The sequence below is a fragment of the Enterococcus sp. 3G1_DIV0629 genome (assembly GCF_002141285.1).
Classification (GTDB): domain Bacteria; phylum Bacillota; class Bacilli; order Lactobacillales; family Enterococcaceae; genus Enterococcus_B; species Enterococcus_B lactis.
In genome coordinates this window covers 975856-1091198 of record NZ_NGLI01000001.1, presented here as the reverse complement: position 1 = coordinate 1091198, position 115343 = coordinate 975856, and the positions used below count along the sequence as shown (strand labels likewise).

Here is a 115343-nt window from a genome sequence, read left to right as displayed (position 1 = left end):
AGAAAAAAGGTATTCACAGTTTCCGTTATACAATAAAGGAAAATTTGTAGCATTGATTACTTTACGGAATATCGGATTTTGGCTAGCAAAAGAAAGCCAAAAAGGTCCTGTTGATTTAACAAATAAACGAGCATTGGATTTGATTATCCAGAATGGGAAGTACACAAATTATCATTTTGTTCCAGCTAAAACACATATTTATGAGGTTGAAGCGATGTTTCGCGAGCAAGGAACTTTGGAAGCCGTACTTATCACTAAAGATGGGAATCCCGATGGTAATCTGCTTGGGATCATACGACCTCGCGATATTTATAAACAAATAGAAAAGGATTGATTTTTTGTTAATTATTTATTGGATATTCAGCGCTCTGCTAGTGGGAGTGGATCAGCTGGTCAAATGGTTGATCACTGATAATTTAGCGCTTGGAGAGACGAAAAGTCTTATACCAGGTATTTTGTCACTGAATCATATTCGAAACACTGGAGCCGCATGGAGTATGCTAGAAGGGAAGATGTGGTTCTTTACTATAGTGACACTCATTGCAGTCGTTATGATTCTCACATTGATGATTAAAAATCGTGAAAAAGGTAATCGCTGGTTCATGATTGGATTGAGCCTGATTCTAGCTGGTGCGATTGGCAACTTTATTGATCGTCTCCGACTTGGCTATGTAGTAGATATGTTTCAAACAGACTTTATGAACTTTCCAATTTTCAATGTAGCAGATGTGACACTTGTATGCGGAGTGATCTGTATATTAATTTATATTATTTTAGATGAAAAGGATCAAAGAAAAAAATGACAGAACTTAAAACAACGATTCGCCATGAATCTGGTAGGATCGATAAAGTATTGACTAATTTATTCAGTGATTACAGCCGTTCGCAAATTCAATTGTGGCTGAAAGAACGTGCGGTTTCTGTCAATGGACAACCAGTCAAAGCAAATTACAAAGTAAAACAAGGAGACGAGATCACTGTCTTGATCCCTGAACCAGAAACATTAGATGTTGTCCCAGAGAACATCCCGTTGACCATCGTTTACGAAGATGAAGATGTCGCGGTAATCAATAAACCCCAAGGAATGGTCGTTCATCCTTCAGCAGGTCATACGCATGGCACAATGGTCAATGCGCTGATGTATCATATCAAGGATCTTTCTACGATCAACGGGGTTATCCGACCAGGTATCGTCCACCGAATCGACAAAGATACTTCAGGTCTGCTGATGGTTGCTAAAAATGACCAGGCACACGAATCATTAGCTGAGCAATTAAAAGATAAGACTTCTTTACGTAAATATGTTGCTTTAGTCCATGGAGAGATTCCTCACGAAAAAGGCACGATCAATGCGCCAATCGGCCGTTCGAAAGAAAACCGAAAAATGCAGGCGATAAGAGAAGATGGGAAGCCAGCTGTCACGCATTTTACTGTGTTGGAACGTTTTGAAGGTTTTACTCTGGTTGAATTAAAACTGGAAACTGGAAGAACACATCAGATCCGCGTGCATATGAAGTATATCGGCTATCCGTTAGCTGGAGATCCAGTATATGGACCGAAGAAAACTTTGAAAGGCAATGGTCAGTTTCTCCATGCGCAAATGCTAGGTTTTACACACCCGACTACAAATGAAAAGATGGTCTTTGAAGCACCTCTTCCAGAAGTTTTTGAAAAAACTTTAGAAAAATTAAGAAAAAACATTGCATTTTAATTTAGATAACGGTATAGTAATTAACAACGAAAGCATAAAACTTAATAGAATTCCTTTAAGTTTAGTCCCGTGAGGCTAAGAAGGGTGGGAGCAAGGATACGTATGGTGCGCCATAAAGTAAATTGCTCATTGACATAGTATAGCTATCAGTGTATCAGTATACGCTCAGTCTAAACATTCCTCCTGTCCTCTTAGGGCAGGAGTTTTTTTATGCAAAAAAGTAGGGGGAATGAAAATGCAAGCAAAAGAAGTAGTAGATCAGGTAACGATGAAGCGAGCATTGACTCGAATCACTTATGAGATTATCGAGAGAAACCATAGTATCCAAGATATCGTATTGGTAGGTATCAAAACACGAGGGATTTACATTGCATCAAGAATCGCTGAACGTTTGAAGCAACTAGAAGATATCGATATTCCTGTGGGAGAACTAGATATCACTTTATACCGAGATGACAAAAAAGAAAATCCAGAAGAACCGGAACTTCATTCTTCTGACATCCCAGTTTCCTTAGAAGGAAAAGAAGTTATTTTGATTGATGATGTTTTGTATACAGGACGAACGATTCGAGCAGCAATGGACGCAGTAATGGATTTTGGCAGACCAAGAAAAATTTCATTAGCAGTCCTAGTAGATCGTGGGCATCGAGAATTGCCAATCCGTGCAGATTATGTTGGGAAGAACATTCCAACATCTCGGGCGGAAGAAATTTTAGTAGAGATGCAAGAGCTTGATGGACAAGATCGCATCATGATTTTGAAAGAGGAAGATTAGAGGAGAGAGAAACATGTCGGAGAAAAAAGGATTTCATAATGATGACGTGGTGTTAGATATCCACGATCGCCCAACCCCAGGACATTGGGTTGGATTAAGTTTACAACACTTGTTCACGATGTTCGGAGCAACCGTGTTAGTACCTATCTTAGTAGGGATCGATCCAGGCATCGCGCTAGTCAGTTCAGGACTAGGGACATTGGTGTACTTATTTACTACTAAAGGAAAGATACCGGCGTACTTAGGAAGCAGCTTCGCTTTCATTGCGGCGATGCAGCTTTTGATGAAAACAGATGGTTATCCAGCGATTGCACAAGGAGCAGTCACAACTGGATTAGTCTACTTGATTGTTGCGCTGATTATCAAAAAGATCGGTTCAGCATGGCTGGATAAAATCTTGCCTCCGATCGTCGTCGGCCCAGTCATCATGGTTATCGGGTTGGGACTTGCGGCAAATGCAGCAACAAATGCTATGTATAATCAAGGCACATATGATTTCAAGTATATTGCCGTAGCACTGATCACATTAGGATTGACCATCTTCTTCAACATGTGGCTAAGAGGTTTTCTCGGATTGATTCCGATTTTACTAGGTATTATTAGCGGGTACATCGTAGCCTTGCTGTTTGGAATCGTGGATACTAAGCCAATCGTAGACGCTGCCTGGTTTGCTGTTCCTAACTTTGAGATTCCCTTTGTACAATATGAACCAAAGCTATATCTTGGAGCAATCACAACAATGGCACCCATCGCTTTTGTGACGATGACAGAGCATATCGGCCATCTTATGGTATTGAATAAACTAACTAAACGTAATTTCTTTGAAGAACCGGGTCTTCATAAGACGTTGACAGGTGATGGCTTAGCACAAATCGTAGCAGCCTTCGTTGGTGGACCTCCTGTAACAAGTTACGGCGAAAACATTGGTGTTCTGGCTATCACACGCGTCCATAGCGTGTTTGTAATTGGGGGAGCTGCAGTTTTTGCAGTCGTTTTGGGATTCGTAGGAAAATTAAGCGCTTTGATTTTAAGTATTCCTGGACCAGTCATCTCAGGAATCAGTTTTATCTTGTTTGGTGTCATTGCAGCAAGTGGAATGAAGATTTTGATCGAGAACAAAATCGATTTTGACAAAAAGAAAAATCTGTTGATTGCTTCAGTTATCCTAGTAGTAGGAATTGGCGGACTTGTCTTTGAAGTAGGCACATTTACATTGTCGGCAATGGCGTTAGCAACTGTACTTGGCATCATTTTAAATCTTATCTTACCAGAAACTTCACGAAGCGAAGAAAACTAAGGAGGAAACATTATGATCATCAAATCAGAACGTATCAGTTTAAAGCATTTATTGACCGTTGAGGCACTTACTGACCAAGAAGTTATGGGCTTGATTCGCAGAGGGCAAGAATTCAAGCAAGGGGCTAATTGGACTCCGCAAAAGCGCCAGTACTTTGCTACAAACCTCTTTTTCGAAAATAGCACCCGCACACATAAAAGTTTTGACGTAGCGGAGAAAAAACTAGGGCTCGAAGTGATTGAATTTGAAGCAAGTACAAGCTCTGTCCAAAAAGGAGAAACGTTATACGATACAGTACTGACGATGTCTGCATTAGGTGTAGACGTAGCGGTCATCCGTCATGGTGATGAGAACTATTATGACGAACTGATACAAAGCAAAACCATCCAGTGCTCGATTATTAATGGGGGAGACGGAAGCGGACAGCATCCAACCCAATGCTTGCTTGATTTGATGACGATTTATGAAGAATTTGGACACTTTGAAGGACTGAAAGTTGCCATTGTAGGGGACATCACTCACTCTCGGGTAGCGAAATCCAATATGCAGATGTTAAAACGCTTAGGTGCACAAGTATTCTTCTCAGGTCCTAGAGAATGGTACGATGAGGAGTTCGAAGTATACGGACATTATATGCCATTGGACGAACTACTAGATCAAGTTGATGTCATGATGATGCTTCGAGTGCAACACGAACGCCATGATGGAAAAGAAAGCTTCTCAAAAGAAGGCTACCATCAGGAATATGGTTTAACAGTTGAACGTGCGAAGAAGCTGCAAAAACATGCAATCATTATGCACCCAGCACCAGTTAACCGCGATGTGGAATTAGCTGATTCATTAGTGGAAGGATTACAGTCACGAATCGTTCAACAAATGAGCAATGGTGTCTTTGTCAGAATGGCAATCTTAGAAGCAGTGCTAAATGGAAAAGCGTAATTATAGGAGGATGAAAAAATGAAAACACTCATTAAAAACGGTCAGATCAATACACGAAAAAATATGACGACACCAGCAGAAATTTGGATAGAAGATGGGCGAATCAAAGCAATCGGTACAGGATTCTCAGAAGCCGAATTTGATGAAGTGTTTGATGCAAAGGGACAATTGATCACACCTGGTTTAGTGGACGTCCATGTCCATTTGAGAGAGCCAGGATTTACATACAAGGAGACGATCGCAGCTGGAACTCGCTCAGCTGCACGTGGTGGTTTTACTACTGTATGCGCGATGCCGAATTTAAATCCTGTACCTGATACGGCAGAAAAGCTGAAACAAGTATATGACATCATTAGAAAAGATGCAGTGGTGAAGGTATTACAGTATGCGCCCATCACAGAAAATCTGCGAAGTGAGAAATTAGTTGATCAAGAAGCACTGATTGAAGAAGGTGCTTTTGCTTTCACAAATGACGGTGTAGGTGTCCAAACGGCTGGAACGATGTATCTGGCTATGAAAGAAGCTGCGAAAAACAATAAAGCACTAGTAGCCCATACAGAAGACGAATCTTTATTATTTGGCGGTGTTATGCACGCTGGCAAGAAGGCAGAAGAACTTGGTCTTCCCGGGATCTTAAGTGTAACCGAGTCTTCTCAAATCGCCAGAGATTTGTTGCTAGCTGAAGCAACTGGTGTTCATTACCATGTGTGCCACGTATCTACTAAAGAGAGTGTCCGAGTAATCAGAGACGCAAAAAAAGCAGGAATACACGTAACAGCGGAAGTTTCGCCCCATCATCTTATCTTGATTGACGAAGATATTCCCGAAGATTTCGGCTTTTGGAAAATGAACCCACCGCTAAGAGGACGGGAGGACAGGGAAGCCTTGATCGAAGGTTTGCTTGACGGCACAATCGATTGTATCGCTACAGATCATGCTCCGCATGGATTAGAAGAAAAAAGCCAAAGCTTCATGAAATCACCATTTGGCATCGTAGGAAGCGAAACAGCATTTCAACTGATTTACACTCATTTTGTAGAAACTGGACAATTCACATTGGAACAAGTAATCAATTGGTTGGCAGTTAAACCGGCCGAGATTTTTGGTTTGAATGCAGGAACACTGACAGTCGGCGCACCCGCTGATGTAGCAATTTTTGATATTACAAAAACTTGCACGATCGATAAAGAAGACTTTTTATCAAAAGGGGAAAATACACCTTTTATCGGCTGGAAAGTAAAAGGTGAAACACAAATGACTTTTGTCAACGGAAAACTTGTGTGGCAGAAGGGAGAATAAAAGTATGGAACGTTTGCTTATATTAGAAGATGGAACAGTTTTCGAAGGAAAAGCTTTTGGCGCGGATGCAAATGTCTTCGGAGAAATCGTTTTTACAACAAGTATGACTGGTTATCAAGAAACCATCACCGATCAAAGTTTCAACGGTCAAATCATTACATTTACCTATCCTATGGTAGGCAATTATGGGGTAAATAGAGATGATTATGAATCGATTTCTCCAACATGCAAAGGAGTAGTAGTAAAAGAGCACGCGCGTGTAGCTTCAAACTGGCGAAACCAAATGACGCTAGATTCATTTTTGAAACAAAAAGGGATTCCTGGAATATCAGGTATCGATACGCGCGCCCTTACTCGTAAAATCCGTGAAGTCGGAACGATGAAAGCAAGTATCGTTGATGCTGGAGATTCCTTCGAACATGCATTTGATCAGCTGAAAGCAACCGTTCTAGCAACCAATCAAGTGCAGCAAGTCTCCACTAACAAACCCTATCCAAGTCCAGGAATGGGACGGAAAGTCATCGTCATTGACTTCGGCTTGAAACATAGTATTTTACGAGAATTGAGTAAAAGAAACTGTAACCTCACAGTACTTCCCTATAACACAGATGCCGAGACGATTTTAGCGCTATCACCAGACGGAGTCATGCTGACGAATGGACCTGGTGATCCAAAAGATGTGCCAGAAGCAATCGAAATGATCAAAAAAATTCAAGGAAAAGTACCGATTTTTGGTATTTGTCTTGGTCACCAGTTATTTGCTTTAGCCAACGGTGCAGATACCTATAAAATGAAATTCGGACATCGAGGATTAAATCACCCGGTACGAGAAGTAGCGACCGGAAGAATTGATTTTACTTCTCAAAATCATGGCTATGCAGTCGATGAAGCCACGATTGATCCAGAAAAACTCATCGTAACTCATGTAGAAGTAAATGACGGAACAGTAGAAGGAGTCAAACACAGACATTATCCCGCTTTCAGTGTGCAGTTTCATCCAGATGCTGCCCCTGGTCCGCACGATGCACTACATTTATTTGATGAATTTATGGAAATGATGGATGCAGGAAAGGAGCAGTAAACAGATGCCGAAACGTACAGATATCAAGAAAATTATGGTGATTGGATCTGGTCCGATCATCATTGGTCAAGCCGCAGAATTTGACTACGCAGGAACACAAGCTTGTCTTGCCTTAAAAGAAGAAGGATATGAAGTAGTTTTAGTAAATTCTAATCCTGCGACGATCATGACGGACAAAGAAGTGGCAGATCAAGTATATATCGAACCGATCACACTTGAATTTGTATCAAGGATTCTTCGAAAAGAGCGTCCAGATGCTCTCCTTCCAACTTTAGGCGGACAGACAGGCCTCAATATGGCAATGGAGCTGGCAGCATCTGGTATTTTAGAAGAATTGAACATAGAACTTCTAGGAACGAAGCTTTCTGCGATCGATCAAGCAGAAGACCGTGATCTATTCAAACAGTTGATGAAAGAATTGAATCAGCCGATCCCCGAGTCTGAAATCGTCAATACAGTAGAAGAAGCTGTAGCGTTTGCAAATAAAATCGGCTATCCCGTCATTGTTCGTCCAGCCTTTACTTTAGGCGGGACTGGTGGAGGCATGTGTGAAAATGAAGAAGAGTTACGAACAGTATCAGAAAATGGATTAAGTCTTTCCCCGGCTACCCAATGTTTGATTGAACGAAGTATTGCGGGTTTTAAAGAAATTGAATATGAAGTGATGAGAGATTCGGCTGATAATGCAATCGTTGTCTGCAATATGGAAAATTTTGACCCAGTGGGTATCCATACAGGTGATTCTATCGTATTTGCTCCTAGCCAGACATTGTCTGACCATGAATATCAAATGCTTCGTGATGCTTCTCTTTCGATTATTCGCGCACTTAAGATTGAAGGAGGCTGTAACGTCCAACTTGCTCTTGATCCGCATAGTTTTAATTATTATGTGATTGAAGTCAATCCGCGTGTTTCTCGTTCATCTGCGTTAGCAAGTAAGGCGACTGGCTATCCGATTGCTAAGCTAGCTGCTAAAATAGCGCTTGGATTAACATTAGACGAAATGAAAAATCCTGTCACAGGAACGACTTTTGCAGAATTTGAACCTGCATTAGATTATGTTGTAGCTAAAATTCCTCGCTGGCCGTTTGATAAGTTTGAAAACGGAGAACGGCTTTTAGGCACGCAGATGAAAGCAACTGGTGAAGTGATGGCTATCGGTCGGAATATCGAAGAGTCTTTATTGAAAGCTGTGCGTTCTTTAGAAATCGGTACACACCATATCGAACTTCCTGAGTTGGCAGACATCACGGACGATAACCTAATCCAAAAAGTGGTTCGAGCACAAGATGATCGCCTGTTTTATGTAGCTGAAGCTATTAGACGAGGGTACACCATAGAAGAATTGGCAGATTTGACAAAAATCGATTTATTCTTTTTAGATAAACTGTTGCATATCGTAGAAATCGAACAGCAGTTGAAACAGCAGCCGTTGGATGACAAGATATTGAAAACAGCGAAACAAAATGGTTTTACAGACAAAAAAGTGGCGGAGCTGTGGGAAATAAGCGAAGAAGCCGTTCGCCAGATGAGAAAAGAAAATGATTTGATTCCTGTATATAAAATGGTTGACACTTGTGCAGCGGAATTCGAATCAAAAACACCTTATTTTTATAGTTCCTATGAATATGAAAATGAAAGTTCAAGATCAGAAAAGCCCTCAGTTCTAGTACTGGGATCTGGTCCTATCCGTATCGGACAAGGGGTTGAATTTGACTATGCGACTGTGCATTCTGTCAAAGCAATCCAGCAGGCAGGATACGAGGCAATCATCATGAACAGCAATCCGGAAACAGTTTCTACTGACTTTTCTATTTCGGATAAATTATATTTTGAGCCATTGACCTTCGAAGATGTGATGAATGTGATCGAGCTAGAACAGCCGATAGGAGTAATCGTTCAATTCGGTGGTCAGACAGCAATCAACTTAGCCGAACCTTTGACTACTGCTGGTGTAAAAATCTTAGGGACAACGATCGAAGACTTGGATCGTGCGGAAAATCGTGATTTATTCGAGCAAGCGCTGAAAGAGTTGGATATTCCTCAACCTTTAGGGGATACTGCTACAAGTAAAGAAGAAGCCGTGGTTATCGCTTCGAGAATTGGTTATCCGGTTCTTGTTCGTCCAAGCTATGTATTAGGCGGACGTGCGATGGAAATCGTTGAAAATCAGAGAGATTTAGAAGACTACATGGAACATGCTGTGAAAGCTTCTCCAGAACATCCAGTACTAGTGGACCGCTATTTGCTTGGTGGCGAATGCGAAGTGGATGCGATTTGTGACGGGGAAACAGTACTCATCCCAGGAATCATGGAGCATATTGAGCGTGCTGGTGTCCATTCAGGGGATTCAATGGCTGTGTATCCACCTCAAACATTATCTGAATCGATCAAGAAAACGATCGAAGACTACACGATCCGTTTAGCATTAGGTTTGAATTGTGTCGGGATGATGAATATCCAGTTTGTCATCCATGAAAATGAGGTTTATGTGATCGAAGTCAATCCTCGAGCAAGTCGGACTGTTCCATTCTTAAGTAAGGTGACAGGAATTCCAATGGCACAAATTGCGACGAAAGCTATTTTGGGAGAAAAATTAAAGGCACTTGGTTATGAAAACGGACTTTATAAGGAAACAAAAGAAGTCCATGTTAAAGCGCCCGTCTTTTCTTTTACTAAATTGCAGAAAGTCGATACTTACTTAGGACCTGAAATGAAATCGACTGGAGAAGTAATGGGGTCTGACAGGCAATTAGACAAAGCTTTGTACAAGGCATTCGAAGCTTCTGGATTACACTTGCCTGAATATGGAGCCGTATTGTTTACGATTGCGGATGAAACAAAAGAAGAAGCACTAGAGTTGGCTAAACGTTTTACAGAAATCGGCTATAGTCTGATAGGAACGAAACATACAGCTGCCTATTTCGAAAAACATGGTTTGGTTGTTGAAACAGTTGCGAAAATTTCTGAGGAAGCAGCAGAAAAAAATGTAGTCGATTTGATACGAGATGGTAAAACACAAGTGGTTGTCAATACGATTGATAAAGATCGGGGAAATGCTTCTAAAGACGGCTTCATTATCCGAAGAGAAGCAGTTGAACATGGTATTCCGTTGTTTACTTCTTTAGACACAGCAGATGCGATCGTTCGAGTGATGGAATCCCGTGCATTTTCAACCAACCCTATTTAACGGTGTACACATGTTAAGGCCGAAAGAAGAAAATCCGTTACAGGAGGGGACAGATGAAACAAGAAATGATGGAAATCGTTCAGCAAAAACAGCTGGCACCAAAGATTTTTGAAATGACATTAAAAGGTGATCTAGTAAAAGAAATGCAGCAACCAGGACAGTTTTTGCATATCCTCGTGCCGCGTGCAGACTTGCTGCTACGCCGACCGATTAGCTTGAATCATATCGATCACGAGACAAATACTTGCCGTATTATCTATCGGGTGGAAGGTGATGGGACTAGTGTTTTCTCTACTCTTTCTGCCGGAGACTATTTAGATGTTATGGGCCCTTTAGGTAATGGCTTTGATTTATCTGATCTTCATACAGGAGACGAAGTATTTATAATCGGTGGGGGAATCGGTGTCCCTCCTCTGTATGAGTTATCAAAGCAGTTAGTCAAAAAAGGGATCAAGCCAACGCACTTTTTAGGTTTTGCCACACTTGAAGTCGTTTATTATGAAAAAGAATTTAATCGTCTAGGAGAAACAAGAATCGCTACTGACGATGGAACATACGGTATGCACGGAAATGTCGGTAATTTATTATTAGGAACGAAGACGAAACCTACAGCTGTTTTTGCATGTGGTTCAAACGGGTTATTGAAGACAGTGGAACAGTTGTTTTCTTCGCATCAAAATGTCCAGTTATCATTAGAATCCCGCATGGCATGTGGGATAGGGGCTTGCTATGCTTGCGTTTGTCATACGCCGGAAGATGAAACAGGAACAAAAAGTGTGAAAGTTTGTGACGAAGGACCGATTTTTAAAATAGGAGAGGTAATTATATGAATGAGAATCCTTTAGCAGTCAAACTTCCTGGCCTAGAATTAAAAAATCCTATCATGCCAGCAAGTGGCTGTTTCGGTTTTGGCAAAGAATACGGAAAATACTATGATTTGAATCAGCTTGGTTCGATCATGGTCAAGGCAACGACTCCAAATGCTCGCTTTGGCAATCCCACACCGAGAGTGGCGGAAACACCATCTGGCATGTTGAATGCGATTGGTTTACAAAATCCTGGTCTAGACGTTGTTATGAATAAACTTCTTCCAGAATTAGAGGAGTACAATGAGTTACCTATCATCGCAAATGTTGCTGGTGCTTGTGAAGAAGACTATGTAGAAGTTTGTAGCAAAATCGGCGAAGCACCAAATGTGAAAGCAATCGAGCTGAATATTTCCTGTCCAAATGTCAAGCATGGCGGAATTGCTTTTGGAACAGATCCAGATGTTGCTTTTCAATTAACACAAGCAGTAAAGAAAGTTGCTTCTGTTCCTGTCTATGTCAAACTATCCCCAAATGTGACAGACATCGTTCCAATCGCTCAGGCAATCGAAGCTGGAGGGGCAGATGGATTTACAATGATCAATACACTACTTGGTATGCGGATTGACCTTAAGACAAGAAAACCGATTTTAGCCAATCAAACAGGTGGACTATCCGGACCAGCAATCAAGCCTGTCGCTATCCGTTTGATTCATCAAGTGGCAAGTATATCCAGTCTTCCAATCATTGGGATGGGCGGCGTGCAGACAGTGGACGATGTTCTTGAGATGTTTATGGCTGGAGCAAGCGCTGTAGCTATAGGGACTGCGAATTTCACCGATCCCTATATCTGTCCTAAACTAATCAAAGAGCTCCCAGTGCGAATGAGCGAACTAGGTATTGAGTCACTGGAAAGATTAATCAAAGAAGTGAGAGAGGAACGTGAACGATGAACCAACTAAACCAACGACCAATCATTGCATTAGATTTTTCAACTTGGCAAGAAGTAGAAGACTTTCTTCGTTTTTTACCAGAAGAAGAAAAATTGTTTGTGAAAATCGGAATGGAATTGTTCTACCAAGAAGGACCTGAAATCGTACGTTATCTAAAGGATGCTGGGCACGATGTGTTTTTAGATCTGAAACTTCACGATATTCCGAATACGGTCGAAAAAGCAATGCGGGGACTGGCAAAGCTTGGTGTTGATGTCACATGTGTTCATGCAGCTGGCGGTATTCGCATGATGGAGGCGGCAATGCGTGGATTAGAAGAAGGAACGCCAGAAGGTGGGAAACGTCCGCTACTTCTAGCTATCACTCAACTTACCTCTACAAGTGAAGAGGAGATGCATGCAGACCAACTAATCGAAGTTCCTTTAGAAAAAAGTGTGATCCATTACGCTAACTGTGCCAAAAAAGCAGGATTAGATGGTGTGGTTTCTTCTGCTTGGGAAGTAGAAGCAATCAAAGAAACGGCGGGAGATGAATTTGTTTGCTTAACTCCAGGGATAAGACCAGAAGGAACAGTCGCAGGAGATCAGACAAGAGTAGTCACACCTTCTCAAGCAAGAGAGATTGGCTCAACTTTCATCGTTGTGGGACGACCAATCACACAGGCAACTGATCCTTATGAAGCATACCGAACGATTCAAACAGAATGGAGCCAACCTAAAATGAATGTAGAACAAAGTATCGCAAAAGATCTATTAGAGATTGAAGCAGTATTTTTAAATCCAAGTGATCCTTTTACTTGGGCAAGTGGAATCAAAAGCCCCATTTACTGTGATAACCGAATCACGATGAGTTATCCAAAAGTCCGAAAAGAGATTGCAAAAGGCTTAGCAAGCAAAATCAAAGAAGCTTTCCCTGAAGTACAAGTAATTGCTGGAACTGCAACGGCAGGAATCCCTCATGCTGCATGGGTAGCGGAAATATTAGACTTGCCAATGGTCTATATTCGAAGTAAGGCGAAAGATCATGGGAAAGGTAACCAAATCGAAGGGCGTATAGTTGAAGGTCAGAAGATGGTTGTGATCGAGGATCTGATTTCTACAGGAGGCAGTGTCTTGGAAGCAGCTGAAGCAGCAAAAAGAGAAGGTGCGGATATCCTTGGTGTTGCAGCTATCTTTACGTATGAGTTGCCAAAAGGAAAAGCAAATTTCGAAAAAGCCGAAATCCCTCTTATGACGTTGACCAATTATTCTGTATTGATCGAAGCAGCTTTAGAAGATCGTTATATCGATGAGCAAGAATTAACTCTGCTAAAAGAATGGAAAAAAGATCCTGAAAATTGGCAGTCTTAAGTACAAAAAACATAGATAATTAAAGAAATAAAGCTATGTTATTTTGAATATTTCTAAATTACCATTTCTCTACACCGTTATATTTTTTAGGGATACAGTTACATAAACTGTATCCTTATTTTTTCATAATCCTGCATGGATGATTTTGATGAGGAAATATATCCATAAGATACATATGCATGATCTTCAATAGCGTTGATTACACAAAGTATGAACGACTTCAACGAGTCAAAATAGCCCCTCAACTGTGTTCCTATCCCACAGTCGAGGGGCTATCTTTGTTTTATATATGTAGAAAAGCAGTCCAACACTTTTACAAAATCGATTGAACACTTATCAGTAAATGATAAAAGTGTTGGGAAATAGTTGTAACTATTGCTTTTACAAGCTGAACAGAAGTTGGCACGATATTTGCTTTATATAAAACTGTCAGCGAGGAGGAAATAAAAATGAATACGATTATTCTAGCTAGTCATGGCGCATTATCTCAAGGGCTAAAACAAACAGCTGAAATGATCTTGGGGCCTGCCACTAATATTTATGCATTATCGGCTTATCGCGATGAAGATGAGCCGATAGAACAACAAATACAAAGTATAGTTTCAAAATTAGGAAAAGAAAATCTATTTATTCTCACAGATATCTTAGGAGGAAGTGTCAATAATGAAATGATAGGACTGTTAAAGAAAGAGCCAGCAATACGCTTGATCACTGGAATGAATCTACCCTTAGTGATTTCAATCGCCACGCAAGTTAACCCAATTGCTGCTGCAGATTTAGAATTGATTATCGAGGAAAGTCGGCAATCATTGATTAATTGCAATCGATTACTAAAAAAATCAAATGAAGGAGGAGATGATCTATGATCAAGTTCATTCGTATCGATCATCGATTGTTACATGGACAAGTGGTGTTTTCTTGGAGTAAATCTTTGCAAATCAACCGACTTATAGTGGTGAATGATGAAGCAGCCAATGATGAATTTAAAAAAATGTCTTTAGAACTATCAAAACCTCAAGGAATCAAACTCAATATACTTACCGTTGAAAATACATTGACAAAAATATCTAAAATAGAAGCATTGAGCGAAAACATCATGATGATCTTTGGCAATACCAAGGATGTTCGTCAGTTTTGCGAAAGTTACTCAAATGTTAAGGAAATCAATTACGGAGGAATCATAAAAAAAGAAGGATCAAAACAATTCAGTAATGCTATCTTCTTGACTGAAAACGAGATAGACGATGCGAAAGTACTAAAATCAATGGGCATCAAACAGTTCATGCAACAGGTTCCAACCTCAAAAAAAGAGGATTTGAATACAATGATTTAAAAAGAAAGGAGTTTACGTTATGTTGTTTCAATCGATTGCCTTAGGTCTGGTCGGAATCGTGTGCATCTTGGACTCTAGACTACTAGGGAGGATGAATTTTGAACGGCCTTTAATCGTGAGTACGTTAGTTGGGTTAGTATTAGGTGACTTGGAAAAAGGTTTGTTGGTTGGTGCTTCTCTGGAATTGATGTCGCTTGGTCTGGTAAATATCGGAGCAGCAGCACCACCAGATATGAATATGGCATCCATTATTGCTACAGCTTTTGCTATTCTATCTGGCTCCAATGCTGAAACTGCTCTGACTATTGCCATTCCAATCTCTGTGTTAGGACAAATGCTTGGAATATTGATGCGGACGGTACTCTCAAATCTGACACATTGGGCAGATAATTTAATCAATGAAGGAAAGTTCAGCAGAGCACGACGGATCCACATAATCTATGGTACGGTCTTATATTCACTGATGTATTTTATCCCTATCTTTTTAGCTGTTTACTTTGGAACAGATTTAGTGAAAAATATCGTGAGCAGTATCCCAGTATGGTTGACAAATGGTCTGACTTTAGCAAGCAAAATTTTACCAGCATATGGTTTTGCTTTGTTGTTACAAACGATGTTGACGAAAAAAATGATCCCGTTTTTATTACTTGGTTTTCTAATCACAGCTTACTCCGGATTAAGCATCACAGGTATCGCAGCTTTTGCTTGCATTGTGGCCTTTGTGATGGCACAAGTCAAATTCAATGGTAAAGATAATAGGACAGCTGTAAGCGAACCTGATCCTTTAGATGATTTATAGAAAGGAGTTTTTTTATGACTAAGAAAGATCAAAATAGTTGGAAGTATTGGCAATTTTTCTGGCGTTCGTGGGCAATACAAGCTTCGTGGAATTACGAACGACAAATGAATATGGGGTTTATGTATGGTATCGCACCAATCATCGATAAAATCTATGACAAGCCAGAAGACAAACAAAAGAAAATCGATGCTTATGAGCGGCACATGGCTTACTACAATTGTACGCCGCAAACAAGTTCATTCGTTTTAGGACTAGCAGCATCTATGGAAGAACAATATGCCGAAGATCAAGAGAATTTCAATCCGGAAACCATCAGTGCTTTGAAGACTTCGCTTATGGGACCTTTGTCAGGAATCGGAGACTCTTTCTTCCAAGGAACCATACGTATTTTGGCCTTTGGCTTTGGAATCAATCTCGCTCAGCAAGGTAGTATCTTAGGCCCTATCTTGGCCATCATCATCTCCTTCATTCCGTCCTTTTTCGTTACATATTATGGCGGAAAAATTGGTTATAATACTGGGAATAAATATTTAGCGAAACTGTATCAAGAAGGTCTGATGGATAAAGTGATGTATGTTTGTACGATTATCGGTTTGATGGTCATTGGAGCTATGATTGCTAGCATGATTGGGATCACCACACCGCTAAGATTCGGCAAGGCGTTTGTTTTACAGGATGTTTTAGATAATATCATGCCCCAGTTGATTCCTTTAGGGCTGACATTTTTTATGTATTGGTTGTTGCAAAAGAAAGTTCGGACCGGTTTGATGCTCACTATTTGTATCGCTGGTGGTGTTTTACTAAGTTTATGCGGGATTTTTAATTAAGGGACCAACCTAATTTAGGTTAAAAATAAATAGTATGAGGAGGAATTCAAACATGAATTCAACATTAAGTCCAAAAGATATCGTCAAAGAAATCATCGCGAACAAAGAGGTGGAGTCCATCGTATTTGTCGGCTGTGGTGCATCGAAAGCAGATCTATATCCAGCAAAATATTTTTTAGAACAAAACGCAAACAAATTACGTATCAGCCACTTTACGGCAAATGAATTCAATTATGCGACACCTCGCTCGATCAACGATCATACTGTAGTTATTTCAGCTTCATTGGGAGGTACGACTCCTGAAACTGTTCAAGCTAACGCAGTAGCGAAAGAACAAGGTGCCACAGTTATTAGTTTAACACATAGCGTAGATTCTCCGTTAACGAAAGATGCAGACTATGTGATTTATCATCGTTTCACAGAAGATTACGCGGCAAAACTAGAAAAAATAGGTTACTGCTTAGAACTTGCAGTTGAACTACTAAATCAGATCGAAGGGTATAAAGACTACGACAAGATGATGGATGGTTTCGACAAAATTTATGATTTGTCGCAAGAAAGCGCAAAGGGAGCACGTCTTCAAGCAAAAAAATTCGCCGAACGTTTCAAAAATGAAAAGGTGATATATGTTATGAGTTCAGGAGCCACTCATGAAGTTGCGTATTCCACTTCTATTTGTTTAATGATGGAGATGCAATGGATTCACTCTGGTACTTTCCATTCTGGTGAATTTTTCCATGGTCCATTTGAAATCACGGACAAAGACGTACCATTTATCTTATTGATGAATGATGGTCGTACGCGTCAAATGGATGCTCGAGCACTGACCTTTTTGAATCGTTTCGATGCAAAAATAGAAATCGTAGATGCTCTAGATTGGGGACTGTCAGCCCACATTGCGAAAGAGGTTCTTGATTACTTCAATCCATTCGTCATCACAGCAGTATTCCGTGTCTATGCAGAAGAATTAGCTGAAGTACGCCAGCATCCGCTGACAAAGCGTCGTTATATGTGGAAACTAAAGTATTAAATTAGAGCTGAGGCCAAGTGCCTCGGCTTTTCTTCCCTTACGTTGAAAAGGGTTTCTTATTCTCGTACAATTGATTGAGCAAGAGTAAATTGGGTGGTGTTGATCATGAATAAAAAAGTAGAAAAATATTTAAAAGAGCTGACAAAAAATTATAGTGAGCATCATGCAGAAGATTTTTCAGCTTTATCAATTAGCGAAAATGTCGGTTTGAATCGCAGTACAACAAGTTTCTACTTAAATCAAGGAATGAAAGAAGGAGTATTGGTCAAGGTCAAGAGTTACCCCGTCTCTTTTTTACATGTTGAAACTTTAGCTGAACTTGGCATTTTCCACAGAGAATCTGAATATGAAACTTGGGAAGACTTATTTGCAGCAGAAAAAGCCAATGCATTAGAAACGGTGATTGGAGCAAATGGCAGCTTAAGAGAAGTAGTTGATCAAATAAAGACAGCAGTACTTTATCCTGGGAATGGGTTGCCTATTCTTTTATCAGGCAATAGCGGTTCAGGGAAAACATTTTTAGCAGAAAAAATCTATGAATATGCTGTAGCAGAAAAGGTCATCCCAAAAGATGCTCCGTTTATCTCTTATAATTGTGCCCAATATTTCAACAATCCTGAACTCTTGTCTTCTGCTTTGTTTGGTCATGTCAAAGGAGCATTTACTGGAGCGGAAAAAGAACATATTGGATTGATAGAAAAAGCTGATAATGGCGTATTATTTTTGGATGAGGTACACCGCTTAAGTGATGAAGGGCAAGAAAAGCTTTTTACATTTATGGATACAGGAGAAATTTCACCGATGGGGGACAATGCAATCAGACATAAAGCAAACGTCCGTATGATATTTGCAACAACTGAGAATGTCTATCAAACATTTTTGCCGACCTTTATTCGCCGTTTGCCAGTGATTGTCATGTTGCCGAATTATGAACGTCGCCCGCAATCAGAGCGTATGCAACTGATAGACACATTTTTTATCAATGAAGCGAATATTTTGTCAAAACGCATCGATGTAAGTTATCAACTAGTGGACTTTTTGCTTAATAGTGACTTAGAAGGCAATGTAGGGAAGATAAAGAACATCGTGAAATATGTCTGCGGTAGTGCGTACGCCAAAAATCAAAATAGTCTGTCTATTCGAGTTCGTTTGAAGGATCTTCCAACTGAAAATACAATGCAGCTAAAAGAGCAGCTGAAAAAAACAATCAAAGCTTTACCAGACCGCCAATATTTGCCACATACAGCTAATCAAGTCTTTTTAGAATCTTCAGAAGTCAGGCAGATCAGGCAGTTATTTGAAAAAATAGTGCAAATGTATCAAAAAGTTGAAAAGCAAGAATTAATGATTAAAAATTTTATTGATCATACGGTAAATCGAATCAATCATTTGATGGACGAGTTTATTTTTAAAGATAGTTATTCGAAAGAAGAATCATTTTATTCTGTACTAACCTATCAGATACGAGAAACTTTTGAATGGATGCATGAAAACTACGGATTGGAACAAGATGGTAATCGTGTGATTGCCCTAGCCCAGTATCTCTACCATAAAAACAACACAGATATGATTGCAGAAAACCATGAATGGCAAAGTGTCAAAGACAAGTTGTTAGAATTGGTTTCGAGTTCCATAGATACTTCTTATTGGTATGCTAAAAAAGTACTAGGACATATTTCTCGACAATTAGATCAAGATTTTAAAGAGGAAGATTTGATTTTTATTTCCTTTTATTTTCATGGGCTGCAGATCACGCTAGGAGAAAAGAAAATCAAGAGTGTCATTTTAGCTCATGGTTATTCTACTGCTAGCAGTATGGCGAACGTAGGCAATCGGATGCTGAAGCAGAATATCTTTCAAGCTTATGATATGCCAATCAATATCACGTTAGCTAAAGTAGAAGAACAAGTTATTCGCTTTATCAATGATCATCAAACGGACGCCGGGTTGATTTTATTAGTAGATATGGGGTCGTTGAACGAAATCGGAAAAAAGCTAGCAGATAAAATACGTGGACCACTGCTGATTATCGATTATGTCTCTACGCCTCTTGTATTGGAGATTGGGCAGTTGATTCAAAGACAAATGTCTATCGCAGAAATCAGCCAAAAAATAGATATAGAAAACAAAGTAAAAAAACAGCTAATTCTACCAAAAAAAGAAAAAACACAGGCAATCTTAACTTGCTGTTACACTGGAATAGGTTCAGCTACTCAAATACAAGAGATTTTGGAATCTTGTTTAGAAAATCATTGCAAAGAATTGACGATTATTCCGTATGATTACAAAAAATTGCAAAAAAATAAAATGTATGAGGATCCTTTCCATATATATGAAGTATTGATGATTGTAGGAACAGAAGATCCCAAAATCGAACAGGTTCCTTATATTGGTCTTGATCATTTAATTAACGGTGAAGATGTTGAGAAGTTCATTTCAATTCTACAAGATTATTTTGACATACGTGATAAAGATTTAAAAGAACAGCTGATGTTCAGCTTTTCAATTAATAAAATCATCGAGAATTTAACGATTTTGGACGCAACTAAACTGTTGCGTTTAGTGCAAAGTGCTGTATCCGAAGCTGAAGAAACCTTAGAGATTACTCTATCTAATAGTAAGTTGTTTTTACTATACCTGCATTGCTGCTGTATGATTGAACGAATTTTAAGGAAAGAAAGTGTGGATGAACAAGAAGATATAGAGGAATATACGACTCAAGCAGGTGCAGAAATGGAACAGATTCATCGTGCCTTTTTCGAGATAGAGAGTGAGTATACTATCAAGATTTCCACATTGGAATTACGATTGATTCATGAAATTATTTATGGATAGGAGGAAGGTTTGTGAATTTAGGCATGATTTTTGATATGGATGGTGTCTTAATTGACTCAGAAAACTTTTATTTTGATCGACGTATGCAATTTTTCAAAGAAAAAAACATCCTACCAGGTTCGACGAATAAGTTGGATTTCGTTGGACTGACAGAAAATGGGATTTGGGAAGTATTGGTCTCAGAAAAAGACCAACGAGCTGATCTTAGAAAAGAATACCTTAAGTACCGGGAAAAACATCCTATTGACTTTAAAATAGCACTGCGAAAGGGTGCGGAAGACATCTTGGATTATTTAAAAAAGAAAAGTATCAAAATTGCTCTTGCTTCTTCTTCTCCGCAAAGAGAAATCGACAAAATGCTGACACAGAATGCTTTAGCAGCTTACTTCGATTTTGTCATTTCAGGGGAAAAGCTATCTCAAAGCAAACCACATCCAGAAATTTATCAAATCGCAGTAAATGCATTGGAGCGTAGACATTGCATCGCAGTAGAAGATTCTCCTGTTGGTATTGCATCAGCAAAAGCAGCTAATTTATATACGATTGCATTAAAGCAAGATCTGCCCCTTGATCAGACACAAGCAGATATCGTGATTGATGAGTTGAATGATATCATCAAAATAATCGAAACTTACGATATAGATTGATTTAACTATCTGAAAAAGATTTAAATGCCCCGGAACTTCGTGAAATTCTTGATTAAGATTCTTGAACAGATAATTAATTAATTGATTGAGAGAAAAAGTGGCTATCAATCAATATAAAAACAGTCCAAAAACTGATTGCGAGAAGCATCTTTTCATCAGGTATGAAAAGAAATTTCTATCGTGATCAGTTTTTGATTTTTGCAAAATTTATTTTGCTAAGACTGGTTAGCAGAGAGAAGAGAATAATCTCTTCTCTGACTCTATTCTATCGAGATTTTCCCTATTTTTTGGTAAGCGGACTGTTGCGAAAATGGAAAAGAGCGGAAATGTTGCGAATGTCAGTTATTTAATGATATGATATTCGGAAAAAGAAATCTCAAAGGGAGGTAACTTTTATGGGATTGAATGAATTTATTTTAGGATTGAACAATTTAGAGACGATCACAAGAGCACCTGGTTTTTTTAAATATACAGAGCATACAGTTGCAGCACATTCGTATCGTGTAGCATCTATTGCGCAAGTTCTGGGAGATATTGAAGAAGCAAATGGGCAGCCAATCGATTGGAAACTGCTCTATGAAAAATCATTGAATCATGACTACACAGAACGTTTTATTGGTGATATCAAAACACCAGTGAAATATGCAAGCAAAGAATTAAGAGGGATGCTGCAAACAGTTGAAGAAAAGATGACGGACGAATTCATCAACCAAGAGATTCCAGCTGAGTTCCAAGAAGTGTATCGCCGTCGGTTGTTCGAAGGAAAAGATGAAACCGTAGAAGGAGAACTATTAGCCATTTCAGATAAGGTTGACCTTCTTTATGAGTCTTTTGATGAAATCATCAAAAATAATCCAGAAAAAGTTTACAAGGAGATGTTCATTGAGGCAGTGACGACTATCAAAAGCTTTGAACATCGGCCTTCTGTTCAGTATTTCTTTAAAGAGATATTTCCGGAACTATTGAACCAGGAATTTTATGGAAAAGAGGCGTTTTTAGAAACCGTCTCAACGATTGTAAAGAAAGAAGAAAAATAAAAACGATATGAGATGCAGGGGGAAGTATAGTTGAAAAAGAATATGGATGTCGAATGGGGCTATTCTGGAGACAGAGGTCCGGAAAATTGGGCGAATTTATGTGATTGGTTTGCGAGAGGTGCGGAATTTCCGTTGCAGTCACCTATTCATTTAACAAAAGGTGAAGAAATAAAAACGAAAGGAGATACACTTTCGTTTCATTATCAAAAGCAACGCTTTACTGACAAGGAATTCAAAAATACGATTCATTTAGTACCTTTTGATCAACTCAGTTATGTAGAGTTCAAGAAAGAACGCTATTATTTGACAGATATTCATTTCCACTTACCATCTGAACATATCATCGACGGGAACCAGGAAGATATTGAGTTTCATTTTGTTCATATGAACAGCAAAAAAGAGAATCTGGTCGTGGGAGTCATGTATCAGTTAATGGAACAGGAAGGTTGGTTTTATGATCAAGAAAACGGAGAGAGATGGAATTTAGAAAAACATGAACACTGGGTAAATCCGGATGTCTTCTTTCCAGAGAAAAAAAGCCATTTTCATTATGTAGGTTCATTGACAACTCCACCTACCAGCGGGCCAATCCAATGGTTTGTGATGGATCATGTAGGAAAATTGAACCAAGAGTTTCTTCTACCCTTCAAAGGGCAGTATGCACAGCCGAACAACCGACCAATTCAACCCTTGAATGGAAGAGAAATTTATTATTTTGAGGAGTTTGAGCAATGAATATTCAACAAATGAAATATGTGGTCGCTGTGGCAAACAATGGTAGTTTCAGAGAAGCTGCAAAGAAAATGTTTGTTTCACAACCAAGTCTTTCAGCTGGTATCAAAGAATTAGAGACCGAGTTAGGGATCACGCTGTTTACTCGAACGAATCGAGGTGCATATTTAACAGAAGAAGGACAAGACTTCTTAAATCGTGCCGAAAAAATCTTGGTTCAGCTTGATACATTAGAAAGTCACTATCTAACGAGTGAAAAGAGAGAGAATTTTTCAATCGCTGCCCAGCATTATGATTTCTTAGGTCCTTTGACCGCACAGCTACTCGAGGAATTCAAAGATGAAATCAAACAATTTCGGATCATGGAGACGACGACGGCGAGAGTAATCGAAGAAGTCAAAGAGCAGCACAGTGAAATCGGCATTATTTATATGAACGAGCATAATCAAGCTGGTATCAGAAGATATTTGCAACAAGGAGAACTAAGTGGCCGCAGCATTGGAAAATTTAAAACACACATTTTTTTAAGGCATGGACATCCGCTAGCTACACACGCAGAGATCACAAAAGAAGAATTGTTATCTTATCCTCAAGTTCGTTTTACACAGGATGGAAATAATTTTCCGTATTTTTATGAAGACCTTATCGAGATTCCTGATCAAGAAACAGTGATCTATACCAGTGACCGAGGGACTTTGATGAATATCGTTCTTGAAACTGATGCGTACGCTTCAGGGTCTGGTATTGTGATTGGAGGAATTCGTGAGCACTTGCGGTTAATTCCTTTAGCAGAAGGCGAACTAAATGAATTTTATATCATTTATTCGGCAAAGCGCCCGCTCAGTGAAATCGCTCAAAGATTTATCAAAGAGCTTACTCGGTTACTGGACCAACAGAATTAAGAAAAGTAGACGGAACATCTGACTGATATTAAGTAGAAAGAACAGCCAAACAAAACAGTTTATTCGAAATAAGGGGTTGTGACATGAATTTTGTCACAACCCCTCTTTTTATAGAAAGCAATCTATAACTGATTGCTTTTATGAAAAAGTACGAAAATATGATTCTAAGAAAATACATTCATTACCCGTTTTGTTTCATAGCTATAATTTTCTCTTCTTCTGGTGTCACGATGACTGTTTTCTGATTTTCATAAATGACGTAACCAGGTTTGGCACCATTTGGCTTGCGGATATGCTTCACCTGTACAAGATCAACTGGTACTTGGGCAGAATATCGATATTTTGAAAAATAGGCAGCTAATTCGGCAGCTTCGGTAATTGTTTCATCTGAAGGCTGATCACTTTTGATGATGACGTGCGAACCAGGGATATTCTTTGCATGGAGCCAATAGTCGGTTTTCTTAGCTGTTTTCATTGTCAGCTGGTCATTTTGAAGATTGTTTTTACCGACAAGAATGAGCGTTCCGTCAGAAGAAAAGTATTGATCAGGCTGAGAAGGTTTCTTTTTCTTTTGTTTTTTCTGTGTCTTCTTTTTCAAATAGCCCTCAGCAGTCAATTCTTCTTTGATTGCTTCGATATCCATCGGACCGGCAATTTCCAGTTGAGACAAGACAGATTCAAGATATTGGATTTCATCTTTGGCTTCTTGGATTTGTTCGCCAATCAACTTAACGGCGTTCTTCAGCTTTTGGTATCGATGGAAATATTTCTGTGCATTTTGATTTGGCGTCAGCGCCGGATCTAATGCTATTTTGATTGGCCGATCTTCTTCATAATAATTAGGTAAAACAACTTCTTTTGCGCCACGTGGTACTTGTGCCAGAAAAGTAGTAAGTAGTTCGCCATCCCTACGGTAATTCTCAGCGTTTTCGGATTCTTTGAGTGTTTGTTCACGTTTTTTCAATTTATTTTTATTTCGTTTTAGTTCATTTTCGATTTTTCGGATCAGTTCTCCGCCTTGTTGTTTTGCTCGATCTTTCTCCGCTTTTTCATGATAATAGCTATCTAATAATTGACTGAGTGTTGGATAAGTTGTCACAGCAGATGCTTGTTCGGAAAATACTTGGTAAACAATTGGCGTAAAGAAATCTTTATTTGTCGTTTCGTAAAAAGTAGGAACTGGGTGATTGATGATCGATGAGAAAAATTCGTCCCAAACAACCATTTTTTCATTAGGACGTTCAAGCAATCTCTTGGTCAGCTCTTGAGCAGTATCGAAACCGATTCCCTGAAACTGATGTTGGATTGCTTTTGGTTCTAGTTCAGTTTGAGAAAGTCGCTGAAAGATTTTTTCTTTATCGGAGCTAAATGGATTCAAGACCTCTTGTTTTGGCGGAGCAATGTATTCTACGCCGGGAAGCAAAGAACGATAAGTGTTTTGAGAGCTTCCGATGTGTTTGATCGCGTCCAATATTTTCCCAGTTTCTTGATTAACTAAGACGATTGTACTATGACGCCCCATTAATTCAACGATCAATATGATATTCTGTAGATCGCCCAACTCGTTGCGCTTAGCAAAGTGAAAATGGATCACTCGATCGTTTTCGATTTGTTCGATGTTTTCTAAAATAGCACCATCCAAATATTTTCGAAGCATCATCACGAAGTTAGGTGGATTATCAGGATTCTGATAATCGATTTGGGTAATCTGTACACGAGCATAACTAGGGTGCGCAGATAATAATAATCGATGGTTTTTGCCGCGTGAACGAATCACCAGCACGATTTCATTTTCATAAGGCTGATGGATTTTCGAGATCCGACCAGATAGTAACGTTTCACGCAATTCGTTGACCATCGCATGGGTAAATACACCATCAAAGGACATGGTTCATTCCTCATTTCTTTTCATAAGTATGTTCATTATAACGAAAAAAAGAAGAAAAACCAATTTGTCCGAATAGTGAAGCAAAAGTCTAGAAAAAACTTGGACTAATTACATAAAAAACAGTGTTTCTATCGTTGAAATCCAAATTTTTAGGTATAATAAAAAATAGGAGAAAAAGTAGAAAAGAAGGTGTTTGTTATTTGGGAAGCAGTTAAATCGAGAGTACAAGAAATGAATGAGCATTTCTCAGTGTCATTCGCAGAAAATCCAAGTAAGTATTTTCGACGTCTTGTGTTTCTGCTCATCTTATCATTGCTGTTAACAATTGCGATGTTTTTGTTGCCGGAAAAAATCCGAGAAGAGCAAGTAAATAGTCTTGTTTATTCATCTATACCAACCAGCAAATTAAAACCTTTTGATTACAGCCAAGCGGATCAGAAAATCAAACAAAGCCGAGCGATATCGGTGATGTTCAGCAAACCGAACGGGAAAACCTATCAGGATATGCTGGATGTCTTTAATGATCCTGAGCTTATGGAAGAATTGAATCGACCGATCTTTTATTATCCGATCGTTTATGATGTACATGAACTGGAACAAAAATATAACATACGAACGGATGAAGTGACATTTATTTTCTTTGATGGAGGAAAAGAAGCAAATCGGATAACTGCGGGTAAGGGAGGAATAACTGATTTTGATAAGGAGTTGATCCCTGAGCTGAATCGACTACCGTTAGCCAATATCAAACAATTAGAAGAAGAAATGGATAGAACAGGAACAGCTTCCCCAAACGCCGAGACTGCTAATTGAGTCGTTAGCGTGATGAAATAGTGGGTCTATATAGCGCTATTTTTAATTATCAGAACAAGTGATGTTTGATCTTCAAAATAACAAATGAAAAAAATGAAAAATATAGTTGACGAAATTCAAAAATTCGATTAGACTTAAATCAATTCTTAAGGAAAGGGTGACCTGTAATGAACTTATCAAAACGTATTTCAGCAGAGAACAAAAAAAATTGGCGCAGCTGGCGTAGATAAGTTGTATTAATGGTGAAACTTTCCCATAGATACAACTTTTTAGAGTGCATTTCTAAAGCTTGTATCTATGCTAGACATGAACATTGACTGCCGCATAGATCCTATCTATGCGGTTTTTTGTGTAAAGACAATGACCGTTTTGGCCATTGTCTTTTTTTGTAGACTGGATACTTGCCTGATTATAATAAATAAAAAGATTGACTTTGCAGGAGGAAAAAAATGAAAAACAAACGTTTAATAACAGTTGTAGTAATTATTTTAGTTTATTTAGCTGGTGCATTTATTTATGGAAAAGCCTCAGGAGAAAAAGAAAGTACTTCGACGAACCAGACAAAGAAAACAACAGTTGTCGGGGTATTGCAATATGTGAGCCATCCGGCATTAGATGAGATTTATCGAGGGATCAAAGATGGTCTGAAAGAAGAAGGATTAAAAGAAGGAGAAAATCTTGAAATCAAATTTCAAAATGGACAAGCCGATCAGAGCAAGCTAGCCACAATGAGTCAACAGCTAGTACAATCCGATCCTGATGTTTTGATCGGAATCGCAACGCCTGCTGCTCAATCATTAGCAAACACGACTTCGTCGATCCCCGTTGTATTAGGTGCTGTAACGGATCCTGTGGGGGCTGGATTAGTTGCTTCTTTAGAGAAGCCTGGTGGAAACGTGACAGGTGTTTCTGATCAGCCACCTGTTGCTTCACAAATCAAGCTTGCTTCTGATTTGTTGCCAAATGCAAAAAAAGTCGGGATCTTGTATGCTTCTTCGGAAGATAATTCAAAATACCAAGTCGCACAAGCGGAAGAAGCTGCAAAAAAAGAAGGGTTAGAAGCAGTAAAATATGCGGTGCCTTCCACTAATGAGATTGCACAAACGGTACAAGTGATGAGCCGACAAGTCGATTTTATCTATGTTCCATTAGACAATACGATTGCCAATGCGATGCAGACAGTGGTGAAAGAAGCGAATAAAGCAAATATCCCCGTCATTCCTTCTGTTGATACAATGGTAGAACAAGGCGGACTAGCTACAATCGGGATCAATCAATATCAATTAGGGCTTCAAAGCGGTAAGATGGCGGCAGAACTTGCGAGCGGAAAAGAAAAACCGGAAACGACGCCTGTTTATACGTTTGATCAAGGGGATACAGTGATCAATCAATCTCAGGCTGATCGCTTAGGAATCACTATTCCTCAATCGATGAAAGAAAAAGCCAAAATCATTACAGATGAGTCGCAACAAGAAACATCTAAGGAGGATGACAAATGATCGTATCAGCTATTTCACAAGGCATGCTTTGGGCAATATTAGGATTAGGGATTTTCATGACCTATCGGATCTTAGATTTTCCTGATATGACGACAGAAGGGTCCTTCCCATTAGGTGCTGCTGTCTGTGTGACAGCTATTACTCATGGGGTAGCACCGATTTTAGCTACGTTATTGGGCGTAGGCGCTGGTATGGTAGCAGGACTCATTACAGGGTTACTTTATACAAAAGGAAAGATACCGGTTATTCTAGCAGGGATTTTAGTGATGTCAGGATTGAACTCAGTTATTTTGTTTGTGATGCGAACACCAAATCTTTCTTTATTGAATCATCCGATTCTACAAGACAGCTTCCATCGCTTTGGGTTACCTGATTACTTTGACACAGTCCTTCTTGGCTTCATCTCTTTGGGCATCTTGATTGCTGTCCTGCTATTCTTCTTCAATACAGATTTAGGTCAAGGCTATATCGCGACAGGAGACAACGAAACGATGGCTCGGTCGTTAGGGATAAAAACCGATCGTATGAAAATTTTAGGTTTAACTTTGTCGAACGGTGTCATTGCATTATCCGGTGCGCTGATTGCCCAGAACGACGGATATGCAGATGTAAATAAAGGGATTGGCGTAATCGTCATCGGTCTTGCTTCCATCATCATCGGTGAAGTGATCTTCCAAGAATTGACGCTAGCAGAAAGATTGATTGCTATTGTTGTCGGCAGTATCATTTATCAGCTATTGATTTTAGTAGTAATCAAACTAGGGTTTGACACGACTTATCTGAAGTTGTTCTCCGCTATCATCTTAGCTATTTGTCTGATGATCCCGCAATTGAAGAAAGCACTGAACTTAAAAACGGGTTTTGAGAAGGAGGCATAGTAATGACAGATATATTGACAATCAAAAATGGCAGAAAAGTCGTAAACAATGGAATGAATGAAGAGAAAGTACTATTGGATGAAATCAACCTTACAATCAGAGAAGGAGACTTCATCACTGTCCTTGGCGGGAATGGTGCTGGAAAAAGCACACTGTTCAATACAATCGCTGGTACGCTTCAACTCAGTCAAGGATCGATCTCTTTTAAAGATCAGCTGATCACAAAAGATTCAGAAGAAAAAAGAGCACGATTCCTTTCTCGGGTTTTCCAAGACCCTAAGATGGGAACGGCACCCCGGATGACTGTAGCAGAAAATCTGCTGCTTGCACAAAAAAGAGGGCAAAAGCGGAAATTCCGTTTACGTAACTTGAAAAATCAAAAAGAAGATTTTTTCAGACTATGTCAAGAAGTCGGTAATGGCCTAGAACAACATTTGGATACTCCAGCAGGGGAATTATCTGGCGGTCAACGCCAAGCATTAAGTTTGCTGATGGCGACGATCACGGCTCCTGAATTACTGTTATTAGATGAACATACTGCCGCTTTAGATCCTAAAACAGCTAAAGCATTAATGCAGTTAACCAATCAGCGGATCAATGAACAAAAATTGACTTGTCTCATGATCACGCATCGAATGGAAGACGCTTTGAAATACGGAAATCGTCTGATCGTACTTCAAAAAGGAAAAATCGTTCAGGATCTTTCTGAAAAAGAAAAGCAACATTTGACAATGGGCGACCTTTTGCAATTCTTTGAAGAAGTAGTGGATTGATTTCGACAGAAAGTCTCCTTCCAGTAGAAGGACTTGAAAACTCATTGACATCTTCCTTTGATTCATCCTATACTTAAAACAATAAACAATTGAACATATATGGGTGTTTTGTAGGATCGCGTAGTCAATGATTTTAACAATTAAATAGAATATTCTTTGCTCTGACAAGTGAACGATGAGAAAAGAATTTGCTACTTTGCCACCTAGACGTTTCGTACTTTTTCGTAACAAACGCTAAGTGGCTTTTTTTATTGAAGTAAGAACAAAGGAGGAATAAGATGATTTCTGGAAAAACCAAATTAGCTGGGCTCTTTGCTGATCCAGCTTCTCACAGTTTATCTCCATTGATGCACAATACTGCTTTTGAAGCAAACGATATCGATGCGGTGTATTTAGCTTTCAAAGTAAATCCAATGAATTTGAAGCAAGCAGTCGAAAGTATTCGAACTTTTGATATGTTAGGTGTAAACCTTTCGATGCCGAATAAAACAGCGGTTATTCCTTACCTGGATGAGGTAAGTCAGGAAGCACAATTGATCGGAGCAGTGAATACGATCGTGCACGAAAAGGGTCGTTTGATTGGCTATAATACCGATGGTGCGGGCTTCATGCAATCCGTGCAAGAAGCTGGGGTTTCGATCGAAAAGAAAAAAATGACTCTACTGGGCGCTGGAGGTGCAGCAAAGGCAGTCACTGTTCAAGCAGCGTTAGACGGCGCTGAGGAAATCGTAGTTTATAAACGAAACAACCAAACATTCGCTCAAGTAAAAGAAACATTCGAACAACTCAGCTATCGAACTTCTTGTAAGATAAAAGTTCGTGACTTTGCCGATACGGATCAATTAAGAAAAGACTTGAAAGAAAGCAGCCTTCTAGTCAATGCAACAGATATCGGGATGGGAAAGAAAATCAATCAGTCACCGCTCTTAGATATAAGCATGATGCATGAGAATCTAGCGGTTTTTGATTTGATTTATGCACCTAGAGAAACACGTTTATTAAAAGAAGCAAAAAAAGTAGGAGCAAAAGGATACAATGGACTTGGCATGTTGATCTACCAAGGAGCAATCGCGTTTGAATTATGGACAAAGGAAAAGATGCCGATCCATGTGATTGAAAAGCTGTTTGATTAAAGAAGGATAATAGATAAAGATTTTTTATTCTCGCATAAACGGTCTCAAGAAAAGTAATCCTTTATGTATCGAAGCATTTATTTCGTTATTTTTTATTAAATTATCAAAAAATGATAGGCTTTTGTCGATTGGTTATCGTATCCTTTATTTATCAGTAAGAAACGAGGAGGAACCACAATGAGTCGGATGGATCGCTATAAGGACATCCATAAGAAGGCGAAACCTCTGAAGCGGGATACGGGGAGTATTTTTGCTAGAAGAGAACGAAAACAAACGCGTATGGAAAACGAGGAAGAGGCTACCCGTATTTATGAAAGAGAGCAGCACTCATTTGAACATTTGAACCAACACGAACAACAGATATATAGAGATGCACCAAGAGCAGAAGAACAACAAAAAAATAAAAAATTTTTCAATCGGCAAAAGAAGAACAAACCATTGAAGCCTCGAAGAAAGCGATCGTGGAAAAAAATCATTCTATCGATTTTGCTTGTTTTGATCCTTTATTCAGGAATCTCATTTTTTATTGGTAAATATGTAGCTGAACATGACACGAGCTTAGAGGCAGCGACTTCAGAAACCTTTCATGGGCAAAAAGCGACGAATGGTGCGCATAATATTTTGATTCTTGGGAGTGATACACGCGGAGAAGATGCCGGGCGAGCCGATACGATCATGGTCTTACAGTTGGATGGTCCTTCCCATAAGCCGAAACTGATTTCTTTTATGCGTGACAGCTTCGTTACGATCCCAGGGGTAGGACAAAATAAGATCAATTCAGCTTATGCATACGGAGGAGCCGATCTAGTGCGTCAAACTTTAGTAGAAAATTTTGGAATCGATTGTCAATACTATGCGAAAGTCGATTTCAAATCGTTTGAAAAAGTGATCGATGCCTTATTCATGAACGGAGTGAAGATCGATGCAGAAAAAGATCTGAATCTGGATGGTGTAGATATTAAAAAAGGGATCCAGAAGATGGATGGACATGTTCTTTTGCAATATGCACGTTTCCGAATGGATGAAGAAGGAGACTTTGGCCGTGTCAGACGCCAACAACAAGTAATGAATGCTATTTTCAGCCAATTGAAGAATCCATTGAATCTGATCCGTGCACCTTATGCAGCTGGTAAAGCTTTAGGGTATACATCCACAGATGTCACTGCTTGGTTCCTGACGAAAAACCTCTTTTCGATTGCACGAGGAGCTGGTGGCATTGATCGAATAAGTGTGCCAGTAGACGGTTCGTGGAATTATGGGCAAAGTGATTATGCTGGAAGTATTCTTGAAATTGATAATCAAATGAATCAATCTGCTATTACAGATTTTTTGAATAAATGATCATAAAAAAGATCAAGAAGAAGCTAGGGCAAGGCTTTTGTCATGAATCAATCAAACGATTCACTCGTAAAAAACGCTTTCTTATGGTAGATTATAACCAAGAAAGGAGCTGTTTTCATTGGATATCTATCTGAACTTCAAAAATGAGTCTCGTGAAGCCATCGCTTTTTATGAAAAAGTTTTTGAGACTGAAGCATCAGGTATCACCACATACGGTGAAATGCCTGGAATAGAACAAATGAACTTGCCAGAAGAAGCAAAAAATCTAATCACGAATGCACGGTTGAACATTTATGATACATTAGTTATGTTTGCAGATACGCCAGAAGGAATTGGTCCTGAATTAGTTGTTGGAAATAATGTTTCTTTAGTCATCCAGACAAGAAATGAAGAAGAAACGAAGCGTCTATTTGAAAGCTTAGCTGAGGGTGGTAAGATTGAGATGCCGCTGGATGCTGTTCCGTGGGCTCAGTTGTATGGGATGGTAACTGATCGATTTGGCATCAACTGGCAGATTAACCAAGAGTGACAGCTAAAGATATTTTCTAGAAACATCAAGCAGCAAACGGACATCGTTTGTTTGCTTGATGTTTTTTGTGCCTATTTCGACTATACGGTATCTTTTTTTATTGCCAGATGCGAAAATATGTTCCATAATAGAGAAGTCCGCAAAAAATCAAGTAACGGAGGTCAGAAGATGAAGACGGTGATACTAGCTGAAAAACCTTCACAAGCAAAAGCCTATGCCGAAACCTTCCAACAGCGAAAGCGGCATGAAGGGTATTATGAAATCAGCGATCCATTGTTTGCTGGTGAAGTAACCATCACTTATGGTTTTGGACATTTGGTAGATATGGTTGCTCCAGGAGCTTATGAAGAGCGTTGGGCAAAATGGTCTTTAGAAAATTTGCCTATTTTCCCAGAAACCTTCCGTTACGAAGTTCCAATGGACAAACGTGCACAATTTTCGATCGTAAAACGAGAATTGCAGTCAGCCGATACCATCATTATTGCAACAGATGGTGATCGAGAAGGTGAAGCCATCGCGTGGTCGATTATTCGACAAGCAAACGCATTTTCTAAGGAAAAGAACTATTTACGTTTATGGATCAATTCTCTTGAAAAAGAAGCAATATATGAAGGCTTTAAGAATCTCCAACCTGGAAAGAACTATTTTCCAAAATATAAAGAAGCGCAAGCAAGGCAGAATGCTGATTGGCTGATTGGAATGAACGGAAGCCCATTATATAGCTTACTGCTTCAACGAAAAGGGATTGATGGCAGTTTTTCTCTTGGTCGTGTACAAACGCCGACACTCTATATGATTTATCAGCTGCAAGAAGAAATCAAACACTTCAAAAAAGAAACCTACTTTGAAGGAGAAGGTTTAATTACGACAAACAAAGGACAGTTTTCTGGAAAAATCGTACCAAAAAAAGCATTTAAAACCCAAGAAGAGTTAACGAAGGAAATAGAGAGACTCGGAGCGCATTTAGGTAAGCAAAACGGACGGATTCTTGAAGTTATGAAAAAGGAAAAGAGGTTGCATAGCCCACGTTTATTTTCGCTATCTAGTTTGCAGACAAAGATGAATCAGCTAATGAAAGCAAGTGCTAAAGCCACACTTGATGCTGCTCAAGGACTGTATGAAAGCAAGTTTCTAAGCTATCCAAGAACGGATTCCTTTTACATCACAGAAAATGAGCATCAGTATCTGGTTAAACATCTGCAAAACTATAAAAAGTTTTTAGGAATAGAAGAAGTACAGACAACTGAGATCAGAGCAAAGAAACGGTATGTCGATGCGAAAAAAGTTCAAGAACATCACGCAATCATTCCGACAAAGACGATTCCGACTCCTGCACGCTTTGCGAAGCTATCTAAATTACAGCAAGCAATCTATTTGCAAGTCTTACGTACCACTGTGGCTATGTTTGCCGCAGATTATATTTATGAAGAGACGACTGTAATGACAGGTGTACAGCAATTAAAGCTAAAAAGCATCGGAAAGATCCCATTACAGCAAGGGTGGCAGGAAATCTTGCGCATCAAGTCAAAAAAGAAAGAAGCTCAGACTCTTCCTCTTATCGTAGAAAATGAAGAAGCAGAAGTAGAGCTGAAAAGTATGGAGAAAGAAACACAACCTCCGAAACCCTATACCGAAGGAACGTTGATCACAGCAATGAAAACTGCGGGAAAAACGCTGGATAATGATGAAGCGCAAGAAATCCTCAAAGAAGTAGAAGGAATAGGAACAGAAGCTACACGGGCCAATATCATTGAAAATCTTAAGCAGAAACATTACATCGAAGTCAATAAAAACGAAATAATCGTTACGCCAAAAGGAATCACTCTTTGTAAGGCAGTAGCTAATGAACCATTGCTGACAAGTGCAGAAATGACTGCACGCTGGGAAGGATACTTGAGAAAAATTGGTAACCAAGAAGGGACGCCATCTGTTTTTTTAGAGAACATCAAAAAATTCATCCTACATTTATTGACAGAAGTACCTAATCAAATCGATAAGGTAGATTTTTCAGATGAGATCAGCGGAACACGCCAGATAAAAGCGATGGAGAAGAAAAACGATCAATTAGGAAGATGTCCAAAATGTAAAAAAGGGACAGTCATGCTTTATCCTAAAATCGCTACATGCTTGAACCCGGAATGCGACTTCAAATTGTGGCCAACAGTAGCTAAAAAGAAGCTGACTAAAACGAATCTCAGAGATTTGCTTTCAAAAGGAAAGACAAGTAAAGTTGTCAAAGGTTTTACTGGTAAAAAAGGAAAATTCGATGCAGTTTTAGTATTAAAAGAAGATATGACGATTGGTTTTTCTTTTCCTTGGATCGAAAACAGTGGAACAAAAGCAGTTGATGGAAACAAAGAAACATCAAGAAAAAATAATGAAAACGAAGTAGAGTAAATGAAAACAATGAAATAGCAGAATATTTATTCCGAAAAGTGAGAATATAAATACTAATAAAACTAAAAAATATCAGTCAATCAAGCAAAAAAGTTAGGGTAGGCTGATTTTATATAGATAGCAAGGAGTTTTTTTATTTGAAAAAAGTGCATTCATTTTTAAATTATCTTATGGGAGCAATCACGATTGTGGCTGTGTACCAAGCATTTCTAAAGTATCCTGATTACGGGACGAAGTTGTTGTCATTGACGCACAATCAAACAGCATATTCACCAACGTTGATTTTATCGACTTTGACTGCAGGAGCTAAAAGCGCTACTTATTTTTTTCATAAAACGACAAGCATGTTGAAGCGAAAGAAACAGCGTAAACAATTGTTGATGGTGGTAGGGGCTATGATTATTATTTATTTCCTACCAGTTATTACACAAGTATTCCATCAATATTTTGGTTAAGAATACGAGAGTTTGTGACAAAAGTCATGTCACAAACTTTTTCTTTACCATTTTTTCGTAAGAAAAAGCAAAACAATAGTATATACATTGATTAAATGTATATACTTGGATATAATGTACTTACTATAGAACGGTATAGAGGGTGGCGAAATATGAAAAAAATGAAAAAGTATAAAATTAGAAAATCCGGCAATAGCGATGTAACAACTATCCCACCAGAAGTAAAAGAATTCATGGGAGTGCAGACTGGTGACGCAATCAGTTATGTTTTTCAATCTGATGGTTCTGTACGAATGATCAAAGCACAAGAAGAACCTGATATTGATTCATTAGTTGATTCGATCATGAATCAATATGAAGACGCGTTAAAAGATTTGGTTGATTTATGAGGTATCTTTCGACTAAAGAAATTATCAAAATCAACGCAAAAGTTATTTTACGTTACTCACCAGGCGAAATGATTGGTGTAAAAGATGCCAATGCATTAGATATGGCTGTTAAACAGCCTTCACAAGCAGTATTTAATCAAGAACTCTATCCCGAAGTCTATGAAAAAGCAGCGATTTTAGCAATTAATTTAGCTAAAAAACATCCTTTTCATAATGGCAATAAACGAACGGCTCTTGTTGCCATGTTGTTGTTTCTTCAATTGAATAATTGTCCAGTTGCTTTTTCTCGTCAAGAAGCTGTTGATTTTATCATAATGATTACCACTAGTTCATTGGATTTCGATTCACTAAAGTCCAAGATAACCAATTATTTACGACAAACCGCAATAAAATGAACGAATTAAAAACTTTATTTCTCAATTAGATCAGCATGTCATTAAAGAATATGCTGATTTTTTGTATGGTTGTTCATACAAAATAGTTTTTTCATAAAAATATAGATTAATTTTGAAATAATTGATTTAAAAGGAATACAAAAGAGTGAATAGTAGGAAATAGTGGTTTAGAACTAGTGGATTGATTTTTTATATATTTTAGTTTACATAATATATATTATACAAAGTAGATTCAAAAAATAATAAACCTCTCTCGAACTGTTTTTTATCAAAAATCGTCATTTTTCCATCAAAATCTACTTGTGCAAAATTATAAAAAAATTTTGCAGTTTTTCTTACTTTTTTAACGTTTAATTAAATGATAAAAACCATTTTCTTTATACAGTTCATCAGATTATGACTCACTGTATTTGTGTTTGCCATCACTGAAGGATTTTTAATCACATAGATAAATCATTTACTTAAGTTTTAGTTGTCATTGATATCGATTCGATTATTTAATCAGCAGATTACATTTCATACGTATGGATCATTTTCGACCGGATCAATTATAATCATTCTGTTTATTTGCTTACCTATAGATATCAATAAAAAACCTGCTTAACAGATATTTCAGCTGTTAAGCAGGTTTTGACTTTTTAGTTCTTACTCATTATTTCTTATAATACAGTGTTCAATACTTCTCTTAAAGCACTTGTTGATTTGCTGAACATTGCTTTTTCTTCTTCGTTGATGGATAATTCAACAACTTCACGAACACCATTTTCGTCAACGATTGATGGCACACCTGTAAAGATATCTTTTTCGTCGTATTCACCAGTTAAGTAAGCAGATACAGGCAATACAGCTTGTTCGTTATTCAAGATAGCTTTTACGATACGTGCAGTACTCATACCAATACCATAATAAGTTGCTTTTTTACGATCAATGATCTCATAAGCAGCATTACGAACTTTATCAGCAATTACATCTAATTCGTCTTTAGCGATACGATGATCTTTTTCTACGATTTCAAAAACTGGTTTACCACCAACAGTTGTATGTGACCATGCAGCAACTTCTGAATCACCATGTTCACCTAAGATATAGCCGTGAACGCTACGTGGGTCTACTTTTAATTTCAATGCGATTTCTTTACGGAAACGAGTTGTATCCAATGTTGTACCAGTACCGATAACACGTGATGTTGGCAGGCCTGATTCGTTCCAAGCGATATATGTTAAAATATCTACTGGGTTTGAAGCAACAACGATAATTCCGTCGAATCCTGAGCCCATGATTTCTTTGACGATTTGGCGCATGATTGACGCATTTGTCTTAACTAAATCTAAACGAGATTGACCAGGTTTTTGGTTGATACCAGCTGTGATAACAACGATATCTGCATCTTTACATTCTTCATAACCGCCTGACCATACAGCAACGTTTTCATCGCCCCAAGCCATACCATCTAATAGATCCAGTGCTTCCCCTTCTGCTTTTTCTTGGTTCACATCGATCAAGACTAATTCATTAGAGATTCCTTGGTTGATCATTGCATAAGCGATACTTGTTCCAACAAAACCTGTACCGACGATTACTACTTTACGACTTGTTTTTTTCATGAATAAACAGCTCCTTTTTCATAACTATTTGTTACTTTCATGGAAATTATAGTCTTGTTTATTCATTTTATCAATATGTTAATTATAATAGTTGTTATTATAATTTTTGATGGAAACGAATTCCTAAATACGTACAACAGATAACTGATAAACGATTACACCCATGTACCCTGCTAACACAACTAAAAGTACTAACGCTATCACTAATGGAGCTACTTTAGCTCCGCCTTTATCAAAGCTATACTTTTTCCTTGTACGCTTTAGAACTGAAAATAAAACCAAGCCAAAAATAATTAACCATAATAAAAAGCCAATCGCACCTAAAATCAATATCCCTTCATTTACGATTGAAATCCCTATATCCATTTGCTCTGCTCCCTCATTGTCCCATCTAAAGTTTTGTTTTATTATAAACGTTTTTCTTTACTTTATCCGTATCAGTCAATCCTTTTTCGTAATTTTCTTGGATCGTTTTCTTTTGTATTTTATAGGATGCAGCTAACTGTCTTTTAAATCGGCGTTTGTTTTTTCGTATACTGGTGCCTTTTAGATATTCATAGAACTGTTTGACGATAAAAATGAACAGATAGACGGCAAAAAACGTGGACAATCCGTATCGGATGAGATACATAGCAACGAAGGTGGCAAAAATACCAGTTCCTTCATTTTGTGCTAAGACAGCAAATTCGCTTAAAAAAGTTATGATAAATGCAAAATTTCCCATGCTTCACCTCATTGTAAATAGTAAATAGTTGCCGTATCATCCTTTGATTTCTTTAAAGAGATAGAAAATATCACTTACGATAGTTTTTATATTGCTGCTGCTTCTGAAAACCCTTATTACCAGGTACTTTACTCTTCGTACTTGAACTTGCGGACATCTTTTTGCTCAACAGAACAGTTAATAGAATCACGAAAAAAAGAGCACCTAATAACACAAAACGATACTTAGACAAGTACATAGCGAACGCAGAAAATAAATCAGTTTGTCCAACAACGCTGTAAGCAGCTAAACCACTCAACCAAGCCTTTACCATTTTCATCTCCTCCTCCCTTCTTCAATCACATTATCTAAAGGATACAATAAAAGAAGTTTAAAAAAGGAACTGCTTTTTCTTATTTATGAAAAAACTGTTCCTTCTATATGTTTATTGAAAGATAAGAAATGAGTACACTAGTATCGGATATACCTTATGAGATGTACCAAACAAAAGTCTATCTGTCTGACTAATCTATTGAAATGAGTGAATACTATGAAGAATAAGTCCAATGGTTCATCTTGGATAAAGTATGTCTTTTTGAGTGTACTCTATTTTTTTCTGCCACGTGTCCAATTAACAATGGATTCCCATCTATGGACGCTAATCTTCCAAGTTAGAAAGATCAGCGTATCTATCATCACTGTATGCTTACTAGTGAGTATTTATCAAATGAAAAGAAGGCAAAAGTGGAAACAGCCACTACTAAAACATCTATTTATAGCAACTTATCTCCTATATGGTGCCATCAACTTTTTTCTTCTTCTAATGTTTGAGTTTAGTTAATACACGGATAAGTCTTTCAATAAATGCATAAAACAAAAAACTGCTTGCGACATATCAGAAAACATTAAATCGTCTTCTGATATTGTCCAAGCAGTTTTTATTTTGAAACTTGCTTAATTCTGTTCTTTAGAAACAATGTTTGTTCTTTTTCCGGCAAAAAGAAAGCTAGATAATACGACAAGTAAAAAGAAAGCGATGATTCCGACTGTCAATGCCATTTGACCGTATTCTCCTAGTTTCCCAAGTACAAGTCCTGGTACTAGATAATCAGTATCGGCAAATGTAGAAGAAGCGATTTTAAGATCTCCTAATACCGGAAGGATAAATAATGGCAACCAACTAATCAATAAGCTATTGAAAGCAGAACCTAATACCGCCCCTCTTCTACCGCCAGTCGAGTTGCCGAAAACACCAGAAGCAGCTCCGCAGAAGAAATGGCCAACTACTCCAGGGATGATGACTGTAGTCTGTAAGCCTATCATGGCAAACATCGATAGCGTTCCTACAAAGAAGCTGACAAAAAAGCCAATCAATACAGCATTAGGTGCATATGGAAAAACGATAGGGACATCTAACGCTGGTTTAGAATCAGGTACAAGCTTTTTAGCGATTCCTTGGAATGCTGGAACGATTTCTGCCAACACCATCCGAACCCCTTGAAGGACGATAACAAACCCTGCTGTAAATGTTCCAGCTTGGATCAATGCAAAGATCACAGCGTTGTCTCCATTGCTTAATTCTCTTTCAACAAATCCAGGACCTGCTAATAAGGCAAGTGCGACATATACGATTGACATCAAGAGCATGATCGATACAGTAGAATCTCGCAAAAAACTGAAACTTTTAGGAATCTTTATGTCCTCCGTAGAGCGGTCTTTATTTCCAAAGAACTTACCGATCCACCCGCTAGACGCGTAACCGATATTGCCGGTATGCCCCAGCGCAACTTGGTTATTCCCAGTAATGTTTTTCATGAATGGTTGACAAAGAGCGGGCGTAATAGTTAATAGTGTTCCTTCAAAAATCCCTCCTAATAAGATCATCCACATATTTGCAGTAAATCCAGCGCTTACTAAAATGACTGCTGTCAGACAAGAAACATAAAGCATCGCTTGACCTGTAAGAAAAATAAATTTATATCTTGTGAATCGAGCAAGTAGAATATTCACGATCATCCCTACTAGCATGATCAAGGCAGTAGGTGTCCCGAATTGTTGTAAAGCAATCGCCACTACTGCTTCATTGCTTGGAACCACGCCTTGGGTATGCAGAGCCGTTTGGAACATCGAAGCGAAAGGGGTTAATGAATTACTGATCAGTCCAGCGCCGCCAATCAATACTAAGAATCCGACAAATGTTTTGATGGTTCCTTGGATCACTTCTGAAAATTTCTTTTTTTGCAGAACAAGCCCAAGCAGTGCAATCAGAGAAACGAGGATGGAGGGCTGACTGACGATTGAAACAAACAAATTCAACAATTTATCCATTGATATTTCCTCCCTTGAATCATTTTTATTCTTTTGACAAGATTTGTCCTACTTTTTCTTTTACTTCATCACTGTCGATGATCGATTGCAACGGCACGAGTTTTTCATCCGGTATAGAAGTAAGTGTATCTTTCAAAGAATGTTCAATGAAGAAATAATCCGCCATATCGCTAGATACACTCCCAACATCCGTATGACTTACTTCGAAATCGTCCACATCTGCTCCAAGATCTGCAAGAGCTTGTTTGATGTTCATCTCTACCATAAAACTTGTTCCTAATCCACTTTGACACACTGCAAAAATTTTCATGTTATTCGTCTCCCTTTTTTATGATTGCTAGTATTTCTTCTTTTGTTGAGGCTTGTAATAGCTCTTGAAGATTTTGTTTATTAGAAAGCAGCTTGGTTAAATTTGCCAACGCTCGAAGATGTGCCTCGTTATCGATAGCGGCTAAACAGATAAATAAACTGATGGGATGAGTAGGATCATCGATTAGATCAACTGGTTGTTGAAGTTTCAGCAAAGACATCCCTACTTCGTTTACACCGTCTTCCGGACGAGCATGCGGCAGTGCGATGTGGTCGCCGATGTGGATAAACGCACCATACTGCTCCACCCGTTCAATCATCGCTTTGACATAACTCTCCTCTATTTTATTCTTTAATAATAGTGGCTGTGCGGCAAGTGTGATTGCTTCTTGCCAGTTTTTTGGTTGATCGGATAATTGGATCATTTCTTCTGTTAATAATTCAGATAGCATAGGACGTTGATCCTCCTTCTTTTCTAAAAGTTTGTTCATTTTACGATTTAATACTTGATAGAGCTTTTCTTCATCTACACCTTCTTTTAATTCGATATATGGAAGTAGCGCAGCTAGCAATTCTTGAGCAGAAGGCATGGAGAATCCTGGTATCAGCCAATCTCTTTGTACTTGATTGATTAGTTGGTTTTTTTCCAAGTCAGTCATGATTGGTTGTAGGACATACAATGACTTTTTCTTATTCGTAAGCGTAAGAGGCACGGTAGAAAAAACGATATCGTAAGAAGTTTCATCAACCTCGTGCAAGCGATCAGCTGAATTGGTCTCTGTAAAAAGGATCATCGGGAATAATTGCTGAAGTTCGCTTTTTAAGATCAATGAAGAGCTAATACCACTTGGACAGACGATCACGGCTCTTATTTTTCTGTTTCTCTCTTCTTCATCTACTTTTCTTATTTCTCCGCCGAATAGTATAGTGAAAAACCCAACCTCTTCTTCAGGGATGCTCTTTCCTATCCGTTTTTCTAACGGACGCAATGCTTTTCTTATCATTTCATAGATGGAAGCATATTGATGTTTGATTTGATCGATCATCACATTTGGCAAGTAAAAAGAATAAGAGATACGAAAATAGGCAGGTACCAAGTGATAAAAGACATTCATCAATAATTCACGAAATGAATCAAATTCTATGGCCATCAGGAATTCCATGCGATGGATGACTTCTGAAGAACATCCCAGCAAAAAATCAAGCGCAGGCTCCTGGATATCTCCTTCAACAATTGAGGCTAAGCAAAGAGAGAAAAATAGAATCTCTGACTCTAGATATTCGGAATAGCCTAAGCCAGTCAATATTTGTCGGCTGATGTCATTGATTGCAAGAGAAGCTAAAAGTTCAGCATCTTTTACCTTTTCTACAGATATTTTCCCCATTCGATTAGTGGTCAAACTTAAATAATACGCTAACTCATCCATTCGATTGGGTGCAAAGCGAAGATCTGATAGAGAGATTGTGTTGTCTAACAAATCTCTGGCTTTTGCATAACAATCAAGAGAAAGCATTGCGGTTAAATACGTGAGACCAAATCTTCCAGCAAGCGATTGCATTAAATGAGCGGTGCGATTTTTTGCTTCCCTTCTCAATATCACTTCTGACCCCAGTAGCCTAAAGCCTGCTTTTCTAGTATATGTCAGCTGACATTCTTCCCCTTCTAATTCCTTTCTTACTTTTTTGATATCCGATAGGACTGTTCCTTTAGAAACCTGAAGAAAGTCTTGAAAATGAAATACAGAAATAGGTATGGTATTCGAATAGACCATCAAATAAAGAAGATCTCTACGCTCTTGTTCGGTGTACACCGCTTCAAAGCGAGTGATATTCACGTATTTTTCTGCCCAGTCGATCGCTCGAAATTTTTTCAGACGGATATGGGTCTCATCCATATATTCGGCAAAGGGAGCAAGTTGTTTGATTGCCTCGTCTATATTTACTTCGATGATCTCGGCTGCTTTTTCTAGACTGATTTCTCTGGGTGTTTTCAGGAGATAACTAATTTTGTAGTTCACAGCGCTGTTCACCTCCTATTTGTATTCTAGTATGATACCGCTTTTAAATCGAGGGTTGTTTGGTACAACTTACAGTTAGATTTTTTTTACGACTGTACCAAACGACCTCTATCGAGTTACAGAAAAAAAGCAGGTGACCAAATGGCTCCCTGCTTTTATGAATCAATTTCGTTCGATCAATGATGATCGTGTTTCTTTTTTGAAGTCAGTTCTTCAAATTTTTCTTTGACCTCTTCAACCGCTTTTTCGATATCTTTTTCAAAGCGATTAGGTTCGTTAGACTCTGATTCTTCTTCTACAGAATTGGAACCGGATAAAGCTGTTTCTTTGTTTTCTGTTTCACCGGAGTTTGTGCCAGCTAATGATTCTTCTTTAACTTCTGTTTCACCAGAATTAGTACCTGCTAGAGCTACTTCCTCTTCCGTTTTAGGGGCCATTGAACCTCTTAATCGTTTGTGTTTTTCACCATCATAATTTGTCATATTGGTTCCTCCTAGTAATTCTATACTTTTTCATCGTACAATAAGACAGTTTGTGCGTCAAAAAACAAACCCGATTCTTACAAATATGTCATGTTTTCATCTTTTACCTTCTGATTCTTGAATGCCTTTGATTCCTTCTTCCAAAATTTTCATCTGTAAGATTGTTTCTTCATCTTTAATGACTTTTTCTGCGCCATTGACTAATGTCTCGTAAATGCCTTCGTAGACGCGACTGTAATCACCGACCTCGGAAATCACTTTTTCTTCATGATAATCGCCTTGTTCATCTATATAAGTCAATACACCGTAGTGCTCGGGCAAGTCGATCCCAAAGTCTTCATGATCAGGCATATAAAACATTTTAAGATGTTCTTCTTGCCGATCTTTCGTTTGTTTCACGAACATCCCCTTTTTTCCATAAACGACGAAACTCGGACGTTCTTTGATACGGAAATAGCTGGATTTTATCGAAATTTTCATGTTTCCGTAGAAAAAGTCCAGATCGAAGTAATCATTCATTCGTCCTTTCCCTAATAGTTGACGAACATCATAACGGATATCATCTGGTTCGCCGAAATAAGAAAGAACTTGGTCTACTGTATGACAAGCATGTCCATATAAATAGCTGTTTGCAGTAGAAAATTCATGTGTAGTTTCTGGTACTTCTGGTCTGAAATAATCGTAATGCATTTCTACTTCTAAAATATCCCCTAATTTTCCGCTTTCGATTACTTTTTGGACTGTCAAGAAGTCAGAATCGAACCGTCTGTTTTGGTAACATTGGATAAATAGCCCTTTTTCTTTTGCTAATGCAAATAACTCTTCTGCTTCCTTTGACGTTTCTGCAAAAGGTTTTTCTACCAATACATTTTTTCCATGTTCGAGTGCCATTTTTCCATATTCATAATGAAATTGACTTGGCGTAGTAATGACAACTAATTGGATCTCAGGATCATTCCAAAGATCAGACAATTGATCGGTATATTCGATGTCTTCAAATGTTTCCCATACTGGTTTAGATGGGGAAAAAATTTTTTTGATATTGATTTTATCCGTAAGTTTTCTTGAAAATGGCAAATGATAGCGATTTGTACTCTTTCCATTGCCGAGATAAGCGATTGTAAGCATGATTTATGCCTCCTTTTATTGTTGTTTTCAGTATATCTTAGAAAAATATAGAAAGTGTCTATAATAGCCATTCTGGCAAAAAAGTTCAGAAAAACATTTGTTATAATTTGGTTTGGTGAAATTTATGTTCAAAGTAAGGTAAAAAATCAAAAAGAGAGTGGCGGAACCAAGCATTTATCAGTAAGATAGAATTTGGAGGTCAGATCATGCTTATTGAAGAAAAATTAACCAAACAAGAGTTGTTTACCACGACAGAGAAACGGATTGCTGATTACATTCGGAGGAATATCGAAGCCGCAGTCTACATGACGATTGAAGAATTAGCAAAAGCTACGTATACTTCCCATTCAGCTATTATTCGTTTATGCAAAAAAATGGGCTTCAGCGGATTTAAAGAATTTCGTTTCGAATTAGGACGGGAAGTTCATCAATTGATTGCACAGTTTAATCAAACAGTCGATCCTAATTTTCCTTTTTCAAGTGAAGATAACACACAGCAAATTGCAAAGAAAATGGCAGATTTGTCGATCCAGTCAATAAAAAAAGCGCAATTGCAGATCGAGCATCAAGATTTGGATAACATCAGTAAAGTATTGAACAACGCACAGCGAATTTTTCTTTTTGCAAAAGGCGATTCCCAAATCACGGCAAGGAAGTTCCAGAATAAAATGGTCAAGTTGAATAAATTTTTGATCTTGGCCGAAGAATATAGTGATTCTTCTTGGAATGCAGCCAATTTAACTAGCGAGGATTGCGCAGTTTTTATTAGCTACAGCGGTCGTATCCATCATTATGAACGGATCATGACCTATCTAAAGCATGTAGGAGCTCCAACATTATTGATTACCGGAAATCAGCATTCAGAAATGGCCAAACAGGCTGATATGTGTCTTGTTATATCACAGGAGGAATATGATTTTGCTAAAGTAGCGACTTTCTCCTCTCAAATTGCCTTCGATTACGTATTAAATACGTTATTCTCAGTGATATATTCTCAAAATTTTGAAGAGAATATCCGCAACTTGAAAAACAAACAAGAATTGATGCAAAAAGGCCTTCTTAAAGAATATCGGAAAAATTGAGACAAGCTTTCTTTGATATCGTTATAAATATAGACTGGCTGAAGTTTTCTTTTTCAAACTTCAGCCAGTCTATTTGTTTACGCATTGATTTGAATATATCTATCATAGAAAAGAGACACAGTTACCTTCTGTTTCTTATTTTAAATGTTTGCCGAAAAAGATAAATAAGAAACAGAAAAATCAGTATACTTATAGCTATCAATCCATACAGGAAGAAACGTTTGTTCTCAGATACTTTCTGTACTTCTTTCTGCACTTCTTTTGCATGATAAGGAACGCGATGCCCTCTGACAAGTAAGCGATGACTGTTGATCATATAAGGTGTACAAGTCAGTAGTGTCACGAAATCCTTTCCTTTTTCGATACTCAGGTCTTTTGTATCAGTTGGTTCTACCGTCTTTATCTGATCGACTTGATAAGCAAGTGTCTGTCCGTTGATCTCGATATAGAAAGAATCACCTAAAGTCAGTTTTGGCAAGTCAGTGAACAACTTTGCTTGAGGCAGTCCCCGATGACTAGAAATAACGGCGTGTGTACTTTCTCCCCCAGTAGGATAAGATGTCCCTTCCAATAACGAAGCACCTTTTTCTAGCAGCACGGTATTTGTTTCGTCAAAAATCGGTAAATGGACATTGATTTCAGGAATCGTCAGAACGCCGATCGTATGTTTTTCAAAATAGGTTTTGTCCGTTTTCACTGGTTCCTTTTTCTTAGTAAAGGGATCGACACCGGGATTTCCTCCTTTTTTTGCTAATTGCTGGTTTTTCTTTGTCATGTTTTTTTTGGTTTTGGCCATGACTGCTTCATTTTCTTTTACTGCTTGTTGCTGATAATGAGAGATGATTTGCTGATCCAAGTAGTTATTCAGCGCATCGCTAACGAAGGGATAAGCTAAGACGCCTATCCCTGACAGAAGCAGAAGGATCATTAGCAAATCTAGATAGTTCCTTTTCTTTTGTTTCATTTGTGTTCTCCTTGTGCTGGCTAGTTGTTAATAAAAGAAAAAGGAGCAATTGCGTAAGCCACTGCTCCTTTTTCCAATTCATGTACAAAGATTAAATCTGACTATGCTTGCGTCTAGCAAAGTACAATCCAGCAATCAATAGAAGGATCACTCCTGCACCAATATAAAGATAGATTCCCTTACCACCTGTTGAAGGAAGTGTACCTTTGTGTTTATTTGGTATTTTTTCAGGAGAAATCAACTGTCCTGCTGTTGCGTAAGAGTGTTCATCGACAGTAAATGCTACGCGGTTTGCCAATGGAACATAGTTTTCTGGTGCTTTCGTTTCTTCCAGATAGTACGTGCCGTATTTGAGACCTGTCACATCAACTAAACCGTTGTTTGTGGTTGTAAAAACAGTTGCTGATTCTTTCGTCGAAACCCAGTTGACGGCTTTTGTAGATGGGTCGATCGACAAATAGTTGGCTGTGTCACTCTCTTGATCACGAACGACGAATTCTGCTCCAGCAAGTGTTTGATCTGATGCAACATCACCATCTACTTTGACAAATCGTTTGCCGCCAGTAACGACATCGACTGACGGTGGCGTTTGATCATTTGTATGTCCGTTATCGACATTTGCTTGGTTAGAAAACCCTTTTGTTGGATCTGCTTTTTCGTTCAAATGCATAAAGTAAACAAATTTCAGTGTACCGCCAGGAGTGAGTGAAGGAATATAATTCGAGTCAACTGAAACCGTGAATCCGTTTGTTTGTTCAGTGACAGAATAATTTGTTGGATCGATTTCTTTATCCCCATCATACAAGACATACGCATACGTTCCTGAAGTTTCATGATCAAATGTCAAAGCAGAATCATGAGTATCAATGAGTTTGAATGTCGTGTACTTGTTTTGTGTTCCTTCTTTATCAGCGATACCTAAAGGAATATTGACAGAGATCTCATATTGGATTTTTTCTCCGATTGCGACATCTTTTCCATTCAATTGTGGAGTTGTCTTATCAACTTTGGACGTATCATTTTTGATTGTCTTTTCTACAGGAGTTTGACTATTTGCCAAGATCTCAAACGGCGTGTTTGTTTGATTATCAATCATTTCTGCATTATCAGGAGCTTTTACTTCTTCTAAATTATATTTTCCAACCTCTAAATGATTGACGATCAACTGACCTTTTTCAATCGTTGCCTCGGCAAAGTCATTGTTGCCGATATCATAAGAATGACCAGTAATGAAATGTTTGGCTTTCGTTTGATCCGTTGTCCAAGTGTACAATCCATCTGTGACGCTTTGGATATATTTTTTGACGCTTGGTGTTCCTTCTTCTTTAGAAATAATGAATGCTGCACCGTTTAGTGCTTCGTTTTCGGCAGTACCGACTTTGGTCACTTTCAATGTTCCATCATTACCAACTATATTTTTAGGATAGAGATGGATAGTGTCCAATTCTTCTGTCCCATATTTATAAGAGCCATCTGCTTGTTTGATCATCTCATATACAGGAAAAGCGAGCACCATGTTTGTAGCAGCTGTCACTCCGTCTCTTGGTTCCTCTTTGATTGTGTAGACTGCATCTTTCCCATTTTGTTTTTTAGGTAAAGATAAAGTCACATTTCCATCCGCATCTGTCGTTCCTGATGCAATTGGTGTACCAGGAGTCAAAGACTCGACTGCTTGTTTTGCTGCATCCACCGACGCTCCTTTCTCCCGTTGCGCATAAAATTCTGGAGTGACGTTATAAACGGAAAATGAAATATCGGCTAATCCTTGGTATTGATCGAATTCGCTCATTTCTTTCCCACTGTTTTGAATCAAAGGATCAGGTAAATCAGTCATTTTCTTTTTATGGAGAATGACTTGAGCTGCTGTATCCTCCGCAAACACTCTTTTTGCGCCGAAGCTACTTGTGATTAATGGTAAAATAAGAAAAAGTGCACCTAATATAATGCTTATTTTTTTATGATTTTTCATTTTGTCACTCCTGTTCTTTTTTTGATAAACAACCATATTGCAAGGCTTGCGAACACCATGCCAACAATGACTAGAAGGATGTTTTTCGTTTCGTTTGTTTTAGGAAGAAATGGACGACTATTTTCTTTTTTGTTGACTACTTTCAATATACCGACAGTCTCTTTATCCTCAGAGAGACTAGTTGAAATGGTAAACGGAATTTCTGTTTCACTTAAAATATAACCAGATGGTGCTTTGATCTCTTTTAACCAGTAATCTCCTGTTTTCAACCCGATAATGGAAAAAGCGCCATTTTTATCGGAGGTCAGGTGAAACGCATCTGATTCGTTACTTGTCCACTTGTATCCGTTGGCTGTTCGCTGCAGGTAATTTCCTGCTTTGTTTTTAATAAGGAATACTGCGCCAGCTAATCGTTTGTTTGGTTTATTTGTCTCGATTTTGACAAATTGCTTACTCCCTGTATATACAGAGACTTTCTTTGTACTGATACCAAAACCAAAATCTAGTGTTCCGTTGTTATTGATTTCCTTGTTCGCCTGAGCTGTACTGTTTAGCTGCATCTGATAAGAAATGGTCAGGTTTTTTCCAGCATATTTTTCTAGCGAAGGAATCGAAAATGCAATTTCAAATCCGTGTGGTTTCGTGTGTATGACAAATCCTTCTGATAGCTTTTGTCCATTCGATGAAATCGTTAGACTATTAGGTAAAAACGTTAATGCTCCATCCGCACTATCTGATAATACGAATTTTTGATAGTCTAAGATATTCATAGGGATCGTCGTGTGCAAGGAATAAGTGATTTTGTCACCAATCTTAAAATCATCCCTCGATTCTTCTAATACCTTTTCAAAAGGAGGATCAGGGTAGTTATTTTCTTCATTTTTAGGATACAAATGGATAGATGAAAGTTCTTGATCGTTTTGTCCATATACAGGAAGAACAACTACCATGTTCTCTGCTTTTTCTTTGACGACTTCTGGTGCTTTGGATTCAATAAAAAGATACGCTTTTTCTCTTTTTTTATGATCTTTGGCAGCTAGAGAAAAAGAAGCAATACCATCTTCGTTGTTCAGAGTTGCGGTTGTTGTTTCTGTGATAAACGTGCCAGAAGACTTACCGTTTTTTGCAATCTCTGTTTGTGCTTCCTCTACTGTTTTCCCCTTTTCTCGTAAATGGTAAAAAGATTCTGTGACATCGTAAACTTGAAATGTGACTCCATTCAATCCCCGATACGTTTGCAATAACTCTTTTTCTTGTCCGTCACTTGGCTGATTTTCCGGTAGTTGGCCATTTGGAAACAGTAATTTGTGCAAAGTGATCTGGACCATATCTGGTTCTGTTGCTGTTACTGCCTGAGTAAAAGCTGGTTTAAATAGTAATAAGAAGAGACACATACTAAGCCAACCAAGTTTTTTCATATTAGCTGCCCCCTCTTTCTTTTTTGAAAAAAAGATACCAAATAGAAAATGTACAACCAATCATCCCTACTAAATAGATTCCTAAGCGGCCAATTCCTCCCGTATCAGGTAATGGTACTTTTGCCTGATTCGTGATGTCTAAAGAAATCTGGTTGTTTTTGGCTCCTGGTGAAAGAACAGATTCATAATCTTGTCCATCCACTTGAATCGATCCATCTTCTTTTATGATGATAGTAACTGGATCTTTTAGTCCTTGGTATCCTTCTGGTGTAAAGGTTTCGGTCAGCTTATAAGTTCCAGGTTTTAAATTTTCGAATAGAAAGGTGTCCGTTTCTTGTCCATCTTTTGGCAATTCTAAGTCCATTTCTGGCCCTTGCAGTCTGAATTTGGCTCCTTTTAATGCCTGTCCATTGTCTTCCTTTTTGTGTACTGTCAGGTCAAATGCTTTTAATCTATTTTGATGAGTGAGCGTCCACATGCCATTCGTTGTCTCGGTGTTTTGCCCCGTGTAAATAATCTTTCCATATTTATCAATTTGGAATTCATAATTTCCCGGCGAAGTATCATATCCGGCAGGACCAGCTGTTTCAACGACTCGATATTCTCCAGGTGTGAGTGAATCAAAAATGGCAAGGCCTTTTTCATTCGTTGTTTGGTTGTCCATTGGCTGATAAGTACCGTTTGCTTCTTTTTTCTGTAGGGCAAAAGCTGCACCTTTAAGATTCATCTCTTTGCCCGACCCTTGCATCGTATACTTACGTACTGCTATAGGAATTTCAACAAAAGGATTTTCAATGGTCAACTGGATCGTATCATCGGAAGTAGTGACTGTTTTTCCATCAATGGTTACCGTACCATCAGAAGCAATCTTGATTTCCCAAGTAGTCTTTTTGCTTAATTCATGACCTTCTGGCGCTTTTGTTTCCGTCAGTGTATAAGTCATTTCTTTTTGCAATTTGACATTTTCCGGAAGAGAATAGGTCCCATCACCATTATCAGTTAGTAAAGTATCAATAGAATCTCCTGTTAATTTGAAAACAGCGCCGATGAGATCCTTTTCTCCTGTAGAGGAATTTTTTGTTATTTTTAAGTCTAACGGTGTGAATTGTTTAGTATTCTTCCATGTCAGTGCGTCTATTTGTCGAGAATCATATCCTGGTACAGGTAGTTCTTTGATTGTTTGGTAACTGAATGCTTGACCTTGATTATTGTATTGAGGCAGTGATAGTATCTCTTGATAACTTTCTCCACTATTTGCAGAGAGTTTGTCGACGTCTGTACGTTCCCACATATTTGCAGTATCTTCAGCTGGTTTAGTGATGCGAATATATCCGTTTTTCCAAGCTGCAGCATCTGTTGTATGGTTCCGTTGGATTTCAAAAGTGACTTGATCTGGACGATTAGCTGGATTATTGTCAAATTCTTCCCATAATTTTTTGATGTGAAGACTGACTCCGGGAGCTTTAGCAGATGGTATACCGAATTCAGCTAATTCGTCAGTGTCAATATTTGGTTGGAAAGTCGTCCTACCGTTCATTTGATACCAGAAATTCGGGTGGAAGTCCTCATTTTCTGTCTGTATCCTCACTTGGTAATGAATTTGGATTTCTTGGTTTTTTCCTAAATAAATCTGATTGCTCTTGATCGTATTTCCGTCTATAGAAATAGTTGGAGTAACAGTTGTAGGGTTTGTTCCCACGCTTTTGACTGAAAGTGTACCAGGTTGATAAATAAATGGTTCTGCGATTGGATCATTTATTTGTCCATTACTTACAGTTGCAGAGATCTGTACAGCTTTTTTAGCCAGATATTCAGAGATATCTGTTGCATGATCGGCTGATTCATAATAAAGGTCCCCTTTTTCGTCTGCTGAAACCATTTGCCGCATACGAGACTCTACTTCTGCTTTAGATAGACCAGCTGCTGGATCGCTTTGAAGTTGGATACCAAGACCATGTATCTCGATTCCTCGTTCTTTAAGCGCCATCGCTTCTCCGATGGTTGCGATAAATGTGCTGTCTATTCTTCTGGATCGGTTGTTTTGGTCAGGTGCATAATAGCTTCTTGCAATTCGAGAAGTATTTCCTGGCTGATCTTGAGTATTGGAAAACTGGGTACCGTAATAATCGTTGCTTGGTTGTGCGTGTACTCGCTGTACTTTATAGGAAAATGTCGGTACACCATCCGTCAGCAAGACGATCACTTTTTTATGTCCGTTTGGAACGGATAGCATGTCTCCTGCATCTCTTAGTCCTTTTTGTGTAAAAGTACCGCCATTTGTTCGTGAAGGTGTAATGGTTTTTACTTGGTTTTTTACCGAATTAAATGGACCCATCTGAACAGTACCGTTACTGTAGTTATAGCCATCACTGGAGTAGCCGACATATCCCATATTGATTTTGTCTGTGATACCGCTATCTGCTAAAGTATCGACAAAACGATCGACACCAATTTTTACTTCACCGATTCGATCATTGTCGTTCATACTTCCTGACCAGTCTACGACCAATACGAGATCAAGAGGTGTGATATCTTTTTGTACATTTCCACGGGCATTCAAATAAACATCAAACAATCCAGGTGTAGTTGTCTCCTTTGCAAACTTACGTATCGCATAGTCTGCTTGATTGCCTGTTCCCCCGTATTCGATATACGAATGAGTCCGATCATTAGGATTTCCGTCCCAAGAATTTATCCCATCCCATTGATTTGATCCATTTTTATTACCTTGGTGATCAAGAACATTTGTATTTCCTGTAGGTTGCCAATTGGCTTTAGGATAAGTGCCTTGATCATCCGTCGTATACTCTGTAGGAATCGTCTGATTAGCTGAAACAGTCACAGCTGGCAAAGACAATGTAGGCAATGTAAAGGGATTGACAGAACTTTCATTTTCTTCTGATACACCTTCTTTTGTTTCGTCTGTATTTGGTATTGACACTTCTGTCTCTTTCTTGTGTTCTGTCGCATCAGTAATGTCATACTCTTTATTATCGACGATCAGCTTATTTGTCTGGCTGTGGTAAAGTGTTGGATCGATTGAAAGACTTAGATTGATCGTTTGTTTAGTGTTTGGAGAGATTTCTAGCGTGGTTTTCCCGCTTTTTACCTGATAAGCATAGCTATCTTCTTCCTTTCTTTCCACATCGCTTAAGTAATTCTCAACTAGACCAATTTCTTTCTCTACCTTTTCTGTACTGTTGTTATTCGCATTTAGTTTGACGTTCAGCGCTTTTTTCCCAGATTGATCTGAAGTGATTTCAGCTGAAATGATTTCTAACATCGTTGGATTATCTGTAGCTTCTGCTATTGCAGTTACAGGCAGGATGTTCGATAAACTCAATAATATCAGCACAAAAACAACGTTCAGCTTCTTCCCTGTGGTCGTCATTTTTCCCCTCCTTTTTATTATTATCTGTTTTGACGTGAATAGTGATGATTATTAAAATAAATAAACGTATTTATTCTAATATGATAATTATTATACGAAGGGCACTAGAGGGAATCACACCAATTTTCATACCAATTGGTTTCATTTATGACGTTGATTCCTTTGATTAATGAGCGTTTCATTAAAGAAAAGGGTTGAGGGAGAAAAACATATGATCAGGTTGCTGGAAGGAAACTATAGAAAGATGGAAAAAATCATTCGGATTCTATCCATTTCTGACAAGTGGATGACTAAAAAAGAACTTGCCAAACGAATCGGTAGTTCGGAATCTACATTTGTAAGGTATATCGAAGAAATCAAAATCCGCTGGGGAACGGATGTAACGATTCAGTCTTCACAAAAATTGGGGTATCGACTTGAACATTTGAATGTACCGGCTTATTTAAATGTGCTAATGGAAATGTCACAAAGTTCTACAAATAGTCGTCTATTAAATGAAATCATTGTCAATCCGGGTAAAACGATCGAGTATTATTGTGAAAAAATCTCGATTAGTCGTTCTTCTTTTACGCGTAAGTTGAAACAATGCAATCAAATTTTAGAAAGCTATTTATTAAAAGTAATCGTCGACCAAGGGTTTCAGTTAACTAGCCTGAAAAGTGAGCTCCAGCTGCGTATCTTTGTCACCTTTTTCTTTTTAAGCTACTATGGAAGACGTACTTTGCCATTTCCAATCGAAAAAAAGAAGATCAAAGAAATTATGTCAAAGAACAATTGTCAGTTGAATTTATTTCAAGAAGAAAGTCCTTATGAGCAATCTTTCTTTATTATGTATTTTGTTGTGCATCTTATGCGGGAATCACAAGGAAATCCATTCGAATGGAAAGCTGGAGACCCTTATGTAAAGTTGATAAATATAGATAAAAAAGACTTTTTGATCTTGAAAAATCTTTTAGGGAATTTGAAGTACAGCAGCTATATAAAAGTAGTGAACTATTTTGTCAATACGATTTTTTCAGAATTTTCGGAGAGAGAAAAAAATGAAATCAGTGAACAGATACGAAAAAATATATCCTATTGTTCATTTTCATCTGCTGATTGCAAAGAAAAAAACGAAGAATTTGTTGTTCGACTCTTAACTCAAATTTATTTTTTCTCACGTATTTTTCCATACGATACGACTCATTTGACGATCCGTGCCACTTTCTTTGCGGAACAGATGCAACATCGCCATATACGTCTATATGCTGGATTTCGTGCAGAACTTCAATTTTATTCCACCCTACTGAATCGAAATTTGATTTATTATTTATCTAGCTATATATTTTGGATGCTTATTGGTAATCCTGAAATACACCATTATACTTCCGATAAAAAAATACTGATCGTCAGTGACTTAAGTCTTCGACATAGTCGATACATTGAAGAATATGTCAGTGATGTTCTTGCTGTGCATAAGATTCACTCTGAGACAACTGCTATCACTGAAAATCAACTTTCGAAGTACAATCTTCTTGAGTATGATCTGATCGTCACGAATCAACCAATTCCGAATACCCATGTTCCTTATATGTTGATTGATGATAGTGTGTCATTCGCAAATGAAGAAGAGTTGATCCGCTTATTTGAACTATAAACAATCAAAAAACAGCTATGTATACTCTACCATCCTGATAAAAATATCAGGACAAATAGACATAGCTGTTTCTTTTTATTGTATACCTTCCGCAATCCAACGAGATTTATAGCGAAAATCTTTTAATAGTTCTTCTTTTGTCCAGCCATTTGCAATGAGATCCGTCAATGAGTTCATTACGAGAGACATGGAAAAGTATAAGAAGCTAACTGCTTCTTCCGACGATTGAATGGTAAAATGATTAATTTTTAGTAATTCTAGCCATTTGTCGTTCATAGGAGAATCAGCAGTTAGCTCTCTGCGTTTGGTTGTCTGCTGATCATTTCTCTGGGTCAACAAGTATAATCTTTGCCAATAGATACTATTGTGATCTAAATTGCTGCACCACTCCAAATACTTTTCGATCCCTAAAAAGAAATGTTGTTTGTTTTCACTAATGAATGTCAAGATATCTTGATGTACTATACGAGAACTGTTTTTGATCGTATACAAATAAGCATCTTCTAGATCTTGAAAATATTTATAAAAAGCGCCGCGCGACATTCCCATCTTCTCAACAATTTCTGAGACTTTTACTTGGCTGATGTGCTGTGAGCAAAATATCTCTAACAATAGGTCGTCGATTCGCTGTTTCTTTGCTTTCGGCAAATTGAAAAAAGTTTCTTTTGGCATCCACATCTCTCCTTTATCTCTGATTATACGTGGATTGCCCATCCTTGTCATGAAGTACTCATTTTTTCTCTTTCTCTTCTTCTGTCAAGTACCCATCTTCCATTCGATAAACGCGATCACTCCACTGAATCATACGGACATCATGAGTAACCATAATAGTTGCTTTTTGTTTTTCATGAGCTTCTTTAACCAGTAATTTCACGACCTCATATGCATGATCGGTGTCTAAACTAGCTGTTGGTTCGTCCGCTAAGATCAAGCTCGGTTCATTATATAAAGCGCGAGCAATTGCCACTCTCTGTCTTTCCCCACCAGAAAGATCTTTAGGATAACTGTTCTTTAGTGACTGGATATCTAAAGATTGCAGTAAAGAATCGCTTTTTTTGGAAACATCTTTTTTTGAAGTGACTTGATCAACTAGTTCAAATTGCTCTTTTACCGTTAAAAAAGGAATCAGATTAGAGCTTTGGAGAATAAATCCAATTTCTTGAAAACGCAAATCTGCTCGTTTTTTTTCTGGAAGTTCGGTTAATGAATGACCGTTGATCACTATTTCTCCGGAAGTCGGTGTTTGCAATCCTCCTGAAATGGTGAGAAACGTACTTTTACCTGAACCAGAAGGACCAATAATGCTGACGAATTCCCCTTCCTTTACATAAAAATCAATTCCTTTCAAAGCTGAGACCTTTGTATGACCAGAACCGAATGTCTTGGTAACTTTTTTCATCGTCAATATTTCTTTCATTTTTATTAACCTCCTATTGCTGTAATTGGGTCTACTTTTGTTATTGTACGGATTGAAAAGAGACCGCCTAGCATCGCGACAATGATCAAAATCCCACTATATAGCAGCCATTGGGACCAAAAAACAGCAAAAGGCATCGCACTTGGTAAAATCAGACTAGTCAGATAAGCAAACACAAGAGCAATCAGTACGCCTACTAACCCCACAATAAATGATTGTGCGACTAAAGATTTAGCAATGAAGGAATTTTTGATTCCTTGTGCTTTCATTACTCCAAAAATAGCGGTTTTTTGAAGAGTGATCACATACATAAAAATACCGACCACGGCAGCGACTACTAAGAACAAAAAGTAGATCATCGCGTTTAAGGTCATGTTTTGGGCAGAATAGCCAGGAATGCTTTCAATGAACGTCTCAATAGTTAGTAACTGTAGTTCCTTTGATGCTTTTTCTTTCGAAATTTTAGCAGAATTCTTTGTAACGATTCCATTGATTGGCTGTTCCTCTTCAGAAGCAAATGGCTGTTTTCCATACTTCAAAGCAGTCCACGTATCAAGAGATGTATAGATGACTGGAGAAACAGTGTAATAAGTTGCAGGAAAGATACCAACAATCGTCAAAGGATCGTTGTAACTGCCAATTTTGATTGTATCTCCGATTTTATAACCTGAATCAGCCAGGTTTTGCGAAATGATGATTTCATTCTTTGTTTTGAATTCATGCCCTTTCGTGAGTTTTGGTAATAAGAATGCTTTTTTTGACGTGCCGAAAACTGTGACATTTTCTTTGTTTTTTCCTTTGACTGCACCGCTGTATAATCCAATCGGTGCTTTTTCTCCTCCTTCAATATATGTCAGATCTTCTCTTGTTAATTGTGAAGCAGCAAATACTTGATTGGCGTCCTCTGATAAAACAATCTCTTGTGCATCCCAATCATCGATTGCTTTCTTGAATTCTTCAGAAAGCCCATTTGCTAGTCCAGATAACATAAATACGACATACGCAATCAAGAACATGATCCCGATGATCAAGCCATACCGTAATTTAGAATAGCGAATTTCTTTAATAGCTAGAAACATTTGGTTTTCCTCCCTATGATATGTTGATAGTGACAAAATGTCACTCGTTGAATAGTGTAACTCTAAAGTGACATTTTGTCACTTCTGTTGGATTTTTTATCAATAAATTGTCTAAGACATCTTTCCATAAAATCTTAACATGTGGCATAATAGGATTATTTAAGTCTTATTTATGCTTTCCATGATAAACTAAAGTGACCAAATCAATGAGGTGGGAAAATGATTAAACTATTAGTAGTAGAAGACGATAAAGTATTATCCAATAATATAAAAGAAATACTCACTACAATTGGTGAGATAACACAAGTTTATAACGGTAGTGAAGGACTATTTGAGTTGGAAAGCGGTGTTTACGACCTTGCAATCTTGGATTTGATGATGCCGGAAATGAATGGTTATGAAGTCTTAGCAAAGCTACGGAAAGAAAAAATACAGACTCCTGTATTGATTTTGACAGCAAAAGATAGTTTGGAGGATAAGATTGAAGGATTTGAACGTGGTGCAGATGATTACCTGACAAAACCGTTCTATCGAGAAGAATTGATCATGCGCGTGAAAGCATTATTGAAACGCTCGCTAGGTCTCTTTGATGAAAACGTTCTGAAGTATAAGGATATCAGTTGTGATTTAAAAAGCAATGAAGTCTTGTATAAAGAACAAGTTTTGCCCATACAAGGAAAAGAGTTTGAATTGCTCGTTTATTTTTTGCAAAATAAAGGAATCATTTTGACAAAAGAGCAGATATTTGACCGGATCTGGGGATTTGATTCTGATACGACGATTACAGTTATTGAAGTTTATATGAGCAACTTACGAAAACATCTGCGAAGTACTGGATTGGATAAAGAAATCAAAACCTTACGTAACGTCGGTTATATACTGCAAGAGGTGTGATGAAATGAATGGAGATATTACACGCAAGCAGCGCAGCCGTTTTTTTGCAACGAATGTAGCAGCATTTGCCTTGATCTTTTTTCTTCTGGGGTTCATTACTTTACAGATATTGAACCAATCCGCATACAGAGAAACGGATCTTTCATTAGAGAAAACAGATTTTGATTCTCGGACAGTGCAATTAGAGATACAAAGGTATCAGCAAGGTGATCCCTTTTTGAACCAGACACAAACGGAACAAAACAGACCCAACATGGAACAACCATTGATGGAACCATCAAATGACCGATTTAACACTCAAGTGATCTTGTGGTCTGAAAAAGGTGAGATATTGAATAAGGCAGCTATTGGTGGACGCTTCAATCAGATCAAAGAATTAAAAATGGATACGAAAAATCTGAATACCATCCAAAATATTGAATTAAATGAAGAAAACGACTCGTCTACTCTCTCCTTCCGTTCGATTACGAAAAAAGCAGAGACGAATCAAGTTGGCGTTGCCTATATCCAAATTTTAGAAAATACAAATCAAATCAAGGATTCATTAGCGACTTTTCGCACAATTATGATTTTGTGTATGGTTGTTTTCTGGCTTATCTCAATTGGCATTAGTTACTACTTGTCTAGTCTAAGCATGCGCCCTATCATTCTTTCTTGGAGAAGGCAAAAAGAATTTGTCGAAAATGCTTCTCATGAATTACGTACACCGTTAACGATTATTCAAAATAGTTTGGAACATCTATTTACCAAACCTGATCATACCATCATTGAGGAATCTGAAAGTATTGCTCAAGCATTGTCAGAGACGAGACGGCTCACTGGATTGACTTCGGATCTGCTGACGATTGCCCGAAATGATTCTGATCAGCAGCTACTTTCAAAACAAATGATCAATACACAGGAATATATCGAAAATTTTGTTAAACCATTTCAAGAGATGGCCATCATAGACGGAAAAGAGTTTATCCTTCATAACGAGGCAACATCAGAAGTACCAATTGACGAAAAAAAGATCCATCAAGTTTTGGTTATTTTGCTAGATAATGCCTTAAAATATACGAATCCAAAAGATAAAATCATTTTGGATTCGTCTGTTAACCATAAAGAATGGCTGATTCACGTAAAGAATACTGGCCCTTCTATCAGTGAAGAAGATCAAGTAAGAATCTTTGATCGATTTTATCGGGAAGATCAATCTCGTGCGAAGGAAACTGGCGGTTACGGACTTGGCTTGGCGATTGCAAAACAGATAATCGAACAGCACCACGGACAAATTTCTGTATCCAATTATCTTCCACAAGGAGTTGATTTTAAAGTCCAATTACCGTTGAAGCCTAAAAAATAATGCTTAACTCTAAAACATACTAGGAAAAGGGCTGTGACAATAATCTTGTCACAGCCCTGTTTTCCGAATAAACGGTGTTCCAGAAGTAGCTTCTTCGGAAATAAGCCGAAATTTCACAAAAATTTGAGAAGCAATTTTCGTAAACTCCTTCTTATTTCTTGAAGCTGACCACTTCTGTCACAACCTCTTTAGCTTACGCTTAAGATTTTTTATTGCGGTCTTCAATGTGTACATCACCGCTTGTGTCAATATCCAATTCTTCTCGGCTAACATCTTCTGTCACTTTTTCAACATCTTCATGTTCTTCTTTATGAATTCCCACTTCTTCACGAACAACTGTATGTTTGCTAACATCTACTTGCTCTTCTTTGATTGGGATAGTGATCGTGTCATCTTCCAAGTTTTCGTCTGTACCCTGTGAAGATGGGTCTGTTACTGGTTTGCGCTCGATGACGATTTCTTCACGTTTGACCGGTACTTCTACCGTTTCAGTATCGTTGACCACATGTTTGTGGATGTCGACTTCTCCAGTGGTAACATCATGTGTATTTACATCTAATTTTTCTTCTTTTAGTTGAATCGTATCATCATCTAGATTTGGTTTGCGATCGATGTCTTCAGTCTCTCTTGTACCCATAGAATCAGCTTCGCCAGGTACGTCCATCGGATCAGTTCCTGGTGTCATATTCAATGGATCTGTTGTATTTTGAAAGCCTGTCGTGCCATCTACGTCCATTGGATCAGTGCCAGTCCCAGTCCCTAGTCCAGTTCCCATTGTGCTTGCTGGGCTAACAGTCTCTTGCGTATCCATTGTGTCTTCTGTTGTTTCTGGCTGACGATAGCCTTTTACTGTGATGACAAATTTTCCAGCAGAAATATCTCCTCTATACTGATATAAAGGATCATTTTCTGGCGTAGCCGTCTCAGAATCATAGGTATCAAAAGAAAAAGTGTCTTTTATTCTTTCCCATAAAGAACGATCTTCTTCGCCATCCATCCGATTCTCATCTGTTTCAACATCTATGCCGGATAATCCGTCGAATCCTAGTCTAGTTGCTGCTTCATCAGTAGTATAAATAACGATATCATCTCGATCATACCCTTCGTTACGCAACCGTTCGATTACTGATAATGCTTCATCCCTTGTACTGTAGCTACCGATGACTGTTAAATTTTTGTCTTCCATGTAAATTCCTCCTAGCAAATAGATTTATGATTGGTATATTTTTACTTATAAATTTATTCTATAGGAGACGATTGTTTTCTACAAATATTTAGATTGGAATTTGATTAAAACATTTTAATTGTATTCCGGAGACATTTATGATAAAGAAAACTATGTATCAAATAAAATTATCGTTTATTTTTTGTTTCTATATGAATTTTTTTGAAAAATTTCATATAATTTCCATTCATTGAAAATGAAGCTATTTATCCAAACCGTGTATAAATAAGATATTTGTATAAAAAAAGAGACTGATTTCCCCATATATTTTTTCCTCTATTAGGATAAAACCCATGTCAGGTAATGACACCTCATTTTTTCTAATTTTACTCTAAGAAATATGTAGATAGTATAGCTAAGCCAGTGCTGAATAAATTGAAAGCTAAGCAATTTTTGAAAAGGATTTAATAATTTTTCAAAAATAAAAAGAAAATCCCCTACTACTATTCGAACGAACCAACCCCATTCCAATACTTGTAAAGTGACCCCATAGCTAAAATGAGAATAAACCAATTAAAAATAAAAAGAACCACTATATTAATAAAATAACTGTAAAGTGTTTTTTCTTATTCCTAAAGCTACTCCTTTTTTATCTGCTATTATTGAAATTTTAGTTATTAGCACAAGTAAAACTTGAAGGCTCATAGAAAATTAGATGAACGTCTATGCATTAACAAAAACTTTTAAAAGACAGTTAAAAATAGGTTCCTAATGAAATCAAGGTAAAGTGTCTATCGTCATTTGAGGAAATACGGTAAAATAAAGGAAACGAACAATAACTGGAGGGATTTGTATTGGACAGCAAAACTAGAAAACAACTGCAAGAAAAATTAAAACAACGTACACATTTGCTCCCTTCCGTCTTTCAACAGTTTTTAGAAGAAAATCGCTCTTCTTTATCATTAGGTAGTCGCTATGAATATGCAAAAGATTTCCATTTGTTTACTGATTATTTGAGAAAAGTATTTTCTGAAGAAGTGGATGACCAGCTGATTATCCGTTTAGAAAAACAAGATTATCAGAATTTCTTAGCTAAAATCTATCGACATACTCGTTCGTTCCAAACTACAGCGAACCAGGAAACAGAGCAATTGTTTGAAAATAGCTATTACGGGATTTCAAGGAAGCAATATTCATTAAATCATTTTTTACGATTTTTGTATCAAAAAGGACTGATTGAAGAAGAGATTTCTCTTTTGGGTACAAGTTTACCGGAAACAACTAAAGCAGCTCCGCGATATATCGATGCAGAACTTTTCAAAGATTTTGAGCATTTGTTTATCCCGATTGAAGGCTTTCAAACAAGCAGAGAAGCTAGCTTTGAAGAAAAGAATAGACCGAGGAACCTTGCGATTACTGCCATTCTTCTGTATTGCGGATTAAAGATCCATGAAGTAGTAGAACTTAAACGTAAAGATGTATCTTTGACCAAGCAGATTCTTAATCTGAATAGAAAAGAAAACAGATTGAGTAAAGTACCAATACCAAAAGAAGCGATGCCGTTTCTGGAGAACTATTTTAAGTTAACCGCACAAAATACGGACGAAAATTCTTTTGTTTTTCGTTCCTCGCATGATCAACAAATTTCTCCTCGGACTATTCGCCAAATTTTGAGCAAAATCACAGTGTATAAGAATGTATCACCAGAATTATGCCGAAAAACCTATCGCTATTATACCGAACTATATTTAGATGATGCTGACGCGGTAAACTATTTATGTGGTAATCGATACCTATCTTCCCATTCTTTTCAAGAAATCTGGGAAAAAATGGTTGATTTTTCTTATCACGAATTAGCGGCATTCGTTCAGGTTTCTGACACATAGGAACCTGAACTTTTTTTCACAATAAACTATGTTATTATATAAAGGTTTATGTTACGATTATCTTGAGTTTGTATATTACTTAACAAAAGATAATGGAGTGTGAATGATGGAGACCATAACGTATTCCCCTTTGAATTTATTTACGAATTTTCAAGAAGCTGCAGCTGGCTTTTCCGAGACCCCGATTATCTGTGATCAGCCGCTTTCTGCTTTTCCTGAGTTAGGACTTGAAACAACTTACAAAAAATGCTTTGAAAGTGTGTTAGATCGAGCTTATCAATTGGCCCATCTTGGCGTGAAATCTGGAGACAAAGTCATTATCTATAAGAGTTCCGCTTTTGACACATACCTTCTCGCTGTTTCTGTGTCTTACCTTGGTGCAGTGCCTGTCATGACTTCTTATCATCTACCAACAGCGACAATGGAAGTATTTATCGACCGTTTAGAAGACCCCTTCATTTTATTTGATGATGAGACAAAAAAACGAGTGGGAGAAATTTCAAACGGGACTAAATCAAAACAGATTCCTATTTTTTATTTACTGGAGCAACCTGCTTTTCCTGTTCCCCAATCGTTTTTAGCTAAAAATGAAATTTCTTATATGACCCATACTTCTGGTACAACTGGTATCCCTAAGCTTATTTGTCATTCCGCTCATTCTATGGGTTGGCGAACGAAATGGCAAAAAACTGTTTTTGCAAAAATTTCAGAAAAGAAATTAATCGCTTTTCACATTTCCCCCGTACATTCTAGATTCAATATTGGCATCTCTTCTTTAATGTCCATGGGTTTTCCTATGATGCCTTTAGCAGACGCACAAAGTTCAAAAGTTATTCGTATGTTGGAAACCCACCGACCAATCGCATTAGAGACTCATCCGAATAACTTTGTTCAATGGAGTTTTACTGCTAAAGAACATCCAGAAGCTTTCTCTGGCATCCGTTATTATCATTCTACTTTTGATGCCATAAACAATCAGACAATGGAAACATTTTTGCGAACATCAATAACACAAGATGCGGTATTCCTTCAAGTATATGGCCAAAGTGAATGTGGACCAATGATTCTTAAGGCTCATACACTGGAAAGTTTGAAAACGAGTGATGCAAGAGATATGGGCGTTGGACTGGAAGACATGACAAGCGCTCGGATCACAGATTCAGTTGGGAACGTCCTTCCTGAAAATACAGATGGTCATATACAATTACTATCTAAAGGACGGGCTTTGACTTATTATAAGGAAGATGCACGGTTCCAGGAAAATGTTTATGGCGATTGGTGGGATAGCGGAGATTACGGTTTTATGGATGATCGTGGTCACCTATTTTTGAAAGATCGGCAAGTAGATTTGATCGAAACGATCAATAGTACATTAGCTATTGAAGACTTTTTATTAGATTCGTTAGATTTTTTGGCAGAAGTAGTGATTGTAAGGGATAAAAATCATTCTCCACAGCCGATTATTGCTTTAGCTCCTGATAAAGAAATGGATTGGAATCGATGGTGGGAGCAAGTCCATGAACTTCCCCGTTTGAACGCCCCTATCATCCGTGACTTTGATGCAATCCCGCGAACAGCTACAATGAAAGTTCAGCGGCTTCAAATCGAAAAAGAATTAAAAACACAAAACAACTAATCGTTTTTAAGCGGTTGTGAAAAAGCTGTCCTGCATCAAGTAATAAGAACAGCCAAACAAAAATAGTTCCTCATATTTTGCCATTTGTTGAGCTAATATCGAGGGCCAGCTAATTGAACACCGTTTATTTGGAAAAAGGGAATGTGACACGATTTTTGTCACATTCCCTTTTCGCTTCTTTTGAAAATTGGATGAGATAAAAATATGCCAATTGGCTGTTTTTCTTTTTTGAAAATTTCGTTATACTCTTATTCATGGAGGGAAATGTTATGAAAAGAATCTTGACGATTGGTGGTTCTGATCCATTTGCTGGCGGAGGAATCCAAACAGACTTAAAAACTTTTGAAGATTTTGGTCTATTCGGGCTAAGCGCCCTGACATCTATAGGGGTACTAGATACGAATGGGCGATTTATCCTGGAATCTATTCCTTCAGAATTGCTTGAACGACAGTTGGCTTCAATTGATCAAATGACTTCATTAGATGGAATCAAAATCGGGTTATTGAATTCAAGTGAAGCAATCATGGTTGTTCGAGACTTCATAAAAGCAAAACAGAATATCCCAATCATTTTAGACCCTGTTTTGGCATTCAAAGAAACTGAAACTGTGATCAATCAATTATATATTTCGCAGCTCATCGAAGAACTTTTTCCACTTGTTACGATGATTACGCCTAATTTGGCAGAAGCTGCTTTACTTTCTGGTCAAGCTCTCCCCTCTTCGTTGATAGAAATGATCCATCTCGCTAAAGAGCTCACTGCTTCAGGAGCAAAAAAAATTGTAATAAAAGGCGGCACAAGGATGGCTGGCGAACAAGCTGTGGATCTTCTCTATTCAGTTGACCATCATGAGGTGTTTTCTCAGAAAAAAGTCGACACCCCAACAGTAAATGGTGCCGGTTGTGCCTTTTCTTCTGCCATAACAGCGAATCTTGTATTAGGATTAGATGTTTCAAAAGCCGTAGCAGAAAGTAAAAAATTTGTTGCCCATTGTATTTCCAATGGTGTGCTGATGAATGATCATACGGGAAGCGTCTGGTCTGGCGGTATCCAAAAAGGAGGAACGATAAATGAAAACTAAACAACTAACAATCTATGCGATGCTGATTGCGTTGACCGTTGCACTTTCATTAACTATTTTGATCCCTGTGCCGGCTACGAACGGTTTTGTGACATTATGTGAAGCTGGAATCTATACTGCTTCTTTTCTTTATGGTCCAATGGGTGGCTTAGTTGTCGGTGCTTCCAGTGGTCTATTAATCGATTTGATTTCTGGGTATCCGCAATGGGCTATTTTTTCATTAGTGATTCACGGATTACAAGGATATGTTGCCGGATCTTTCAGTAAATCTTCTACTCGTATGTGGCTATTTGGTCTTTTTTTAGGAAGCTTAGTTATGATCGTCGGCTATGGTATCGCCGGTTGGATTTTGTATGATTGGCCGGCTGGAGTGGCTTCTATCCCAGGGAATATCTTTCAAAATCTTATCGGTATGGGTCTTGCCTTTCCTATAACTGCAAGTCTTCAACGTATTCAAGCACGGAAGCAATATTAATTGAAAAGAAGGTTTTAGAGAATGAAGTTGTCAGAAAAAGAATTGAAAGTTCAATTGACTGAAATAGTTAATGACGTATTGGCTGAAGCACACTTGAAAAAAGGAGATCTCTTTGTTTTAGGGTGCAGCACAAGCGAAGTCGTCGGTGGACATATTGGAAAAAATTCCAGTGCGGAAGTTGGTCAGTGGATCATTCGTACGTTAAAAGAGCTATTAGATCCTAAAGAAATTGCGTTAGCTGTCCAAGGTTGCGAACATTTGAATCGAGCATTGGTGGTAGAACGAACAGTGGCAGAAGCAAAAAAATTTGAAATCGTCTCTGTTATCCCTGCATTACATGCTGGAGGTGCTTGTTCTGTTGCTGCTTTTGAGCAGTTCAATGACCCTGTTGAAGTAGAGCATGTAATTGGGCAAGCCGGCATCGATATCGGTGACACTTCGATCGGTATGCATATCAAACATGTCCAAGTGCCTATCAGACCTCGTTTGAAAACTTTGGGACAAGCCCATGTGACAGCCCTTCGCTCTCGTCCTAAATATATTGGTGGTCCTAGAGCAAATTATTAAGATGGGTAATTGACAGACCAATCAGAAAAACTTCCTCGAAAAGTCCAACTATTGAACTTTAACGAGGAAGTTTTTTAATTGTTTGTTTTATACAGACGAGCTTCATAAGGTGCTAGTGTTCCTTTTTTTTCAAAGTTTCCGCTAGAGGAATTTGACAAGAGTAATGTCCATGACTGATCTGCTTCTTTTGGGAGTTCATAGTCAGCAAATGATTCCGTCAAGTTTACCATAATAAGATACTGTTCATCTTCTAAATTTCTTTCATAGACATATAGTTGTGGATGTTCATGAAGATATTCTTTATAAGAACCGTATATCAGGCCTTTATTAATTTGTCTAATGCGGATCATGTTCTTATAGAATTGCAAGATCGAATCCGGTTCATGTTCTTGTTGTTCTACATTGATCGTTTTGGTATTTGGATTAGTGATCATCCAAGGCTCATGTGTTGAAAAGCCAGCATATTCTTCTGAAGTCCATTGCATGGGTGTTCTGCTATTGTCTCTGGTGGTTTCATAAACGATATCCAACGCTTCTTCTCTTGTCTTACCTTCCGCAAGAAGCCTTTCATAAAGTCTTTTAGAATCCACTGCATCAACTTGATCGATCGATTCAAAAGGCATATTCGTCATTCCAATTTCTTGTCCTTGATAAATAAATGGCGTTCCTTGTAAAAAGAAGTACATCATAGCGATTGCTTTTGCAGACATAGCCCAAAATTCGGGACGGGTATCTCCGAACACAGAAACGGCACGAGGAACATCATGGTTTTCCATATATAAAGCGTTCCATCCGATACCATCTAGGGAAGTTTGCCAAGCACTTAATGCATGTTTTAACTTAAGGACGTCTAATTGCCCTTCTTTTTCTTGCTGCCAAATATGGATATGATCGAATTCAAAGATCATATCGAAATAACCGTCTTTTCCTACCCATTCCGGTCCTTCTTCTGCAGTAACGCCGCTTGCTTCTCCGACTGTCATGATATCGTACTCTTCAAAAATATGTTTCAAATCAGTCAAATGTTCTTCGATTCCTGAGACATTTTGAAAGGGTGAAAAAGGGTTCTCTGTGGCATTTACTGAATATTCATCTTTTTTTACATGAGAAATCGCATCTAAGCGAAATCCGTCTATCCCTTTATCTAGCCACCATCGAATCATATTGAATAGTTCTTCTTTCAATTTCTCACTTTCCCAATTTAAGTCTGGTTGTTCTTTCGCAAAGACATGCAGATAATACTGTCCTGTTTCGTGAGAATATTCCCAAGCAGAGCCGCCGAAAATCGATGTCCAATTATTTGGTTCTTTGCCATCTACTCCATCGACCCAAATGTAATAATCTCGATAAGGGCTTTCTTTGGATTTCTTCGATTCTTCAAACCATTGATGCTGATCTGAACTGTGGTTGATGACAAGATCCATAATGACTTTGATTCCCAGTTCATGTGCTTCTTTCAGCAATAAATCAAAATCTTCCATCGTTCCGAATCGCTCTTCTATGTCTTGATAGTCACTTACGTCATAACCATTATCAATAAATGGAGATTGATAGATTGGATTGATCCAGATAAATCCGATGCCAAGATCTTTCAAGTATCCAAGTTTTTCGCGGATCCCATTGATGTCGCCTTGACCATCGCCGTTGCTATCTTTGAAACTAGCCGGATAGATTTGATAGCCTACTGCTTCTTTCCACCATTTTTGTTCTTGTATCATATCGTTTCACTCCTTTAACGGTCCCTCTTGATTATAACCGATTCTATTTTAGAAGTATCCTTGTTACCGGTAACTAGAAACGAAAAGCTCAACGAATCTGCTAAGTGCGTTCGTTGAGCTTTATTTTATCATAGGTAACGGGCAATCAATTGAATCATTTGTTTGGGAAATTCATTTAGGTCAGTAATATCTACAAAACGGCTTTCACCGTAGATCGTCTTGATCTCTTCTTTGTCTTGACCAATAGCTGCGGAAACAAATAAGATGCCTTGACGCTCGTATTCTTTCAAAACAGACTGGATGTCCTCTTTTGCTTTTTTGCCAGTATAATCTGGCAACGCCTTGGGCTGACCGTCACTAATATTAAGCAACAGTTTGGTTGTGGCGGATTGTCTGTTTAATTTTTCTGCTGCTAAACGAAGTGCCGCTCCATCACGATTGTTTTGTCTTGGTTTCATAGTGACTAGTTTTTCATTTAACCATTGAAACCCGTCTTCAAATTCTTTATAAGAAAACAAAGAAGTTTTTTCTCTTACTGAACGGTCTGCTGTATCCCCGTAAATCAACAAGGGGATATCAACTTTCTTAGCAAATTCGGCAATGGCAATCGCTGCTTTTTTTGCCGCTTCGATCCGATCATCCCGTATCATTGATCCAGATTCATCTATCCGCACAGCTACCGCTAAGGAAGGCTGCTCATGTGGCGGGTTCTTTTTGTCAAAATTTCTCAAATCACCATATGCTACTTTGCTGGCGTTAAACCGTTGCCCTTCGTATTTTCCTTTTTGGTACGTCTCTGTTTGTTCATTATCCAGTAATTCTAAAATTTGTCGGCTAAGTGATTCTACTATCGGCATGACTTGCACTTGTAGCTCACGTGCTTCCTGCGTTTTTCCTTGGAAAGCTGGTCGGTGAACGATGAGACCTTCTTTTTCATGAATCGTTTCCTTCATGATTTGTCGCGCTTCTTTATTCAATTGCTTCTTGATTTCCTTATCATGTGTTTCCATGTCAGAAGCAGACATTTCTTGGGAATCCTCTTCTATTTGTTGTTGTTCCTTCTGATTTTTCCCTTCGATATCGCTCCTGCGTTCTTTTTGCATTTGAGGAGGAATCTCGTTTTTTTCTGTTGTTTTCTCTAGTCTCTCTTCTCCCTCATTTGGTTCTTCAGCAGACAGTTGTTTCTTTTCATCTAAGCGCAAAGTTTCTTCAGCATCTTCAGTGATGTTTCGTTCGTTTGCTTCTTCGGCGCTGATAGTTCTTCCTTTTGCATGCTCAGATTGAGGTTCTATTTGAGGATAGCCCCATTTTTCTTTTCTCAAAATGTCTTGAAGTTCCAATAACAATCCACTCTCAGACAAAGCTTGCTCAAGGATCGCCAATTCATCTGGATCAGTGGATAATTTATACAAAACTTTTGGATAAATCGACTGGAGTAGATCTTGTCCTTGCTTATAGGTATTCGCCCAATAAAAATATGAACGCATTCCTGCTACACCTTTGATGGCATTTGCTTTGGCAGTTTCATCCAATAATCGGATAATCTCTGCCATCTTCATAAGGAGTTCTTGGTTTTGGATCATGGTTTTCGCCATCGCACGTTCTGCCATGACTTCTAAGGCTGGAAGATCCATTTTTTCCGCATGCTGCATCCGATCTCTTAAGGATTCATTTAAGGGACGATTTCCTTGGTAGTTTCGATTTGTGGTAATGACAATAATACAATCTGGATGGCGACGAATGATTCCTGTTGGCAAATTCAACATCCCATTTGGTTCGAGCGCTGAGTTAAGTGCGACAAGAACAGAGGCATCACGGATGACAGTCGGCTCTTGGATCTCTAATAGATATCCTTTTTCAATCGCTCGAACGATTTCAGAAGGATAATAACTATAATGGATTGCATCTGGATAATCGGCTTCGATTCTTTGAACTAGCTCTGCTAATTTTTCTTTGGCAGAAAAAGGATCAATGCTGTAATGGTTCTGGATCAGTGTCAGTACAGCTTCAAGTGTATCTGTTTGGTAAATAGCTTCCAGCAATTCTTGGTCTTGTTCTTTATCGGAATCTACTACAGGTAATAAGGCACCGAACACATCTGATTTGTCCATATCTGCAAAACAGGTCACTTTTGTATAGGGAAGTTGCAAATCAGCAGATAGTGCTTTTGCTAACTGTGTCTTACCCGATCCGGCGTCTCCTTCTAAAAGAACGTTACTGATTTTCATTTCAGGATCTTGCCAATTTTCTTTGATTTCGGAGGCGATCCGCCATTCTTCTGCACTTGTCCGATGGCTTTTCGGTTTCTTCCAGATCATTTGCTTTTCTAGCCGTGAAAAGGTCCGGTTTTCTGTTAGTGAGAAATTCTCCATGCTTCTCTTCCCCTTTTGATCATCTCTGTCTATTAATATCCTAACTCATCTAAAAGACGTTTTAAAATACGGAATCGTTCCCCAATCAGTTCTCCGTCTTTTTGTAGTGTATCGTAATACAAAATAATGTCTTCATCGATCTTTGGATTTTTGGTATCTACCTCGACTGTCATCCGGTTTCCCTGCAAACCAATGATGTCCACCACTGGATTTTCTGGATCATAGAATTTTTCATAACGATAAGCATCTTGGAAGTATAAACTTCCTTGTGCAGCTAAGATCGCTAAGTCTAAAATACGTGTAATTGGTAATTCTTCTGATTGTCGAGACCATTTTTCTCCAGTATGTCGCCATACTTTACCTGATATGTCGACTTTTCCACGGTCATTCCATTGAGCGAGACCCAGAGAAAGACCTTTTGCGTCCGTATGCAATGCATTTCTTCCATCAACTTTATCGTAGTCTTCTACAACGAGCACTGGTTTATGTTTTAAATTTGTAGGTATTTCCATGATTTTAACTCCTCGTCTTTCTATTTTTAGTAAATTAGTAAATCAGTAGTTTACTAATTTACTAAACTATATGCGACATTATAAATGACTGAAGAGAGAAATGCAAAGAAAAAGAGCCTGTTTATTAGAAATACATAAAAACATCATCTTGCTCTTCTGCACGTTCATTTATCGCGTGAATAAAGAGCAAGATGATGTAGAATATTTTTGGTATGTTTTTTGAATAAAAGGAATTATTGCGCTGAAATGGCGATGCCGATGGCTTTTTCGCCTAAATGTGTACCAATGACTGGTCCAAAATGACCAACTTCGATTTCTGCATTTGGATACTTTTTCTGCAATTTCTCTTTTTCTGCAATCGCTACTTCTAAATTGTTTGCATGTATCACGTAAAGTTTGACTGGTGGTTGTATTTCGTTATTTCTTTTGCCAATGATTTCTTCAGCCCGAGCAAATGCTTTTTTACTTGAACGGATTTTTTCGAATAAAACAATTTTTCCTTCAGAAAATGTCAGGATCGGTTTGATTTTCAATAAGCTACCAATCAGCGCAGCGCCATTGGTCAATCGCCCTCCCCGTACTAAATTGTTCAAATCATCTACAATTAGATAAGCGTAAGTATTATCTCGAATTCGATCGACATGCGCAAGTATCTCATCCAGGGGCTGACCTTCATCATTTAAGTCTAAGGCAGCTTCTACCATATGTCCCATCGGCATACTAGTGATCTTAGAGTCATAAGGAATGACCGTTACTCCACTGATATCGTCTTTCATCGCAAATAAGGTGTTGACGAAACCAGAAATACCTGAAGAAAGGTGGATACTTAAAATCGTGTCATACCCTTTCTCTTTCAATTCCTCATATAAAGCCAAAACTTCCCCTACGACAGGTTGTGAAGTAGTAGGAAAATCTTTGCTGTTTTTTAAAAGTCCATAATATTCATCCGCTTCGATATCGATTCCTTCGTTATAAATTTTCCCATCCATAATCAAAGGGATTGGAATCACGAATAAGTCGGGATGGTTCTTGATACGTTCCGGCAGATATGCCGAACTATCTGTAACTACTGCAAGTTTCATGTGTTTAATTTCCTCGTTTCAAAGAATTTTTCCAGACCTCATAACTATATCACAAGTAAGATTAGATATGAAACTAAAATTGGAAAATAGAAAAACGACAAGCGTAATCATACGAGTTGCCGTTTTTCTAGTGACAGCAAAAAGACGACTAGTTAGCCTATTCTTTGCTTCCGCTACGATGTTTAACATTTTTCAACATTCGGAACCCATTTTTTCCGAATTGAGAAAATAAAAATACTAAACCCCCAATACTTCCTAAAGCCACACAATAAACCATTGCATAACTTTTTGATTCCATTGACAATCGCTGATTCAGCAAAAAGAAAATGATAAAACATACCGCAAGCATAATCAAGGTAGATCGGAAAGTTTTTAAGAAAAAACTGCTGATTTTTGCTAAAGGTGCTATTCGGTATTCTTTGCACATAAAGTGATAGCCACGAACAAAGACGATACCGAATGCCAAACCATTTGATAAGCTCATTCCGTATCCGCCAACTAGACCTAGTCCGATTACTTGGAAGATGACTTTCAGGATAATTGCTTCTACAGTTAGTCGAATCGCAAAACGATGGTGGTTCAGAGATTGAAGCATCGTAGACAGGATCGTGAATAAAGAGAAAAACAAAGAAGCTAACAAAGCCATTTGGAAATAACCAACACTTTCAGGATCATAACCAAAAAACAATGTGTATAATGGTCCAGCTAATAAAGACATCCCGGTCAATGAAGGAAGAAGGATCAATAACGCAATCGAAAAACTGTCTCCTACTGTCTTTTCGATTTGTAAACGATCTTTTTTCTTCATTGTGCTTAGTATTGGCAAACTACTTATAGCAACCGTTCCTACCATGGAAATCAGGATCAATGTCAGTTTGTTTGGATTAACAGAAGCACGACTGAATAAGAATTCCAGTTGCTGATCTGCAATCTCTGGACGGAAAAAGTGAAGCAGTGGTTTCATCGTTACTTGGTCGATCATTTGAACGATAGTAATGACGGAGCCGACAAAAATGAACGGTAGTGTTTCCCGAATGATAGAGACAGAGGCAGATCGGTTTTCTCTTTCGAAGTAACGGCTGGAAATCAAAAAGTCTTTAAGTTCAAAGAAGTCTTTTCTGCGTCCGACGATATACATATGGATAATCGCAGCTAACCCACCGAAGAAAGAAGCAACTGTACTGATCAATACAGCTTCTAATATGGTTCCGTCAGTCAATACGCGCAAGTAATAAGTACCAGCCAAGATAACGATCACTCGTACAGCTTGTTCAATAATCAAAGAAGTTCCATAAGGTCGTAAATCGTTTTTCCCTTGGAAGTATCCTCTCATTGCACTCAAAATCGGGATAGCAACCAAAGATGGGCATAAACTTCGGATAGCTAGTATTCCGTTGTTAACGTTAGCGATTGGACTGATTCCGGCTAGTAAAGGAGCAAATAAATACATCAACGCGGCAGAGGCGATACCGATGACGAACATGATATTGATCGTACTTCGAAAAATCAGCCGACAAGCAGCGTTATCTCCTTCTTTTGTTGCTACAGCTACTTTTTTTGCAATCGCATTTGGAAATCCGACTGTACCAAGCATCAGGAACAATCCATAAGGAAGATAGCCAACATTGAATAATGTCGTAGCAAGCATACCATCTTGATTGTTCCCCATCATACTTAGCCAGGGAATCAAATAGACTACCCCTAAAACTTTACATAGAAGATTAGCAAAGGTTAGCCAAAATGTTCCTTGCATCAATTTTTTATTCATCTAATTTCCCTCAACTATTCTTTCATAAAATAAACATCTTCCCTATTATAGCAAAAAAACATAGAAGGACAAATCCCTCTTTAATTCTTAAAACAAAAAAGAGCTTGCATCATAAGTCAACACTAATCTTTTTATCCGAACAAATGAACTTGCATCCACAATTGGCTGATGCAAATGCAGTTTGGATAGATCAGTTTGAACAACTTATGTCGCAATCTCTGTTTTTTAGGGAATAAAACAGTTTAAAGCATGGACAGTAAAAAGACAGACGCAAGTCCAGTCAAAACTGACAATGCCATCGAACGTGTTTTGTAAGCCACACCTGCTACTAGAATCATTGCAGCTATTTTGATATTCCAAGCAATATCCAGATGTTCATGAGTAATGAAGACATCTTTGAAAGCTAACGCCGCAAACAATGCTACTGGTACATACTTCATCCAGTCACTAAACCAAGATGGCACTTTTCGATGAGTAAAATAAAGCATCGGGAACAAGCGCGGGATATACGCAACGATGAACAGACAAGCAACTAAAAACAGCAAATATAGTTTAGTCATGATGGTTGGCCTCCTGTTCCGGGAAGTTGAAAAGCGGTTCATTGACATCTTTGCCGCGATCCCTTAGTTTCTTGGCTTTTTCTTTTTTAAATGCCTTCTCCAGCATGAATCCGGCAAATGAAGCAATAACAGTAGCTGCAATCAAGCCGAATGTGTTTTGGAATAATACCATGAATATCACCCCTAATACACCTGAAAACAAACCTGTAAAGATCAGTAGTGCGTTTTTCATTTGCATGACAAACATGAAAATGAACATAGCAGTCAAAGCAAAATGGACAAGGTCAGCATCTACTCGAATCACCGAGCCAAAAAAATTACCGATCATGTTGCTGCCGGCCCATGCAGCCATTGAGAACCAATTGACATATAAAGCCTTTCTTTTGTTCCAAGAAGGGTCAGTTGAAAACTTTAAGTAGTTCACTGCATAGTTTTCATCATTCAGTGATTGAGAAAAGGCAGCTAAAAACGTCCGCTTTTCTTTTTTCATAAAACCGGCAAGACTTGCTCCTAATAATGTATAGCGTAATTCTAAAAAGAAAACCATCAATAATGTCGTTGCAAATGATGCTTGCGTCGTAAGCATAGATGCAACTAAAAACTGCGCGCCGCCGGAAAAGACCAGAATCGATAACAGCCCTGATAAGAGAGGATCAAATCCAACTTTTTGCAACAATACTCCGCAAGCTAATCCCACTGGTATATAGCTTATACAAAGCGGCATCACTGCATGCAAAGCTTGAAGCCATGGCGCACTTTTCTTTTTGTTCATTAAAATATCTCCTTTAATTACAACAAATAAACAGCGGACTCATTGTAACATAAATTCGCTAAATTGTAGCCGTTTTATTTAAAAACAAGATTATATTTTTCTCATTTTTGCTTCAATTCATGAACATACGTTTTATTTGTGAGAATAATTTGGGTCATATTTATCTGTTTCAATGTATATATACATCTTCTTGTCAGGAAGAGACTGACGCATATTTTTTTCAATATCATTGATAATCGAATACGTTTCATTTTCTTTGTTTCCAACAATATCTGCTTTTGCAGCGACTAAAATTTCCGTTGGACTTAAATGAACGGTTTTGATATCAATTAGCCGACTGATCTCAGGTCGTTCAAAGGCTAACTTGATTTTTGACAAATCGCTTGCTGTCACACTTTCACCAATGATCAGACTATAAAATTCTTTTGCTAGGAAAATCGCAGCTCCCATCAGTAAGAAACCAATTAGTAATCCGCTGATAGCATCAAATGCAGCAATCCCGGTTGCATAAGTCAAGATTGTTCCCGCTAAAGCCAAGACCAAACCGATTACAGCACACAAGTCTTCCGTAAATATAATCAGTATTTCACTATGTCGACTTTCGCGTAAAAAGCGCATCGTAGAAAGATTTTCAGTATTCAATTCTTTGATTTCCTTCATTGCGACACGCAAAGAACTTCCTTCGATTACCAAACCAAATAACAAAATGGCAATGACAATGATTGGATTACCAACTTCATGGGATGGATGCGTCAATTTTTCAAAAGCTTCCATCACCCCTAGTGCTCCCCCACCGAAGAAAAGCATCATTGCGACGATCGTACTAAAAAAGTATTTTGCTCGGCCTTCACCAAATTGATGCAAGTCGCTCTGACCTTTATTAGCTTGTTTATCGCCAAATAGCAGCAAAATCTGATTACTACAATCAACGATACTATGGATGCTTTCATTCAGCATGGCGGCACTGCCACTGATTGCATAGCCGACAAATTTGCTGATAGCAACTAGAATATTAGCCCCTAGAGCAGCAATTACGGAAAACATTCCGCTTTTTTTAAAATTTTCCATATTCTTTTCCTTCTTTCGTCAAGTGAACTGACTAAAGTGCGGCAATATCCGCCCTTTAACAGTTTTTATGAAACTTATAATTTAGATAAATTGAAAATGACCGATTGTCCATTGTTCAATTCGATCTCTTTTGCCCCAGTAGTAGCACTTTTCCCATCCACAGTAAACATCCAATAGGTTTGATTCTTTTCATCCTGAGAACGCCCTTCAAGCGAAGTGATGAAGCCATCATTTTCCTCGACTTCAAAATTTTGTTTCAAAATAGTCAGTAAAGTTTCTCCTTTTTTGAAAGTCACTTCTTTTTTCAAAAAGTTTTGACCATTTTCTTGTAACGTGATCGTTGCTTTTTGCGATGTTTTTACTTCCTCCTTTTGGTTGGAAGTCGATGGTGTGTTAGTTGTACTACAACTTGTCAACATGAGTACACTGACACTCATTGCAAGCAGACTATAAATTATTTTTTTCATTTTTTCCTCCTGAATGATTGTAAAAACGTTTGACGACTGGCAGAAAAACAAGGAAGAACACAACATTACCTATACTGTGCATCAGATCAAACGACACCCCTTGAAGGTAATAAACCCAAGGTTGAGGTAAATGATAGAGCAGCGTATCGAAAACAGTCATCCCTATTCCATAAACTATACCTGCTAGAAAAAAGCAGGTTCCTTTTAACCAGAGATTCCTTCGAATTGTTCTTCTCGAGCAGAAAATTGAAAACAACGCCAGAACGACGGTATAGCTGAGCCACTGACCGAAGACCCATGGACCCACACCAAAATAAAAACTGCTGATTGCGATAGAAAGACTCATGACAATTAGCGCATCTTTCAAGCTTAAGTAAAGGACAATAAACAAAAAAATAGCAGTCATTGGCTGGAAATTCGGAATAAATTGAAAAGCGATCCTACCTGCTACACAAGCAGCAGACAATAAGCTAAGCTGGGCGATTTTATTTGTGGACATTCTTGATGTAACTCCTCCTTCACCAGCAGATGATTCACGTTCATTCAGTACATACAGAAAAGACTTGTGACAATTATTCTGGATAACTGCCGCAAGTCCTTTGGAACAGAATTATCTGAATGACCTCTGGTAATCCAACTTATCCAATCAGGACTTTCTCACCATTAACGGAACCAAGAATTCGTAATTGATAAAGAAATCAATGACGGATCGTGGGTAATCTCCAGATGAGATCGACAAGACCGTTTGATCTTTTTCGTTTATTGCTATCGTTAAAGACTGTCCTTTATCTAATCGTACTTGATAAGTAGTTTCGTTGATCTTTTCCATATCATAGGATGGATTTTTCATCGCCACGATAAAAATATCATCCAATACTTCATTCGTCAATTCAAATTCGCTCTGAAGGTTCAAACGAAGTGGCTTCGTATTGTCTAGTAGTGTCTGATTAACTGTAAAACCAAGTGTTCTAGCGTGGGCTAATAATTGATTCAATTTGTGATTAAAGATCGTGATCTGTCCTGCTGAGAATACTCGATCAACTGACCAGTATCGGATCAAAGAAAGCACTCGATCATCCTGGACATCGATTTCCATCGTCTCTGGTGATACATTTAGAAGACTCATCGATTCCACTTGGTATCGTTGATCGATGGTCGGTAATACAAAGGAAAAGACTAATTCGTTTTGTCCATTCAACGTATAATTGATAGAGAAATGTCTTGTTTTCCATGTGTCATAAGCTGAATTTGATCGTTCCAGACCAATATCATTCAACGGTTTCAGTAATTCATACGTGAAGTATTCGATCAGACTTGTCTTTCCAATCGTTGAGATCGGTTCTTCATTCAATATAAAGCGGTCATATGATTCTAATAATTCGGGAAAATCTGATTCCATCAAATATTTTCTCATACGTAAATCCGCTAATTCTGCTTCCGCTGTTTCAATCAAACTGACGATATCTTGATGATCTTGCTCTTTTCCTTCTAAATACCCGGGATTTTCTGATACTTCATAAGCACGGGTGTTTTCTGAAGTATCCGTATTCGTCGGAGTTACTTTTTCTTTTTCATGGATTTTTGTTTCTTCTGGCATAGGGACTTTTTCTGTGTCCTCCAGTGGATTACTTGTTTGTTCCTCTAATGAAGTGTTCGTTTCTTCATGATCTTCTGTCTGTGCTTCATTTTTTGTCCATTCTGCTTCATCGTGTTCATTCATACTCGGAACCTCCTTCATTAGATTGATTATTAGGATTTTCATTACCAAGATAATTCATCAAGAATTCATGGATTGCTTGACCAAATCCCTCTTTGCTACCGAAATAGCGACTGATTTGCCGTTGCTCTTTTTCTACGATGGCTGCGCGAAGCTGGTCCGCTCTTGCTTCTTGTTTCAATGCTTCTTTTTGCTGCTGGATTGTTTCAGGTGTCTCGATATAAGGAAGCCAGCCTAATTTTTCATTAGATAGCACTTGCTTCTTCTTCTCTAATTCTTGAATTTCTTCCTCGATTTTCTTACGATTCAAGAATCCTTTATTATCATCCAAATCAGTCATCTGCCGATTGATTTCTTTTATCTGTTCGTCTAAACGTTCGATCTCTGTCTGAGCTGTGATCACCTTTGCGTCTAGCTCATTGATTTTTTTGTCATAGTCCGTTGTCTCCGGTTGGGAATATTTCTCCCACTCTTCATCGATCTTAGGCAAAACAAAAATTTCTGGCAGACTTGCATCGATACCAATTGTAGGGCGATCATGGTAATAAGTGCCGATTTTGTAATAGCTCATCGTTGGTGAGATGCTTTCTACTTGTTCCATAAAAGGAAATTCTTGCAAAAAACGATCATGGATCTTACGCATCAGCAATTGGTCAATCTCGTGATTTTCATTTGAGCTTCGTTTTAATTCTTCATTCAATCGGCCGTTGTACAAACGGTAGATCTCAGGAATATCTTCTTCGCGGACAGCTTTTTCAAAAGCCTGTAAATCTTCTAATAATTGGGAAAGATTCATGCTTGCTTTTTCTTTGATATCATAAAAAGAAGACGATTCTTTTGCTGTATCCTGATTCGTGCTCGTCTCCTCTAGTTCGCCTTGCTCGTAATTTGTGTTTGTATCTGGCTCTTTCATACTACTTGCCTCCTCTTACTCATCTGATTTTCACTTATTAATACTTCAATAGTACCATTTTCTGTAAAAAATTGTTATAAAAAAGAGCGGGCAATGCTCCATAAAACAGGCTGCACCAAAATTTGGCACAGCCTTTTTTTCGATCAACTAGTCTTTGATATCTGATTCATCTGATAGGACAGAATCGAATACAATGACTTTTATCATATTCTTTTATTTACTAGGCAGATCTCTTGTTGTGAAATGAATGCGCTGATGGTCATCACGAGTTAGTTGCGTTTCTTCGTTTAAATAAGTAAACGTCAATTGTTCTAATTCGGGATCTTCAAGCATTTTTTCATAACCGGTAAAAATCGAACGGATATAGTGTTTATATGCGTTTTTCTTTTTCTGTCTTTTTTTCATGTAGCACCTTCCTTATCAAAAACTATCATACCAATGAATAACTATCTAGACAAGTTGGTTTAAACCATTTTCTTTGTTTTTTTGAGGAATTTTGCTCTTCCAGTTGACGAATCCAAAAAAAAATGAAAAAATGCTTTAGTACTTAAGGAGGGAACCCAGTGAAAAAAATTGGTTTTGATTCAGATAAATATATTGAAGAGCAGTCCGCGTATATTTTGGAACGAGTGAACCACTATGATAAATTATATTTGGAATTTGGTGGAAAGCTAGTGGATGACAAACATGCGAAACGTGTACTTCCAGGATTTGAAGAAGATGCGAAAATCAAATTGCTACAAAAATTGAAAGATCAAGCTGAAATACTGATTTGTGTCTATGCCGGAGACATTGAACGTAATAAGATCCGCGGTGATTATGGGATTACTTATGATATGGATATCTTGCGGCTGATTGATGAATTACGCGGTTATGGATTATTGATCAACAGTGTCGTTATCACTCGCTATAGCGGCCAGCCTGCCACGAAAGTCTTTATCAATAAATTAGAAAGACGAAATATCAAAGTCTATAAACATTCAGCAATCGAAGACTATCCGGTCAACGTAGAAAAAATCGTTTCAGAAGATGGGTTTGGGAAAAACGAATACATTGAAACAACTAAACCAATCGTTGTAGTGACAGCTCCTGGACCAGGAAGCGGCAAACTCGCTACTTGTTTGAACCAACTGTATCATGAAAGCCAAAAAGGACATGCAGCTGGTTACTCCAAGTTCGAAACTTTTCCAGTATGGAACGTTCCGTTGAAACATCCATTGAACATTGCCTATGAAGCAGCCACAGTCGATTTGAAGGATGTCAATATGATCGATTCCTTCCACTTTGACGCCTACAATAAAGTAGCTGTAAACTATAATCGAGATGTTGAAACCTTCCCTGTAATCAAACGTATTATTGAAAAAATTACTGGTAAAGAATCTGTTTATCAATCTCCTACTGACATGGGTGTGAATCGTGTAGGATTTGGTATCGTGGATGATGCGGTTGTCCAAGAAGCTTCTAAACAAGAAATCATCCGCCGCTATTTCCAAACAGAGTGTGACTTCAAAAAAGGATTGATTGACGAAGAAGCAGTTAATCGAATCAAACTGATTATGGAAGAAGTCGGATTACGCCCTGAAGACCGAAACGTTGTCGTTCCTGCCCATGATTATGCAGATAAGATTCAAGCACAAAGTCCTACAAAAGATCCTTCTGCTGTGATTGCCATCGAATTACCAGACGAAGTCATTATTACCGGACGTACAAGCTCATTGATGGATGCGTCAGCGGCAGTCATCTTAAATGCAGTAAAACATTTAGCGCATATTGCAGATGACATTCCTTTATTATCACCATTAGTTCTTGAAACAATACAAGGATTGAAGTCAAAGACACTTCATTCCTCTATGGATGCACTAAGCATCAATGAAGTCTTGATCGCTTTATCAATCAGTGCAGTAACGAATCCAATCGCTCAAGTTGCTTATGATAAACTAGCTGAACTTGAGGGAGCACAAGCCCACTCCACTGTGATGGTCAATAAAAATGATGAACAAACATTGAAAAAACTAGGAATCGATATTACTTGCGCACCTGTCTACCCTTCAGAAAATCTATACTACCAATAGAAATAATTCACTTATAAAGGTTGAAAACGAAACTATTAGCATTAGCTTAAACAATAGTTTCGTTTTTTTATAACCATCACTAAGTGGATACACTTCTTGTCCCTTCTTGAGGGATATTCAGTTTGAAAGAAAAAACAAGAGTGTGATAAATTTTATTTCTCATACTTTAACTTGCTTTCCCTCTCTATTTGAAATACGAAAAAACAAAGGAACATCAGTTTTTTTAGCGTCTTTTATCTGTTTTTTCAATTTATTTTGGTTGCTTTGTATTCTAATGGAAAATGAATGCGTTTTACTCTAAAAAAGTAATGAAAATTTCACTAAAGATTAGTATTTTATTTACAAAACAGGTAAAATAAAACGGAATTTGGAATAGGAGTGATTATTTGAGTTATTTATTAGGTATTATTGGTTTATTTGTCACATTAGGACTTGCTTTTTTGATCAGCAGCAACAAAAAAGCAATCAAATTGAAACCACTAATTGTGATGTTCGTTTTACAGCTTGTTCTTGGTTTCGTATTATTACGTACAACTTTTGGTACAGCGGTTGTTTCTGTATTGGCAAAAATGTTTGATCATCTTCTTGCTTTTGCTGGGCAGGGTGTTGACTTTGTTTTTGCCGGTGTAGCAAATAAAGGAAGTGCACCTTTCTTTCTTTCCGTATTGATGCCAATCGTATTTATTTCTGCTATTATCGGGATTTTACGTTACATCAAAATTCTTCCATTGTTTATGAAAGCCGTTGGTCTTGGGTTAAGTAAAATCAACGGAATGGGCAAATTAGAATCCTACAATGGAGTAGCTTCTGCTATTTTAGGGCAATCGGAAGTATTTATTTCCATAAAGAAGGAATTACCTTTCTTATCTGAGAAACGTTTATTCACCATGAGTGTCTCGGCTATGTCTACCGTGTCTATGTCAATCGTTGGATCTTATATGGCACTAATCGATTCTAAATATGTGATTACTGCCCTTGTTTTGAATTTATTTGGCGGATATATTCTGGCTTCGATTGTGAATCCCTATGTATTAGAAGAAAAAGAAGACGAACTAATTATTGAAGAAAACAAAGAACAGACCTTTTTCCAAATGTTGGGAGAATACATTCTTGATGGTTTCCATGTGGCAATCACGGTTGCTGCTATGCTTATCGGATTCGTTGCCTTGATTGCTATGATCAATGCTATCTTTCATGGGATATTCGGTATTACTTTCCAAGAGATCTTAGGTTATATCTTTGCCCCTCTTGCCTTCATCAGTGGAATCCCATGGAAAGAAGCAGTGGATGCTGGTAGTATCATGGCGACTAAATTGGTTACAAATGAATTTGTTGCTATGACAGAATTAGCTAACGGTCATTTCCATTTTACTGAACGCACAACAGCGATCATATCTGTTTTCCTTGTTTCATTTGCCAACTTCTCTTCTATCGGGATCATTTCCGGTGCGATGAAGGGGTTAAACGAAGAAAAAGGAAATCTTGTTGCAAAACATGGGTTGAAGATCTTGTTAACAGCGACTTTAGTCAGCTTTTTAAGTGCTATTGTGACTGGATTACTGGTATAATAAACAAAAAAGCAACGTTGCTTTCAAAAGCTTTGGAAATATTTCCAAAGCTTTTTCAGTTGCTCAAATATCAAAGGAGAAATGATGATGAATTATTGCTATGTGTTTATCGGTCCTTCTGGTTCTGGGAAAACTTCACTCGCAGAAGCTGTTTTTCAGCCGGAACAAAAGATCATTACTTACACGAATCGATCACCAAGACCTGGAGAAAAAGATCAAGAGGATTATTATTTTGTTTCTGACGATACATTTAATCAGATGATCAAGCGAGACGAGTTTGCAGAGTGGGATCAATATGCTCAACATAAATATGGTTCCAGCAAAGCAGAGATTACCAAAAAATTGAAGGAAGGAAATTGTTATGCCGTTTTGACGGCAAATGGTTTTTGGCATTTATACGAATATTTTGGCACGGTAGTCCGTCCAATCTTTATTACGATTTCTAAAAAAACATTACAATCGCGCCTGAAAAAGCGCGGAGATTCACCCGAACAGATTTCGGCCAGAATGGCAGTTTATGCAGAAGACTTAGCTCAACTGGAACGGTTGGCAACTATTCCCACACTTTTAGTCGTGTCAAACGATGGAGCGTTCCAAGAAGCAGCAGATAAAATAAAAAAAGGATTATTGATAGAAACAGATTAACTAAATATCCATAAGATAAGCTGAGAGGCCGCGACAAAAGTGATGTCACGACCTCTCGATGAACGGTGTTTCAGAAGTAGCTTCTTCGGAAATTATTTCTCGAAGCTCCCCTCCCCTCTATCACACCCTCTTAGCGATCAGCTGGTTGTTTTTCCGTATTATTAAGTCTTCATTCTTATGAAGATGCTTTTATACTCAATTGATTATTTTTTGATACGCTTTTCTTTCACCATGTTCAAAAGCGAATTCAATCATCCCTTGATAAGCGAATCCAGCAGAATAGATGGTCTTTTCCATCGGTTCATTAGCTGGATAAGTATCGATGCGGACATCTTGGATATCTTTGCTGGCTGCAATCGTCAACAAATGTTCTAAGAACGGTTTTGCTAGTTTTTTCCCTCGAGTACTTTCTGCTAAAGCAACACGATGAATCGATAAATAAGGACCAGTTGATTCTTTCCAACTACCATCTATTTTTGTGTAAACGGGATCCACGCCTGAGACTAATGCAGCTGTTCCAGCAATTTGATCTTCGACTATTAATACATAGCTTTCTTTTCTTTCAATATCGTTCAAAATCGTTTCTTTTGTTGGTTTCTGCCCGTTCTGCCATTGGGGAGAGCCTTGCGAAGCAATAAATTCCGCTGCAGCATCAATAATTTTTACCACTTCTTCTACTTCTTCTTTTCTTGTTAGCCGAATATACACATCCAGTTACCTCTTTTCTGTTTCTTTTTCATTTATATTCTCTAATTTTTGGATCACTTCATACAGTTCAGGAACTTTTGAATAACTTCTAAGCCAATTTTTTGGATGATCCAGTAGTTGACTGATAAGTTCCAAATGATGCATTAGCGACCATTTTTTCAATACTCCGAGTCCTGGGAATTTTTGTTGCTGGTACAGAGCCAGTAATTCAATCATTCCTGAAGTAATCAAGAGCTGATGATGGTGACGTATGATCCATTTTTTCATTTTATCTCCTGCTTCAAGAAACTTCAATGCTTGATCTTTAGCGGAATCATTACTGTCAGAGACAAAATGCTTTACGCGGATATTACCGTAAGCATCGATATACGTTAGATGGATAGCAAGCGCTCGGCTAGGAAACCCTTTATCGAAATAACGGCTGCCTTCGATCGTGAAATCAGAAAATCCACTATATCCATCTTCGTGGAAAAAAAGATAGTCATCACTAAAAAAGTCATCTGTTTTATCTGCATAGCTTTCAACATGCTTTCTCGTTTGAAAAGAGTCACGGATCACAATTTTATTTTCGGGCAGCCAGATGCGAAAGCGACTAGCATCTGGTATCAAGAATTTCGAATCGACTCCTGCCAGCTGTTTCCATACCTCTGCGTCTTTTGGGTAGTGTTGTCCATCGAAAATCAGAAACGTTGGAGGGGAATTCAGTACGCCGTTAAGATTTTCTGGCGTTAAAATCTGTGCAGAGACGACAGAGCTATTTTTCTTGACTGTCCAACTGTGCACATGCTGATCGAATAATTTGAATTGTCCTACTTGGGGATTTTGGATCACAGCGATTGGATGGTGCTTTTTTTGAAATAATTCGATCACGTTTTTAAGCGTAGCGGAATCACGTACTGGTTCGATCACCGGATGGATTTTATTGGAGAGCAATCCTCGCGACAATGCTTCTTTTAATGCTAATAGGTCAAATTGTTTTCCTCTTAAATAAGGATAGTACATATTTTTCACTCCAATGGCTCTGTGGGCAACCGACGGATCTGCTGTTGCTGCCTTAAGTATTCATAATCATGTTGAAGCGCAGCAACTTCTTCTTGCAACTCATTGATTGCCTGACTAGCTATTTCCTCTAAAAACCGTTCATAATATCGTTCGTTAGAAAATGGATCTTGGTTTTCTGAACGTCTTTTCAATTCTTTGTACAATTGATCTGTTGGAAAATATTTTACGCCTCGCTCCATTTGCTTTGCTTTTCTTACTTCTCTGAATAAAGAAGCCATAAAACGGTTTGTCAAAGCTTCTTCCGGTACAGCAAGCTCCTTCTTTGCTGCTTTTTTCGCAATCATAAATGTACCAGATGCAGGCATTTCTTCTTCGATCGTGTACGGGCGATACACTAGTACACCTATTCCTGTAGGGATCTCTGTTTTCACTTCTTCATATAGTTTACTTGGTAAAACAAAATAATTATAATGCCCGACAAATGACAGTTTGGCTGTAGAACGAAAATCTGCTTTTGTCACTTTCAGCTCATAGCATCGCCATTCTCGGCTTCCATCAAATTTTGTCAAGCAGCTAAGCGTATCTACAATTCCTTGGTCATCAGGCATCGTGACTTCTTCTACGACTAAGCCGCCTTGCTCGATGCAATATTGGTATAATGAGGATTCTATTTCGATGGTTAGCGGGGTTTTCATGTTTTTACCTCCGAACATATTTTCGTCTTACATTTTACATGAAATGATTTTAAAATACTAGACAGAATACACAAGAAACAAAAATAGAAATGATGCTTGCCACGCTAGCACCATTTCTATTTTTCAGATTGACTGATGGACGGAACGTTTTTCTAAATACTGTTGCACTTTTTCGATCCCGATACAAATGATCCAATAAATCAGTGCAACTAAAATATAGAGAGAAAAATAATCGAATGTCCGACCACCTATGATCTTTGCTTTTTGAAATATTTCTGGCACTGTGATCGTTGCCGCTAACGAAGTACCTTTCACTAAATCCATAGCTACGTTACTGAGTGCCGGTATCGAGATTCGAAAGGCTTGCGGTAAAACGATATATTTCAAAACCCCAAAGAAAGAAAAACCGGAAGCTAAACCAGCGTCCCACTGACCTGAAGAAACGCCTGCCAGTGATCCTCGATAGATTTCACCAATAAATGCACTGCTGGTAATCGTGAAGCAGATGACTGAAGCCGTTAAGGCACTTAATTGATAAGGTAACCCGAAATATAGCAAGAACAGCAGGACTAGTGCGGGAATGCCTCTGAAGAACGATAAATAAAAACGGATAAATACATTCAAAGGTAGCCAATCCAACAGACCTAAAACTGTCAAAAGCAACCCTACCAAGTTTCCTAAAAGAAACGACACGAAGCCAATCCCTAATGTGTATACCAAGCCTTGCATGACAAAAGGAAGTGAAGTCCACATGAGGGAAAAATCAATGAGAGGAAAGTACATCAATCACTCACCGACTCAGTCATCGTTTCTTTCGGTTTGACTGAAACATCAGTTTGAAAATATTTTTCAGATATTTTCTTTGTCGTCCCATCTTCTTTCATCTCTTTTAATACGCCATCGATTTTCTTTTTAAGAGCATCATTTCCTTCTTTCAATAAAAAACCACTTTCGTTTTCATTGAAATAAACGTTCTCCAAGATTTTTACGGGGATCTCTGGTAAAGCAGATACGGCCATTTTCTGCAAATAATAATCATTTAGAATAACGTCTGTTCGACCGTTTGCTACATCGCTTAAATATTGATCATTCGTGGCGTTATCGTAAGTGACTAATTTAGCTCCGTGTTTTTCCGCTAAACGCATATAGCTAGTATTGGGTTCGCCAGCTGCTTTTTTTCCTTTAAGATCATCAAGTGAGTGGATTCCTGAATCATCTTTTTTTCGTACGATCATACTGTCAAATGAATATTTGAAAGGCTCTGAAAGGGAGAATTTTTTTTCTCTTTCTTTTGTGATACCAAAATCGTTCGCAGCAAAATCTGATTCTCCTTTTGAAACAGAAGTGATTTGTCCATCCACATTGTATTCTTTAAAGGAGATTTTGACATTTAAACGTTTGGCTACCTCTTTCGCCAAGTCTACGTCATAACCAACTAATTCATTTTGATCATTATAATAAGAAGCGGGAAATAGTGTGCCAGAAGTTGCTACTACCAATTCTTTCTTTTTTTCCACACTACTCCAGCTGTGATCTTCTTGGTTAGCGGCAGCTGTACCGCAAGCGCTTAAAATAAAAAAGGCACTAGTTATTAGAGCAAACAATCTTTTTTTCTTCATTTTTTCTTCTCCTTGTTTCTGCTATTTCCATGGATTTGGTAAATGGAACTGGTGACTTGCTTCAAATAGATAGCCGATTTGAAGCAGCAAATCTTCTCTTCCTCTGGCGGACATAAATTGAATTCCGAGAGGCATGTTTTCTTTTGTCAAATGAGTAGGCAAGCTGATTGCTGGTTGTCCAGTCAGATTAGCCAATTGTGTATAAGGTGTGATCTTCAAGCTCTCCTCAAACATAGAAGAAACAACTTCTAAAGCTTGTACTTCAGAACAATCATGGATGTGTTCCATCTGTGCTCTTATCGTATCACTTTGCAAATCTTTGCTGATTTTAGGGGCAGTAAATGCAGTCGTTGGTGAAAGGAATAAATCATATTCATGATGCAAGTTTTCCATGACAATTGCTGCTTCATCCCATACATGCAGAGAATCAATGTAAGTAGCGGCAGAAAGTTTCTGACCATATTGGAACAAAGTCCAAGAGATCGGCTCAAGTTCTTCTTTTCTGACAGTTCGCTGGATGCCTGTTTCAATCGAGTGGATCATTGCTGCTGTCTCTGCGCCATTCATCTGATAATAAGACGTGATCAATTTACGACCATCTAGTGGGTAAGGAATCTCCGTCAAATCATGTCCTTCTTTTTCAAGGAAATCTACAGCTTTTTTTACAGCAAGTACTGCCTCTTCACTAATCTGTGAGTGGATCGGTGAATCAACACAAAAAGCTATCTTCAAACGTTTTTTTCTTGGATGTGTTTGCCACTCAACTGGCGATACTTGATATGGCGCACCGGTGTGGATGCTTCTCATTCCATAAAATAAAGCTTCCGTGTCTCTCATAGAAACCGTCAAACCGAAATCAATAGCAGCTCCTTGCCATCCTCGCCAAGCATATGGACCAACTGGCATCGTCCCTCGCGAAGGTTTCAGCCCAATCAATCCGCAAAACGAAGCGGGTATTCTAATAGAACCACCACCATCACTAGCGCCAGCTAAAGGAACGATTCCCGCTGAAACTGCAGCAGCAGCGCCTCCACTTGATCCGCCCGGTGTACATTCAAGGTTCCAGGGGTTTCTTGCTGGTCCATAGATGACGGGGTCTGTAATATTTTTGAAACCAAACTCTGGCGCATTGGTTTGTCCAAAAGGAACTAGCCCTATCGCTTCTGCTTGCTGTACATAATTGGATGTATGAGAAGCTCGATGTATTTCAAATAAACGAGATCCTGAAGTAGCAAGCCATCCCTTTTTTTCTTGACCGAGCATTTTTAAAGGGAATGGAATACCTGCCAATGGTCCTTTTTCCGACTGGGGAATCAATCGTTCAGTGGAACTATTCTCGAATGGTTCAAGTGCAACAAACGCATTCAATTCATGATTTTGTTTCTTTATTTTTTTCTGTACATCATCAGCTAATTCTTGAAAACTAAATTCTTTTTCTTTAAGTCCTTTCGCTAATTCTGTTGCATCTTTCATATTATCCTCCTTTTTGCCCCTGTTATTTTCCCACAAGTTCGTCTAACATACAATGAGTACGCTTGCACAAAAATGAACAGACAACCGTTTTTTATAAAAAAAGACGAAGATCATGATCGATCTTCGTCTTTTTACTAAGAAATAGTGCGTAATTTACCCTTAAATTCGTCAATAGACGCATATCCCTTTTCTGACATAATCTGAGTTAATTCGTTTGTGATTCTAGAAAAGATTTCCGGGCCTTCTTTGTGAAGCTCGGTACCAATCTGCAACATGCTTGCACCGCATAGCAGATGTTCAAATGCATCTTGTCCTGTCCGAATCCCACCTGTACCGATGATTTGGATTTCTGGTTTCAAACGCGTATAAAAAGCGCGGACATTTGCTAAAGCAGTCGGCTTGATATACTCTCCGCCAATGCCGCCGAACCCTTCTTTTGGTTTGATGACTACTGCTTCTTTGTCTGTATCGATATACAACCCATTGCCCACACTGTTGATAGCATTGACATATGTCAACGGGAATTGATTCAAGATATCTGCCATCTGATCAAAATGAGCAAAATCAAAATAAGGAGGCAATTTGATTCCTAGCGGCTTAGAAAAGATGCTGAATACTTCTTTCAGTGTTTCATAAGTGGCCTCAAAATCGTAAGCTAGTTGTGGTTTACCAGGCACATTTGGACAAGATAAATTTAGTTCAGTAATCCCCTTGAATCCACTTTTTTCTATTTCCCCAAGCATTTCCAAATTTTCTTGGACACTCATCCCGGCGATCGAAAAAAATAATGGTTGATTTGGGTTTTTCTGTGCTTTTTCATACGCAAGAGCATACTCTAGATAATAAGAAAAGCCTAAGTTTGGAAGCCCCATCGAATTGATACTGCCTAAAGGAACATCAAAATAGCGTGGTTCGGGATTTCCTTTTCGTTCATTGATTGTACAGCTCTTAGTGATAAATGCTCCTGCTTCTGAATGAGCCAGCTCGTCTAATTCCTGGGTAGTCATGCAGTGTACACCAGATGCATTCATAAAAGGGTTGGCAAAGGTATGATTGGCAAAGGTCGTTTCTAAACTCAAGTAAATCGCTCCTTCAAACAAGTTATTTTATCTAGTGTATCATGACTAAAAGAAAAATCAACTCTTGTTTTTCAACGAATTTCTTAATCATCCTGTTCGGTTGATAGTACTTCCCCTGTTTCACTATTGATCTTGACTGACGTACTTTGATTGCCATTTTTTACTTTGACTTCCCAATAAGTAGTACCTAGATCTTTATCCAGATCCCAATCGGTTGCTGTACCGCTTCCTACTTTATCGACAGCAATCTTTGCGGCTTCCTCAATCGTGATCAATTTATCAACAGCTAGACCATCTTCTTTTTTCTTTTGACCATTTTGATCCTCTCGATCTAGCGTTTCTGGATTCTCTGTTTCCATTTTTTCATTCTGAGCATCGATTCTTGCTTCATATTCTTTTTGATCATCGACACCTTCTATCTTGTAGAAGTAAGATCCCCAATCACTATCTAGTTCCAAACTAGTAATAGCAGTATCTGGATACTTATCTTTAAACAATTCAATCGCACGAGCTGCAGACACTTTGATAGCTGACTGGCCCATTGCCTCGCTCGAATTCTTTGTTTGACTAGACGAAGATGTACTTGCGTTTGTTGAGGATTCCGATACCTGAGAAGAGCGTTGTTCACTGCTGGAAGATGTATTCCCAGATGTTCCTTGATTGGTGTTTGATTGACAAGCAGCTAAAAACAAAGCCGCAAATAAACTAGTATAAATAACAGTTTTCTTCATTGATTCTATCTCCTTTATTATAAAATAGTATTCTATACAAGTATAACGAAGAAAAAAATTTCTGTCATGTTTAAAAATTAAAGAACAACGTTTTTATTATGAAAATAAAAAAGAAGCTAAGCTTTAGAGACAACCCTAGAAGTTAGACTAAAATCTCACTTCGGGAGCATCATAAAACTTAGCTTCCATTTATTAAATAATTAAATAGCTTTTAAACTGCCTTTTTATATCAATTATGCACGATGCATTGGGATATCATTATTTCCAGGTTGAACAAGCAAATATTGAATTACATCGATATTGCTTGACTCAAATGAAGCTGCACAAGCTTGTAAATATAGATCCCACATTCGATAGAAGGAATCACCCATTTCTTTTGTGACTTGATCTTGGACTTGATGGAAATTTTTTGTCCAATGTTCTAATGTCAATTGATAGTCACGACGCAAACTTTCTAAATCGATCAATTGCAAATCGTTTTTTGTAATATTATCAACTAACTCAGTAACACCAGGAACATAACCACCAGGGAAAATATATTTATTGATCCAAGCGTTTGTCGCACCGCCTTGTTGTCGGCTGATTCCATGGATCAAAGCTGTTCCTTTTGGTTTCAATAAATCTTTTACGACTTTGAAATAACCTTCAAGATTTTCAGAACCTACATGTTCGAACATACCTACACTTGTGATATGATCAAACGTTTCGCCTTTTAGTTCACGGTAGTCCATTAATAATACACGGCATTTATCTTCTAAATGTTCTTCTTTGATTTTTTTGGTGATCAAATCGTATTGTTCTTCACTTAGAGTGATCCCAGTTGCTTTGACGTTATATTCTTTGGCAGCAGTGAACATCAATGTTCCCCAGCCACAACCGATATCAAGCAACGTTTCGCCTTCTTTGATAAAGAGTTTGTCTAAAATATGATGGACTTTATTGATTTGTGCTTGTTCCAACGTATCTTCAGGTGTATTGAAATAGGCACAAGAATAAGTCAAAGTTGGGTCTAGCCAAAGTTTATAAAAGTCGTTACCTAAGTCATAATGCGCATGGATATCTTCTTTGTTTTTTTGTTTTGTATGTTTTTCTTTCTTTGGCAGCCATTTTAGATAATCTTTTCCTCGTAAAAAGCTGTTTGCTTGCTGATAAGCATCGTTGATCAATGCTTGGATACTTCCCTCGATCTCGATTCGATGATCCATATAAGCTTCTCCTAGTGCCAAAGAAGCGTTGCTTGTAATCTCTTTCATTGGGATTTCTTCATGGATATTGATTTTGATTTGGGGAGGAGTGTCCGTATCTCCGTATTGTTTCGTTGTACCGTCCCAATAATTTACTTCGACAGGGAGCGAGAAAGAACGTGAAAATAATTGATTGTATAAAGTTTTCTCTAACATGATTTTCCTCCTTAAAAAAACTACCCTATTACGTTAATACTAAAAAAGAAAAGAATCAACTAAGAAGTTTAATTTTTTCAGAAATTTTTCAAAAACTACTTTATTTTTCATTTTTTTCACATTCATTGTCGCACAAATCACTTAAACTTGTCATTCGACACGCTTATCTTTGAATTTTGTCTTAGCAAAAACCCATAAAAGCAGCAAGACAGTTATCATTGTTTGGACACTTAGCATCAAGATAAAGTCAAAGTGGATAAACCCTACAACTGCTGCTACCATGGATCCTATCCCCATAACATTCAGCATCAAATTTGCACTCTCTTTGAATGTATGAATGGATGAAAGTTGGCTTTTTCTTGTCATCCACAAGAAAAAGGAAGCCCCGAATAAAATGAGACTCGTCATGACAAATAGGACAAAACCAAGACTTAAACTATAAGATAAAATGATTGTTGGACGATTACTGGCATAAAATTCTCTTTCTAAAAATCGTTGGAAATCTTCGGGCGTACGTACAGAATCTGGTTGGAAAGATGGACTATAATTCATCGTATAGCGGCGTATACCAGATTTATCCTTTTGTTGGATCACCCATTGTTCCTTCTCAAAATCAATAAAAGTTCCATGATCGGATTGTTGTTTCTCAGATAAAGACACACCTACCAAAATTTCAGGGGTCACAGCTATCGTTTGTTGCGATGATTGTAGCCCAGTTTTAGATAATTCAAGTTCAGAAAATTTTTTGGTTCCTTGTTCATCGATCAGCGAATGAACGGATAGAAATTGTTCTAATGGAATCGCTTGGATCTGATTGGCGTAAAAAAGAGTCACAGGCATGACCATCAAGGAAACTAAAAATACAAATATCAAGAAAAATTTAGGCCATGATAATAGTTTGCGTCCCGCAAACACTTGAGTTGGCGTACGTAAAGTGGAAAAATAATTTAACGGAAATGTTTGCATGATCCTCTGCTCCTATCCTTTTGTTCCGCCAGATGTCAGGCCGGTAACAAAGTTCTTTTGTAAAAAGAAGAATAATAGACAAATCGGTAAAGCAATCAAAATTGCTCCAGCAGCAAAGAGGGAGACCCTTTGATTTGTCACATCAGAAATAAATGTTTGCAGGCCGACAGCAACAGTCTGATTTTCAGGTGTTCGAAGCAAGAACTTCGCTAACATGAAGTCGCCAAATGGTCCCATGAATGCCCATAATGCTTGAACGGCGAGCATTGGTTTGACAAGAGGTAATACAATCTGGAAAAAAATCCTGAAATGCCCTGCCCCATCAAGTTTAGCAGATTCATCTAAATCTATTGGTACTGTGTCAAAGTATCCTTTCATCAACCAAGTATTCATTGGAATCCCACCGCCTATATAGATCATCGTCAAGAACCAATACTTATCTAGCGCCTCTAATAGGAAAGCCATGACATAAAAGGCAGTCAATGCTGCCATAGTCGGTACCATCTGAATCACTAAAAAGAACATCAAACTTGATTTGCGGCCGATAAAACGATAACGGCTATACGTATAGCCAGCTAAAGTTACTACAGTTACTTGTACGATCATCGTTAGGACAGAGATGATTAACGTATTTTTATACCAAGTCCCGTAAAGTGTTTCACTGAACAGCCGCGTGAAATTCCCTAAAGTCCAGTCGCTTGAAAAATCCAAACTGAAAGCCGCAATGTTTCCTGACTTGAAGGCAGTACTTGCTGTAATCAAAAGTGGATAGATAATAATGACTGATAACAGCAAAAGAAAAAAGTAAGTAAAAAAGTGAGAAAGCCGTTTTTGGAATCGTGCACTCGAATGAAATTTTTTCATTGTTTAATCCCCCATATTGAACGCATTTGTCTTTTTGAACACTAGCAAAGATACGCAGATAACGATGATGGAGATAATCAACGTGATGGCTGAAGCCATAGAATACTGCGGAGAAGTTCCAGTCGTAAGTTTATAAATCCATGAAATCAGGATATCAGTAGAACCAGCTCCTCCACCCACGCTTCCGGGGCCTCCATTGTTAAATAGGTAGATCATAGAAAAATTATTGAAATTCCCAGTATATTGGGTAATAAACGTTGGTGCTGCAACTAGAAATACAGCTGGGAGTGTGATATTTGAGAAACGTTGCCATGCATTTGCTCCATCGATTTTTGCTGCTTCATACAAATCTTCAGAAATCGACTGTAAAATCCCTGTAACCATTACATAGATATAGGGAAATCCTAACCATCCTTGAACTAAGATGATTGCCACTTTCGTCCAGTTCGGGTCCGTTTTCCAAGAGATTGCACTGATATCTACAAAAGGAAGCTGGTTTATGAAAGGAATCACTTGAGTATTGATGGCACCTACGCTATCGTTGAATATATTCGAAAAACTCATGATAGTAATAAAAGCTGGGACCGCCCATGGTAATAAGAAAATGATACCGAAAATACGTTTGAATTTAATAAATTTCTGGTGAGCAACAACCGCTGTGAGAATACCAAGGGTGATTTGCAAAGTTGTTGCACATAACGTCCAGATCACGGTCCATGAAAAGACTGCAAAAAAAGTATTGCGATATGAACTCAAGAAGAAGATGCTAAAAAAGTTTTTAGCCCCTACCCAATCAATCAAACTGGCTGGTGGAATATGATTAAAGTCATAATTGGTAAATGCAGTAAATAATGTGACTAAGACTGGGAAAATGATGGTAAAAATCATGAGAAGATACGCGGGAAGTGTCAATAGATAAGGAAAACCTTCATCACCTACATTATGTATGACTTCCTTCATCGTCCGATTGATTTTTTTGCCCTCTTTACGCATCCTTGCTACTCGATAGGCGTCTAAAAGATTCAAAGCGTAAAAAATCAAGAAAATGATCGTAATGATGAATTGCAAAGTGCCTTCAATCAAAATAAATAATGAATGATCTTCCATTGGTATACTTCCCAAAGTAACCAATCCTATCAATGCATGAAATCCGCCCAAGAACATCTGACCAATGAATAGGACGAATATGGCGAAAAAAACGATACCTTTAAAAGTTTGGCCATTTACAAACTGCCCCATCCCCGGAATAAGTGAACAAAGCGTGATTTTTTTTTCGTTGATCTGGCTTGTTTTATCTTGCTGCATCTGAATGCCCCCTCTAAACTTGCTAAACCGCAAACTACTTTTAAGATAATGGCAACAAGAGCAAGATAATTTCCCATCTCGCTCTTGCCACCTCTATCTGAAGCACCTGTTCCATTTTTTTATAAAAATGGACGGTTATCATTTTAATCAGTATTTTTGTTCTATGGCTTCACTGATTGTTTTCACTGCTTCATCTGCGGATTCTTTTGGTGTTTTTGAACCTGATGCTGCATCGAACATCAAGTTTTCTGCACCTGTCCAAACTTCACCCATTTCTGGGATGTTTGGCATTGCTTGAGCTGTTTCATATTGTTCGATCACAGCTGTTGTTAATTCATCGTTTTTAGCCTTGGCTGTTTCCCGAGCTTGTTGGTTTGCAGGGATTTCATTTACCATTTCAAAGAATTTCTCTTGATTCTCCTGATTCGTTACATAATCGAGCCATTTTTGAGAGAGATCTTTGTTTTTAGCGTAATTGCTGACTACCCATCCTTTTCCTCCGCCAAATGGTTGATAAGGCTGTCCATTGTTTAGAGTAGGGATTTTTGCAACGCCATAATTGATATTGTTTTCTTTGTATGTTTGCGCTTGCCATGGGCCGTCAATAATTGCTGCAGTTTTGTTGGACATGAATTGCTGGCTGGCGAAGTCTCCTGCACTTTTTATGTCTTGCATTCCCTTAGGCCAAACATTTTGGAACCAATCTGTTGCATAAGAAATTCCTTCTACAGCACCTGCATTATTCAAACCGATATCAGAAGGATCTGTACCATCATCACCGAATACATAGCCACCGTAACCTGCAATCAAACCATAGGAATAATAAAAGTCAGTCCATTTAGCTAAAAATCCTGTATTTTTTCCTGCTTCTGACTCAAAAGCAAAACGACTGTCTTTGGATAGATTTTCCAAATCTTTAAACGTCGCTGGTGCTGTATCGACTAAATCTTTGTTATAGTACAAAACAAGGGTCTCGATTACTGCAGGCTCTCCATAGATTTTTCCATCATAAGTCACTTGGGCTTTGTCTGTTTCATCGTAAGCTGATTCATTTCCCAGTTTTACTTCCGCCAGATGTCCTTGCTGTCCTAACGCACCGATCCGGTCATATGCTGCCATCATAACGTCAGGTCCCTTTCCAGCAGGCCCATCTAACGCTAATGATTCCAACTGATCGAACATGTCCTTTTCTACCAGCTTGATCTTCACATCGTTTTCTTTTTCGAATGTATCTTTTATTTCGTTTATATAATCTTTATATCCAGAATCAACGGAGACTGTTAACGTTTTTCCTTCTTCCGCTTCCCCTTCTGCTGAAGAATTACCATTGCCACAAGCCGCTAATCCGCCTAAGATTCCTAAAGAGACTAACCCTAACCCTAACTTTTTCGCGCTTCTTTTTTTCATCTTCATTTCCTCCTGTGTATTCAACGTGCTGTTACACCATTATTATAATGGGCACAAATCTTTATTTGCAAACGCTTTCTTGTTGTTACCGGTAACAGTTTTTCAGCACATAATCAAAAATCCGTATTGCTGTATCTCTGCTTTTCCATCTTCTAATAACTGACAATTTTGACTAAGAATAACCTCATTTTCCTGTTCTACTATCCAAGGTTCTACTGACTGACTGAAGTAAATATGGATAATCTGCCCCTGTAGTTCACGTATAAAATAAAGCTTATCTTCACGATCATTTACTATTAGCCATTGGGTAGCCCCTTCAGAAAGAATCTTAGACAACTGTTTTCTAAGAGAAACGAGTTCTTTTATAAAACCAAACAGTTCTAAATCTTGTTTTTCTTTTTCCCAGACCATACATTTCCGACAATCTGGGTCTTCTCCACCAGTCATCCCTACTTCTGTCCCATAATAGATACAAGGAGATCCTTTTTGAAGAAACATAAAAGTCATCACAGATTTCATCAATTCCTTATTCCCATTACAAAGAGTCAAGATCCTTGCAGTATCATGAGAATCTAATAAGTTAAATGTCCCTTCGTTCACCTGATCTCTGTAAAGCATTTGCTGATGATTCATTCCGCTAACCATTTGCGAAGCTGTAATTTTCTTTTTTGCAAAATAATCTTTAATTGAATCTGTAAATGCGTAATTCATTACTGCGTGGAATTCATCCCCTTGCAGCCAAGCTTGTGAGGAATGCCAGATCTCTCCTAGGATATAGATATCAGGTTTGATGACTGTGACTTCTTCTCTGAATTTTTTCCAAAAATGATGATCCACTTCATTAGCAACATCTAGTCGCCATCCATCAATATCGAATTCTTTTATCCAATAGGTGGCAATGTCTAGTAAATATTTTTGAACCTCTGGATTTGCTGTATTTAGTTTGGGCATAAATGGAGTAAAAGCAAAAGTATCATATGGGATATTTTCAGCAGTTTCTGGCACATCAGTCATCTGATAGGAATCTACTGGGAAAAAGCGGATATGGAACCAGTCTTTATAGATTGATTTTTCTCCGTTTTCGAGTACATCTTGCCATTGGGGCGAATGGATACCCATATGATTGAATACAGCATCAAACATGATACGTATCCCTCGTTTATGAGCTTCATCAATTAATTTTTTTAAAAGTTTTTTATCTCCAAACGCGGGATCGACTTCATAATAGTCGATCGTATCGTACTTGTGATTGGATGTAGCTTTAAATATGGGACAAAAGTATATTCCATTGATACCAAGGTCTGTCAAATAATCCAGATGATCCATCACACCTTGTAAATCCCCGCCAAAGAAATCTTCACGATCTGGCTCTTTGCTTCCCCAAGCCAAAGTATGCTCGGGGTCATTTGCTTTATCCCCATTTGCAAATCTTTCAGGAAAAATTTGATACCATACTGTTTCTTTCACCCATTCTGGTACAACGAAGCGATCAATTTGGTGGAAATAAGGCATTCGAAAATAAAAATTTGATTCAGCAATCACATTTTCTCGATAAGGAAAAATTCCTTGATCACCATAGAAACAATCCGTGCTGTCTTCTCCAATAACATGGAACGCGTATTGTAATCGTCTTGTTTCACTTGTCAATTCAACTTCCCAATAATCATGAACATTTGTACTTAAACATTTTTTCATTGGTCGTTCTTTTTGATACCATTTTTCAGTTGTTATGGTATATGGATCTCCGCTTAACACATATACTTTTTTGATATCATTCTTCCGAGTACGAAGCCGGATACGGAATTTTGTATTCGTATATAGAAATGCATATTCACTTTCCGGTCGATGATAAATTGCAGCTGTGTCCATTGATTTCCTCCTTGCGATTTAATATTACGTCCTCACTATAAGTGATAGAGATAGAAAAGACAACGCTTTCAAAAATGTTATCGGTAACAGTTTTTTTGACACTTTTCCATTACTTTTTAAACGAATTCAACAGTTAATGAAAAAACTTTTAAAAGTTTTCAAGCTATTTTCTACCTATTTAGAGTTCTATAGTTATCTTAGTTTCTCTGCTTCTCTGCTCTCTATATTCGATACTCCTAATTAAAAAAAGTTTTTTAAGAGTTTTTATTTGATCGAGTAATTTTAGATAAGTTAAGTACCCCAAATTAGCCAAGCCTAATTTTTTTCTTAAACTAAGTTAACTTATAGTGAAAAATAAGTTATAATAAGATAAGAATACTATTAATCAACTAAAGGAAGTGAATAAATGAAAGAAACAAGACAATTTATATGGACATATGCCAAGATTATTTTTGCCCTCTTTATATTAGGAGTCGCTATCAATATGTTTTTAGGGCCTCATCATATCGCTGCTGGTGGTGTCAGCGGACTAGGAATATTACTGGAAGCTGCTTTCGGTTTTGACCGTGCTATAGTCATTTTAGTATTGAATATCGTTATGTTAGTGCTAGCTCTTCTATTTTTAGGTAAAAAACCTTTTTTCAAAGTGCTTTTTGGAAGCTTAGTTTTTCCTTTGATCATCGCGGTAGTTCCAGAGATGATGATCACTTCAGATCGGTTGTTATCGGTCATTTTTGGAAGTGCGATTTTTGCTTTAGGAGTGGCCATCTTATATAAAAATAACTCTTCCAGTGGTGGCACGACGATCCCTCCCCTCGTTTTTAAAAAATATTTCCACTTGAACACTTCGATCGGCCTATTTCTTACAGATGCTTTCGTCGTTTCTCTCAATCTGTTTGTTTTTGGAATAGAAGAATTTCTTTACGCTATTTTATCTATTGCAATCACTTCAATTGTCATGACCTATATCGAAACAGGTATCAATCGGAAGAAATCCGTCATGGTCATGAGCGAACATTCTTTGGAAGACATCCGCCTTCGCTTAAGTGCTGAAATCGGACGCGGGCTTACCTTGTTGGAGGCAAAAGGCGGTTATAACCGAAAGTCAAAAGAAGTGTTATTGATCGTTGTGACCGACCAAGAATTTTCTCGAATGAAACCTCTGATAGAAGAAATTGATCCAAGCGCCTTTGTCATTGTCAACAGCGTAGCAGAAGTAATGGGACGCGGATTTACTTATCATCCAATCGAATGAGTTGGTAAGTAATCAATCCCATTCTTTTGAATGCGTTTTCTTTAACTGGTATAATAATAGAAGAAGTAAGTAAATGCACGATTGAAAAAGAGAGGAGATTTTTATGCATAAAGGAACAGAAATCGATTTTGTAGTAAACGACAGTTTGAAAGCTCTAAAACTTTATCGAACGATCTTTGATGAAATAGAACTGATTGAGGCAACAGAGTATCCTAGAGGCAATAATGAAGTCATTTTTTCCTTGTATGGCACGCGGTTCCATATGCTGGATGAAAATCCACCCCTTGGTCTGACTGCCCCTACTGCTGAACATCCAAATACGATCTGGTTCAATATCATCGTCTCTGACATTAAGGACACACATAATAAAGCATTACGAAATGGCTGTGTAGAGATCCAAGAAATGACAGAAATGATGGACTTTGGTGTGACCAATTCGATGTTCAGGGATCCTTTTGGTTATTTATGGATGCTTCATCAGGTTCATCGTGAAGTAAGTTTTGAAGAAAGAAAACAACTTTTTGAAAAATATATGTAAAGTTTATGATGAGATTAGTTCTTGTCACTGATATTTTTTGTAAATGTTCTTATTAGAGGAAGCAAGTTTGTTCCATTTGCTTTCTCTTTTTTCCTTGAACAATCAATTTCTTTGCTTTTCATAATTAAGTTGTGTACAATTAAATTGTACCAAATATAATAAAAGGTGGTAATCTTATGAAAAAAATGTATTCTACAAAAATGATCAACACAGGCGGACGTTCTGGAGAAGTTCATAATCCTGATCACACATTCGAATTAAATATTGCAGCTCCTGGTAAACGTGTTGAAAACGCAACAAATCCTGAACAATTGTTTGCAGCTGGTTTCAGTGCCTGTTTCAACAGTGCATTGGAGTTGATTAAACAACAAAAAAATATTTCTGGCGCTTCTACTGTCAGCGCACAAGTTTCTCTTTATTCCGAAAGTGAAATGAGCTTTGTCTTAGGCGTAGAGATTGAAGGATCTATCGAAGGTCTTTCTCTAGAAGAAACCCAAGAATTATTAGAAGCTGCACATAAAGTGTGCCCTTATTCAAAAGCGACAGCTGGAAATATCGAAGTTACTCTAAAAGCTGTTAGTGAATAGACTTTTTTGTGTAAATCCGCTATGATACACTATAGTAAAACAGCGGAGGTGGAAAAATGGAAGATCTATATTTAGCTAATCAAGTATGTTTTCCTTTATATGCCGCCTCTAAGGAGATCATCAGACACTACACTCCCCTTCTCAAACCGCTGGATCTTACCTATACCCAGTATCTTGTGATGCTAGTTTTATGGGAAAAGAAAAAGACTACAGTGAAAGAGCTAGGAAATGATTTGTGTCTGGATTCTGGTACGCTAACTCCCTTACTGAAGAAGTTAGCAGAAAAAAATTATATCAAGCGTCAGCGTGAAACGGATGATGAAAGAATCGTAAATGTTACGCTCACTTCTCAAGGAGTTGCGTTGCAAAATCAAGCAGAAGGTATTCCACAAAAGATCAAGTCTTATCTTCCACTTGAACAGGAAGAATTGGATACACTGCAACATCTGACCCGAAAAATGCTAGATAATTTTCATCAAGACCAGAAAAAGGGCTGAAACTGCTAGATGAACGATTTTATGAGGAAAACCAACTCATAAGATAACGTCATTTAGCAGTTTTTCTTTTTGCTCTTTCCCTTTCTTATTTTCGTATTCCATCATATAATGAATAACGTGTTTATTTTTGTTATTTGGAGGTTGTCAAATTGTCCGTTTATCAGCGTTTTTTGGCGAATGAAAAAATACGCCGCCTCACTGTTTTATTATCTGTCATTTTTGTACTTTTCTTAGTAAAAAGTATGATTACAACCATTTTACTCACATTTATCTTTACTTACTTGATGATCCACCTTGTTCAAATCATTCAGCGATTTGTCCGAATTCCTACAGGTATTTTAGCCATCATGATTTATACATTGATCGTTTATCTTATCTATCTGGCATTCACAAAGTATATCCCGATGCTTATTCATCAAACATTCGATATGATCCAATCTGTTATTGATTTTTACGAGCATCAACCAAAAGATGCAGATCCAGTTTTACAATACATCCACAATTATATCGAGCGGAACGATTTCTTTGAACAGCTTCAAAATGGTGCGTCAATTGCGCTTGGCTATTTACAAGATATAGGAAAACTGGCAGTGGCGTTCGCTATGTCGTTCATCTTAAGTTTCTTTTTTATGATTGAAAAGCAAAAAACGATTTTATTCTCACGGTTATTTCTAAAAAGTGAATTTTCTTGGTTCTTTCAAGATCTATATTATTTTGCCGATAAGTTTGTCAACACATTTGGCTTAGTATTAGAAGCTCAATTTATTATTGCTCTTTTAAACACTCTGCTCACAACTATTGCCTTGGCCGCATTTGGCTTTCACCAACTGCTGAGCTTAGCAATTATGATATTCATTCTAAGTCTGATCCCAGTAGCAGGCGTTATTATTTCTTGTATCCCTCTATCTTTCATTGCTTATTCCCAAGGAGGAATCAGAGATGTTGTTTATATCCTGATGACGATTTTGGTTGTGCATCTGATCGAATCTTATGTACTGAACCCAAAATTGATGTCTAGCAAAACAGACTTGCCGATTTTTTATACATTCGTGGTCTTGCTTGGTAGTGAAAGATTCTTTGGCGTTTGGGGATTGATTGTCGGCATTCCGATCTTCACCTTCTTTTTAGATGTGCTGAAAGTGAAAAAGATTCCAAATCATTCACCAAGAGAAACAGATCTCCTTTAAATTAAAAATGAAGAAAGATAAAGTATGAACGACCCCAAATATCAGATTTCAATCTGGTATTTTGGGGTCGTTTTCTGGATATTTCTTTTTATTTGAAAAATGCGTTCACAGACATTCTTCAAATGTCAGTGTCATCTATTTTGTTTAAATCTTTTTACAGAAAACATTGTTGTTATACTTAATAGAATGATTCCGCTCCACAGTATGACTTTATTGTGTGCTTCTCCAGATTTTGGTAGCTGTTTATTTTTCGTATTAGGACTAGCAAGGATTGTATCTTTGCTACTTTTTAAAGTCTCAGCTAGGTGAGGTCTATCAAATCGTTGTGTGTGTGTATTCTGCTTTTCTTCATTTATTTGTCGAATGGTTGTATTTATTTTTTGACTCTCTTTCTTTTCATCCTTTTGGGTGCTTATCTCTTTTGCCGTTATATTTGTTTCAGGTGTTTTTTCTGGCATTTCTGGGGCCACATCTGGCTTTTCTTCTGGAAACCCATTTGGTGTTTCTGGATTCTCAACCCCATTATCCGTGTCTGGTTTTTCTTCTGGTCTTGCTTCGTTGCTAGAGTCCGTATCTGGTTCTGGAGTCACATCTGGTGTTTCTGGATTCTCAGTTTCATTATCTGTGCCTGGTTTTGTTTCCGGTATTGTTTCGTTTCCAGAGTCTGTATCTGGTTCTGGACTGACATCTGGTTTTTCTTCGGGAGTTGTTTCAGGTTTTGATTCATTGTCTGGCTCTGGCTTCATTTCTGTATCAGGCTCTTCACCAGGTTCTATTTCCGGTTGCTGTTCTCCGTCTGGATTTTCTGTAGGCGGTATATCAGGCTTGTTTTCATTTTCTGGTTTATCCGTTGGTTCCCCAACAAGATCTCCTCCTCCTGAGTCGATTGCTGAATCTTGCTCAACTGTCTGCCGTTGACTATACGGCGTCAGATAATGAAGATCGTTCGGTGACCCATCTGATACTTTGACAGTAAACAGTGCTGGTTTTAGCAAGTCCTGATTTAATGTGACGGTGAAAGTAAATGTTGCTTGCTTGTGTTGGATAGACAAAGTATTCTCGTCATAACTGATCAATAAAGCAGGGTCAACATTCTCAAATGTAACAGCTGATTGTCGTATCGGTGCTAAGTCTCCCGAATAATCAACTGTTGCTTTGATGGTCACTGTTTGTCCTTTTTTTAATTTTGTGACACCTGAATTGAAGGAAGAAAATTCATCTTGGAAAGTAATTCGATTAACATTGGCCCATTTGATTTCTGCCCAATTTGCTGTTCCTATCTCCTCTGTATGCACTGTCTGATTTATAGTAAGCGATAAGCTTAAGGCTGTAAATGTTGAGATTAAGATGGTTGGATATCTCATAACTTTCTCACTCCTTGATTTTTTTGTATGCAAGAAATAAGATAGTAGAGATTGTACCTATATGTTTACTGTATTTTTGTCTAGATTCATGAAAAAAACAGTAATATTTTCAAGTTTTAACAATTTAACTAAAAAGGAGCGCCCTTCATGCAAACCCAAGAAGCGATAAAAACGTATCTTTTGAAGAAAAAAAGCAATATAAAATTAGATATTTTTCTTTTCCTGTCTGAACATCGTTTCTTTATTACTACACAATATTTAGCAGATCATTTCCATATGTCTGAATCAAATTTTTTATTATACATCAAAGAATTAGAACAAGATTTTGAGCGTCTAAATCTAACAAAACTGCATATTGATAAACAAAAGCCTTTTTTGAAGTTGAATTTTGAAGGAATTGATCCGGCTTATTGCTACTATCGTCTATTTGGAAGGTACTGCAACGAATCGGTCAGTTATCAGATCTTGACTTCTTTGTTCAGTTGTCAGACAAATTCGATTATTAGTTTAAGTCAGCAAACGAATTATAGTGCCTCTTATCTGTATACGAAAATGAAAAAAATCAATGCATTTTTAGCATTGTATGGTTTGTCTGTCTCCTTTTCTAATAATGGAAGAAAGTCCTTTTCTGGAAAAGAAGTACAAATCCAATATGCAGCATTAGATATTTATTGGAATATCTTTTCAAGTACTGCTACAGATTTTTATGATGAAGATCCACAGGTAGTTGCTTTTATGATGAATACTTTTTTTAAAAAAGAGGTACTTGACCGACTGAATAGCGGTATGATGGATAAATTGTATTTGCTGTTGAAAATATGTAAAGAGAATTTTCCGGCTACTTCTGTGAAAGGTGTACAAAGAGAATTTGAGGAGTATGAATATATTGACTTTTTTATTGATCCCTCTGTCGATATTTTGCGCCCCAATCTGCCAATTTGTCGCGAACAACGCATCTTAGTGAATATTTTAGCTCGGCTCTCTATCACGAAAATCGAATCAGAAAAAACAAGTTTGGAGCAATACGAACTTTTAAGAAAAGCAAATGTTCCTCATGTTCTTTATTCAAGAAAAATGGTGGAATCCTTTTGTACAGTATTTGATTTGTTTATACCTGAAAAAGAAAAAATTCTTTACTCGTTGGCGTTCGCACGAAATAAACTTTATAATGGATTTCTTAACTTCAATCAACCAAATACGCCCCTTCCTACTTTTATGCTTTATCAAGAGCATAACGTATTGAAAGAAATCCAAACAGCTATCGAACGATTTTACATGGATTTCAGAGAACAAAATCAACATATGCTGCCAGATATTTTAGAAAAAGAAAATGTGCTATGGATGGTCGAAGATCTAGTACATTTATATGATCGTTACAAAAAACAACCGCTGATCGTGATTGGTGTGAACTATACGCGTGATTTTTATATCAGTAAAGATTTGATTGTTAAGATAGAACAAATTTTTTCAAATGAATCGATCAAAATACAAAACGATTTTATGGAGAACTGTAACATCGTTATCAGTGATTGCCCTTTGAAACAGTTGCCTTCCCACATCAAAAAAATATATATTTTAAAGGGAATCATCACACCAGAAGATTGGAAAAAAGTGATTATGAGGATTTCAGAATACATTTTTGAATTAAAAGAAGAGGCTCTTATGAACCAATCGGAAAAAGAAAATCAAGATAACCTCTAGTTCCTAGACCAAAGAAGTGACATAAATCCGAATGCTTTTTAACAGTATACGGATTTATGTCACAAAAGTTTGAATATCTTTTTCGTTTACATAATAAAATTATAAATTATTTACTGGTTTTCTTTGCGTTCATTTCCTTTTTCAATTGCTTCCCATAATCCATTTAGATATACCGCACCTAATGCTCGATCATATAAGCCATATCCTGGTCTTCCTGTCTCATTCCAAATCATTCTGCCATGATCAGGGCGGATGTATCCGTCAAATCCATTGTCATACATTGTTTTTAGTATACGGTACATGTCTAATGAACCGTATTCTGATTTATGCGGTGCCTCATAGAAATCTCGATTAGCTAAAAATTTGATATTTCGAACGTGAGCAAATGGGATCCGGTCTCTTTGGCAAAATTCTGCTAAAATTTCATACACATCATTTTCTGGATCTTCTGCAATACTTCCTGTACAAAGAGTGATTCCGTTAGAAGGACTGTCTACTACTCGGCACAACCAATCTAGATCTTCTCGATTCTTTACGATTCGAGGTAATCCAAAAATCGAGTACGGCGGGTCATCTGGGTGTACAGCCATTTTGACCCCTACCTCTTCACATGTCGGGATGATTGATTGAAGAAAATAGGCAAAATTTTCTCGAAGTTTTTCTTCGTCTACTGATGCATACGCTTCAAGCAAAGATTTGATATGAGCTAAGCGTTCAGGTTCCCACCCCGGCAACTCGAATTCATTGCTGGACTGTTCGATGCGTTCGACGATTTCTTTTGGATCATCTGGAATATCAGCGGATATAAAAGCTAACGTAGATGAGCCATCTTCTAAGCGGTAATCAAGATCAGATTTGACCCAATCAAATACAGGCATAAAATTATAGCAGATGACTTCTATTCCATATTCTGACAAGTTTCGGATTGTCTGCTTATAGTTTTCGATATACTGCTCACGGGACGGTAATCCAATTTTAATGGCATCATGCACATTGACGCTTTCGATAACCTTTAGTGTCAATCCACGAGACTCAATTTCTTCTTTTAATTCTTTGATCCGTTCCCTAGGCCACACTTCTCCTACTGGTATATCCATCAATGTGCCTACAATACCTTTGACTGCAGGTATTTGTCTGATTTCATCTAAAGTAATCTTTTCCTCTTGCGAACCGTACCATCTAAAAGTCATTTCCATTATAAAGTTCCTCCATGTTCTTGTAAGTAATTCTGTAATGTTTTTCGTACGGCATTGGGTCCTGCCAACATTTTGATGAACATTTCTTCTATTTTTCTGCCAATCTCAGCTTGATAAAGATCTACACCAAAAATTTCTTTATTTGACAAAATAGGAGTAATTTTCTCTTGGAGATGTGAGGTATCTTGCGTACCCAATTGAATATCAGAAAGCCTGTGCTGAAGTTCTATCAGCAAAGGATCTGGACTCGGTGTGAATGGTTTTCCTTGATCATCAAGGCCAATAAGGTATCGAAGCCAAGCAGCGAGAATCAATGGAATGAACACAAGAGTCTGCGGGTCCTTATTTTCTGTTTCCATATATTTTTTAATCGTCTCACCGTAACGAATCGCCACCTTTTGAGAGGTATCCGTGGCGATTCGCTGAGGCATGTCAGGAATATTTGGATTAGAAAATCGCACAGTGACTACTTCTTCAAGAAAGGTCTTTGGATCAATGATTCCAGGCGATTCTACGACTGGAAGACCTTCATTGTACCCGATTTCAGAAACTAACAGCGACAAATCTGGATCATTCATCTCCTCAGCTATACTCCTATAACCCAGTAAACAACCCATAATAGCTAAAGCCGTATGCAAAGGATTAAGACATGTTGTCACTTTCATCGTATCTGCTTTATCTACCGTTGCACGATCAGTCAAGAACACTCCAGCTTTTTCGAATCTGGGACGTCCGTTTGGAAAATGATCTTCCATGATTAAATAATGGATGTCTTCTGTATTGACGAATGGCGCAATATTGGTTCCCTTTGCGGTTTGCAAGATCGACATATTTGAAAAGCCTTCTTCTGACAACATTCTGCTAACTGATATGGAAGGATTCGGGGTAATACGATCAATCATTGTCCATGGAAACGCAACGATTTCTTCATTCGATAAGTATTGTATAAATGTTTCTGGTACATAACCCTCCTTTTGCCATTCTTTTGCGATCGTTAGCAACGAAGTACGTAATTGACTGCCATTTTGTGAAAAATTATCTGTAGAGACAAGTGCAATCGGCCAAGCTCCCGATAAAAAACGTCTATAAAGTAGTGCAGCAAGAATACTCATCGTATGTGATGGCTTTTTCGGACCGTTTTTTATATCAACTGCAATCGGTCCTATATATTTATTACTTGTATCTTTCAATCGATAACCTTTTTCAGTAATAGCAAAAGTAACTAATTGTAAACTCGGATTTTCAAAGTGACCAATCATCTTAGCAAAGTGTTCCGAGCAATCTGGATGACAATACAGACTGTCGGCTGTCGCAGCTAATACACGTTTGACAAATTTTCCACTGCTTGGCATGACCACTTCAAGAATCAAATCATCAAACTCTCGGTAAGCCTTTTCAATTATTTCTTCATCGAATGTTTCACAAACAATGACACCAGTAGGCAATTCGCCTTGATCCGCTAAACGTTGAGCGATTTCTGCATGAAATCCTCGATAAAGATTTCCGCCACCAAAATGGATCCAGACAGGATTTCTTTGTCCGGTTTCTCTTAATGATGCACGGTCAAAATGAGGTATTTCTACTTCTTTTTGAGATAATTCAGGAATAAAGTTCTTCCAGTTGTTTAAATCAATCATTTTTCCCCTCCTAAACTAACATATCAGTTTTTGTCTTCAAATGAATTTTATGCAATAAAAATCGCTATGTCAATCAAAATTTTACTATTTATACAAATTTGCGAGTTAAAGTGACATATCAGATTGTTTTTCAGATCTCTTCTGTTATACTACGTTCATAGAAATGATTTTGGAGGTATAAAAATGAAAAGTAGCTTGCAATCTCAAGCTTATCAAGCGATTCGTAAACAAATCATCTATGCGGACCTAGAACCTGGAAGGAAAATATCTGAAAAAGCGTTGGAGGAGCATCTTTCTATCGGCCGGACCCCCATTCGCGAAGCATTGATTCAACTACGTCAGCAAGAACTCGTGTACACAGTTCCTCAAAGTGGTACGTATGTGTCAAGAATCAATCTCGATTCTGCAGAAAATGCTCGATTTGTTCGTGAACAATTAGAACAGCAGATCATGATCGAATGCTGTTCCAAATTGGACAATCAAACACGAATAGTGTTAGAAACGATTTTAGAAGAACAAGAAAAAGCAGCCCAAATAAAGGATGAACGTGCGTTTTTTCGTGCAGATAATTTATTTCATGAAGCTTGTTTCGAAATTGCCGGCAGAAAAGAAGTTTGGAACTGGTTAGATGACCACAATACCCATTTAGAACGTTTTCGTTGGTTAAGAGTGACCATCCAAGGGCTTCCATGGGAAACGATCATGGAACAACATGAAGATTTATTCAGAGCATTAGTCGATAAAAAACCAGAAGAAGCTCGTTTTCAAACGGGATTGCACTTGCACATGATGCTGAAAGAACAAGAAACTGTCACTCAACGTTATCCTGAGTATTTCAAGTAGTTGTATTTTCTTGTGCCTCTTCCATTTTATAATTAACCAGCGTTTTTGAGTAATCTTTATTAAATAACAAAATATTCATTGACTTTCTAACTCCAACTAAATTACAATTATTATAAATAAATAATTATTATTGGAGGTTTTACTATGTCATTGATTGGGAAAAGAATCGAAGAATTTAACGCTCAAGCTTATCATCAAGGAGAATTTTTAGAAATTAGCGAGAAAGACCTTATGGGGAATTGGAGCATCCTATGTTTCTACCCAGCAGATTTCACTTTTGTTTGTCCCACTGAACTAGAAGACTTACAAGAACAATACAGCACCTTGAAATCTTTGGGCGTTGAAGTCTTTTCTTGCTCTACAGATACCCATTTTACTCACAAAGCATGGCATGATACATCAGATGCTATTGGTAAAATCGAATACACGATGATTGGCGATCCTTCGCATCGGATTTCTCGTATTTTTGATGTGTTGGATGAAGAACAAGGATTAGCTCAACGAGGAACATTTATTATTGATCCAGACGGCATCGTTCAAGCCATGGAAATCAATGCAGATGGAATTGGTCGTGATGCTAGTGCACTGATTGATAAGATACGGGCTGCTCAATATGTACGTACCCACCCAGGTGAAGTTTGTCCGGCAAAATGGAAAGAAAGTGGCGAAACATTGAAACCAAGTTTTGATCTTGTTGGAAAAATTTAGGTGGTCGACATGTTAGATAAAGAAACTAAACAAAACCTCGAACAATATTTAGCACTGATTGAATCTCCTATTGTTTTTTCTGTTAGTTTGGATACTAGTGAAAATAGTCAAAAATTAGCAGAATTTACGAAGGAAATATCAGAAATGTCTCCTAAAATCTCTTGGGAAAAAAAAGAGTTGACGCGGACACCTAGTTTTTCTATCAGCCCTCTTGGCAAAGAAAGTGGAATTGTTTTTGCTGGTATCCCCTTCGGTCATGAATTTGCTTCTTTTTTACTAGCACTGTTGCAAATTAGTGGACGGGCACCGAAAATTAGCGAATCTTTGAGTCTCAAAATCAAACAAATCAAACAAACGCTGCATTTTGACAGTTATGTCAGCTTGACTTGTCATAATTGCCCCGATGTTGTACAGGCATTGAATATATTAGCTGTATTAAATCCAAATATTACTCATACGATGATTGAAGGCGGTATGTTCCAAAAAGAAATCGATGATAAACAAATCATGGCAGTGCCAACAGTGTTTTTAAATGGTGAAGAATTTAGTAGCGGACGCATGACGATCGAACAAATCGTTGAAAAAATCACTGGTCCTTTGGTTGAAGAAGAATTATTTGAAAAAAAACCTTATGATGTATTAGTGGTCGGTGGCGGACCAGCAGCTAGTAGTGCAGCTATCTATGCCGCACGTAAAGGAATCCGCACAGGGATTGTTGCTGACTCCTTCGGTGGACAAGTCGTTGAAACCCTAGGAATTGAAAATATGATTGGTATCCCTTACACAGAAGGGCCAAAATTGATGCAGCAAGTAGAAAATCATGTGCGTAGTTACCCTATCGATATTATGATCAATCAACAGGCTGTTTCCTTAAATAAAGAGCAACATTTTATCAATATCGGCTTGGCTAACGGCATATCACTTCAAGCAAAAACGGCAATTATTGCGACAGGTGCACACTGGCGTTCTATCAATGTACCGGGCGAAAAAGAATTTAAAAATAAAGGAATTGCTTATTGTCCACACTGTGACGGTCCTCTATTCAAAGGAAAAGAGATTGCTGTTATCGGTGGTGGTAATTCTGGTGTTGAAGCAGCAATCGATTTGGCTGGGTTAGCAAAACATGTATATGTTCTAGAATTCTTACCAGAATTAAAAGCAGATCAAATCTTACAGGATAAACTAGTCTCTCTTGCGAATGTCACTGTTATCAAAAATGCAGCGACGAAAGAAATCAGCGGTACGAATCAGGTAGAATCTCTCTCCTATATCGATCGCCGTACGATGGAGATGCATACGCTAGCTGTTTCAGGAGTATTCATTCTAGTCGGCTTACTTCCTAATACGGATTGGCTAGATGGAACGATCGACATGAACCCAAGAAATGAAATAGTGACCGAGAAAAATGGCGCAACGAATATCCCCGGCGTTTTCGCAGCTGGTGATTGTACAGATAGTCCATACAAACAAATCATCGTTTCAATGGGTTCAGGAGCTACTGCAGCTTTAGGAGCATTCGATTATCTGATGCGCACTTGAGCTATGAAGATTGTGCAAAAAACAGATAGAGGTTGTGAGCCTGCCGTTCAGCTCCGAGTCACAAGGAACAATTTCAATAAACAGTTTCTCATGTTTGTTGAATATTGTGACCTGTGACCGAGGAATCACCGTTTATTCGGAAAAAAGGATTGTGACAAGAATTTTGTCACAATCCTTTTTGTCTTTTTTTTTTTGAATCATCACTTTTTCTTCTCTTTTTTTTATATACTATAGTAGTAAATAGTTTGAGAGAAGAAAGGTGACTGATTATGGTGCAAAATCGTATTTTTAAGACAAGTTTTGCAAGCGTTTATCCCATGTATGTAGCAAAAGCAGAGAGAAAAGATCGTACAAAAGAAGAAGTAGATGAAATCATTTGCTGGCTGACGGGTTATTCCCAAACAGAACTAGAAGATCAACTACAAAAACAAGTGACTTTCGAACAATTTTTTGCGGAAGCCCCTGCCCCCAATCCTTCTCGTTCTTTGATTACAGGTGTTGTTTGTGGTGTGCGAGTAGAAAATATCGAAGATAACTTGATGAAAGAAATTCGTTATTTAGATAAAATGATCGATGAGCTAGCAAAAGGCAAAAAAATGGAAAAGATCCTCAGAAAATGATTTCCCCCAAGAAGCTCTTCTCCTTCGCTCATCTTGTAACGTTTGATTTGGTAAAATGACTAGTTCACGTTAAAATAAGTCAAAGGAGGTTTTCTTATATGTTTGAGACGATTAAACAAAATATTCAAAAATACGCCTTATTAAGAGCTGCTGTTTATATTATTTCTGGGATTGCGATTGTGCTAAACCCTTCTGCTGTTTTTCATTTTATTGGTTATCTGATCACCGCCTATCTTGTTTTGCTTGGGTTGTTGAATCTTTTTGAGGCTTACCGTTTTAAAAGGAAAACAGGTTCTTGGAGTATCGGTCTGTTTAGTGGTCTTTTTTTCCTGATCTGCGCGCTGATCGTTTATGCTTTTGCACCTGCAATTGTTTCTATCCTGCCGATTCTTCTTGGATTAGCTGTTATCATCAACAGTTTGTTCCAGTTGTTCTTCAGCATGAATACAAAAGCTAAAAGTTGGAGTGTTTATAGTATTCTGTTGTTGATTGGCGGATTCGTCTTATTGTTCAATCCATTCAAAAGCTTGATGGTTCTATTTCAAATATTCGGTTTCATCTTGATTTTCATGGGCATCCAGGAGATCATCAATTTTATCAGAATAAGAAAAATGACTATACGTTAATCGTTTTTAGTTATTAAAATAGACTGTTTAAAAACCAACAATCCAAAAAAAATACTTTTGGATTGTTGGTTTTTTATGAGTATATTTTCCTATTTTTTCAATAATATATGTTATGCTAAGTTCGGGCTATATTTTATACAAAGGAATGATGAGAATGGAATTTATTGGTATTTTATGCCTGATATTGATTTCAACAACGATTGGCTCACATATCTCTAGGAGATTAGGTATTCCAGCAGTAATCGGACAATTACTTGTTGGTGTTTTGCTAGGACAAGCTGGATTGAATTGGGTCAAACCGGATATTCTAGTCCATGACTTCTCGGAGATTGGTGTAATCTTATTGATGTTTTTAGCTGGTCTGGAAAGTGATTTATCTCTTTTAAAAAAATATTTCCGACCAGGCATGTTTGTTGCTTTGCTTGGAATCATCTTCCCTGTTGTTTTTGGCTGGCTAACAGGCGAGGCATTCCAAGTTTCGGGAAATGAAGCGATTTTCTTTGGAATTATTCTTGCAGCAACTTCTGTCAGTATTTCAGTTGAAGTATTAAAGGAACTAAACGTGGTGAATACGAAAGAAGGCTCAACTATTTTAGGTGCTTCTGTTGTAGATGACATTTTAGTCGTTTTAGTCCTAAGTTTCAGTCTATCTTTTCTCACTGGGGAAGCTTCTAGCAATGCTTCTTTACCGCTTGTTTTGATTGAACAGCTCGTTTACTTTGTTTTTATTTTCTTATTAGTCAAATGGATTGCACCCTTCTTGCTTTCATTTGCAGAAAAAGTGTACGCAAATTCTTCTATTATCATCGTATCGCTAGTTATTTGTTTAGGTATGTCTTACGTAGCGGATCTTGTGGGTCTTAGTTCTGTCATTGGTGCCTTTTTTGCTGGGATAGCAGTCAGTCAGACGAAGGTCAAAGAAGAAGTATACCACAATGTTGAAGCTTTAGGATATGCAGTATTTATACCAGTATTTTTTGTCAGTGTAGGATTAGAAGTTGATTTTTCTGACTTTGGTGAGCAGCTGCTCTTTATTTCTATATTGACGCTTGTAGCGATTTTGACCAAATTGCTTGGAGGGTATTTTGGTGCTCAGATTGCCGGTTTTTCTCAACATAGTTCATTGATGGTCGGTGCTGGTATGATTTCGCGTGGAGAAATGGCTTTGATCATTTTGCAAATTGGACAGCAAAGTCAATTGATCGAACCACAGTACTATTCACCTTTAGTAATCGTGATTTTATTAAGTACACTTATTTCTCCACTTGTTCTGAAATATTTTACAAAAAAAGTTTATGAAGTGTGAGTGATCTAGAAAGAGGTCGTGAACCTGTCGTTTATTCGAAAAAAGGACTGTGACGGTATCGTCACAGTCCTTTTACTATAGTTAAGAAGTCGTTCTTTATTGATAATTTTGATTGAGGTATTGTAATAGTTCGGGTGCTCGTTTAGTTGCTGAATCATCATCTTCTTTATTTTCCAACATGCTAACCATCATATACCCTTGGTTATCAGGGTTGAAAGCAAACAAGAAACTGTTCTCTTTCCCTTTTTCATCCTGTTTTTCTTTGATTTCCGCTGTACCAGTTTTCGCTGCCAATGGAATCCCTAAAGCAGAAAGAGAGTGTGCTGTACCATTTACATCTTGCACAACTTCTCTCAAATCTGGCACGATCGTCTGTACCGCTGTTTCACCGATGACATTCTTCTTATCTTTTGTCTCTTTATCTGCAATCAATTTAGGATAGACAAGTGTGCCATTGTTGGCAAAAACAGAATACATTGCTGCTTGCTGGATAGGATTAATTAGAAGTTCGCCTTGACCATATCCAGTATCAGCTAGCAAGATATCTGAATTAAAGCTCTCTTCATTAGAAATTTGTGCTGGATTCATACTGATTGGCAAATCAAGGTCTTCACCAAAAATGAATTTATCCAAACCTGCACGGAAATTCTTTTCCCCCATTTTCAATGTTTCTTGCGCCATATATATATTATCGGAATAAATCAAAGCAGTTTTTAAGTCTACTTGTGACACATCACTAACACGAGTTACTTGATATGATCCCCAAGAACTGTCTTT

The 115343-nt window shown here is 37.9% G+C and carries 106 protein-coding genes and 2 pseudogenes (2 of these 108 only partly in view); 59 read left to right on the top strand and 49 right to left on the bottom strand.

Annotation, left to right across the window (positions count from 1 at the left end):
• From A5816_RS05565 to A5816_RS05455, 24 genes and pseudogenes are all read left to right on the top strand, one after another.
• On the top strand, positions 1 to 334 hold the 3' end of the coding sequence (locus A5816_RS05565; RefSeq protein WP_002309327.1) for a CBS domain-containing protein. It extends 365 nt beyond the left edge of the window; 334 of the gene's 699 nt are visible here — the last part of the coding sequence; the start codon falls outside the window, past its left edge; its stop codon occupies positions 332 to 334.
• A gap of 4 nt (positions 335 to 338) precedes the next feature.
• Entirely contained in the window at positions 339 to 803 is a 465-nt protein-coding gene (lspA, locus tag A5816_RS05560; protein ID WP_086310918.1) for a signal peptidase II, read from the top strand.
• Positions 800 to 1711, top strand: a complete 912-nt coding sequence (locus A5816_RS05555) for an RluA family pseudouridine synthase (RefSeq protein ID WP_002372427.1) — start codon at positions 800 to 802, stop codon at positions 1709 to 1711. The genes lspA and A5816_RS05555 overlap by 4 nt, the downstream gene beginning before the upstream one ends.
• Positions 1712 to 1946: 235 nt before the next feature.
• Positions 1947 to 2486 carry a bifunctional pyr operon transcriptional regulator/uracil phosphoribosyltransferase PyrR gene (gene pyrR, locus A5816_RS05550; protein ID WP_002295862.1) on the top strand — a complete coding sequence of 180 codons (540 nt, stop codon included), beginning with the start codon at positions 1947 to 1949 and terminating at the stop codon, positions 2484 to 2486.
• 13 nt (positions 2487 to 2499) lie between these two features.
• Complete coding sequence (locus A5816_RS05545) at positions 2500 to 3783, top strand: solute carrier family 23 protein (RefSeq protein ID WP_002315063.1); 1284 nt, start codon at positions 2500 to 2502, stop codon at positions 3781 to 3783.
• Between the two features lie 12 nt (positions 3784 to 3795).
• Positions 3796 to 4722, top strand: coding sequence for an aspartate carbamoyltransferase catalytic subunit (locus A5816_RS05540; RefSeq protein WP_002335694.1), 927 nt, complete (start codon positions 3796 to 3798; stop codon positions 4720 to 4722).
• Positions 4723 to 4740: 18 nt separating this feature from the next.
• Entirely contained in the window at positions 4741 to 6021 is a 1281-nt protein-coding gene (locus A5816_RS05535) for a dihydroorotase (protein WP_086310917.1), read from the top strand.
• A gap of 4 nt (positions 6022 to 6025) precedes the next feature.
• A complete protein-coding gene (locus A5816_RS05530; protein ID WP_086310916.1) occupies positions 6026 to 7102 on the top strand; it encodes a carbamoyl phosphate synthase small subunit in 1077 nt (358 codons plus the stop codon).
• Between the two features lie 4 nt (positions 7103 to 7106).
• A complete protein-coding gene (gene carB / locus A5816_RS05525) occupies positions 7107 to 10292 on the top strand; it encodes a carbamoyl-phosphate synthase large subunit (RefSeq protein ID WP_086310915.1) in 3186 nt (1061 codons plus the stop codon).
• A 53-nt stretch (positions 10293 to 10345) separates the two neighbouring features.
• Positions 10346 to 11122, top strand: a complete 777-nt coding sequence (locus A5816_RS05520; RefSeq protein ID WP_086310914.1) for a dihydroorotate dehydrogenase electron transfer subunit — start codon at positions 10346 to 10348, stop codon at positions 11120 to 11122.
• Positions 11119 to 12051, top strand: a complete 933-nt coding sequence (locus A5816_RS05515) for a dihydroorotate dehydrogenase (RefSeq protein WP_002372435.1) — start codon at positions 11119 to 11121, stop codon at positions 12049 to 12051. The genes A5816_RS05520 and A5816_RS05515 overlap by 4 nt, the downstream gene beginning before the upstream one ends.
• A pseudogene (gene pyrF / locus A5816_RS16535) lies at positions 12048 to 12761 on the top strand (orotidine-5'-phosphate decarboxylase); the annotation flags it as partial. The gene A5816_RS05515 and the pseudogene pyrF, both read left to right, overlap by 4 nt.
• A 9-nt stretch (positions 12762 to 12770) precedes the next feature.
• A complete protein-coding gene (gene pyrE, locus A5816_RS16530; protein WP_029744090.1) occupies positions 12771 to 13400 on the top strand; it encodes an orotate phosphoribosyltransferase in 630 nt (209 codons plus the stop codon).
• A 449-nt stretch (positions 13401 to 13849) separates the two neighbouring features.
• A complete protein-coding gene (locus A5816_RS05505) occupies positions 13850 to 14266 on the top strand; it encodes a PTS sugar transporter subunit IIA (protein WP_086310912.1) in 417 nt (138 codons plus the stop codon).
• Positions 14263 to 14733, top strand: a complete 471-nt coding sequence (locus A5816_RS05500; protein WP_002324823.1) for a PTS sugar transporter subunit IIB — start codon at positions 14263 to 14265, stop codon at positions 14731 to 14733. Before A5816_RS05505 ends, A5816_RS05500 begins: the two co-directional genes overlap by 4 nt.
• Before the next feature lie 19 nt (positions 14734 to 14752).
• Positions 14753 to 15532 (top strand): PTS sugar transporter subunit IIC, encoded by a 780-nt coding sequence (locus A5816_RS05495; RefSeq protein ID WP_086310911.1) that lies wholly within the window; start codon positions 14753 to 14755, stop codon positions 15530 to 15532.
• A 14-nt stretch (positions 15533 to 15546) separates the two neighbouring features.
• A complete protein-coding gene (locus A5816_RS05490; RefSeq protein ID WP_086310910.1) occupies positions 15547 to 16359 on the top strand; it encodes a PTS system mannose/fructose/sorbose family transporter subunit IID in 813 nt (270 codons plus the stop codon).
• Positions 16360 to 16411: 52 nt separating this feature from the next.
• On the top strand, positions 16412 to 17389 hold the full coding sequence (locus A5816_RS05485; RefSeq protein ID WP_086310909.1) for an SIS domain-containing protein: 978 nt from the start codon (positions 16412 to 16414) through the stop codon (positions 17387 to 17389).
• 105 nt (positions 17390 to 17494) lie between these two features.
• Entirely contained in the window at positions 17495 to 20224 is a 2730-nt protein-coding gene (locus tag A5816_RS05480) for a sigma 54-interacting transcriptional regulator (RefSeq protein ID WP_086311173.1), read from the top strand.
• Positions 20225 to 20235: 11 nt separating this feature from the next.
• Positions 20236 to 20871: an HAD family phosphatase gene (locus A5816_RS05475; protein ID WP_086310908.1), complete on the top strand. Its 636-nt coding sequence runs from the start codon at positions 20236 to 20238 to the stop codon at positions 20869 to 20871.
• 107 nt (positions 20872 to 20978) lie between these two features.
• Positions 20979 to 21229: pseudogene (locus A5816_RS16650) on the top strand (hypothetical protein).
• 37 nt (positions 21230 to 21266) lie between these two features.
• The gene (locus A5816_RS05465; RefSeq protein ID WP_002288886.1) at positions 21267 to 21908 is read left to right on the top strand and encodes a YfbR-like 5'-deoxynucleotidase; all 642 of its coding nucleotides are present in this window, start codon (positions 21267 to 21269) and stop codon (positions 21906 to 21908) included.
• Between the two features lie 42 nt (positions 21909 to 21950).
• On the top strand, positions 21951 to 22643 hold the full coding sequence (locus A5816_RS05460; RefSeq protein ID WP_002372449.1) for a carbonic anhydrase family protein: 693 nt from the start codon (positions 21951 to 21953) through the stop codon (positions 22641 to 22643).
• Positions 22640 to 23542: a LysR family transcriptional regulator gene (locus tag A5816_RS05455; RefSeq protein ID WP_002372451.1), complete on the top strand. Its 903-nt coding sequence runs from the start codon at positions 22640 to 22642 to the stop codon at positions 23540 to 23542. Before A5816_RS05460 ends, A5816_RS05455 begins: the two co-directional genes overlap by 4 nt.
• Before the next feature lie 181 nt (positions 23543 to 23723).
• Here A5816_RS05455 and efbA read toward each other — a convergent pair whose 3' ends face one another.
• Positions 23724 to 25430: a fibronectin-binding protein EfbA gene (gene efbA, locus A5816_RS05450; protein ID WP_086310907.1), complete on the bottom strand. Its 1707-nt coding sequence runs from the start codon at positions 25428 to 25430 to the stop codon at positions 23724 to 23726.
• A 189-nt stretch (positions 25431 to 25619) separates the two neighbouring features.
• Between efbA and A5816_RS05445 the strand changes: the two genes are divergently transcribed.
• The 11 genes from A5816_RS05445 to A5816_RS05395 all read left to right on the top strand — a co-directional run bounded on the left by A5816_RS05445 (position 25620) and on the right by A5816_RS05395 (position 36032).
• Positions 25620 to 26243 (top strand): hypothetical protein, encoded by a 624-nt coding sequence (locus A5816_RS05445; RefSeq protein WP_086310906.1) that lies wholly within the window; start codon positions 25620 to 25622, stop codon positions 26241 to 26243.
• 449 nt (positions 26244 to 26692) lie between these two features.
• Positions 26693 to 27742: a tryptophan ABC transporter substrate-binding protein gene (gene trpX, locus A5816_RS05440; protein ID WP_010732636.1), complete on the top strand. Its 1050-nt coding sequence runs from the start codon at positions 26693 to 26695 to the stop codon at positions 27740 to 27742.
• Positions 27739 to 28620 carry an ABC transporter permease gene (locus tag A5816_RS05435; protein WP_002309295.1) on the top strand — a complete coding sequence of 294 codons (882 nt, stop codon included), beginning with the start codon at positions 27739 to 27741 and terminating at the stop codon, positions 28618 to 28620. Before trpX ends, A5816_RS05435 begins: the two co-directional genes overlap by 4 nt.
• 2 nt (positions 28621 to 28622) lie before the next feature.
• A complete protein-coding gene (locus tag A5816_RS05430; RefSeq protein WP_002309294.1) occupies positions 28623 to 29393 on the top strand; it encodes an ABC transporter ATP-binding protein in 771 nt (256 codons plus the stop codon).
• A 278-nt stretch (positions 29394 to 29671) separates the two neighbouring features.
• A complete protein-coding gene (aroE, locus tag A5816_RS05425; protein WP_086310905.1) occupies positions 29672 to 30526 on the top strand; it encodes a shikimate dehydrogenase in 855 nt (284 codons plus the stop codon).
• A 177-nt stretch (positions 30527 to 30703) separates the two neighbouring features.
• Positions 30704 to 31867 carry an LCP family protein gene (locus tag A5816_RS05420; protein WP_086310904.1) on the top strand — a complete coding sequence of 388 codons (1164 nt, stop codon included), beginning with the start codon at positions 30704 to 30706 and terminating at the stop codon, positions 31865 to 31867.
• 118 nt (positions 31868 to 31985) lie between these two features.
• Positions 31986 to 32396, top strand: a complete 411-nt coding sequence (locus A5816_RS05415; protein WP_002299733.1) for a VOC family protein — start codon at positions 31986 to 31988, stop codon at positions 32394 to 32396.
• A 168-nt stretch (positions 32397 to 32564) separates the two neighbouring features.
• On the top strand, positions 32565 to 34793 hold the full coding sequence (gene topB / locus A5816_RS05410; RefSeq protein ID WP_044146630.1) for a type IA DNA topoisomerase: 2229 nt from the start codon (positions 32565 to 32567) through the stop codon (positions 34791 to 34793).
• Between the two features lie 170 nt (positions 34794 to 34963).
• Entirely contained in the window at positions 34964 to 35248 is a 285-nt protein-coding gene (locus A5816_RS05405; protein ID WP_002313773.1) for a hypothetical protein, read from the top strand.
• 152 nt (positions 35249 to 35400) lie between these two features.
• Positions 35401 to 35637 carry an AbrB family transcriptional regulator gene (locus A5816_RS05400; RefSeq protein WP_002289715.1) on the top strand — a complete coding sequence of 79 codons (237 nt, stop codon included), beginning with the start codon at positions 35401 to 35403 and terminating at the stop codon, positions 35635 to 35637.
• A complete protein-coding gene (locus tag A5816_RS05395) occupies positions 35634 to 36032 on the top strand; it encodes a type II toxin-antitoxin system death-on-curing family toxin (RefSeq protein ID WP_002400189.1) in 399 nt (132 codons plus the stop codon). The genes A5816_RS05400 and A5816_RS05395 overlap by 4 nt, the downstream gene beginning before the upstream one ends.
• Before the next feature lie 659 nt (positions 36033 to 36691).
• Here the strand turns inward: A5816_RS05395 and A5816_RS05390 are convergent.
• The 9 genes from A5816_RS05390 to A5816_RS05345 form a co-directional block, all read right to left on the bottom strand.
• Positions 36692 to 37636 (bottom strand): L-lactate dehydrogenase, encoded by a 945-nt coding sequence (locus tag A5816_RS05390; RefSeq protein ID WP_002400190.1) that lies wholly within the window; start codon positions 37634 to 37636, stop codon positions 36692 to 36694.
• Positions 37637 to 37759: 123 nt separating this feature from the next.
• Complete coding sequence (locus tag A5816_RS05385; protein WP_002329193.1) at positions 37760 to 38002, bottom strand: hypothetical protein; 243 nt, start codon at positions 38000 to 38002, stop codon at positions 37760 to 37762.
• Between the two features lie 25 nt (positions 38003 to 38027).
• Positions 38028 to 38360 (bottom strand): hypothetical protein, encoded by a 333-nt coding sequence (locus tag A5816_RS05380; RefSeq protein ID WP_002309277.1) that lies wholly within the window; start codon positions 38358 to 38360, stop codon positions 38028 to 38030.
• 70 nt (positions 38361 to 38430) lie between these two features.
• Complete coding sequence (locus tag A5816_RS05375) at positions 38431 to 38673, bottom strand: hypothetical protein (RefSeq protein WP_025478278.1); 243 nt, start codon at positions 38671 to 38673, stop codon at positions 38431 to 38433.
• Positions 38674 to 39293: 620 nt separating this feature from the next.
• Positions 39294 to 40667 carry a PTS ascorbate transporter subunit IIC gene (locus tag A5816_RS05365; protein ID WP_086310902.1) on the bottom strand — a complete coding sequence of 458 codons (1374 nt, stop codon included), beginning with the start codon at positions 40665 to 40667 and terminating at the stop codon, positions 39294 to 39296.
• A gap of 25 nt (positions 40668 to 40692) precedes the next feature.
• Positions 40693 to 40977: a PTS sugar transporter subunit IIB gene (locus tag A5816_RS05360; RefSeq protein ID WP_002315031.1), complete on the bottom strand. Its 285-nt coding sequence runs from the start codon at positions 40975 to 40977 to the stop codon at positions 40693 to 40695.
• Position 40978: 1 nt separating this feature from the next.
• Positions 40979 to 42994, bottom strand: coding sequence for a PTS sugar transporter subunit IIA (locus tag A5816_RS05355; RefSeq protein WP_086310901.1), 2016 nt, complete (start codon positions 42992 to 42994; stop codon positions 40979 to 40981).
• A gap of 176 nt (positions 42995 to 43170) precedes the next feature.
• Positions 43171 to 43476, bottom strand: a complete 306-nt coding sequence (locus tag A5816_RS05350) for an rRNA processing protein (protein WP_086310900.1) — start codon at positions 43474 to 43476, stop codon at positions 43171 to 43173.
• 96 nt (positions 43477 to 43572) lie between these two features.
• On the bottom strand, positions 43573 to 44604 hold the full coding sequence (locus A5816_RS05345; protein WP_002400197.1) for a Gfo/Idh/MocA family oxidoreductase: 1032 nt from the start codon (positions 44602 to 44604) through the stop codon (positions 43573 to 43575).
• Between the two features lie 206 nt (positions 44605 to 44810).
• On the opposite strand from A5816_RS05345, the gene A5816_RS05340 reads away from it, so the two are divergent.
• Entirely contained in the window at positions 44811 to 45686 is an 876-nt protein-coding gene (locus A5816_RS05340; protein WP_002400198.1) for a MurR/RpiR family transcriptional regulator, read from the top strand.
• A 121-nt stretch (positions 45687 to 45807) separates the two neighbouring features.
• Here A5816_RS05340 and A5816_RS05335 read toward each other — a convergent pair whose 3' ends face one another.
• The 4 genes from A5816_RS05335 to A5816_RS05320 form a co-directional block, all read right to left on the bottom strand.
• Complete coding sequence (locus A5816_RS05335) at positions 45808 to 46650, bottom strand: class C sortase (protein ID WP_002400199.1); 843 nt, start codon at positions 46648 to 46650, stop codon at positions 45808 to 45810.
• A gap of 91 nt (positions 46651 to 46741) precedes the next feature.
• Positions 46742 to 48619, bottom strand: a complete 1878-nt coding sequence (locus tag A5816_RS05330) for a SpaH/EbpB family LPXTG-anchored major pilin (RefSeq protein WP_086310899.1) — start codon at positions 48617 to 48619, stop codon at positions 46742 to 46744.
• Positions 48616 to 50037, bottom strand: coding sequence for a SpaH/EbpB family LPXTG-anchored major pilin (locus A5816_RS05325; protein ID WP_086310898.1), 1422 nt, complete (start codon positions 50035 to 50037; stop codon positions 48616 to 48618). Before A5816_RS05325 ends, A5816_RS05330 begins: the two co-directional genes overlap by 4 nt.
• Position 50038: 1 nt before the next feature.
• A complete protein-coding gene (locus A5816_RS05320) occupies positions 50039 to 53428 on the bottom strand; it encodes a SpaA isopeptide-forming pilin-related protein (protein ID WP_086310897.1) in 3390 nt (1129 codons plus the stop codon).
• Between the two features lie 244 nt (positions 53429 to 53672).
• On the opposite strand from A5816_RS05320, the gene A5816_RS05315 reads away from it, so the two are divergent.
• Entirely contained in the window at positions 53673 to 55064 is a 1392-nt protein-coding gene (locus A5816_RS05315; protein WP_086311172.1) for a helix-turn-helix domain-containing protein, read from the top strand.
• 75 nt (positions 55065 to 55139) lie between these two features.
• On the opposite strand, the gene A5816_RS05310 is transcribed toward A5816_RS05315, so the two are convergent.
• Genes A5816_RS05310 through A5816_RS05300 form a run of 3 tightly spaced genes read right to left on the bottom strand, consistent with a single transcriptional unit; the run spans position 55140 to position 57560 of the window.
• On the bottom strand, positions 55140 to 55787 hold the full coding sequence (locus A5816_RS05310; RefSeq protein WP_002400202.1) for a TetR/AcrR family transcriptional regulator: 648 nt from the start codon (positions 55785 to 55787) through the stop codon (positions 55140 to 55142).
• 7 nt (positions 55788 to 55794) lie between these two features.
• On the bottom strand, positions 55795 to 56481 hold the full coding sequence (locus A5816_RS05305; protein WP_002400203.1) for an ABC transporter ATP-binding protein: 687 nt from the start codon (positions 56479 to 56481) through the stop codon (positions 55795 to 55797).
• A gap of 5 nt (positions 56482 to 56486) precedes the next feature.
• Positions 56487 to 57560, bottom strand: coding sequence for an ABC transporter permease (locus tag A5816_RS05300; RefSeq protein WP_002400204.1), 1074 nt, complete (start codon positions 57558 to 57560; stop codon positions 56487 to 56489).
• A 219-nt stretch (positions 57561 to 57779) separates the two neighbouring features.
• On the opposite strand from A5816_RS05300, the gene A5816_RS05295 reads away from it, so the two are divergent.
• Both A5816_RS05295 and A5816_RS05290 read left to right on the top strand, forming a co-directional pair.
• Positions 57780 to 58454 (top strand): response regulator transcription factor, encoded by a 675-nt coding sequence (locus tag A5816_RS05295; RefSeq protein ID WP_002400205.1) that lies wholly within the window; start codon positions 57780 to 57782, stop codon positions 58452 to 58454.
• A gap of 4 nt (positions 58455 to 58458) precedes the next feature.
• A complete protein-coding gene (locus A5816_RS05290; RefSeq protein ID WP_086310896.1) occupies positions 58459 to 59799 on the top strand; it encodes a cell wall metabolism sensor histidine kinase WalK in 1341 nt (446 codons plus the stop codon).
• A 199-nt stretch (positions 59800 to 59998) separates the two neighbouring features.
• Here the strand turns inward: A5816_RS05290 and A5816_RS05285 are convergent, their stop codons facing one another.
• Positions 59999 to 60985, bottom strand: coding sequence for a DUF2382 domain-containing protein (locus tag A5816_RS05285; RefSeq protein ID WP_038398922.1), 987 nt, complete (start codon positions 60983 to 60985; stop codon positions 59999 to 60001).
• Between the two features lie 833 nt (positions 60986 to 61818).
• On the opposite strand from A5816_RS05285, the gene A5816_RS05280 reads away from it, so the two are divergent.
• The 5 genes from A5816_RS05280 (at position 61819) to A5816_RS05260 (ending at position 66610) form a co-directional block, all read left to right on the top strand.
• Positions 61819 to 62850, top strand: coding sequence for a tyrosine-type recombinase/integrase (locus A5816_RS05280; RefSeq protein WP_002400211.1), 1032 nt, complete (start codon positions 61819 to 61821; stop codon positions 62848 to 62850).
• 103 nt (positions 62851 to 62953) lie between these two features.
• Positions 62954 to 64486, top strand: a complete 1533-nt coding sequence (locus tag A5816_RS05275; protein ID WP_179189690.1) for an acyl-CoA synthetase — start codon at positions 62954 to 62956, stop codon at positions 64484 to 64486.
• 269 nt (positions 64487 to 64755) lie between these two features.
• Positions 64756 to 65568: a hydroxymethylpyrimidine/phosphomethylpyrimidine kinase gene (locus A5816_RS05270; protein ID WP_086310894.1), complete on the top strand. Its 813-nt coding sequence runs from the start codon at positions 64756 to 64758 to the stop codon at positions 65566 to 65568.
• Entirely contained in the window at positions 65558 to 66043 is a 486-nt protein-coding gene (locus tag A5816_RS05265; RefSeq protein WP_002290784.1) for an ECF transporter S component, read from the top strand. The genes A5816_RS05270 and A5816_RS05265 overlap by 11 nt, the downstream gene beginning before the upstream one ends.
• A gap of 21 nt (positions 66044 to 66064) precedes the next feature.
• The gene (locus A5816_RS05260) at positions 66065 to 66610 is read left to right on the top strand and encodes a TIGR01440 family protein (RefSeq protein WP_086310893.1); all 546 of its coding nucleotides are present in this window, start codon (positions 66065 to 66067) and stop codon (positions 66608 to 66610) included.
• Positions 66611 to 66684: 74 nt separating this feature from the next.
• Here the strand turns inward: A5816_RS05260 and A5816_RS05255 are convergent, their stop codons facing one another.
• The 13 genes from A5816_RS05255 to A5816_RS05190 form a co-directional block, all read right to left on the bottom strand.
• The gene (locus tag A5816_RS05255; RefSeq protein WP_086310892.1) at positions 66685 to 68328 is read right to left on the bottom strand and encodes an alpha-glucosidase; all 1644 of its coding nucleotides are present in this window, start codon (positions 68326 to 68328) and stop codon (positions 66685 to 66687) included.
• 128 nt (positions 68329 to 68456) lie between these two features.
• Positions 68457 to 70700, bottom strand: coding sequence for an AAA family ATPase (locus A5816_RS05250; protein WP_086310891.1), 2244 nt, complete (start codon positions 70698 to 70700; stop codon positions 68457 to 68459).
• Between the two features lie 32 nt (positions 70701 to 70732).
• On the bottom strand, positions 70733 to 71212 hold the full coding sequence (locus tag A5816_RS05245; protein ID WP_002400217.1) for a DUF6530 family protein: 480 nt from the start codon (positions 71210 to 71212) through the stop codon (positions 70733 to 70735).
• A 233-nt stretch (positions 71213 to 71445) separates the two neighbouring features.
• A complete protein-coding gene (locus A5816_RS05240; protein WP_002290771.1) occupies positions 71446 to 72294 on the bottom strand; it encodes a DegV family protein in 849 nt (282 codons plus the stop codon).
• 157 nt (positions 72295 to 72451) lie between these two features.
• Positions 72452 to 74062, bottom strand: a complete 1611-nt coding sequence (locus A5816_RS05235; protein WP_086310890.1) for a polysaccharide biosynthesis protein — start codon at positions 74060 to 74062, stop codon at positions 72452 to 72454.
• Positions 74063 to 74304: 242 nt separating this feature from the next.
• Complete coding sequence (locus A5816_RS05225) at positions 74305 to 74622, bottom strand: AzlD domain-containing protein (protein WP_002290769.1); 318 nt, start codon at positions 74620 to 74622, stop codon at positions 74305 to 74307.
• Entirely contained in the window at positions 74615 to 75394 is a 780-nt protein-coding gene (locus A5816_RS05220; RefSeq protein ID WP_002400222.1) for an AzlC family ABC transporter permease, read from the bottom strand. Before A5816_RS05220 ends, A5816_RS05225 begins: the two co-directional genes overlap by 8 nt.
• Before the next feature lie 132 nt (positions 75395 to 75526).
• Complete coding sequence (locus A5816_RS05215) at positions 75527 to 76462, bottom strand: cation diffusion facilitator family transporter (protein ID WP_002290766.1); 936 nt, start codon at positions 76460 to 76462, stop codon at positions 75527 to 75529.
• 74 nt (positions 76463 to 76536) lie between these two features.
• Positions 76537 to 76929, bottom strand: coding sequence for a DUF4430 domain-containing protein (locus tag A5816_RS05210; protein WP_002400223.1), 393 nt, complete (start codon positions 76927 to 76929; stop codon positions 76537 to 76539).
• On the bottom strand, positions 76910 to 77428 hold the full coding sequence (locus A5816_RS05205) for a hypothetical protein (RefSeq protein WP_002290764.1): 519 nt from the start codon (positions 77426 to 77428) through the stop codon (positions 76910 to 76912). Before A5816_RS05205 ends, A5816_RS05210 begins: the two co-directional genes overlap by 20 nt.
• A gap of 147 nt (positions 77429 to 77575) precedes the next feature.
• Complete coding sequence (locus tag A5816_RS05200) at positions 77576 to 78649, bottom strand: hypothetical protein (protein WP_025478284.1); 1074 nt, start codon at positions 78647 to 78649, stop codon at positions 77576 to 77578.
• Positions 78642 to 79559, bottom strand: coding sequence for a hypothetical protein (locus A5816_RS05195; RefSeq protein WP_002345109.1), 918 nt, complete (start codon positions 79557 to 79559; stop codon positions 78642 to 78644). Before A5816_RS05195 ends, A5816_RS05200 begins: the two co-directional genes overlap by 8 nt.
• Before the next feature lie 213 nt (positions 79560 to 79772).
• A complete protein-coding gene (locus tag A5816_RS05190; protein ID WP_002290760.1) occupies positions 79773 to 79964 on the bottom strand; it encodes a hypothetical protein in 192 nt (63 codons plus the stop codon).
• Positions 79965 to 80122: 158 nt separating this feature from the next.
• Here A5816_RS05190 and A5816_RS05185 point away from each other — a divergent pair, with 158 nt between their 5' ends.
• From A5816_RS05185 to A5816_RS05175, 3 genes are all read left to right on the top strand, one after another.
• The gene (locus tag A5816_RS05185) at positions 80123 to 81631 is read left to right on the top strand and encodes a DUF1846 domain-containing protein (protein ID WP_086310889.1); all 1509 of its coding nucleotides are present in this window, start codon (positions 80123 to 80125) and stop codon (positions 81629 to 81631) included.
• A gap of 386 nt (positions 81632 to 82017) precedes the next feature.
• Entirely contained in the window at positions 82018 to 83199 is a 1182-nt protein-coding gene (locus A5816_RS05180; protein ID WP_002314996.1) for a NupC/NupG family nucleoside CNT transporter, read from the top strand.
• A gap of 87 nt (positions 83200 to 83286) precedes the next feature.
• Complete coding sequence (locus A5816_RS05175) at positions 83287 to 83844, top strand: guanylate kinase (RefSeq protein ID WP_025478286.1); 558 nt, start codon at positions 83287 to 83289, stop codon at positions 83842 to 83844.
• A gap of 195 nt (positions 83845 to 84039) precedes the next feature.
• On the opposite strand, the gene A5816_RS05170 is transcribed toward A5816_RS05175, so the two are convergent.
• The 14 genes from A5816_RS05170 to A5816_RS05105 form a co-directional block, all read right to left on the bottom strand.
• Positions 84040 to 84552, bottom strand: coding sequence for a GNAT family N-acetyltransferase (locus tag A5816_RS05170; protein ID WP_086310888.1), 513 nt, complete (start codon positions 84550 to 84552; stop codon positions 84040 to 84042).
• Between the two features lie 6 nt (positions 84553 to 84558).
• Positions 84559 to 85554, bottom strand: coding sequence for a sce7725 family protein (locus A5816_RS05165; RefSeq protein ID WP_086310887.1), 996 nt, complete (start codon positions 85552 to 85554; stop codon positions 84559 to 84561).
• A gap of 5 nt (positions 85555 to 85559) precedes the next feature.
• Positions 85560 to 86249, bottom strand: coding sequence for a hypothetical protein (locus tag A5816_RS05160; protein ID WP_002290743.1), 690 nt, complete (start codon positions 86247 to 86249; stop codon positions 85560 to 85562).
• A gap of 123 nt (positions 86250 to 86372) precedes the next feature.
• The gene (locus A5816_RS05155) at positions 86373 to 87032 is read right to left on the bottom strand and encodes an amino acid ABC transporter permease (protein WP_086310886.1); all 660 of its coding nucleotides are present in this window, start codon (positions 87030 to 87032) and stop codon (positions 86373 to 86375) included.
• Positions 87032 to 87868, bottom strand: a complete 837-nt coding sequence (locus A5816_RS05150) for a transporter substrate-binding domain-containing protein (RefSeq protein WP_086310885.1) — start codon at positions 87866 to 87868, stop codon at positions 87032 to 87034. The genes A5816_RS05155 and A5816_RS05150 overlap by 1 nt, the downstream gene beginning before the upstream one ends.
• A 21-nt stretch (positions 87869 to 87889) precedes the next feature.
• On the bottom strand, positions 87890 to 89341 hold the full coding sequence (locus tag A5816_RS05145; RefSeq protein ID WP_086310884.1) for an amidase: 1452 nt from the start codon (positions 89339 to 89341) through the stop codon (positions 87890 to 87892).
• Between the two features lie 134 nt (positions 89342 to 89475).
• The gene (locus A5816_RS05140) at positions 89476 to 90420 is read right to left on the bottom strand and encodes a dihydroorotate oxidase (RefSeq protein ID WP_002329225.1); all 945 of its coding nucleotides are present in this window, start codon (positions 90418 to 90420) and stop codon (positions 89476 to 89478) included.
• Positions 90421 to 90503: 83 nt separating this feature from the next.
• Entirely contained in the window at positions 90504 to 91151 is a 648-nt protein-coding gene (locus A5816_RS05135) for a PepSY domain-containing protein (protein ID WP_002336406.1), read from the bottom strand.
• A 233-nt stretch (positions 91152 to 91384) separates the two neighbouring features.
• Positions 91385 to 92551: a cyclopropane-fatty-acyl-phospholipid synthase family protein gene (locus A5816_RS05130; protein ID WP_002290735.1), complete on the bottom strand. Its 1167-nt coding sequence runs from the start codon at positions 92549 to 92551 to the stop codon at positions 91385 to 91387.
• A gap of 150 nt (positions 92552 to 92701) precedes the next feature.
• A complete protein-coding gene (locus A5816_RS05125; RefSeq protein ID WP_002400235.1) occupies positions 92702 to 93517 on the bottom strand; it encodes a hypothetical protein in 816 nt (271 codons plus the stop codon).
• A gap of 12 nt (positions 93518 to 93529) precedes the next feature.
• A complete protein-coding gene (locus tag A5816_RS05120; protein WP_002290731.1) occupies positions 93530 to 94381 on the bottom strand; it encodes a sugar ABC transporter permease in 852 nt (283 codons plus the stop codon).
• A gap of 3 nt (positions 94382 to 94384) precedes the next feature.
• The gene (locus A5816_RS05115; protein WP_086310883.1) at positions 94385 to 95686 is read right to left on the bottom strand and encodes a carbohydrate ABC transporter permease; all 1302 of its coding nucleotides are present in this window, start codon (positions 95684 to 95686) and stop codon (positions 94385 to 94387) included.
• A 147-nt stretch (positions 95687 to 95833) separates the two neighbouring features.
• Positions 95834 to 97093: an extracellular solute-binding protein gene (locus A5816_RS05110; RefSeq protein WP_002306680.1), complete on the bottom strand. Its 1260-nt coding sequence runs from the start codon at positions 97091 to 97093 to the stop codon at positions 95834 to 95836.
• Positions 97094 to 97195: 102 nt separating this feature from the next.
• A complete protein-coding gene (locus tag A5816_RS05105; protein WP_086310882.1) occupies positions 97196 to 98962 on the bottom strand; it encodes a glycoside hydrolase family 13 protein in 1767 nt (588 codons plus the stop codon).
• A 406-nt stretch (positions 98963 to 99368) separates the two neighbouring features.
• Here A5816_RS05105 and A5816_RS05100 point away from each other — a divergent pair, with 406 nt between their 5' ends.
• The 5 genes from A5816_RS05100 (at position 99369) to A5816_RS05080 (ending at position 103026) form a co-directional block, all read left to right on the top strand.
• Positions 99369 to 100217: a YitT family protein gene (locus A5816_RS05100; RefSeq protein ID WP_086310881.1), complete on the top strand. Its 849-nt coding sequence runs from the start codon at positions 99369 to 99371 to the stop codon at positions 100215 to 100217.
• Between the two features lie 103 nt (positions 100218 to 100320).
• Entirely contained in the window at positions 100321 to 100755 is a 435-nt protein-coding gene (locus A5816_RS05095; protein ID WP_038398940.1) for a VOC family protein, read from the top strand.
• Between the two features lie 176 nt (positions 100756 to 100931).
• Complete coding sequence (locus A5816_RS05090) at positions 100932 to 101342, top strand: organic hydroperoxide resistance protein (protein WP_002290719.1); 411 nt, start codon at positions 100932 to 100934, stop codon at positions 101340 to 101342.
• A 56-nt stretch (positions 101343 to 101398) separates the two neighbouring features.
• A complete protein-coding gene (locus A5816_RS05085) occupies positions 101399 to 101839 on the top strand; it encodes a MarR family winged helix-turn-helix transcriptional regulator (protein WP_086310880.1) in 441 nt (146 codons plus the stop codon).
• A 149-nt stretch (positions 101840 to 101988) separates the two neighbouring features.
• A complete protein-coding gene (locus A5816_RS05080) occupies positions 101989 to 103026 on the top strand; it encodes an AI-2E family transporter (protein WP_086310879.1) in 1038 nt (345 codons plus the stop codon).
• A gap of 131 nt (positions 103027 to 103157) precedes the next feature.
• On the opposite strand, the gene A5816_RS05075 is transcribed toward A5816_RS05080, so the two are convergent.
• Positions 103158 to 104390 (bottom strand): LPXTG cell wall anchor domain-containing protein, encoded by a 1233-nt coding sequence (locus tag A5816_RS05075; protein WP_086310878.1) that lies wholly within the window; start codon positions 104388 to 104390, stop codon positions 103158 to 103160.
• Positions 104391 to 104537: 147 nt separating this feature from the next.
• Here A5816_RS05075 and A5816_RS05070 point away from each other — a divergent pair, with 147 nt between their 5' ends.
• Positions 104538 to 106091 carry a helix-turn-helix domain-containing protein gene (locus A5816_RS05070; protein WP_086310877.1) on the top strand — a complete coding sequence of 518 codons (1554 nt, stop codon included), beginning with the start codon at positions 104538 to 104540 and terminating at the stop codon, positions 106089 to 106091.
• Between the two features lie 110 nt (positions 106092 to 106201).
• On the opposite strand, the gene uxuA is transcribed toward A5816_RS05070, so the two are convergent.
• Positions 106202 to 107287 (bottom strand): mannonate dehydratase, encoded by a 1086-nt coding sequence (gene uxuA / locus A5816_RS05065; RefSeq protein WP_086310876.1) that lies wholly within the window; start codon positions 107285 to 107287, stop codon positions 106202 to 106204.
• Positions 107287 to 108924 carry a mannitol dehydrogenase family protein gene (locus A5816_RS05060; protein ID WP_086310875.1) on the bottom strand — a complete coding sequence of 546 codons (1638 nt, stop codon included), beginning with the start codon at positions 108922 to 108924 and terminating at the stop codon, positions 107287 to 107289. The genes uxuA and A5816_RS05060 overlap by 1 nt, the downstream gene beginning before the upstream one ends.
• A gap of 183 nt (positions 108925 to 109107) precedes the next feature.
• On the opposite strand from A5816_RS05060, the gene A5816_RS05055 reads away from it, so the two are divergent.
• From A5816_RS05055 to A5816_RS05030, 6 genes are all read left to right on the top strand, one after another.
• Positions 109108 to 109767 carry a GntR family transcriptional regulator gene (locus A5816_RS05055; protein ID WP_086310874.1) on the top strand — a complete coding sequence of 220 codons (660 nt, stop codon included), beginning with the start codon at positions 109108 to 109110 and terminating at the stop codon, positions 109765 to 109767.
• 144 nt (positions 109768 to 109911) lie between these two features.
• A complete protein-coding gene (gene ahpC, locus A5816_RS05050; protein WP_002400252.1) occupies positions 109912 to 110475 on the top strand; it encodes an alkyl hydroperoxide reductase subunit C in 564 nt (187 codons plus the stop codon).
• Between the two features lie 9 nt (positions 110476 to 110484).
• On the top strand, positions 110485 to 112014 hold the full coding sequence (gene ahpF / locus A5816_RS05045; protein WP_086310873.1) for an alkyl hydroperoxide reductase subunit F: 1530 nt from the start codon (positions 110485 to 110487) through the stop codon (positions 112012 to 112014).
• A 269-nt stretch (positions 112015 to 112283) separates the two neighbouring features.
• Positions 112284 to 112634 (top strand): DUF2200 domain-containing protein, encoded by a 351-nt coding sequence (locus A5816_RS05040; protein WP_086310872.1) that lies wholly within the window; start codon positions 112284 to 112286, stop codon positions 112632 to 112634.
• Between the two features lie 98 nt (positions 112635 to 112732).
• On the top strand, positions 112733 to 113260 hold the full coding sequence (locus A5816_RS05035; RefSeq protein WP_002373323.1) for an HdeD family acid-resistance protein: 528 nt from the start codon (positions 112733 to 112735) through the stop codon (positions 113258 to 113260).
• A 154-nt stretch (positions 113261 to 113414) separates the two neighbouring features.
• Positions 113415 to 114566 carry a cation:proton antiporter gene (locus A5816_RS05030; protein ID WP_002319954.1) on the top strand — a complete coding sequence of 384 codons (1152 nt, stop codon included), beginning with the start codon at positions 113415 to 113417 and terminating at the stop codon, positions 114564 to 114566.
• Positions 114567 to 114662: 96 nt separating this feature from the next.
• On the opposite strand, the gene A5816_RS05025 is transcribed toward A5816_RS05030, so the two are convergent.
• Positions 114663 to 115343, bottom strand: the final stretch of a protein-coding gene (locus A5816_RS05025; protein ID WP_086310871.1) for a penicillin-binding transpeptidase domain-containing protein. The gene runs 1356 nt beyond the window's last position; only the last 681 of its 2037 coding nucleotides appear in the window; the start codon falls outside the window, past its right edge — the gene reads right to left on this strand; the stop codon is at positions 114663 to 114665.

What these genes read in the sequence shown, in the direction of transcription:
- A5816_RS05555 (WP_002372427.1), top strand. Translation starts at nt 800, where the DNA reads ATGACAGAACTTAAAACAACGATTCGCCATGAATCTGGTAGGATCGAT.
- pyrR (WP_002295862.1), top strand. Translation starts at nt 1,947, where the DNA reads ATGCAAGCAAAAGAAGTAGTAGATCAGGTAACGATGAAGCGAGCATTG.
- A5816_RS05545 (WP_002315063.1), top strand. Translation starts at nt 2,500, where the DNA reads ATGTCGGAGAAAAAAGGATTTCATAATGATGACGTGGTGTTAGATATC.
- A5816_RS05540 (WP_002335694.1), top strand. Translation starts at nt 3,796, where the DNA reads ATGATCATCAAATCAGAACGTATCAGTTTAAAGCATTTATTGACCGTT.
- A5816_RS05535 (WP_086310917.1), top strand. Translation starts at nt 4,741, where the DNA reads ATGAAAACACTCATTAAAAACGGTCAGATCAATACACGAAAAAATATG.
- A5816_RS05530 (WP_086310916.1), top strand. Translation starts at nt 6,026, where the DNA reads ATGGAACGTTTGCTTATATTAGAAGATGGAACAGTTTTCGAAGGAAAA.
- carB (WP_086310915.1), top strand. Translation starts at nt 7,107, where the DNA reads ATGCCGAAACGTACAGATATCAAGAAAATTATGGTGATTGGATCTGGT.
- A5816_RS05520 (WP_086310914.1), top strand. Translation starts at nt 10,346, where the DNA reads ATGAAACAAGAAATGATGGAAATCGTTCAGCAAAAACAGCTGGCACCA.
- A5816_RS05515 (WP_002372435.1), top strand. Translation starts at nt 11,119, where the DNA reads ATGAATGAGAATCCTTTAGCAGTCAAACTTCCTGGCCTAGAATTAAAA.
- pyrE (WP_029744090.1), top strand. Translation starts at nt 12,771, where the DNA reads ATGAATGTAGAACAAAGTATCGCAAAAGATCTATTAGAGATTGAAGCA.
- A5816_RS05505 (WP_086310912.1), top strand. Translation starts at nt 13,850, where the DNA reads ATGAATACGATTATTCTAGCTAGTCATGGCGCATTATCTCAAGGGCTA.
- A5816_RS05500 (WP_002324823.1), top strand. Translation starts at nt 14,263, where the DNA reads ATGATCAAGTTCATTCGTATCGATCATCGATTGTTACATGGACAAGTG.
- A5816_RS05495 (WP_086310911.1), top strand. Translation starts at nt 14,753, where the DNA reads ATGTTGTTTCAATCGATTGCCTTAGGTCTGGTCGGAATCGTGTGCATC.
- A5816_RS05490 (WP_086310910.1), top strand. Translation starts at nt 15,547, where the DNA reads ATGACTAAGAAAGATCAAAATAGTTGGAAGTATTGGCAATTTTTCTGG.
- A5816_RS05485 (WP_086310909.1), top strand. Translation starts at nt 16,412, where the DNA reads ATGAATTCAACATTAAGTCCAAAAGATATCGTCAAAGAAATCATCGCG.
- A5816_RS05480 (WP_086311173.1), top strand. Translation starts at nt 17,495, where the DNA reads ATGAATAAAAAAGTAGAAAAATATTTAAAAGAGCTGACAAAAAATTAT.
- A5816_RS05465 (WP_002288886.1), top strand. Translation starts at nt 21,267, where the DNA reads ATGGGATTGAATGAATTTATTTTAGGATTGAACAATTTAGAGACGATC.
- A5816_RS05460 (WP_002372449.1), top strand. Translation starts at nt 21,951, where the DNA reads ATGGATGTCGAATGGGGCTATTCTGGAGACAGAGGTCCGGAAAATTGG.
- A5816_RS05455 (WP_002372451.1), top strand. Translation starts at nt 22,640, where the DNA reads ATGAATATTCAACAAATGAAATATGTGGTCGCTGTGGCAAACAATGGT.
- efbA (WP_086310907.1), bottom strand. Translation starts at nt 25,430, where the DNA reads ATGTCCTTTGATGGTGTATTTACCCATGCGATGGTCAACGAATTGCGT.
- trpX (WP_010732636.1), top strand. Translation starts at nt 26,693, where the DNA reads ATGAAAAACAAACGTTTAATAACAGTTGTAGTAATTATTTTAGTTTAT.
- A5816_RS05435 (WP_002309295.1), top strand. Translation starts at nt 27,739, where the DNA reads ATGATCGTATCAGCTATTTCACAAGGCATGCTTTGGGCAATATTAGGA.
- A5816_RS05430 (WP_002309294.1), top strand. Translation starts at nt 28,623, where the DNA reads ATGACAGATATATTGACAATCAAAAATGGCAGAAAAGTCGTAAACAAT.
- aroE (WP_086310905.1), top strand. Translation starts at nt 29,672, where the DNA reads ATGATTTCTGGAAAAACCAAATTAGCTGGGCTCTTTGCTGATCCAGCT.
- A5816_RS05420 (WP_086310904.1), top strand. Translation starts at nt 30,704, where the DNA reads ATGAGTCGGATGGATCGCTATAAGGACATCCATAAGAAGGCGAAACCT.
- topB (WP_044146630.1), top strand. Translation starts at nt 32,565, where the DNA reads ATGAAGACGGTGATACTAGCTGAAAAACCTTCACAAGCAAAAGCCTAT.
- A5816_RS05405 (WP_002313773.1), top strand. Translation starts at nt 34,964, where the DNA reads ATGGGAGCAATCACGATTGTGGCTGTGTACCAAGCATTTCTAAAGTAT.
- A5816_RS05400 (WP_002289715.1), top strand. Translation starts at nt 35,401, where the DNA reads ATGAAAAAAATGAAAAAGTATAAAATTAGAAAATCCGGCAATAGCGAT.
- A5816_RS05395 (WP_002400189.1), top strand. Translation starts at nt 35,634, where the DNA reads ATGAGGTATCTTTCGACTAAAGAAATTATCAAAATCAACGCAAAAGTT.
- A5816_RS05390 (WP_002400190.1), bottom strand. Translation starts at nt 37,636, where the DNA reads ATGAAAAAAACAAGTCGTAAAGTAGTAATCGTCGGTACAGGTTTTGTT.
- A5816_RS05385 (WP_002329193.1), bottom strand. Translation starts at nt 38,002, where the DNA reads ATGGATATAGGGATTTCAATCGTAAATGAAGGGATATTGATTTTAGGT.
- A5816_RS05380 (WP_002309277.1), bottom strand. Translation starts at nt 38,360, where the DNA reads ATGGGAAATTTTGCATTTATCATAACTTTTTTAAGCGAATTTGCTGTC.
- A5816_RS05375 (WP_025478278.1), bottom strand. Translation starts at nt 38,673, where the DNA reads ATGGTAAAGGCTTGGTTGAGTGGTTTAGCTGCTTACAGCGTTGTTGGA.
- A5816_RS05365 (WP_086310902.1), bottom strand. Translation starts at nt 40,667, where the DNA reads ATGGATAAATTGTTGAATTTGTTTGTTTCAATCGTCAGTCAGCCCTCC.
- A5816_RS05360 (WP_002315031.1), bottom strand. Translation starts at nt 40,977, where the DNA reads ATGAAAATTTTTGCAGTGTGTCAAAGTGGATTAGGAACAAGTTTTATG.
- A5816_RS05350 (WP_086310900.1), bottom strand. Translation starts at nt 43,476, where the DNA reads ATGACAAATTATGATGGTGAAAAACACAAACGATTAAGAGGTTCAATG.
- A5816_RS05345 (WP_002400197.1), bottom strand. Translation starts at nt 44,604, where the DNA reads ATGCTTACAATCGCTTATCTCGGCAATGGAAAGAGTACAAATCGCTAT.
- A5816_RS05340 (WP_002400198.1), top strand. Translation starts at nt 44,811, where the DNA reads ATGCTTATTGAAGAAAAATTAACCAAACAAGAGTTGTTTACCACGACA.
- A5816_RS05335 (WP_002400199.1), bottom strand. Translation starts at nt 46,650, where the DNA reads ATGAAACAAAAGAAAAGGAACTATCTAGATTTGCTAATGATCCTTCTG.
- A5816_RS05330 (WP_086310899.1), bottom strand. Translation starts at nt 48,619, where the DNA reads ATGAAAAATCATAAAAAAATAAGCATTATATTAGGTGCACTTTTTCTT.
- A5816_RS05325 (WP_086310898.1), bottom strand. Translation starts at nt 50,037, where the DNA reads ATGAAAAAACTTGGTTGGCTTAGTATGTGTCTCTTCTTATTACTATTT.
- A5816_RS05320 (WP_086310897.1), bottom strand. Translation starts at nt 53,428, where the DNA reads ATGACGACCACAGGGAAGAAGCTGAACGTTGTTTTTGTGCTGATATTA.
- A5816_RS05315 (WP_086311172.1), top strand. Translation starts at nt 53,673, where the DNA reads ATGGAAAAAATCATTCGGATTCTATCCATTTCTGACAAGTGGATGACT.
- A5816_RS05310 (WP_002400202.1), bottom strand. Translation starts at nt 55,787, where the DNA reads ATGACAAGGATGGGCAATCCACGTATAATCAGAGATAAAGGAGAGATG.
- A5816_RS05305 (WP_002400203.1), bottom strand. Translation starts at nt 56,481, where the DNA reads ATGAAAGAAATATTGACGATGAAAAAAGTTACCAAGACATTCGGTTCT.
- A5816_RS05300 (WP_002400204.1), bottom strand. Translation starts at nt 57,560, where the DNA reads ATGTTTCTAGCTATTAAAGAAATTCGCTATTCTAAATTACGGTATGGC.
- A5816_RS05295 (WP_002400205.1), top strand. Translation starts at nt 57,780, where the DNA reads ATGATTAAACTATTAGTAGTAGAAGACGATAAAGTATTATCCAATAAT.
- A5816_RS05290 (WP_086310896.1), top strand. Translation starts at nt 58,459, where the DNA reads ATGAATGGAGATATTACACGCAAGCAGCGCAGCCGTTTTTTTGCAACG.
- A5816_RS05285 (WP_038398922.1), bottom strand. Translation starts at nt 60,985, where the DNA reads ATGGAAGACAAAAATTTAACAGTCATCGGTAGCTACAGTACAAGGGAT.
- A5816_RS05275 (WP_179189690.1), top strand. Translation starts at nt 62,954, where the DNA reads ATGATGGAGACCATAACGTATTCCCCTTTGAATTTATTTACGAATTTT.
- A5816_RS05270 (WP_086310894.1), top strand. Translation starts at nt 64,756, where the DNA reads ATGAAAAGAATCTTGACGATTGGTGGTTCTGATCCATTTGCTGGCGGA.
- A5816_RS05265 (WP_002290784.1), top strand. Translation starts at nt 65,558, where the DNA reads ATGAAAACTAAACAACTAACAATCTATGCGATGCTGATTGCGTTGACC.
- A5816_RS05260 (WP_086310893.1), top strand. Translation starts at nt 66,065, where the DNA reads ATGAAGTTGTCAGAAAAAGAATTGAAAGTTCAATTGACTGAAATAGTT.
- A5816_RS05255 (WP_086310892.1), bottom strand. Translation starts at nt 68,328, where the DNA reads ATGATACAAGAACAAAAATGGTGGAAAGAAGCAGTAGGCTATCAAATC.
- A5816_RS05250 (WP_086310891.1), bottom strand. Translation starts at nt 70,700, where the DNA reads ATGGAGAATTTCTCACTAACAGAAAACCGGACCTTTTCACGGCTAGAA.
- A5816_RS05245 (WP_002400217.1), bottom strand. Translation starts at nt 71,212, where the DNA reads ATGGAAATACCTACAAATTTAAAACATAAACCAGTGCTCGTTGTAGAA.
- A5816_RS05240 (WP_002290771.1), bottom strand. Translation starts at nt 72,294, where the DNA reads ATGAAACTTGCAGTAGTTACAGATAGTTCGGCATATCTGCCGGAACGT.
- A5816_RS05235 (WP_086310890.1), bottom strand. Translation starts at nt 74,062, where the DNA reads ATGAATAAAAAATTGATGCAAGGAACATTTTGGCTAACCTTTGCTAAT.
- A5816_RS05225 (WP_002290769.1), bottom strand. Translation starts at nt 74,622, where the DNA reads ATGACTAAACTATATTTGCTGTTTTTAGTTGCTTGTCTGTTCATCGTT.
- A5816_RS05220 (WP_002400222.1), bottom strand. Translation starts at nt 75,394, where the DNA reads ATGAACAAAAAGAAAAGTGCGCCATGGCTTCAAGCTTTGCATGCAGTG.
- A5816_RS05215 (WP_002290766.1), bottom strand. Translation starts at nt 76,462, where the DNA reads ATGGAAAATTTTAAAAAAAGCGGAATGTTTTCCGTAATTGCTGCTCTA.
- A5816_RS05210 (WP_002400223.1), bottom strand. Translation starts at nt 76,929, where the DNA reads ATGAAAAAAATAATTTATAGTCTGCTTGCAATGAGTGTCAGTGTACTC.
- A5816_RS05205 (WP_002290764.1), bottom strand. Translation starts at nt 77,428, where the DNA reads ATGTCCACAAATAAAATCGCCCAGCTTAGCTTATTGTCTGCTGCTTGT.
- A5816_RS05200 (WP_025478284.1), bottom strand. Translation starts at nt 78,649, where the DNA reads ATGAATGAACACGATGAAGCAGAATGGACAAAAAATGAAGCACAGACA.
- A5816_RS05195 (WP_002345109.1), bottom strand. Translation starts at nt 79,559, where the DNA reads ATGAAAGAGCCAGATACAAACACAAATTACGAGCAAGGCGAACTAGAG.
- A5816_RS05190 (WP_002290760.1), bottom strand. Translation starts at nt 79,964, where the DNA reads ATGAAAAAAAGACAGAAAAAGAAAAACGCATATAAACACTATATCCGT.
- A5816_RS05175 (WP_025478286.1), top strand. Translation starts at nt 83,287, where the DNA reads ATGAATTATTGCTATGTGTTTATCGGTCCTTCTGGTTCTGGGAAAACT.
- A5816_RS05165 (WP_086310887.1), bottom strand. Translation starts at nt 85,554, where the DNA reads ATGTACTATCCTTATTTAAGAGGAAAACAATTTGACCTATTAGCATTA.
- A5816_RS05160 (WP_002290743.1), bottom strand. Translation starts at nt 86,249, where the DNA reads ATGAAAACCCCGCTAACCATCGAAATAGAATCCTCATTATACCAATAT.
- A5816_RS05155 (WP_086310886.1), bottom strand. Translation starts at nt 87,032, where the DNA reads ATGTACTTTCCTCTCATTGATTTTTCCCTCATGTGGACTTCACTTCCT.
- A5816_RS05150 (WP_086310885.1), bottom strand. Translation starts at nt 87,868, where the DNA reads ATGAAGAAAAAAAGATTGTTTGCTCTAATAACTAGTGCCTTTTTTATT.
- A5816_RS05145 (WP_086310884.1), bottom strand. Translation starts at nt 89,341, where the DNA reads ATGAAAGATGCAACAGAATTAGCGAAAGGACTTAAAGAAAAAGAATTT.
- A5816_RS05135 (WP_002336406.1), bottom strand. Translation starts at nt 91,151, where the DNA reads ATGAAGAAAACTGTTATTTATACTAGTTTATTTGCGGCTTTGTTTTTA.
- A5816_RS05130 (WP_002290735.1), bottom strand. Translation starts at nt 92,551, where the DNA reads ATGTTAGAGAAAACTTTATACAATCAATTATTTTCACGTTCTTTCTCG.
- A5816_RS05125 (WP_002400235.1), bottom strand. Translation starts at nt 93,517, where the DNA reads ATGCAAACATTTCCGTTAAATTATTTTTCCACTTTACGTACGCCAACT.
- A5816_RS05120 (WP_002290731.1), bottom strand. Translation starts at nt 94,381, where the DNA reads ATGAAAAAATTTCATTCGAGTGCACGATTCCAAAAACGGCTTTCTCAC.
- A5816_RS05115 (WP_086310883.1), bottom strand. Translation starts at nt 95,686, where the DNA reads ATGCAGCAAGATAAAACAAGCCAGATCAACGAAAAAAAAATCACGCTT.
- A5816_RS05110 (WP_002306680.1), bottom strand. Translation starts at nt 97,093, where the DNA reads ATGAAAAAAAGAAGCGCGAAAAAGTTAGGGTTAGGGTTAGTCTCTTTA.
- A5816_RS05105 (WP_086310882.1), bottom strand. Translation starts at nt 98,962, where the DNA reads ATGGACACAGCTGCAATTTATCATCGACCGGAAAGTGAATATGCATTT.
- A5816_RS05100 (WP_086310881.1), top strand. Translation starts at nt 99,369, where the DNA reads ATGAAAGAAACAAGACAATTTATATGGACATATGCCAAGATTATTTTT.
- A5816_RS05095 (WP_038398940.1), top strand. Translation starts at nt 100,321, where the DNA reads ATGCATAAAGGAACAGAAATCGATTTTGTAGTAAACGACAGTTTGAAA.
- A5816_RS05090 (WP_002290719.1), top strand. Translation starts at nt 100,932, where the DNA reads ATGAAAAAAATGTATTCTACAAAAATGATCAACACAGGCGGACGTTCT.
- A5816_RS05085 (WP_086310880.1), top strand. Translation starts at nt 101,399, where the DNA reads ATGGAAGATCTATATTTAGCTAATCAAGTATGTTTTCCTTTATATGCC.
- A5816_RS05075 (WP_086310878.1), bottom strand. Translation starts at nt 104,390, where the DNA reads ATGAGATATCCAACCATCTTAATCTCAACATTTACAGCCTTAAGCTTA.
- A5816_RS05070 (WP_086310877.1), top strand. Translation starts at nt 104,538, where the DNA reads ATGCAAACCCAAGAAGCGATAAAAACGTATCTTTTGAAGAAAAAAAGC.
- uxuA (WP_086310876.1), bottom strand. Translation starts at nt 107,287, where the DNA reads ATGGAAATGACTTTTAGATGGTACGGTTCGCAAGAGGAAAAGATTACT.
- A5816_RS05060 (WP_086310875.1), bottom strand. Translation starts at nt 108,924, where the DNA reads ATGATTGATTTAAACAACTGGAAGAACTTTATTCCTGAATTATCTCAA.
- A5816_RS05055 (WP_086310874.1), top strand. Translation starts at nt 109,108, where the DNA reads ATGAAAAGTAGCTTGCAATCTCAAGCTTATCAAGCGATTCGTAAACAA.
- ahpC (WP_002400252.1), top strand. Translation starts at nt 109,912, where the DNA reads ATGTCATTGATTGGGAAAAGAATCGAAGAATTTAACGCTCAAGCTTAT.
- ahpF (WP_086310873.1), top strand. Translation starts at nt 110,485, where the DNA reads ATGTTAGATAAAGAAACTAAACAAAACCTCGAACAATATTTAGCACTG.
- A5816_RS05040 (WP_086310872.1), top strand. Translation starts at nt 112,284, where the DNA reads ATGGTGCAAAATCGTATTTTTAAGACAAGTTTTGCAAGCGTTTATCCC.
- A5816_RS05035 (WP_002373323.1), top strand. Translation starts at nt 112,733, where the DNA reads ATGTTTGAGACGATTAAACAAAATATTCAAAAATACGCCTTATTAAGA.
- A5816_RS05030 (WP_002319954.1), top strand. Translation starts at nt 113,415, where the DNA reads ATGGAATTTATTGGTATTTTATGCCTGATATTGATTTCAACAACGATT.